Origin of the sequence: Gordonia aurantiaca (assembly GCF_039939235.1) — a bacterium.
In the GTDB taxonomy this organism is placed as follows: Bacteria; Actinomycetota; Actinomycetes; order Mycobacteriales; family Mycobacteriaceae; genus Gordonia.
On record NZ_JBDUUF010000002.1, the window covers coordinates 230687 to 345316 of the forward strand.

At 68.7% G+C, this 114630-nt stretch carries 102 protein-coding genes, 3 tRNA genes, 1 other RNA gene and 1 riboswitch (1 of these 107 running past the window's edge); of the genes, 61 read left to right on the forward strand and 45 right to left on the reverse strand.

The window, feature by feature from the left end:
- The 11 genes from ABFT43_RS06055 to ABFT43_RS06105 all read left to right on the forward strand — a co-directional run.
- Positions 1–408 carry the 3' portion of a 16S rRNA (uracil(1498)-N(3))-methyltransferase gene (locus ABFT43_RS06055; protein WP_347959474.1) on the forward strand. The gene continues 342 nt to the left of window position 1, outside the view, so the window shows 408 of its 750 coding nt (coding positions 343–750); its start codon lies beyond the left edge, outside the window; it ends in the stop codon at positions 406–408.
- A complete protein-coding gene (locus ABFT43_RS06060) occupies positions 405–1190 on the forward strand; it encodes an alpha/beta hydrolase family protein (protein WP_347959475.1) in 786 nt (261 codons plus the stop codon). Before ABFT43_RS06055 ends, ABFT43_RS06060 begins: the two co-directional genes overlap by 4 nt.
- Positions 1191–1496: 306 nt before the next feature.
- The gene (locus ABFT43_RS06065; protein WP_347959476.1) at positions 1497–2573 is read left to right on the forward strand and encodes a PhoH family protein; all 1077 of its coding nucleotides are present in this window, start codon (positions 1497–1499) and stop codon (positions 2571–2573) included.
- Entirely contained in the window at positions 2570–3163 is a 594-nt protein-coding gene (gene ybeY / locus ABFT43_RS06070; RefSeq protein ID WP_347959477.1) for an rRNA maturation RNase YbeY, read from the forward strand. Before ABFT43_RS06065 ends, ybeY begins: the two co-directional genes overlap by 4 nt.
- Positions 3164–3166: 3 nt before the next feature.
- On the forward strand, positions 3167–4723 hold the full coding sequence (locus ABFT43_RS06075; protein ID WP_347959478.1) for a hemolysin family protein: 1557 nt from the start codon (positions 3167–3169) through the stop codon (positions 4721–4723).
- The gene (locus ABFT43_RS06080) at positions 4720–5064 is read left to right on the forward strand and encodes a cytidine deaminase (RefSeq protein ID WP_347959479.1); all 345 of its coding nucleotides are present in this window, start codon (positions 4720–4722) and stop codon (positions 5062–5064) included. The genes ABFT43_RS06075 and ABFT43_RS06080 overlap by 4 nt, the downstream gene beginning before the upstream one ends.
- The gene (gene era / locus ABFT43_RS06085; RefSeq protein WP_347959480.1) at positions 5057–5968 is read left to right on the forward strand and encodes a GTPase Era; all 912 of its coding nucleotides are present in this window, start codon (positions 5057–5059) and stop codon (positions 5966–5968) included. Before ABFT43_RS06080 ends, era begins: the two co-directional genes overlap by 8 nt.
- 59 nt (positions 5969–6027) lie before the next feature.
- Entirely contained in the window at positions 6028–7434 is a 1407-nt protein-coding gene (locus ABFT43_RS06090) for a YhgE/Pip domain-containing protein (RefSeq protein ID WP_347959481.1), read from the forward strand.
- Positions 7435–7549: 115 nt separating this feature from the next.
- On the forward strand, positions 7550–8362 hold the full coding sequence (gene recO, locus ABFT43_RS06095; RefSeq protein ID WP_347959482.1) for a DNA repair protein RecO: 813 nt from the start codon (positions 7550–7552) through the stop codon (positions 8360–8362).
- Positions 8343–9164: an isoprenyl transferase gene (locus ABFT43_RS06100; protein ID WP_347959483.1), complete on the forward strand. Its 822-nt coding sequence runs from the start codon at positions 8343–8345 to the stop codon at positions 9162–9164. The genes recO and ABFT43_RS06100 overlap by 20 nt, the downstream gene beginning before the upstream one ends.
- Positions 9161–9565: a hypothetical protein gene (locus ABFT43_RS06105; protein ID WP_347959484.1), complete on the forward strand. Its 405-nt coding sequence runs from the start codon at positions 9161–9163 to the stop codon at positions 9563–9565. Before ABFT43_RS06100 ends, ABFT43_RS06105 begins: the two co-directional genes overlap by 4 nt.
- Before the next feature lie 85 nt (positions 9566–9650).
- On the opposite strand, the gene ABFT43_RS06110 is transcribed toward ABFT43_RS06105, so the two are convergent.
- From ABFT43_RS06110 to ABFT43_RS06120, 3 genes are all read right to left on the reverse strand, one after another.
- Positions 9651–10082 (reverse strand): Fur family transcriptional regulator, encoded by a 432-nt coding sequence (locus ABFT43_RS06110; protein WP_347959485.1) that lies wholly within the window; start codon positions 10080–10082, stop codon positions 9651–9653.
- A complete protein-coding gene (locus tag ABFT43_RS06115; RefSeq protein WP_347959486.1) occupies positions 10079–10444 on the reverse strand; it encodes an ArsR/SmtB family transcription factor in 366 nt (121 codons plus the stop codon). The genes ABFT43_RS06110 and ABFT43_RS06115 overlap by 4 nt, the downstream gene beginning before the upstream one ends.
- 84 nt (positions 10445–10528) lie before the next feature.
- A complete protein-coding gene (locus ABFT43_RS06120) occupies positions 10529–12046 on the reverse strand; it encodes a M28 family peptidase (protein ID WP_347959487.1) in 1518 nt (505 codons plus the stop codon).
- A 221-nt stretch (positions 12047–12267) separates the two neighbouring features.
- Between ABFT43_RS06120 and ABFT43_RS06125 the strand changes: the two genes are divergently transcribed.
- The 5 genes from ABFT43_RS06125 (at position 12268) to ABFT43_RS06145 (ending at position 19059) form a co-directional block, all read left to right on the forward strand.
- On the forward strand, positions 12268–13653 hold the full coding sequence (locus ABFT43_RS06125; protein ID WP_347959488.1) for a glycine--tRNA ligase: 1386 nt from the start codon (positions 12268–12270) through the stop codon (positions 13651–13653).
- 134 nt (positions 13654–13787) lie between these two features.
- The gene (locus tag ABFT43_RS06130; protein WP_347959489.1) at positions 13788–14264 is read left to right on the forward strand and encodes a cold-shock protein; all 477 of its coding nucleotides are present in this window, start codon (positions 13788–13790) and stop codon (positions 14262–14264) included.
- Positions 14265–14304: 40 nt separating this feature from the next.
- The gene (locus tag ABFT43_RS06135; RefSeq protein WP_347959746.1) at positions 14305–15570 is read left to right on the forward strand and encodes a deoxyguanosinetriphosphate triphosphohydrolase; all 1266 of its coding nucleotides are present in this window, start codon (positions 14305–14307) and stop codon (positions 15568–15570) included.
- Between the two features lie 157 nt (positions 15571–15727).
- Positions 15728–17650, forward strand: coding sequence for a DNA primase (dnaG, locus tag ABFT43_RS06140; protein WP_347959490.1), 1923 nt, complete (start codon positions 15728–15730; stop codon positions 17648–17650).
- Positions 17651–18255: 605 nt separating this feature from the next.
- A complete protein-coding gene (locus ABFT43_RS06145; protein ID WP_347959491.1) occupies positions 18256–19059 on the forward strand; it encodes an alpha/beta fold hydrolase in 804 nt (267 codons plus the stop codon).
- A gap of 133 nt (positions 19060–19192) precedes the next feature.
- Here the strand turns inward: ABFT43_RS06145 and ABFT43_RS06150 are convergent.
- Positions 19193–19266 (reverse strand) — tRNA-Ile (locus ABFT43_RS06150).
- 167 nt (positions 19267–19433) lie between these two features.
- Here ABFT43_RS06150 and ABFT43_RS06155 point away from each other — a divergent pair.
- The 5 genes from ABFT43_RS06155 (at position 19434) to ABFT43_RS06175 (ending at position 24330) form a co-directional block, all read left to right on the forward strand.
- On the forward strand, positions 19434–20123 hold the full coding sequence (locus tag ABFT43_RS06155; protein WP_347959492.1) for a GntR family transcriptional regulator: 690 nt from the start codon (positions 19434–19436) through the stop codon (positions 20121–20123).
- Positions 20124–20214: 91 nt separating this feature from the next.
- Positions 20215–21636: an allophanate hydrolase gene (locus ABFT43_RS06160; protein ID WP_347959493.1), complete on the forward strand. Its 1422-nt coding sequence runs from the start codon at positions 20215–20217 to the stop codon at positions 21634–21636.
- A gap of 60 nt (positions 21637–21696) precedes the next feature.
- Positions 21697–22395, forward strand: a complete 699-nt coding sequence (locus ABFT43_RS06165) for a cysteine hydrolase family protein (protein ID WP_347959494.1) — start codon at positions 21697–21699, stop codon at positions 22393–22395.
- Between the two features lie 72 nt (positions 22396–22467).
- Positions 22468–24066: a SulP family inorganic anion transporter gene (locus ABFT43_RS06170; protein WP_347959495.1), complete on the forward strand. Its 1599-nt coding sequence runs from the start codon at positions 22468–22470 to the stop codon at positions 24064–24066.
- A 191-nt stretch (positions 24067–24257) separates the two neighbouring features.
- Positions 24258–24330 (forward strand) — tRNA-Asn (locus ABFT43_RS06175).
- A gap of 909 nt (positions 24331–25239) precedes the next feature.
- Here the strand turns inward: ABFT43_RS06175 and ABFT43_RS06180 are convergent.
- Positions 25240–25632: a winged helix-turn-helix transcriptional regulator gene (locus ABFT43_RS06180; RefSeq protein WP_347959496.1), complete on the reverse strand. Its 393-nt coding sequence runs from the start codon at positions 25630–25632 to the stop codon at positions 25240–25242.
- A 113-nt stretch (positions 25633–25745) separates the two neighbouring features.
- Between ABFT43_RS06180 and ABFT43_RS06185 the strand changes: the two genes are divergently transcribed.
- The 5 genes from ABFT43_RS06185 (at position 25746) to ABFT43_RS06205 (ending at position 29578) form a co-directional block, all read left to right on the forward strand.
- Positions 25746–26606 carry an SDR family oxidoreductase gene (locus ABFT43_RS06185; protein ID WP_347959497.1) on the forward strand — a complete coding sequence of 287 codons (861 nt, stop codon included), beginning with the start codon at positions 25746–25748 and terminating at the stop codon, positions 26604–26606.
- Positions 26607–26696: 90 nt separating this feature from the next.
- Positions 26697–27344, forward strand: a complete 648-nt coding sequence (locus ABFT43_RS06190) for a dihydrofolate reductase family protein (protein ID WP_347959498.1) — start codon at positions 26697–26699, stop codon at positions 27342–27344.
- A 65-nt stretch (positions 27345–27409) separates the two neighbouring features.
- Positions 27410–28162, forward strand: a complete 753-nt coding sequence (locus tag ABFT43_RS06195; RefSeq protein ID WP_347959499.1) for an isocitrate lyase/PEP mutase family protein — start codon at positions 27410–27412, stop codon at positions 28160–28162.
- Positions 28163–28226: 64 nt separating this feature from the next.
- Complete coding sequence (locus ABFT43_RS06200) at positions 28227–28652, forward strand: pyridoxamine 5'-phosphate oxidase family protein (protein WP_347959500.1); 426 nt, start codon at positions 28227–28229, stop codon at positions 28650–28652.
- A 59-nt stretch (positions 28653–28711) separates the two neighbouring features.
- Positions 28712–29578 carry a hypothetical protein gene (locus tag ABFT43_RS06205; protein ID WP_347959501.1) on the forward strand — a complete coding sequence of 289 codons (867 nt, stop codon included), beginning with the start codon at positions 28712–28714 and terminating at the stop codon, positions 29576–29578.
- Between the two features lie 87 nt (positions 29579–29665).
- Here the strand turns inward: ABFT43_RS06205 and ABFT43_RS06210 are convergent, their stop codons facing one another.
- Positions 29666–30877, reverse strand: a complete 1212-nt coding sequence (locus tag ABFT43_RS06210; protein ID WP_347959502.1) for a TetR/AcrR family transcriptional regulator — start codon at positions 30875–30877, stop codon at positions 29666–29668.
- A gap of 198 nt (positions 30878–31075) precedes the next feature.
- Here ABFT43_RS06210 and ABFT43_RS06215 point away from each other — a divergent pair, with 198 nt between their 5' ends.
- From ABFT43_RS06215 to ABFT43_RS06240, 6 genes are all read left to right on the forward strand, one after another.
- Positions 31076–31882 carry an enoyl-CoA hydratase-related protein gene (locus ABFT43_RS06215; RefSeq protein WP_347959503.1) on the forward strand — a complete coding sequence of 269 codons (807 nt, stop codon included), beginning with the start codon at positions 31076–31078 and terminating at the stop codon, positions 31880–31882.
- A gap of 109 nt (positions 31883–31991) precedes the next feature.
- Positions 31992–33596, forward strand: a complete 1605-nt coding sequence (fadD5, locus tag ABFT43_RS06220; protein WP_347959504.1) for a fatty-acid--CoA ligase FadD5 — start codon at positions 31992–31994, stop codon at positions 33594–33596.
- A 228-nt stretch (positions 33597–33824) separates the two neighbouring features.
- A complete protein-coding gene (locus ABFT43_RS06225) occupies positions 33825–34955 on the forward strand; it encodes an NDMA-dependent alcohol dehydrogenase (RefSeq protein ID WP_347959505.1) in 1131 nt (376 codons plus the stop codon).
- 51 nt (positions 34956–35006) lie between these two features.
- Positions 35007–35825, forward strand: a complete 819-nt coding sequence (locus ABFT43_RS06230) for a serine hydrolase domain-containing protein (RefSeq protein WP_347959506.1) — start codon at positions 35007–35009, stop codon at positions 35823–35825.
- Between the two features lie 127 nt (positions 35826–35952).
- Positions 35953–36471: a DUF3145 domain-containing protein gene (locus tag ABFT43_RS06235; protein WP_347959747.1), complete on the forward strand. Its 519-nt coding sequence runs from the start codon at positions 35953–35955 to the stop codon at positions 36469–36471.
- A 183-nt stretch (positions 36472–36654) separates the two neighbouring features.
- Positions 36655–37038 (forward strand): hypothetical protein, encoded by a 384-nt coding sequence (locus ABFT43_RS06240; protein WP_347959507.1) that lies wholly within the window; start codon positions 36655–36657, stop codon positions 37036–37038.
- Positions 37039–37132: 94 nt separating this feature from the next.
- Here ABFT43_RS06240 and ABFT43_RS06245 read toward each other — a convergent pair whose 3' ends face one another.
- The 6 genes from ABFT43_RS06245 to aceE form a co-directional block, all read right to left on the reverse strand.
- Positions 37133–38584 carry an acyl-CoA carboxylase subunit beta gene (locus ABFT43_RS06245; RefSeq protein ID WP_347959508.1) on the reverse strand — a complete coding sequence of 484 codons (1452 nt, stop codon included), beginning with the start codon at positions 38582–38584 and terminating at the stop codon, positions 37133–37135.
- 72 nt (positions 38585–38656) lie between these two features.
- Positions 38657–39925: a KasA/KasB family beta-ketoacyl-ACP synthase gene (locus ABFT43_RS06250; protein ID WP_347959509.1), complete on the reverse strand. Its 1269-nt coding sequence runs from the start codon at positions 39923–39925 to the stop codon at positions 38657–38659.
- Positions 39925–40227: a meromycolate extension acyl carrier protein AcpM gene (gene acpM / locus ABFT43_RS06255; protein WP_006902387.1), complete on the reverse strand. Its 303-nt coding sequence runs from the start codon at positions 40225–40227 to the stop codon at positions 39925–39927. The genes ABFT43_RS06250 and acpM overlap by 1 nt, the downstream gene beginning before the upstream one ends.
- Before the next feature lie 130 nt (positions 40228–40357).
- Positions 40358–41269, reverse strand: a complete 912-nt coding sequence (locus ABFT43_RS06260) for an ACP S-malonyltransferase (protein ID WP_347959510.1) — start codon at positions 41267–41269, stop codon at positions 40358–40360.
- A 195-nt stretch (positions 41270–41464) separates the two neighbouring features.
- A complete protein-coding gene (locus ABFT43_RS06265; RefSeq protein ID WP_347959511.1) occupies positions 41465–42739 on the reverse strand; it encodes a PucR family transcriptional regulator in 1275 nt (424 codons plus the stop codon).
- Positions 42740–42781: 42 nt separating this feature from the next.
- Positions 42782–45667 carry a pyruvate dehydrogenase (acetyl-transferring), homodimeric type gene (aceE, locus tag ABFT43_RS06270; protein WP_457590112.1) on the reverse strand — a complete coding sequence of 962 codons (2886 nt, stop codon included), beginning with the start codon at positions 45665–45667 and terminating at the stop codon, positions 42782–42784.
- Between the two features lie 154 nt (positions 45668–45821).
- Between aceE and ABFT43_RS06275 the strand changes: the two genes are divergently transcribed.
- The 3 genes from ABFT43_RS06275 (at position 45822) to ABFT43_RS06285 (ending at position 47561) form a co-directional block, all read left to right on the forward strand.
- Complete coding sequence (locus ABFT43_RS06275) at positions 45822–46472, forward strand: hypothetical protein (RefSeq protein ID WP_347959513.1); 651 nt, start codon at positions 45822–45824, stop codon at positions 46470–46472.
- Positions 46473–46653: 181 nt separating this feature from the next.
- Positions 46654–47082, forward strand: a complete 429-nt coding sequence (locus tag ABFT43_RS06280) for a DUF3052 domain-containing protein (RefSeq protein ID WP_347959514.1) — start codon at positions 46654–46656, stop codon at positions 47080–47082.
- Positions 47079–47561 carry a peroxiredoxin gene (locus ABFT43_RS06285; protein ID WP_347959515.1) on the forward strand — a complete coding sequence of 161 codons (483 nt, stop codon included), beginning with the start codon at positions 47079–47081 and terminating at the stop codon, positions 47559–47561. Before ABFT43_RS06280 ends, ABFT43_RS06285 begins: the two co-directional genes overlap by 4 nt.
- Before the next feature lie 111 nt (positions 47562–47672).
- Here the strand turns inward: ABFT43_RS06285 and ABFT43_RS06290 are convergent.
- The 5 genes from ABFT43_RS06290 to ABFT43_RS06310 all read right to left on the reverse strand — a co-directional run bounded on the left by ABFT43_RS06290 (position 47673) and on the right by ABFT43_RS06310 (position 52464).
- A tRNA-Val gene (locus ABFT43_RS06290) sits at positions 47673–47747 on the reverse strand.
- Positions 47748–47946: 199 nt separating this feature from the next.
- Positions 47947–48654 (reverse strand): CPBP family intramembrane glutamic endopeptidase, encoded by a 708-nt coding sequence (locus tag ABFT43_RS06295; RefSeq protein WP_347959516.1) that lies wholly within the window; start codon positions 48652–48654, stop codon positions 47947–47949.
- Between the two features lie 65 nt (positions 48655–48719).
- A complete protein-coding gene (locus ABFT43_RS06300; RefSeq protein ID WP_347959517.1) occupies positions 48720–49796 on the reverse strand; it encodes an NAD(P)H-binding protein in 1077 nt (358 codons plus the stop codon).
- A gap of 54 nt (positions 49797–49850) precedes the next feature.
- Positions 49851–50834, reverse strand: a complete 984-nt coding sequence (locus tag ABFT43_RS06305; protein ID WP_347959518.1) for a helix-turn-helix transcriptional regulator — start codon at positions 50832–50834, stop codon at positions 49851–49853.
- Positions 50835–50877: 43 nt separating this feature from the next.
- Positions 50878–52464: a serine/threonine-protein kinase gene (locus ABFT43_RS06310; protein ID WP_347959519.1), complete on the reverse strand. Its 1587-nt coding sequence runs from the start codon at positions 52462–52464 to the stop codon at positions 50878–50880.
- Between the two features lie 226 nt (positions 52465–52690).
- Between ABFT43_RS06310 and ABFT43_RS06315 the strand changes: the two genes are divergently transcribed.
- A complete protein-coding gene (locus ABFT43_RS06315; protein WP_347959520.1) occupies positions 52691–53515 on the forward strand; it encodes a maleylpyruvate isomerase family mycothiol-dependent enzyme in 825 nt (274 codons plus the stop codon).
- A 10-nt stretch (positions 53516–53525) separates the two neighbouring features.
- Here the strand turns inward: ABFT43_RS06315 and ABFT43_RS06320 are convergent, their stop codons facing one another.
- Positions 53526–55733, reverse strand: coding sequence for a protein kinase domain-containing protein (locus ABFT43_RS06320; protein WP_347959521.1), 2208 nt, complete (start codon positions 55731–55733; stop codon positions 53526–53528).
- Between the two features lie 211 nt (positions 55734–55944).
- Positions 55945–56769, reverse strand: coding sequence for a spermidine synthase (locus ABFT43_RS06325; RefSeq protein ID WP_347959522.1), 825 nt, complete (start codon positions 56767–56769; stop codon positions 55945–55947).
- A gap of 116 nt (positions 56770–56885) precedes the next feature.
- On the opposite strand from ABFT43_RS06325, the gene ABFT43_RS06330 reads away from it, so the two are divergent.
- Positions 56886–57830 carry a cobalamin biosynthesis protein gene (locus ABFT43_RS06330; RefSeq protein WP_347959748.1) on the forward strand — a complete coding sequence of 315 codons (945 nt, stop codon included), beginning with the start codon at positions 56886–56888 and terminating at the stop codon, positions 57828–57830.
- Here ABFT43_RS06330 and ABFT43_RS06335 read toward each other — a convergent pair.
- Positions 57808–58800 (reverse strand): SURF1 family cytochrome oxidase biogenesis protein, encoded by a 993-nt coding sequence (locus tag ABFT43_RS06335; RefSeq protein WP_347959523.1) that lies wholly within the window; start codon positions 58798–58800, stop codon positions 57808–57810. The two genes, ABFT43_RS06330 and ABFT43_RS06335, sit on opposite strands and share 23 nt — an antisense overlap.
- A gap of 37 nt (positions 58801–58837) precedes the next feature.
- Between ABFT43_RS06335 and ABFT43_RS06340 the strand changes: the two genes are divergently transcribed.
- Positions 58838–59842, forward strand: a complete 1005-nt coding sequence (locus ABFT43_RS06340; RefSeq protein ID WP_347959524.1) for a zinc-binding metallopeptidase family protein — start codon at positions 58838–58840, stop codon at positions 59840–59842.
- Positions 59843–59871: 29 nt separating this feature from the next.
- Here the strand turns inward: ABFT43_RS06340 and ABFT43_RS06345 are convergent, their stop codons facing one another.
- On the reverse strand, positions 59872–60351 hold the full coding sequence (locus ABFT43_RS06345) for a low molecular weight protein-tyrosine-phosphatase (RefSeq protein ID WP_347959525.1): 480 nt from the start codon (positions 60349–60351) through the stop codon (positions 59872–59874).
- A gap of 55 nt (positions 60352–60406) precedes the next feature.
- Entirely contained in the window at positions 60407–61093 is a 687-nt protein-coding gene (locus ABFT43_RS06350) for an HAD hydrolase-like protein (RefSeq protein ID WP_347959526.1), read from the reverse strand.
- 30 nt (positions 61094–61123) lie between these two features.
- Between ABFT43_RS06350 and cobC the strand changes: the two genes are divergently transcribed.
- From cobC to ABFT43_RS06380, 6 genes are all read left to right on the forward strand, one after another.
- Positions 61124–62221 carry an Rv2231c family pyridoxal phosphate-dependent protein CobC gene (gene cobC / locus ABFT43_RS06355; protein ID WP_347959527.1) on the forward strand — a complete coding sequence of 366 codons (1098 nt, stop codon included), beginning with the start codon at positions 61124–61126 and terminating at the stop codon, positions 62219–62221.
- Positions 62205–63338: a Nif3-like dinuclear metal center hexameric protein gene (locus tag ABFT43_RS06360; RefSeq protein ID WP_347959528.1), complete on the forward strand. Its 1134-nt coding sequence runs from the start codon at positions 62205–62207 to the stop codon at positions 63336–63338. The genes cobC and ABFT43_RS06360 overlap by 17 nt, the downstream gene beginning before the upstream one ends.
- 94 nt (positions 63339–63432) lie before the next feature.
- Positions 63433–64170: a zinc ribbon domain-containing protein gene (locus ABFT43_RS06365; protein ID WP_347959529.1), complete on the forward strand. Its 738-nt coding sequence runs from the start codon at positions 63433–63435 to the stop codon at positions 64168–64170.
- 3 nt (positions 64171–64173) lie between these two features.
- On the forward strand, positions 64174–64875 hold the full coding sequence (locus ABFT43_RS06370) for a histidine phosphatase family protein (protein ID WP_347959530.1): 702 nt from the start codon (positions 64174–64176) through the stop codon (positions 64873–64875).
- A gap of 47 nt (positions 64876–64922) precedes the next feature.
- An RNA gene (gene rnpB, locus ABFT43_RS06375) (RNase P RNA component class A) lies at positions 64923–65340 on the forward strand.
- Between the two features lie 64 nt (positions 65341–65404).
- Complete coding sequence (locus tag ABFT43_RS06380; RefSeq protein ID WP_347959531.1) at positions 65405–66823, forward strand: RNB domain-containing ribonuclease; 1419 nt, start codon at positions 65405–65407, stop codon at positions 66821–66823.
- Positions 66824–67037: 214 nt separating this feature from the next.
- Here ABFT43_RS06380 and ABFT43_RS06385 read toward each other — a convergent pair whose 3' ends face one another.
- The 3 genes from ABFT43_RS06385 to panB all read right to left on the reverse strand — a co-directional run bounded on the left by ABFT43_RS06385 (position 67038) and on the right by panB (position 70534).
- On the reverse strand, positions 67038–68531 hold the full coding sequence (locus ABFT43_RS06385) for a CYTH and CHAD domain-containing protein (protein ID WP_347959532.1): 1494 nt from the start codon (positions 68529–68531) through the stop codon (positions 67038–67040).
- A 103-nt stretch (positions 68532–68634) separates the two neighbouring features.
- A complete protein-coding gene (pip, locus tag ABFT43_RS06390; RefSeq protein ID WP_347959533.1) occupies positions 68635–69603 on the reverse strand; it encodes a prolyl aminopeptidase in 969 nt (322 codons plus the stop codon).
- A gap of 76 nt (positions 69604–69679) precedes the next feature.
- Positions 69680–70534 carry a 3-methyl-2-oxobutanoate hydroxymethyltransferase gene (gene panB, locus ABFT43_RS06395; RefSeq protein WP_347959534.1) on the reverse strand — a complete coding sequence of 285 codons (855 nt, stop codon included), beginning with the start codon at positions 70532–70534 and terminating at the stop codon, positions 69680–69682.
- 313 nt (positions 70535–70847) lie between these two features.
- On the opposite strand from panB, the gene glnA (ABFT43_RS06400) reads away from it, so the two are divergent.
- From glnA (ABFT43_RS06400) to ABFT43_RS06415, 4 genes are all read left to right on the forward strand, one after another.
- The gene (gene glnA, locus ABFT43_RS06400; RefSeq protein WP_347959535.1) at positions 70848–72188 is read left to right on the forward strand and encodes a type I glutamate--ammonia ligase; all 1341 of its coding nucleotides are present in this window, start codon (positions 70848–70850) and stop codon (positions 72186–72188) included.
- A 69-nt stretch (positions 72189–72257) separates the two neighbouring features.
- A complete protein-coding gene (locus tag ABFT43_RS06405; RefSeq protein WP_347959536.1) occupies positions 72258–75269 on the forward strand; it encodes a bifunctional [glutamine synthetase] adenylyltransferase/[glutamine synthetase]-adenylyl-L-tyrosine phosphorylase in 3012 nt (1003 codons plus the stop codon).
- Positions 75270–75330: 61 nt separating this feature from the next.
- Positions 75331–76281 (forward strand): endonuclease/exonuclease/phosphatase family protein, encoded by a 951-nt coding sequence (locus ABFT43_RS06410; RefSeq protein ID WP_347959537.1) that lies wholly within the window; start codon positions 75331–75333, stop codon positions 76279–76281.
- The gene (locus ABFT43_RS06415; RefSeq protein WP_347959538.1) at positions 76278–76901 is read left to right on the forward strand and encodes a biliverdin-producing heme oxygenase; all 624 of its coding nucleotides are present in this window, start codon (positions 76278–76280) and stop codon (positions 76899–76901) included. Before ABFT43_RS06410 ends, ABFT43_RS06415 begins: the two co-directional genes overlap by 4 nt.
- Before the next feature lie 82 nt (positions 76902–76983).
- Here ABFT43_RS06415 and ABFT43_RS06420 read toward each other — a convergent pair whose 3' ends face one another.
- Positions 76984–77169, reverse strand: a complete 186-nt coding sequence (locus ABFT43_RS06420; RefSeq protein WP_347959539.1) for a hypothetical protein — start codon at positions 77167–77169, stop codon at positions 76984–76986.
- Positions 77170–77249: 80 nt separating this feature from the next.
- Positions 77250–78002 (reverse strand): TetR/AcrR family transcriptional regulator, encoded by a 753-nt coding sequence (locus tag ABFT43_RS06425; protein ID WP_347959540.1) that lies wholly within the window; start codon positions 78000–78002, stop codon positions 77250–77252.
- Between the two features lie 97 nt (positions 78003–78099).
- Here ABFT43_RS06425 and ABFT43_RS06430 point away from each other — a divergent pair, with 97 nt between their 5' ends.
- Positions 78100–79668 (forward strand): MFS transporter, encoded by a 1569-nt coding sequence (locus ABFT43_RS06430; RefSeq protein WP_347959541.1) that lies wholly within the window; start codon positions 78100–78102, stop codon positions 79666–79668.
- On the opposite strand, the gene glnA (ABFT43_RS06435) is transcribed toward ABFT43_RS06430, so the two are convergent.
- Positions 79656–81089 (reverse strand): type I glutamate--ammonia ligase, encoded by a 1434-nt coding sequence (gene glnA, locus ABFT43_RS06435; protein WP_347959542.1) that lies wholly within the window; start codon positions 81087–81089, stop codon positions 79656–79658. The genes ABFT43_RS06430 and glnA (ABFT43_RS06435) overlap by 13 nt on opposite strands.
- Before the next feature lie 327 nt (positions 81090–81416).
- Between glnA (ABFT43_RS06435) and ABFT43_RS06440 the strand changes: the two genes are divergently transcribed.
- Complete coding sequence (locus ABFT43_RS06440; protein ID WP_347959543.1) at positions 81417–81926, forward strand: RDD family protein; 510 nt, start codon at positions 81417–81419, stop codon at positions 81924–81926.
- Between the two features lie 118 nt (positions 81927–82044).
- Complete coding sequence (locus tag ABFT43_RS06445; protein ID WP_347959544.1) at positions 82045–83451, forward strand: hypothetical protein; 1407 nt, start codon at positions 82045–82047, stop codon at positions 83449–83451.
- A 108-nt stretch (positions 83452–83559) separates the two neighbouring features.
- Here the strand turns inward: ABFT43_RS06445 and ABFT43_RS06450 are convergent, their stop codons facing one another.
- From ABFT43_RS06450 to ABFT43_RS06475, 6 genes are all read right to left on the reverse strand, one after another.
- Positions 83560–84303, reverse strand: coding sequence for a DUF4191 domain-containing protein (locus ABFT43_RS06450; RefSeq protein WP_347959545.1), 744 nt, complete (start codon positions 84301–84303; stop codon positions 83560–83562).
- Positions 84304–84369: 66 nt separating this feature from the next.
- Positions 84370–85476, reverse strand: a complete 1107-nt coding sequence (gene lipA, locus ABFT43_RS06455) for a lipoyl synthase (RefSeq protein ID WP_347959546.1) — start codon at positions 85474–85476, stop codon at positions 84370–84372.
- On the reverse strand, positions 85473–86204 hold the full coding sequence (gene lipB / locus ABFT43_RS06460; RefSeq protein WP_347959547.1) for a lipoyl(octanoyl) transferase LipB: 732 nt from the start codon (positions 86202–86204) through the stop codon (positions 85473–85475). The genes lipA and lipB overlap by 4 nt, the downstream gene beginning before the upstream one ends.
- Complete coding sequence (locus ABFT43_RS06465; RefSeq protein WP_347959548.1) at positions 86201–87091, reverse strand: TIGR01777 family oxidoreductase; 891 nt, start codon at positions 87089–87091, stop codon at positions 86201–86203. Before ABFT43_RS06465 ends, lipB begins: the two co-directional genes overlap by 4 nt.
- 34 nt (positions 87092–87125) lie before the next feature.
- Entirely contained in the window at positions 87126–88883 is a 1758-nt protein-coding gene (gene sucB / locus ABFT43_RS06470) for a 2-oxoglutarate dehydrogenase, E2 component, dihydrolipoamide succinyltransferase (protein ID WP_347959549.1), read from the reverse strand.
- A 269-nt stretch (positions 88884–89152) separates the two neighbouring features.
- Positions 89153–90706 carry a leucyl aminopeptidase gene (locus ABFT43_RS06475; RefSeq protein ID WP_347959550.1) on the reverse strand — a complete coding sequence of 518 codons (1554 nt, stop codon included), beginning with the start codon at positions 90704–90706 and terminating at the stop codon, positions 89153–89155.
- Positions 90707–90794: 88 nt separating this feature from the next.
- Between ABFT43_RS06475 and gcvT the strand changes: the two genes are divergently transcribed.
- On the forward strand, positions 90795–91898 hold the full coding sequence (gene gcvT / locus ABFT43_RS06480; RefSeq protein WP_347959551.1) for a glycine cleavage system aminomethyltransferase GcvT: 1104 nt from the start codon (positions 90795–90797) through the stop codon (positions 91896–91898).
- An 87-nt stretch (positions 91899–91985) separates the two neighbouring features.
- On the forward strand, positions 91986–93092 hold the full coding sequence (locus ABFT43_RS06485) for a branched-chain amino acid aminotransferase (protein WP_347959552.1): 1107 nt from the start codon (positions 91986–91988) through the stop codon (positions 93090–93092).
- Positions 93093–93209: 117 nt separating this feature from the next.
- Here the strand turns inward: ABFT43_RS06485 and ABFT43_RS06490 are convergent, their stop codons facing one another.
- From ABFT43_RS06490 to ABFT43_RS06500, 3 genes are read right to left on the reverse strand one after another with little or no spacing between them, the layout of a single operon-like run.
- Positions 93210–93998: an adenosylcobinamide-GDP ribazoletransferase gene (locus ABFT43_RS06490; RefSeq protein ID WP_347959553.1), complete on the reverse strand. Its 789-nt coding sequence runs from the start codon at positions 93996–93998 to the stop codon at positions 93210–93212.
- 19 nt (positions 93999–94017) lie between these two features.
- Positions 94018–95919, reverse strand: a complete 1902-nt coding sequence (cobT, locus tag ABFT43_RS06495; protein WP_347959554.1) for a nicotinate-nucleotide--dimethylbenzimidazole phosphoribosyltransferase — start codon at positions 95917–95919, stop codon at positions 94018–94020.
- A gap of 3 nt (positions 95920–95922) precedes the next feature.
- Positions 95923–96618 (reverse strand): DUF3043 domain-containing protein, encoded by a 696-nt coding sequence (locus ABFT43_RS06500; protein ID WP_347959555.1) that lies wholly within the window; start codon positions 96616–96618, stop codon positions 95923–95925.
- A 192-nt stretch (positions 96619–96810) separates the two neighbouring features.
- Between ABFT43_RS06500 and ABFT43_RS06505 the strand changes: the two genes are divergently transcribed.
- The 4 genes from ABFT43_RS06505 to ABFT43_RS06520 all read left to right on the forward strand — a co-directional run bounded on the left by ABFT43_RS06505 (position 96811) and on the right by ABFT43_RS06520 (position 99992).
- Positions 96811–97881: a glycerate kinase family protein gene (locus tag ABFT43_RS06505; protein WP_347959556.1), complete on the forward strand. Its 1071-nt coding sequence runs from the start codon at positions 96811–96813 to the stop codon at positions 97879–97881.
- A 195-nt stretch (positions 97882–98076) separates the two neighbouring features.
- On the forward strand, positions 98077–98430 hold the full coding sequence (locus tag ABFT43_RS06510) for a HesB/IscA family protein (RefSeq protein WP_006900666.1): 354 nt from the start codon (positions 98077–98079) through the stop codon (positions 98428–98430).
- 141 nt (positions 98431–98571) lie between these two features.
- Positions 98572–99543, forward strand: coding sequence for a carbohydrate kinase family protein (locus tag ABFT43_RS06515; RefSeq protein WP_347959557.1), 972 nt, complete (start codon positions 98572–98574; stop codon positions 99541–99543).
- 57 nt (positions 99544–99600) lie between these two features.
- Positions 99601–99667: riboswitch (guanidine-III (ykkC-III) riboswitch) on the forward strand.
- Between the two features lie 10 nt (positions 99668–99677).
- Entirely contained in the window at positions 99678–99992 is a 315-nt protein-coding gene (locus tag ABFT43_RS06520) for a DMT family transporter (RefSeq protein WP_347959558.1), read from the forward strand.
- Between the two features lie 74 nt (positions 99993–100066).
- Here ABFT43_RS06520 and asnB read toward each other — a convergent pair whose 3' ends face one another.
- A complete protein-coding gene (asnB, locus tag ABFT43_RS06525) occupies positions 100067–101992 on the reverse strand; it encodes an asparagine synthase (glutamine-hydrolyzing) (RefSeq protein WP_347959559.1) in 1926 nt (641 codons plus the stop codon).
- Between the two features lie 340 nt (positions 101993–102332).
- Between asnB and ctaC the strand changes: the two genes are divergently transcribed.
- Positions 102333–103424, forward strand: a complete 1092-nt coding sequence (ctaC, locus tag ABFT43_RS06530; protein WP_347959560.1) for an aa3-type cytochrome oxidase subunit II — start codon at positions 102333–102335, stop codon at positions 103422–103424.
- A gap of 2 nt (positions 103425–103426) precedes the next feature.
- Positions 103427–103843: a cytochrome c oxidase subunit 4 gene (locus ABFT43_RS06535; RefSeq protein ID WP_347959561.1), complete on the forward strand. Its 417-nt coding sequence runs from the start codon at positions 103427–103429 to the stop codon at positions 103841–103843.
- 254 nt (positions 103844–104097) lie between these two features.
- Here ABFT43_RS06535 and ABFT43_RS06540 read toward each other — a convergent pair whose 3' ends face one another.
- The 5 genes from ABFT43_RS06540 to ctaE all read right to left on the reverse strand — a co-directional run bounded on the left by ABFT43_RS06540 (position 104098) and on the right by ctaE (position 110159).
- The gene (locus ABFT43_RS06540; protein ID WP_457590104.1) at positions 104098–105600 is read right to left on the reverse strand and encodes a diacylglycerol kinase family protein; all 1503 of its coding nucleotides are present in this window, start codon (positions 105598–105600) and stop codon (positions 104098–104100) included.
- Positions 105601–105806: 206 nt separating this feature from the next.
- Positions 105807–107426, reverse strand: a complete 1620-nt coding sequence (qcrB, locus tag ABFT43_RS06545) for a cytochrome bc1 complex cytochrome b subunit (protein ID WP_347959562.1) — start codon at positions 107424–107426, stop codon at positions 105807–105809.
- A complete protein-coding gene (gene qcrA, locus ABFT43_RS06550; RefSeq protein ID WP_347959563.1) occupies positions 107423–108580 on the reverse strand; it encodes a cytochrome bc1 complex Rieske iron-sulfur subunit in 1158 nt (385 codons plus the stop codon). The genes qcrB and qcrA overlap by 4 nt, the downstream gene beginning before the upstream one ends.
- Entirely contained in the window at positions 108577–109428 is an 852-nt protein-coding gene (gene qcrC / locus ABFT43_RS06555; RefSeq protein ID WP_347959564.1) for a cytochrome bc1 complex diheme cytochrome c subunit, read from the reverse strand. The genes qcrA and qcrC overlap by 4 nt, the downstream gene beginning before the upstream one ends.
- A 119-nt stretch (positions 109429–109547) precedes the next feature.
- Positions 109548–110159 (reverse strand): aa3-type cytochrome oxidase subunit III, encoded by a 612-nt coding sequence (gene ctaE, locus ABFT43_RS06560; protein ID WP_347959565.1) that lies wholly within the window; start codon positions 110157–110159, stop codon positions 109548–109550.
- Positions 110160–110316: 157 nt separating this feature from the next.
- On the opposite strand from ctaE, the gene ABFT43_RS06565 reads away from it, so the two are divergent.
- Positions 110317–110802 (forward strand): hypothetical protein, encoded by a 486-nt coding sequence (locus tag ABFT43_RS06565; RefSeq protein WP_347959566.1) that lies wholly within the window; start codon positions 110317–110319, stop codon positions 110800–110802.
- 22 nt (positions 110803–110824) lie between these two features.
- Complete coding sequence (trpD, locus tag ABFT43_RS06570) at positions 110825–111901, forward strand: anthranilate phosphoribosyltransferase (RefSeq protein WP_347959567.1); 1077 nt, start codon at positions 110825–110827, stop codon at positions 111899–111901.
- Positions 111902–111987: 86 nt separating this feature from the next.
- Here the strand turns inward: trpD and ABFT43_RS06575 are convergent, their stop codons facing one another.
- Both ABFT43_RS06575 and ABFT43_RS06580 read right to left on the reverse strand, forming a co-directional pair.
- Complete coding sequence (locus ABFT43_RS06575; protein ID WP_347959568.1) at positions 111988–112266, reverse strand: Lrp/AsnC family transcriptional regulator; 279 nt, start codon at positions 112264–112266, stop codon at positions 111988–111990.
- Positions 112263–114173: a DEDD exonuclease domain-containing protein gene (locus ABFT43_RS06580; protein ID WP_457590105.1), complete on the reverse strand. Its 1911-nt coding sequence runs from the start codon at positions 114171–114173 to the stop codon at positions 112263–112265. The genes ABFT43_RS06575 and ABFT43_RS06580 overlap by 4 nt, the downstream gene beginning before the upstream one ends.
- Positions 114174–114630 lie beyond the last annotated feature (457 nt).

Sequence of the window (114630 nt, forward strand, 5' to 3'; positions counted from 1 at the left end):
TGCGTCGCGCGGTGGACGGGCAAGGCGGACAAGGGCGTCGCGAAGTGGCGGGCCGCGGCGTCGGCCGCCGCCAAGCAGAGCCGCCGCCCGTGGATTCCCGAGGTGACCGATCTCGCGACGACGACCGACGTCCGGGCACGCTGCGCCGATGTGGTCGCCGCGGGCGGTGTGGTGGCCGTGCTCCACGAGGAGGCGGCCCGGCCGATCGCCGAACTGCCGCTGGCCGACGCGAGGGAGATCGTGCTGATCATCGGTCCCGAGGGCGGGCTCGACGACTCGGAGATCGCCGACCTGACCGCCCTCGGCGCGCACTCGGTGGTGCTCGGCCCCGAGGTGTTGCGCACGGCGGCGGCCGCGGCCGTGGCGCTCGGCGCGATCGGCGTGCTCACCGACCGGTGGTCCCGATGACCCGTAGATGCCCGGTGCGGCGGGTCAAGATCGAGTACGGTGACGCGCCCTCGCAATTCGGCCATCTGTACTACCCGCGGGAGGGCTTCGACCCGGAACGTGCGCGCGTCGTCGTCCTGATCCACGGTGGTTCGTGGTCGGTGGAGTACTCCTCGACGATCCAGACCGCCGTCGCGCGGGAGATGGCCGGCCGCGGCGCGGTGGTGTGGAACGTCGAGTACCGGCGCGTCGGCGAGCCCGGTGGTGGCTGGCCCGAGACCGGGCGTGATGTCCTCGACGCGATCCGTGCACTCGACGGGCCGGTCCGCGACGCGCTCGCCGAACACGGCATCGATCCCGCGACGGTCGACTTCTCGACGGTCGGGGTCGTCGGTCACTCGGCGGGTGGGCACCTCGCGGTGTGGGCGGCGGGGCGGCTCGGCGCGCGGACCGAGACCGCGCGGATCACCACCGTGGTCGCCGAGGCCGCGGTGCTCGACACGGTCTCGGCCGCGGACAAGCAATCCCTGCGAGATCTCATGGGCCGTCCGTACAGCGAGGCGCCGCGCCGCTACCGGGAGGCCTCGCCGATGCTGGCGCCTGTCTTCGACGCCCACGTCGTCGCGATCCACGGCGACGCCGACGACCTGGTCCCGCTGGAGTCGAGCCGTCGCTACGTGGAGGACGCGGTCGCCCGCGGCCAGTCGGCCGAACTGATCGTCGTACCGGGGGAGGGCCACGAGGCATTCGTGGACCCGCGCAGCGCGTGTGCGCGGCAGACGGTGCGGGTTCTGGGGATCTGATCTCCGGAAACCTCTGCTCGACTGCCTCGGCATCGATGCGTTCCACCCGGAGTATCGCGCCGAACTCGGAGACGGTCGGGCGGCAACCCGGCTCGCCCGGCTCGGCGGTCGGCTGTGGTGTCCGGCCGTGCTCGGCGCGATATCCGGCCCGGCGACTCGGTGAGGAACCGAGGCAGTGGCGGCGACCTTCGAAATATTGCCTGCTGATGCCGTGTTGCATAGCGATACACTGACCACAGGGTGTGTCGGCTCGTGATGTGACGGCGCAACCTGCCGATACTGCCGACACCAGGAGTGATTTCATACGTGAGTGACGCCAACCCCGATCCGAGCGGGCAATCCAGCCGTACGCAGCCGCGCCGGTCTGGGGTCACATCCACCATCGAAGTCTCTCCGGGAGTGGTGTTCGGACTCCTCGGTGCCAGTGACATCAACCTGCGAACCCTCGAGCAACTGTTGCCCGCCGACATCCATGTCCGCGGTAATCAGGTGACGCTGACCGGCGAACCCGCCGACGTCGCGGCCTCCGAGCGGGTCGTCGCCGAGCTCACCGATCTCGTCGGACGCGGCACCCCGCTGACCCCGGACCTCGTCCGGCACAGCGTGTCGATGCTCTCCGACGGCGGCAACGAGTCCCCGGCCGAGGTGCTGTCGCTGGACATCCTGTCGCGGCGCGGCAAGACCATCCGGCCCAAGACGCTCAACCAGAAGCACTACGTCGACGCCATCGACAACCACACGATCGTGTTCGGGCTCGGTCCGGCGGGCACCGGCAAGACCTACCTCGCGATGGCGAAGGCCGTGCAGGCCCTGCAGGCCAAGTCGGTCACCCGCATCATCCTCACGCGTCCCGCGGTCGAGGCCGGTGAGCGGCTGGGCTTCCTGCCGGGCACCCTGAACGAGAAGATCGACCCCTACCTGCGTCCGCTGTACGACGCGCTGCACGACATGATGGACCCCGAGGCGATACCGAAGCTGATGGCCGCGGGCGTCATCGAGGTGGCGCCGCTGGCCTACATGCGCGGTCGCACCCTGAACGACGCCTTCATCATCCTCGACGAGGCGCAGAACACGACGGGCGAGCAGATGAAGATGTTTCTGACGCGCCTGGGATTCGGGTCGAAGGTCGTGGTGACCGGCGACGTGACCCAGGTCGACCTTCCCGGCGGGGCCAAGAGCGGCCTCATGTCGGCGACGGCGATCCTCGAGGGGATCGATGACATCCACTTCGCGCGGCTGACCAGCCAGGACGTCGTACGGCACCGTCTGGTCGCCGACATCGTCGACGCCTACGGTCGCGCGGAGGAGTCCGAGCGCAACGGTGCGGGCATCGGCGCCAACCGTGCGGCGCGTCGTGCCGCGGCCCATGGACGTCGCTCATGAGCATCGAACTGGCAAACGAGTCGGGCGTCGAGGTCCCCGCCGAACTGATCATCGACGCCGCGCGCTTCGCGATCACGGCGATGGACGTCAATCCCGCGGCGCTGCTGTCGGTCCTGTGCGTCGACGAGGACACCATGGCCGACCTGCACGTGCAGTGGATGGACCTGCCGGGTCCGACCGACGTCATGAGCTTCCCGATGGACGAACTGGTCCCGGGCGGGCGGCCCGACGCCCCCGAACCCGGACCGGCCATCCTCGGCGACATCGTGCTGTGCCCGGAATTCGCGCGCAAGCAGGCACGTGAGGCCAAACGGTCCTTCGAACACGAACTCGCCATGCTCACCATTCATGGTGTGCTGCATCTCCTCGGCTACGACCATGCGGAGCCGGAGGAGGAGCGCGAGATGTTCGGCCTGCAGAACGAGATCCTCGACGCGTTCTACGCCGACCGGCACCGTCGGGCGCAGGAGCAGCGTCTGGCCGACCGGGATTCGCGGTTGCTGTCCAACATCGGCTTCACCGGGACCGAGAGCGGTACCGGCGACACGGGGACGGCCCCGGGATTCTCCGGACGGTCCGAGGAGGACTGACCTGTGTCCTCCGACCACTGGTTCCTCGTGGCGGCAGTCGTCCTGATCATCCTGGGCGGGTTCTTCGCCGCGGTCGACACCGCGGTGTCCACCGTGTCCATCGCCCGCGTCGACGACATGGTCCGCGAGGGGCGCGGCGGTGCGCGCCGGCTGGCGATCATCCTCGACGCCCGCGCCACCTACATCGGTCTCGCCGTCCTGTTGCGGGTGATGTGCGAGTCGGCGGCGGCGGCGCTCATCGCGCTCGCGGTCACCAGCTGGATCGGCATCGGTTGGGGGCTCGTCGTCGCCATCGCCGCCATGACCGTCATCTCGTATGTGGCGATGGGCGTCGGACCCCGCACCCTGGGCCGCCAGCACGCCTACACGATCGCGCTGTCCACGTCGTATCTGCTGTCGGCGCTGGGTGTCCTGCTCAAGCCGTTGACGCGGTTGCTCATCCTGATCGGCAATGCGCTGACCCCCGGCAAGGGCTACCGCAACGGTCCGTTCGCGACGGAGATCGAGCTGCGCGAGGTGGTCGACCTGGCCGAGGCGAGCGGCGTCGTGGCCGCCGACGAACGTCGCATGATCCACTCAGTGTTCGATCTCGGCGACACCAGCGCCCGTGAGGTGATGGTGCCGAGGCCGGAGATGGTGTGGATCGAGGCGGACAAGACGGTCCTGCAGGCCACCAATCTCGCGATGCGGTCGGGACATTCGCGCATCCCGGTGATCGGGGAGAACACCGACGACGTCCTCGGTGTCGTGTACCTCAAGGACATGGTCGTGCGGACCATCGCCCAGCGTGTCGACCCCGCGACCCTGCGCGTCTCCGAGGTGATGCGCGAGGCGCAGTTCATCCCGGACTCCAAGCCGCTCGACAAGGTCCTCGCCGACATGCAGCGCACCCGCAATCACATGGCGCTGCTGGTCGACGAGTACGGCGGCATCGCGGGCCTGGTCACCATCGAGGACGTCCTCGAGGAGATCGTCGGCGAGATCACCGACGAATACGACACCGACGAACTCGCGCCCATCGAGGACCTCGGCGACGGCTCGTACCGGGTCTCGGCGCGGCTCCCCGTCGAGGATCTCGGCGAGCTGTTCGACATCGAGATCGAGGAGGAGGAGGTCGAGACCGTCGGCGGGCTCGTCGGCCTCGAGCTCGGACGCGTCCCGCTCCCCGGGGCGAGGGTCGAGTCCCACGGGCTGCAGCTCGTCGCCGAGGGCGGGCCGAACCGGCAGGGGCGCCAGCGCATCATCACCGTCCTGGTGTCGCGCCTGGAGAACGAGGACGACGACGCCGACGAGCACTCGGACAGGGACCGGGACCACAGGGACCGGGACCGCCGTGACCGCAAGGACCGCGGCCACAAGGACTCCCATGGCTCCGATCGCCACAGGGAGTCCGATCGCCACAAGGACTCCGGCGACCGTAGGCCCGGCCGTGCCAACGGTGACGACCTGCACCCCGAGCCCGACCACCCCGAGCCCGACCACCCCGAACCCGGAGACACCGGCCGAGACACCCCGGACCGCAACGGCTCCGGGCAACCGACAGCAAGGATGAACCAGTGACCGAGACCCTCGCCGACGAGGACCAGAAACTCGTGGTGCTCGCGCGCGGCGCCCTGGCACGCGCCGAGGCCCGTTCCGGCGCCGCGGTGCGCGACGGCGACGGCCGCACCTACGCGGGCGCCGAGGTCCGCGCCAAGACCCTCACGCTGACCGGACTGCAGGTCGCGGTGGCATCCGCGATCTCCAGCGGTGCAACGTCATTCGAGGCCGCGGTGCTGGTCAACGGCGACTCCGACGATCCCGGGCTGGCCACCCTGCACGAGTTCAGCCCCGAGGCGTACGTCGTCATCACCGACGCCGCGGGCCGCCCGCAGCAGCGACTCGGCGGTGACGATGCCTGAGTTCCGTTCCGGCTTCGTCTGTTTCGTCGGCCGACCCAACACCGGGAAGTCGACGCTGACCAACGCGCTCGTCGGCGAGAAGATCGCGATCACGTCGAACCGGCCACAGACCACCCGCCACACCATCCGCGGCATCGTCAACCGGCCCGACGCCCAGCTCATCCTCGTCGACACCCCCGGCCTGCACCGGCCGCGCACCCTGCTCGGCCAGCGGCTCAACGACCTGGTGCGCGACACGTATTCCGAGGTCGACGTGATCGGCGTGTGCATCCCCGCCGACGAGGCGATCGGTCCCGGTGACCGGTGGATCATCACGCAGGTGCGCGAGATGGCGCCCCGCACCAAGCTTCTCGGCATCGTCACCAAGATCGACCGTGTCTCACCCGAGCAGGTCGCAGCGCAGCTGCTCGCGCTGTCGGAGCTGCTTCCGGAGGACGCCGAACTCGTTCCCGTGTCGGCGAAGTCGGGCAAGCAGCTCGACGTCCTCACCGACGTGCTCGTGAGCATGATGGAGGAGGGGCCGGCGTTCTATCCCGACGGCGAACTCACCGACGAACCCGAGCAGGTGCTCATGGCGGAATTCATCCGCGAGGCCGCGCTCGAGGGCGTACGTGACGAACTTCCCCATTCCCTCGCGGTTGTGATCGAGGAGGTCATCGAACGCGAGGATCGACGCCCTGACCAGCCACCCATGGTCGACGTCCACGCCGTGCTCTACGTCGAACGCGACAGCCAGAAGGGCATCATCATCGGTCGCAAGGGCGCCCGGCTCAAGGAAGTCGGTACAGTTGCCCGCGCACAGATCGAGCGGCTGCTGGGCACCAAGGTGTACCTGGACCTGCACGTGAAGGTCGCCAAGGACTGGCAACGCGACCCCAAGCAGCTGCGCCGACTGGGCTTCTAGCCGAATGATCGCCCGTGTCCGTCGACGTCGACGGACACTGCCTGCGGGGAGGTAGGTCGATGGGAACGCACGAGTCGCACGAGGAGTCCGACACCGGGCGGGGAGCCCACGAGGCCCCCGAACCCGACGAACCGACCGGGCGGACCATCGCCGAGGTGCTCGGCTCGCCCCGGTTCTGGCTGGCCCCGCTCGTCCTCGTCGCGGTGCTGTTCTCCCTCATGGCCGCGCTCTACATGTCCGCGGTCGTCGACCCGCAGAAGCACCTGCACGACTTCCCGATCGCGCTGGTGAACGAGGACGCCGGCGGTGAGGTCTCCGGCGCCGACGGCGAGGCCACCCGGCAGAACATCGGTGACCGGATCGCCGCGGGGATCGCCGAGACCGCCACCGCCAACGGGTTCGACGTGCGTCGCACCGACCGGTCGACCGCGTTCGGCGAACTCAACAGCGGCAAGGTCTACGGTGTCGTCGTCATCGGCCAGAACTTCACCAATCGGGTTGCTGCACTGGGGCGTTCGACGGCCTTGACGTATGCGCCGGCCCGGCCGGAGATCGACGTCTACATCAACCGCGGATCGGGCGCCTTCGCGTCGTCGATCACCACGACCTTCGCCGAACAGATGTCGGAGCGGGTCAACGCACAGGTCGGCGAGCAGTTGACCGCCGAGGTGCGAGACCAACTGGAGATGAACGACATCACCTTCACCGGCGCCGCGAAACTCGCGGTCGGCAGCCCGGTCGACGTGTCGGTGTCGGAGCCCACCCCACTGCCGCGGGGCGCGGGCAACGGGCTCTCGGCCTTCTACCTCACGCTGTTGCTGGTGCTGGCCGGCTTCACCGGTGCGATGATGGTCAGCATCGTCGTCGATGGCATGCTCGGTCAGACCCCCATCGAGTACGGCCCCTTCTACCAGTTGCGGGAACGACTCCCGATCAGCCGCTGGGCGACGCTGGCCGCGAAGTGGGTCATCATGCTGCTCGTCGCGGTCGTGCTGTCGACCGTGTTCGTCGGTGTGGGTGCGCTGGTCGGGACCTCGCTGCCGAACGCCTTCGTGCTGTGGCTGATCTCCATTCTCGGCATCTTCGCGGTCGGGGTGAGCGCCAGCGCGATGATGGCGGTCTTCGGCAACGCGGGCCTGCTGTTCAACCTGATCTTCTTCGTCGTGTTCGGCCTGCCGTCGTCGGGCGGCACACTGCCGCTGGAGGCCAGCCCGCGGTTCTTCGAATGGGTCGCGGCCGTCGAGCCGATGCACGTCATCTACCTGGGTGTGCGATCGGTGCTGTACTTCGACGCCGACATGTCGGCGGGGCTGGCCCGTTCGGTGATCCAGTGCTTCGTCGGCCTGCTGCTCGGGGCGTTGCTGGGTGCGCTCGGCACCAAGTTCTACGACCGCAAGGGCTGGCACCGCTACCCGGGTGGCATGACGCTCCCGCCGAAGCTGGACAAGATCGTCAACGCCGGATGAGCTCCGCCCACCACCGGTCGTCGGGCCGCCCCGGGGCCGGCGGAGTGGTGTGTCGACAAGAGCCCGGCCGGTGTCCCTGCCCATTCCTGTCACCCCGCAGTGGGACAATCGTCGGGTGAGGTTCTACCGGGACGAGGCAGTCGTGCTCCGCCAGCACAAGCTGGGCGAGGCAGACCGCATCATCACCCTGCTGACCGCCGAGCACGGGCTCGTGCGGGCGGTCGCCAAGGGGGTGCGCCGCACCCGGTCGAAGTTCGGTGCGCGGCTGGAACCGTTCGCGCACGTCGACGTGCATCTGTATCCGGGACGCAGTCTCGACGTCATCACCCAGGTCCACAGCCTGCACGCGTTCGCCGACGCGATCGTCGCCGACTACGGCCGCTACACGACGGCGTGCGCGGTCCTCGAGACCGCCGAGCGGCTCGCCGGCGAGGAACGCGCGCCCGGCCGGCAACTGCACCGGCTGACGGTCGGGGCGCTCGAGGCGCTCGCCGAGGACCGTCGTCCCCGGGAACTGATCCTGGACGCATATCTGCTGCGCGCGATGTACAGCGCGGGCTGGATGCCGGCGCTGGAGGAGTGCGCGCGATGCGCCACGCCGGGTCCGCACCGGGCGTTCCACGTCGCGGCCGGCGGTGCGGTGTGCCTGCACTGTCGCCCGCCGGGCTCGGCCACTCCGTCGCCAGGTGTGCTCGACCTGATGGACGCGCTCTTCCGCGGTCAGTGGGAGCACGTCGAGGCGTCCACGTCCTCGCTGCGCAGGCAGGCCAGCGGCCTCATCGCCGCGCACCTGCAGTGGCATCTCGAACGTCAGCTGCGAACCCTGCCGCTCATCGAACGCACCGCGCCTCATAGGCTGGTGGAAACGGGTGTCGAAGCAGGCGTGGAAGCCGTGAGGAGTGTCGACGATGGCGTTGCGGCCGGGTAGTTCCTCCAAGGGGCGCAAGCCGACGAGCACACGCACCGAGGTCCGCCCACCGGATCCGCACCCGAGCGGTGCGCGTCCGCCCGCCATCCCGCCGGAGTTCGTGCCCAAGCACGTCGCCCTGGTCATGGATGGCAACGGCCGCTGGGCGACTGAGCGGGGACTGCCCCGGACCGAGGGGCACAAGCGCGGCGAGGCCGTCCTGATGGACACCGTCTGCGGCTGCATCGAACTCGGCATCGGCTGGTTGTCGGCGTACGCGTTCTCCACCGAGAACTGGTCGCGCAGCCCCGAAGAGGTGCGTTTCCTGATGGGCTTCAATCGGGACGTCATCCGGCGCCGCCGCGACGAGATGCACGAGATGGGTGTCCGCGTGCGGTGGGCGGGTCGTCGTCCGCGCCTGTGGCGCAGTGTGATCAAGGAACTCGAGATCGCCGAGGAGATGACCAAGGACAACACCGTGATGACGCTGACGATGTGCGTCAACTACGGTGGCCGCGCCGAGATCGCCGACGCCGCACGCGAGATCGCGCGTCGTGCCGCCCGCGGCGAGATCGATCCGGAACGGATCACCGAGTCGAGCTTCGCCCGCTACCTCGACGAGCCGGACATGCCCGACGTCGACCTGTTCCTGCGTCCGTCGGGTGAACAGCGGTTGTCGAACTTCCTGCTGTGGCAGTCGGCCTACGCCGAGATGATCTACCAGGAGAAGTTGTTCCCCGACTTCGATCGTCGCGACCTGTGGGACGCCTGCCTCGAATACGCCAAGCGGGACCGGCGTTTCGGTGGGGTGAAACCGTCGTGACGGAAGCCTCCGCGCTGCTCGAGCGCGCCGCAGAGGTCGTCGCCGAACTCGGACCGGTCGAACGCCCCGACGCGGAATCCGTTGTGGTGCAGGTGGGTCCGACGCGAGCGTCGATCCGCGTGCTCACCCTCGCCGACGGTCTCGACGTCCTGGCGATCACCCAGATGGTCGCGATGGACCTGCCGAACACCCCCGATCTGCGTGACGATGTCGAGGCGTTCGGAGCGCAGATGAGCTTCGGCAGCCTGCGCCGCTCCGATCCCGCGGGCGTCACCACGGATGTGTTGCAGTACTACACCTTTCCCGCGGGACAACTCGAGGACCTGCCGTTGCTGATGGTCCTGCACATCGTGCTGGCATCGGGTGTCGACGCCGCGGAGCGGTTGACGGGGAAGAAGTAGGCCGCTGTTGTCGCCGGGTCGTGCCGGATCACGTCGCATCTGCACACGGCGGCCGGGGCGAAGCGCAACCGGATTCGTGCCGGACTCAGTTGGACCGTGACCCGGTGCACTTCCCGCACCGGCCGAACACCTCGACGGTGTGGTTGATGTCGGTGAAGCCGTGCTCGGCGGCGATGGACGCTGCCCACTTCTCCACCGGGTCGGCCTGGACCTCGACGGTCGTGCCGCACTCGCGGCACACCAGGTGGTGGTGATGGACCGACGAGCAGTGGCGGTAGCGCATCTCGCCCGAACCGTCCCACAGCACGTCGATCTGCCCGGCCTGGCTCAGCGCCTGGAGATTGCGGTAGACGGTGGTCAGGCCGATGGATTCGCCGCGCGCCTTGAGGATCTCGTGGAGCTCCTGGGCCGAGCAGAAGTCGTCGGTGCCGGCCAGGGCGTCGGCGATGGCCGCCCGCTGGCGGGTGGAGCGGATGCCGGTGACCGGCTGGGGCCCCGATGCCTGGACGCGGGTCATTCGGTCACCGCCTCGGCGGCGTGCTCGTCAGAGGCCTCATCGGACCGGTCGTGGGCCGCCTCGTTCGCGTGGACCAGCGCGTCGACGACGATGTGCGCGACGTGGTCGTCGAGGAGTTCGTAGGTGATCTCGCGGCCGTTGCGGTGGCCGCGCACGACGCCTGCGTCCTTGAGGACCCGCAGGTGCTGGCTGACCAGCGGCTGGCTCAGGCCGAGGTGGCCGACGAGCTCGTGCACGCACTGCACGCGTTCGCGCAGCGACAGCACGATGGCGACCCGGGTGGGCGAGGCGAGCGCACGCAGCAGGTCGGCGGCTCGTTCGCGCGCGGCGAGATCGGAGCCCTCGAACGGCTGTGTCGACATGTCACTCCTCCCGAAACGGGTCACGCGGTTGTGCTGACGACATTCTAACGGAAATGGTTTTCAATCTCCGGAGTCGAAGGTCTTTCACTCCGAACGGTAGCCCTCGGCCCGTTCGCGTGCGCCCACGGCGGGAACACCGTCGGGCCCGGTGGTCGACAGGGCGTAGGTCGCCACGGCGTAGGCGACGGCGGAGGAGTGGACGGCCAACAGGTCCGCGTTGACGTTGTCGATGGTGTCCCGCCTGCTGTGGTAGTTCGGGTCGAAGGGCTTGCCGGCCTCGCCGCTCCACATGCGCGCCTGTTCGGCAGTTTTCTCGTGCTCGGCGCCGGCGAGGACCCCGCCGGACGGGATGCCGACGGCGATGAACGGGCCGTAGTCGGACCGGCCGTCGAAATCGGTTTGGCCCACCGGGATCTTGCGTTCGTCGAAGTACCTGGTGAAGACGCGCTCGATGCCCTCCGAACCGGCCGGTCCGGCACCGGCGCCGTCGCGCGCGGAGTCGTCCCCGTCATAGGTGAAGTACCCGCCGTTGGGGGAGCCGAGCATGTCGAAATTCAGGTACAGCGCGATGGCACGTCGCTGCGCCTCGTCGAGGCCGCGCACATACTCCGTAGACCCGAGGAGTCCGTCCTCCTCGCCGCCCCAGAACGCGAACCGCACCCGGTGCGGAACCGGTGGCGATGCGCCGAGCCGAAGCGCCGTCTCGAGGACGGCGGCCGTGCCGGTGGCGTTGTCGTTGATGCCCGGGCCCGCGGCGACGCTGTCGAGATGGGCACCGGCCATCACCACGTCGTCGGGAGAACCGGTGCGTGTCTCGGCGATCACGTTGCGGGTGGTGATCGGGACGGTTTTCGCGTCCACCTCCAGCCGCAGGTCCCGGGCGGATCGCACCCGGTCGGCGTCCTCGCGTGCCACGGCGAGCACGGGGATGCCCGGCACGTCCTCGGGGTCGAGGGTCAGTCCGAACGGTGGCCCGTCCTCGTTGTTCACGATGACGACGCCGACCGCGCCCGCCGACTGCGCGTTGCGCGCCTTGTCGGCGAAGGTGCATTCGCCGCGGGTGATCATCGCGAGGTTTCCACGTACGCCGGCGGGGAAGTCGGTGGGAGCGCAGCCCAGCGCCCGGACGGACACGGGCCTGGCCGTGACCGGCCCACGCGTCCCGACCGAGTACTCGACCACGTGGCCCTTCACGTCGTGACCGTCGGCGGCGAACCGCACCTTGTCGAGGTCGTAGCGCGTGTACGAGAACTCGGGCGTCGACACCTCGAAGCCCGCCTCGCGGAGTTGTCCGGCGACGAGATCGACCGACGCGTCGTGTCCGGCGGTGCCCGTGGCGCGGTTGCCGCCGTGGTCGTCGGCGATCTGCTGGAACGAGCGCAGGTGCCCCATCATGCGGTCGACGGTCACCGCGTCGGCGAGTCCGTCCGGGGTGACCTCGGAGACCGGCGGAAGCGACGGCGGAGCGGCGATCGGCGCCGACGACGATCGCGTCGGGGAGTCGGGCTCAACGGTCGCGCACCCCGCGACCAGCGCCGTCGCCAGCACCGCGACAGCCGGCAGTCGCAGCGTCGACCGGCATCGGGGTGGCCGCAAGGTCATCGGTGGCACTCGAGGGGTCACCCTGCCACTGTGACAGCTCGGTCCGGCACGGTGCCGCACGCGTCCCGATCGCCCCTGGTGAGGGCACTGGTTTAGGGGAACCCTCACCCCGCTCGGTAGTCTGTAAGGGTTGCCGTGCGCGCGCCTGACCCTCACCGGTCGCCCCACGCATGAGCAGGACACAGAAGCCGTACACCTCAACCCGTGGAGAGCAGTTAACCGTGGCCGCCCAGTCCAAAGTGGAATCCGTCGTCAACCTCGCCAAGCGCCGGGGTCTGGTCTACCAGTGCGGTGAGATCTACGGCGGCACCAAGTCGGCCTGGGACTACGGCCCCCTCGGCGTCGAGATCAAGGAGAACATCAAGCGGCAGTGGTGGCGCTCCATGGTCACCAGCCGTGAGGACGTCGTCGGCCTCGACTCGTCGGTGATCCTGCCCCGTCAGGTCTGGGAGGCGTCGGGCCACGTCGAGGTGTTCAGCGATCCGCTCGTCGAGTCGCTCTACACCCACAAGCGCTACCGCGCCGACCACCTGATCGAGGCGTACGAGGCCAAGCACGGCCACCCGCCGGCCAACGGCCTCGCCGACATCAACGACCCAGAGACCGGCCAGCCCGGCAAGTGGACCGAGCCGAAGCCGTTCAGCGGCCTGATGAAGACCTTCCTCGGTCCCGTCGACGACGAAGAGGGTCTGCACTACCTGCGTCCGGAGACCGCGCAGGGCATCTTCGTGAACTTCAAGAACGTCATGACCACCGCGCGGAAGAAGCCGCCGTTCGGCATCGCCCAGATCGGCAAGAGCTTCCGCAACGAGATCACGCCGGGCAACTTCATCTTCCGAACCCGCGAGTTCGAGCAGATGGAGATGGAGTACTTCGTCAAGCCGGGCGAGGACGAAGAGTGGCACCAGTACTGGATCGACCAGCGTTTCAACTGGTACGTCGACCTCGGCATCGACCCGGAGAACCTGCGTCTGTACGAGCACCCCAAGGAGAAGCTGTCCCACTACTCCAAGCGGACCGTCGACGTCGAGTACAAGTTCGGCTTCGTCGGCAACCCGTGGGGCGAGCTCGAGGGTGTCGCCAACCGCACCGACTTCGACCTGTCGACGCACAGCAAGCACTCGGGCGAGGACCTGTCGTACTTCGACCAGGCGACCGGTGAGCGCTACACCCCGTACGTCATCGAGCCCGCGGCCGGCCTGACCCGCTCGCTGATGGCGTTCCTGTGCGACGCCTACACCGAGGAGGAGGTCCCGAACGCGAAGGGCGGCACCGACACCCGCACCGTGCTGCGTCTCGACCGCCGCCTCGCGCCGATCAAGGTCGCGGTGCTGCCGTTGTCGCGTAACGAGAAGCTGTCGCCGAAGGCGCGCGATCTCGCGGCCGAGCTGCGCAAGCACTGGAATGTCGAGTTCGACGACGCGCAGGGCATCGGCAAGCGCTACCGCCGCCAGGACGAGGTCGGCACGCCGTTCTGCGTCACCGTCGACTTCGACACCCTCGACGACCAGGCCGTGACCGTGCGCGAACGCGACACCATGAGCCAGGAGCGTGTCGCTCTCGACAAGGTCGCGGAGTACCTCGGCGGCAAGCTGATCGGCGCCTGACGCCCGTCGCGACCTGGACGAGCGACCAGCCGCGATTCTCCCTACCCGGGGTCGTCTGTCACAATTGGGGACGAGTTGTCGCGTCGACAGGGCACGGGGTCCGTTCCGAGCGCGACGAGAGAGTGAGTGGAGTCGTGGCTGTCAGCGGGAAGGTCGTCCATTACGACCCGAATCGAGGATTCGGATTCCTCGCGCCCGAAGAGGGCGGCGCCGATGTGTTCCTGCACATCAACGACATCGACATCGACGAGGACTCGCTGAAGCCCGGTGCCAAGGTGTCCTTCGACATCGAGGAGACCGACCGCGGCTCCAAGGCGATCAACGTCGAGGTGACCGAGGAGGCACCCGCCGACGAATCGTCGGGTCGCGGTTTCCGTCGCGATGATCACCGTCGCGATGATCACCGTCGCGACGATCACCAGGGTCGCGGGCACCGTCACGAGGATCGTGGCGGCCGCCGCTCGCGCGGTTCGCTCGACGCCGGCGCATTCACCGAGGAGCTCACCGAACTGCTCCTCGACGCCGACGACGACCTGACCGCCCGTCAGATCGTGGCGATCCGTCAGCGCATCACCGATTTCGCCATCGGCCGGGGCTGGGTGCTTGACTGACGCCCGACCCACCGCGGGCGCCGGACACGTGCTTCCGCCCATGGCCGCCTACGGTGACGAGGCCGTCGAGCGTTTCGTCCCCGAGGGCGCCAAGGTCGCCAGCCTGCCCGGAACCCGGACGGATCATCGCAGTGACTTCGCGCGCGACCGTGCTCGCGTGCTGCACAGCGCTGCGCTGCGGCGTCTCGCCGACAAGACCCAGGTCGTCGGACCCCGCGAGGGTGACACCCCGCGTACCCGCCTGACCCACTCGCTGGAGGTCGGGCAGATCGGCCGCGGCATCGCCATCGGCCTCGGCGCCGAACCCGACCTCGTCGAGCTCGCGGGTCTCGCGCACGACATCGGGCATCCGCCGTACGGGCACAACGGGGAACGCGCCCTCGACGAGGTCGCCGCCGACTGCGGCGGATTCGAGGGCAACGCGCAGAACCTGCGCATCCTCACCCGTCTCGAACCCAAACTGCTCGACGCCGACGGCCGCAGCGCCGGACTCAACCTGACACGCGCCTCGCTCGACGCCACGCTGAAGTACCCGTGGACCCGGCGGAAGCCGGGCGGGAAGTTCGGGGCGTACGAAGACGACGCCGCGATGCTCGCGTGGATTCGCAAGGACGCCCCCGAGACCCGACGCTGCGTCGAGGCACAGATCATGGACTGGTCCGACGACGTCGCCTACTCGGTGCACGACCTCGAGGACGGCGTGATCGGCGGTCGCATCGACCTGCGCAGCCTCGGCGACCCCCAGGACCAGCGGGCCCTCGCCGAGATCGGCGTCAAGGAGTTCCCCGGCCTCGATCCCGAGGCCCTCGTCGACGCCGCGCAGCGGCTGCACCGGATGGACATCGTGCGAGCGGTCGGCGTCTTCGACGGCACGCTCGACTCCTACGTCGCCCTCAAACGGCTCACCAGCGAGCTGATCGGCCGTTTCGCGTCGGCCGCGATCACCGGCACCCGCGAGGTGGTGGGGAACCGTCCGGTGTCGCGCTACGACGCCGACCTCGAGGTGCCGCCGCTCATCGCCGCCGAGGTGTCGATGCTGAAAACCCTTGCGCTGCGGTTCATCTTCTCCAACGAACGGCACAAGGCGACCCAGCAGCGGCAGCGGGAACGTATCCACCGCGTCGCCAACTGGCTCGTCGAGGCGGCGCCCGGCGGGCTGGACCCGATCTTCGTGCCGTGGTGGAAAGAAGCCGCGGACGACGCCGCACGCATGCGGGTCATCGTCGATCAGATCGCATCGATGACCGAGGGACGCCTGGAACGCACCGACAAGCAGAACTCGGGAGCGCAGGCGCATCTGGGCTGATTCCGGGGACGGGCTGTGACGGAAATCCGCCCCTGGATACCGCCCTCGGCTGCGGAGCCGGTCGCACTGCGCGATCCGCGTGACGCTCGAGGGTCGATTTCAGGGGTGGTTCCCGTCCGGGCAGGGTGCGCTTCGGGGAGGTCACTACACTGGACGCGTGGCAGGACGAATTCCCGATCGTGACATCACGGCGATCCGTGAGCAGACGAGGATCGAGGACATCGTCGGCGAATACGTCGCCCTGCGCCGCGCCGGCGCCGACAGCCTGAAGGGCCTCTGCCCGTTCCACGACGAGAAGACCCCCTCGTTCCACGTCCGCCCCAACCACGGGCACTTCCACTGCTTCGGCTGCGGTGAGGGTGGTGACGTCTACAGCTTCCTGCAGAAGCAGGAACACATCAGCTTCGTCGAGGCCGTCGAGCAGCTCGCCGACCGCATCGGCTACCGGATCGACTACGAGGGCGGCGGCACCGCGATCAAACGCGACCGCGGCACCCGCGCCCGTCTCGTCGCAGCCAACGCCGCGGCGGCGAAGTTCTACCAGGCGCAGCTGCAGACCCCGGAGGCCAAGGCTGCGCGGGATTATCTGGCGGAACGGGATTTCGACGCCGCGGCCGCCGCGATGTTCGGGTGCGGCTACGCCCCCGACGGCTGGGACACCATGACCAAGACGCTGCTCGCGCAGGGCTTCGAGTTCAGCGAACTCGAGGCGGCCGGACTGTCGAAGCAGGGGCGCAAGGGTCCGATCGACCGCTTCCATCGCCGGCTGCTGTGGCCGATCCGGAACCTCGGCGGCGACATCATCGGTTTCGGCGCGCGCAAGCTCTACGACGACGACAACCTCGGCAAGTACATGAACACGCCGGAGACCATGCTGTACAAGAAGTCTCAGGTGCTGTTCGGCCTGGACCACGCCAAGAGGTCCATCGCCAAGGGGCATCAGGTGGTGGTGGTCGAGGGCTACACCGACGTCATGGCCATGCACCTGGCCGGGGTCACCACCGCCGTCGCGTCCTGCGGCACCGCCTTCGGCGAGGAACACCTCGCGCTCATCCGGCGGTTGATGATGGACGACTCCTATTTCCGCGGCGAGGTCATCTACACCTTCGACGGCGATGACGCCGGAAAGGCCGCGGCGCTCAAGGCATTCGAGGGCGAACAGGCGATCTCCGGGCAGACCTTCGTGGCGATCGCGCCGGACGGGATGGACCCGTGCGAACTTCGGCAGGCCAGGGGAGACGCGGCGGTCCGTGATCTCATCGCCCGCCGCGTGCCGATGTTCGAGTTCGCGATCAAGGCATTGCTGGCCGAGCACGATCTCGACACGGCCGAGGGGCGTGTGCACGCGCTGCGCGACACCGTGCCGGTGGTGGCGCGGATCAAGGACGTCGCGTTGCGCGACGAGTACGCCCGTCAGCTCGCCGGCTGGGTGGGCTGGGAAGAGGTCGGGCAGGTTCTCTCGCGGGTGCGCGAAGAGGGCGCCAAGATCCGAAAGGCTCAGGGTGCCAATGACGCAGTCCGCGTTCGGGGAGGTCGCAACGGGCGTACCCGTCCGGAGGCGGAAGCGGCTCCGAACTCGGCACGACCCAATCCGAATGACCCGCGCCTGTGGCCGCAGCGTGAAGCGCTCAAGGCCGCGCTCCAGTACCCCGCGATCGCCGGCACCGTGTTCGACTCGCTGCCCGTCGAGTGCTTCACCGAGCCGGCGTATGCGATTGTGCGACAAGCGATGACGTCGGTCGGCGGGACGTCGTCGGGCCTGTCCGGCGCCGCGTGGGTCGACGCGGTGCGCAACGCCGTCGACGATCCGGTCATCGACCCGCTGGTCACCGAACTAGCGGTCGAGGTCATGCCCGTCGAGGAGGAGAACATCCCTCGCTACATCACCAGCGTCCTCGCACGGTTGCAGGAGGTATGGGTCGGCGAGCAGATCGCAGACATCAAGTCGCGGTTGCGCCGGATGTCGCCGAGCGACGATCCGGACGGCTACAACGCGGTCTTCGGCGACCTGGTCGCACTGGAGGCCTATCGCCGGAGCCTGTTGGAGCAGGCGCTGGATCCGTCCGCGGGCGTCGGCTGAGCCGCGCTCGCGCCGCGGTGGAATAGGTCAGTCGTCGAGCGATTCGACCTCTTCGAGGAGGGCGGCCACCTCGACGCGGGTGAGCCCGCACCGTTCGGCGAGGGTACGTACCGACTTCGAATCGAGCGCTAGCCTATGTCGTTGACGCTGGTTGACTTCGATGAAGGCGCGAATGATGCGGTCGACGGTCTCGCGCTGTCTCTGGGTGAGGATGTGTGAACCGTCCGGTGGGTTGTAGGCGTCCAGCCCCGACCCCCATTGTTGAGCCTTCGGAGCGATGGGCCGCCATGCGGGTTCTCGAATCCGACGCTCACGAGTGCGGAATGCCAGTGCTCTGGGAGGGCATCGCTTTTTTCGACACGCCGACAATGGTTTCCGGGCGATCTGTCTATTTGCAGATCTCCTGATCCGTTGGATTGGAATTCTGCGCAACCCGTATCCGACGCCTGCAGAATTCATCGGATACAAGGCGAGATGAAAAGTGAAGATGCTGTCGATGGTGAATCGAATGGTTGGAGTTTTGGGATCGAAGGTGCCGTACCCGATTGGAATGCCGACTGCGTAGCATGGGGAGGTCAGTTGCCCCGACCCGATGAGGAGAGCCGATGAACACGGTGTCGGTCGGCGACATACTGGTCGCCTACACGGAGAGCGGACTCGCAGAATCGGATTTCCCGCCGGTCGTCTTCGTGCACGGGCTGGGGGAGGACAAGCGCAGCTGGGCCGGCACCCAGGCCGACCTCGCCGAGATGCACACCTATGCCTACGATCTGCGCGGTCACGGGTCGTCGACGCTGGGGAAGGCCGACGGCACGGTCGAGCAGCTCGGTCTCGATCTCATCGGATTCCTGGAGGAGGTGTCCGGCCCGGCGATCGTGGTCGGGTTCTCGGCAGGCGGCACGATCGTGCTCTGGGCCGCCGCCGAGCGTCCGGACCTGGTGACCCGCGCCGTCGTGATGGGCACGTCGTCGGTGGTGGGACGTTCGGCCGCCGAGTTCTACCTGGCCCGCGCCGCCCAGGCCGCGAACACCGCGTCCCACGAGTTCCACGCGGCGATGCGAGAGGACACGGTCGCCGGCCTCGTCACGGCCACGAACCGCATCGAGGAGCTGACCAGCTCGCGGTTGGAGGCCGTCGGCGACGGCGCCGGATACACCAACGTCGCGCGTGCGATGGCGACGCTCCGCGAACACCCCCTGACCCCGCGACTGGCCGAGATCACCCAGCATGTCGATGTGATCGCCGCGGAGCAGGATGCGCTGTGCCCGGAGAAGGCGGCGCGGATGATCGTCGACGGGCTCTCCGATGTCACCTACCGCACGATTCCCGACGCCGGGCATCTGATGAACGTCGACAACCCGGCGGCGGTGACGGCGGCGCTGCGGGCAGCCATCCTCGGGCACGAGTGACCGTCTCCGCCCCGCTGGGCGGAGTGGCGATTCGGGGAGCCGCGGAGTGCGAGTCCTCGGCTTTCGGCGGCACCCCCGGCAGGTGTGGGGGACCTTCGGAATGCCGAAACGCGTTGAGGCCCTTCAGCTTCGGTGGGGAGTGCGGGGCTCGAACCCGCGACCTACGGATTATGAGTCCGCGGCTCTAACCGACTGAGCTAACTCCCCGTGACGGGCGTGTGCACCCGCGGGAGGGAGATTACCGCAACCCGACATCGCCGCTGTACACCGCCACTCGTGGTCCCCGTCGCGTGTGGCGGAGCGAGAAACCGTCGACAGTCGACGACTACACTGGCCGCACAATCGCCACACGAGTGACTAGGAGTTGACAGCGGATGACGGTCGGGGAGCCCAGCGGTTCCGGCGCGCTGCCGGAGAGCCTGGTGGATGTCGCCGGTCGTCGGATTCGCGACGCCATCCTCAGTGGCGCCCTCGAGCCCGGGCAGAAGATCGTCGAGGAGACGCTGTGCGCCGACCTCGGTATCAGCCGGGCGCCCGTCCGTGAGGCGCTGCGCCTCCTTGCGCAGCAGGGCCTCGTCGAACACCAGCCCCGTCGTGGGGTCCGCGTGGCCGAGTGGTCACCCCGGGACATCCTGCAGCTCTTCGAACTCCGGCAGGTCCTCGAGCGGTACGCCATCGAGTCCGCGCTACCGCTGACCGATCCCGAGACCCAGCTGGCACCGGTGCGGGCGGCGATCGAGGCGATGCGCCGCGCCGAGGACGATCTCGCCCGCGACGACGCGCACCGGGCGTTCCACGCGGCCGTCGTCGGGTTGGCCGGCAACCGTCAACTCGATCTCACGCTGCAGCCGATCCTGCTGAAGCTCCAGCTCCCGATGGCGGTGAACCTGCGAACCGAGGCGGCACTGCGCCAAGGGCCTGAGGGCGGTGTGGACCGGCATCAGGCCATCCTCGACGCCCTCGAGCGCAACGACGCGGAGGCGGTGATCTCCGCTCTGCACGACCACGGGCATCTGCACTATCTGAACCTCGTGTCGGCGAATGCCGCCGATCACGCCCACTGATCGGGTCCGACCCGCCCCGTTTGTGGGGCAGATAACACGATCGACACACAGTCGTTCCCCGCATGCCATTATTCTGTCGACAATCGACGATATGACTTCATCGAGTGGTCCCACCACCGGGCCGACCGTTGCCGAGATCCTCGACTCCCACCTGCACGGGAGCGGCTCGCCGACACGGACCGCGCGCATGGTCCTGGACGCGATCGATGCACGCGGGGACGACGGTACGTGGCTGTCCGTCGTACCGCGCGAGGAACTCCTCGCCGCCGCGGCCGCACTTGAGGCCCGACCCGATGCACGCGACCTCCCGCTCTACGGGGTGACTTTCGGGGTGAAGGACTCGATCGACGTCGCAGGCGTTCCGACCACCCTGTCGTGCCCGGCCTACGCCTACCTCGCCGAGACCACCGCGCCGGCGGTCCGGCGCCTCATCGACGCCGGGGCGCTGTACGTCGGCAAGACGAACCTCGATCAGTTCGCCACCGGGCTCAACGGCACGCGCACGCCGTACACGATGCCGCGCGGCGTCTACGGAAACGGCATGATCTCCGGCGGATCGAGTTCGGGGTCGGCGCTGGCGGTCGCGCACGGCGACGTTCCGTTCACCGTCGCCACCGACACCGCCGGATCGGGCCGGGTTCCCGCCGCGCTCAACGGCATCATCGGATACAAGCCGTCCCGCGGCCTGATCAGCACGGTCGGGTTGGTGCCGGCGTGCAAGTCGCTCGACTGTCTCACCGCGATGACATCGACGATCGCCGACATGGACCTCGTCATGGGCATCTTGCAGGCCCGGGACGACGCCGACCCGTGGGCGCGGGACCCGGGCCCACGATTCGACGGCTCGACGATCAGGATCGGGTTGCCGCCCGTCGAGCACCTGGAGTTCTTCGGCGACGAAGCGATGGAGGACGTCCACCTCGCGTTCCGGAATAGGTTGGCGCACCTGTCGATTCCGGGTGGTACCTCGATCGTCGAGGTCTCGCTCGAACCGTTCCTCGCGGCCGGTGAGCTGCTGTACTCCGGTCCATGGGTGGCCGAGCGGCTGGTCGTGTTCGGGGACTTCCTCGCCGAGCAGCCCGACGAGATCCACCCCGTGGTGCGCGAGATCCTCGAGAGCGGGCGGAAATACAGCGCCGTCGACGCTTTTGCTGCGCTGCAGCGGTTGCAGGAGTTGCGCGCCGAGGTCGCACGCGTGTGGCAGGGGATCGACGTCCTGGTGGTGCCCACCATCGGGCGGACCTTCACCGTAGACGAGGTGCTCGCCGATCCCATCGGCGCCAACACCGTCCTCGGCCACTACACGCATTTCGGAAATCTGCTCGACCTCAACGGGATCGCGGTGCCGCAGGGCGTCACCTCCGACGGACGTCCGCACAGCGCGATGCTCCTGGGCGCCGCGCTCACCGACGACACCGTGCTCCAACTGGCGGCCGCGTTGCTCGACGAACCGCGCGACCGGGCGTCGTCGGACGTCATGGCAGACAGGGCGGCATCCGTCCCGTCGTCGTAGCGCTCGTCTTGACGCCGGCCACCGCCGTCCACCCCGATCCCGACCCGGAAGGTTCCACCCATGTCCGAGACCGTGACACTCGACGCTCTGCCCGGCCCGATCGAACTCGACCTCGACCGGACCGCGTTGCTCATCATCGACATGCAACGAGATTTCTTGCTGCCGGGCGGATTCGGTGAATCACTCGGCAACGACGTCGCACAGTTGCAGGAGGTCGTCGAACCGCTAGGCGTCCTGCTCGACGCGGCGCGTGCGGCGGGGTTGCTCGTCGTCCACACCAGGGAGGGGCATCTGCCGGATCTCTCGGATTGTCCACCGGCCAAGCTCGATCGCGGCGCACCGTCGAAGCGGATCGGCGACCCGGGCGCGTTCGGACGCATCCTGATCCGCGGCGAGTACGGCCACGACATCATCGACGAGCTCGCGCCGGCCGACGGCGAGGTCGTGATCGACAAGCCCGGCAAGGGTGCCTTCTACGCCACCGAGCTGTCGAAGGTGCTGGCCGACAACGAGATCACCCAACTGTTGGTCACTGGTGTGACCACGGAGGTGTGCGTGCACACCACCACCCGCGAGGCAAACGACCGCGGTTTCGAATGCGTCGTCGTATCCGACTGCGTCGGTTCGTATTTCCCGGAGTTCCAGCGTGTCGGCCTGGAGATGATCGCCGCACAGGGCGGGATCTTCGGGTGGACCGCCCCCGGTTCGGCGATCATCCCGCTGCTCGCCGAGCGGGCGAACAAGAGATCCGTCGCCTGACCAACGTAATCCACACCCAGCGCGAGACAGCGGCGTCTCGTTCCCCGATCCATCCAGCATCCGGAGGACACTGTGAGCGCCACAACCGATTCCGCGCCGATCACCGAACCGCCCGCTCCGACGCCGTCGCCCAAGGTGCCGTGGTGGACACGAGGAGACACCAACGCCTCCTTCGGGCTCGGCTTCAACATACTCGTCAACGTTCTGACGTTGACCGGCCTGATGATCGGCGTCGTCGGGCTCTCCGCCGACAACGTCCTGGGAACCGTGTTGCCCGCGCTGGGCGTCGCGCTGATCCTGGGCAATCTGTACTACACGTTCCTGGCCCGGCGCCTCGCCGCTCGGGAAGGTCGCGTCGACGTGACGGCGCTGCCGTACGGGCCGAGCGTCCCGCACATGTTCATCGTCGTGTTCGTCGTCATGCTGCCGGTGTACCTGAACACCAAGAACCCGATCGAGGCCTGGCAGGCCGGCCTGGCATGGGCGTTCATGATCGGTGTGATCGTGATGATCGGCGCGTTCGTCGGGCCGTATGTGCGCAAGCTGACACCGCGTGCGGCGATGCTCGGCACCCTGGCGGGCATCTCGATCACGTTCATCTCCATGCGGCCGGCAGGCCAGATCTGGGAGGCGGCGTGGATCGGTCTGCCGGTGCTGGCGATCATCCTCATCGGCTTCTTCACCGACGTGAAGCTGCCCGGCAACATCCCGGTCGGGCTCGCAGCGTTGCTCGTCGGCACCGCGATCGGCTGGGCCGGCGGCTTCATGGACGGCCCGGCGGTGGGTGCGGCGATCGAGGACATCGCGGTCGGCATCCCCGACCAGCGATTCGATCTGTTGTGGAATGGACTCGGGGACCTCGCGCCATTGCTCGGCACCGCTATCCCACTGGGTGTCTACAACTTCACCGAGGCGATGAGCAACGTCGAGAGCGCCGCGGCCGCCGGCGACAACTACAACCTGCGCAGCGTCCTGCTCGCCGACGGTGCGGGCGCGTGTATCGGTTCGGCGTTCGGCTCGCCGTTCCCACCCGCGGTCTACATCGGCCACCCGGGGTGGAAGGATGCGGGTGGCCGGGCCGGTTATTCACTGGCCAGCGGCGTCGCGATCGGTCTGCTGTGTTTCCTCGGTCTGTTCGGTGTTCTCAACGCGGTGCTCCCGGTGCCGGCGATCGTGCCGATCCTGCTGTTCATCGGCCTGCTGATCGGCGCGCAGGCCTTCCAGGCGACGCCGCGCCTGCACGCGGTGGCGGTGGTTGCGGCGCTGCTGCCCAACCTGGCTGAGTGGGGCAGAGGTCTCATCGACAACGCACTCGCGGCGGCGGGCACGACGGCCGACGAGGTCGGCATGGAAGCCCTGAACGGCGCCGGGGTGATCTACGAGGGTCTCAAGACCCTCGGCGAGGGCGCCGTGCTGGTCGGCCTGCTGCTCGGCACCATCGTCACTTTCATCCTGGAAAAGAAGTTCCACTTCGCCGCCATCGCCGGCGCGGTGGGTGCGGTGCTGGCGTTCATCGGCCTGATCCACGCCCCCGAGGTGTCGTGGGCGGCGGCACCCGAGGTCGCGCTGGGTTATCTGCTCTTCGGCGTCGTGTGTTTCCTCTACTGGTTCCTGCCCGGGGCCAAGGACCCCGTCGAGGTCGACGAGTCGGACGTGGTCGGCGGTCACTGACCGGCCGCTGAGGGCCTGATCACAGATGGGGCGGTTTGGTCCGGAGAGCGGATCAAACCGCCCCGTCTGTGCAGGGCCTTGCCGGAATGTTCGCTGCCTGACCAGCCGTTTTGTTGTCCGGCGTCGGCATGCGCTAAAGTCTGTCCTCGGTTCGAGTGAAGCGCTCCGGCGCCTCGCGAGAGCCCGAGCAATCCCCCATAGCTCAATTGGCAGAGCATTCGACTGTTAATCGAACGGTTACTGGTTCGAGTCCAGTTGGGGGAGCAGGTAAACCGCCCGGTAACGGGCGGTTTTCTGCTTTCTGGGGCACGGCACGTGCGAGATGCGTGCCGGATCCATCTACCGGGTGACGAAACTGCCCGGTCGGTGCGGGAACATCTTCCGAGGCCTCGGAAACACCGGAGGCGATTCCGATGCACCGTCCCCCCGGGTTTCATCTGTCATTGCGACAAACCTCGCCACCCTGGCGCTCTACCTCGTGCCCCTGCCGGCCCTCGCGATCGCTGTCGAGTTCGGCCGGTGCGTCGCATGAGCACCAAGCCCGCCGACGAGCGCGAACACCTCGTCGCCGTGCTCGCCACCGATGCCCAGGACCCCGCCGTCGGCGGCCTGGACGCAATCGCCGACCACCTAGAGTCCGTAGACGTCGGTCCGACCTCGCCCGCGATGACGATCCGCCCACCCTCACGGCGCTACGTGCCGCCCACGACCGCCGCGTCGTGTTCGCTGCAACGGACCTCATCGACGAGGTGCAGACCAGCGAGGACCAGAACCTCCACTCGGTCATGCGCCGGAAGCTCACTGACATCCAGCGATACTCGGCGAACGCGAGTCCCACTCAACCTGCGAGTCAGACGTGCGAGAACACGCGCGGCGAAATCTCGCAGTACATACCTCTTGCCGGCGTCCAGGAGCACTGCTCGGGCATGGGCCCTGGTCGACGGCACCACCCATACGCCAACGTGCCTTGGGCCGATGCGGTGTGGGCGCACCAAGCGGGACGGCGCCACGGTGCGACTCGACCCCGCCGTCGCTTGCTTGTCGGACGCGTTGCTGTCGGTGTCGCGAGGCATACGTGAACCACAACCCGCCGCCCAGTGCCGTTGGCCTTGCGTGGGTTGGGTGGCATGTCGCGGGGGCGTGAACCGGCGGCGCGGGTGGTCTGCGGTCGGATCAGGTCCGTTCCCCATGCCGTGCGTCGTACTCCGCCTGGGCTTCGCGCACGGTGGGCATGTTGTCCTGCACGAGATCGATGAGCCCCTGCAACCGGTCGGCGACCTGCCGGCCGAGCGGGGTGAGGTGGTACTCGACCTTCGGCGGGATCACCTCGTGGACGGTACGCACGAGCATGCCGTCGCGCTCGAGGTTCTGCAGGGTCTGCGACAGCATCCGTTCGCTCACGCCGTCGACCCGGCGCCGTAGCTCACCGAACCGATAGTTGCTCTCGCCCAACGCGATCAGGACCAGACTGCCCCAGCGTCCGGTGACGTTCTGGAGCGTCGCCCGGGAGGAGCAGTCGCGGGCGAAGACATTCGCTTCGAGGGACTGGTCACTGCTGTCGGGCATTCCTCAAGGCTAGCGAAGGTCACAGAACTTCGCTAACCGCATGTATTGCACTTACGAAAAGTAAGTGCATACTGTTGGGGAAGTCGCAGAGGTGCTCGAGAACGGAGAAGAACATGACGATTGCGGTGACGGGTGCGACGGGACAGCTCGGCGGACTGGTGATCGGGGAACTGCTCGAACGGCGTGTCGCGCCCGGTGGCATCGTCGCCGTCGTTCGTGACGAGGTGAAGGCGGCCGACCTCGCGGCCAAGGGCGTGCAGGTTCGGGTCGCCACGTACGAGGACCCGGAGGCCCTGCGCGCGGCGCTCGCCGGCGTAGACAAGCTGCTGCTCATCTCCGGCTCTGAGGTCGGACGACGAGTTCCGCAACACACCAACGTGATCGAGGCGGCCGAGGCCGACGGCGTGAAGCTCATCGCCTACACCAGCCTGCTCAAGGCCGACACGAGCGGACTCGGGCTGGCGCCCGAACATCTCGCCACCGAGCAGCGCCTGTCATCGTCGCCGATCCCGGCGGTGTTCCTGCGGAACGGCTGGTACTGGGAGAACTACGTGCAGGCGATCGTCCAGGCCGCGCAGACCGGCATGCTGCTCGGTGCGGCGGGCGAGGGCAAGGTCGCCGGTGCGGCCCGCGCCGACTACGCCGCCGCTGCCGCTGCGGTTCTCATCTCCGACGAGGACCAGGGTGGCAGGATCTACGAACTCGGCGGCGACGAGCGGCTCACCTATGCCGATCTCGCGAGGATCATCGGCGAGGTCGCCGGCAAGACCGTCGAATACAAGAACCTGCCCGAGGCCGAGTACGCCAAGGTGCTCGCCGACAACGGTGTCCCCGAGCAGTTCGCGGCGGTACTCGCCGGGTCCGACGCCGGCATCGCCCGAGGTGAGCTCGACACCGAGTCGGGCGACCTGAAGAAGCTGATCGGCCGGTCTTCGACCCCGGTCGTGGAGATCGTGAAGGCCGCACTCGCCTGAACGACCCTGTGCCCGACGTCGCGCCGATGAGTTTCGCCGCGACGTCGGGTCCGTCTGTGGTGAAGAATCTGACCATCAGGACGGAGAACCATGTCGCAGCTACTCAGGGTGCAGAACTTCGGGGTCTCGCAAGACGGGATCGGCGCCGGTGTGAATCAGACCTTCGAGCGGCCGTTCGGCGACATCGTCGAGCCGTGGGAGCTGATGTCCTGGGCCGGCGCGACCGCCGGCTGGCCCAACCGCACCGAACCCGGCGGCACCCGCGGGCTCGACGACTACTTCACCCGCGACTTCTCCCACAACATCGGCGCGGAGATCATGGGCCGCAACAAATTCGGATATCAGCGCGGCCCCTGGGCCGACGACGAGTGGAAGGGGTGGTGGGGTGACGAACCGCCGTTTCACACACCCGTCTTCGTGCTCACCCATCACGTCCGGCCGTCCTTCTCGCTGGGCGACACCACCTTCCACTTCATCGACGCCACGCCCGCGGAGGCCGCCGAGCAGGCGAAGGCCGCCGCCGGCGGCAGGGACGTCCGGATCGGTGGGGGAGTGACCACGGTGCGGGAGTTCCTCGACGCCGATCTCATCGACACCCTCCACATCGCCGTCGCACCGGTGACGTACGGCGCCGGACTCAGGCTGTGGGAATCGCCGGACGAGCTGAACGATCGTTTCGAACACGAGGTCGTGCCCAGTCCGAGCGGCGTGACCCACCACCTGTACTGGCGGAAGTAGTTCGGGCCGGCCCTTTTTCACCAACGCCCGGAAAGCGGGCGTCGTGCGGGGTAGTTGTAGGGGGCATGACCGAACTCGCCGCCCAGGCCAGCGCCCTGCTCGAACTCCACAAGCCCGGCGACCCGGTGATCCTGCCGACGGTGTGGGACGCGTGGTCGGCGAACCTGGCGGTCGCCGCCGGCTTCGCCGCACTCACCGTCGGCAGCCATCCGGTGTCGGACTCGATAGGCAAACCCGACAACGAGGGCATGACCTTCGCCGAACTCACCACCCGGGTCGCACAGATCACCGCAGCCGTCGACGTACCGGTCTCGGTCGACATCGAGTCCGGCTACGGCGAGGACCCCGAGCGACTCATCGAGGGGCTGCTCGACGTAGGGGCCGTCGGGCTCAACATCGAGGACACCGTCCACCGCGAGGGCGGGCGGTTGCGGGAACCGCAGGAGCACGCCGACCTCGTCGCCGCTCTCCGTGCCGCCTCGGATGCGACGGGCGTCCACGTCGTCGTCAACGCGCGCACCGACGTCCTCCTCCGGCAGGACGGCGACGAGTCCGACCGCATCGACCGCGCCATCGTCCGGCTGAAGCTGTGCGCGGAGGCCGGGGCCGACGTCCTCTATCCCGTCGGACTGCACGACGACGCGACCCAGAAGCATCTCGCCGAGGGACTGCCGTTGCCGATCAACGCGGTGGCGCACCCGACCCGGCACGACAAGGCGTCGCTCGCCGCGTGCGGCGTCGCCCGGGTCAGTTTCGGGCCGTTCTGGCAGGCCGTGCTCGCCGAGCGTGCGACCGAGGTGCTCGAACCCTGGAAGTAGGGCCTGCGACCCCGGTCTCCGGAAATCGACCGGAGTTGTCGGCGCCCGGGTCTACCGTCGGACCATGGCACTCACCAAGAGCGAACGAGAAGCGTTTCTGGCCGAACCGCACGTCGCGGCGCTGTCCGTGGAGGCCGAACCCGGGCGTGCGCCGCTCACCGTCCCGATCTGGTACCACTACCTGCCCGGCGAACGTCCCTGGGTGTTGACCGGTACCGGGTCGCGCAAGCTCGACCTGATCCGGGCGGCGGGCCGGTTCACCCTGATGGTCGACACGGTGACCCCGAAGATCGTCTACGTGTCGGTGTCGGGCGACGCCGTCGACATGATCGCCGGAACGCGAGAAGACCTGCGCGTGATGGCATCTCGGTACCTGCCGGCACCGGCCGTCGAACCGTACCTGGAGATGGCCGAACGAGAGCACGGCCCGCAGACCAAGGTCTATCTCGATCCCAAGCAGTGGCTCTCGCTGGACCTCGGCAGTATCTGAGCGAGCCCCGGCCATGACGGGGGCCACAGCGGCGTGGGAGACATCGCTACATTGAACGCATGTCGAAGTCCCGTTCCACCTCCGACGCTGTTCCGGTGACGCCCGACGTCGAGGACGACGTGACCCCGCTCGAGCGGGACGAGTTCCTGCAGGCCAACCGCGCCGCGCGGGAGAAGTTGCGGGCCGAGGCGGAGGCCAAGGCCGCCAAGTCCAAGACCACCAAGTCCCAGGCCTCCAACCCCGAGACCGCCAAGTCCGAGGCCGGGGAATCCGAGGCCGGGGAATCCGAGGCCGGGGACTGCGAGGCCGGAGACGGCGTCGCGGGCGACTCCGCGCCAGACGACCGCACCCCGCGCAAGCTCGACCAGGGCGACGTCATTCGCGACCGCGCCTCCCGATGGACCGGGTGGGCCGAGACGCTCGGCGGCAAGACCTGGGCGGTGATCGCCTTGGTGGCCGCCGCGGTGGTCCTCGCCGCGTCGACCGCGGTCCTGGCCGTCGCCTACGTCGACGCCGATCGCCGCGCCGACACCGCGGTGACCTTCGTCGACAGCGAGATCCTCGACACCGCACGCAAGTACGCCGCCGAGCTGTCCACCTACGACTCGGCCGACTACTCCGACCTCGACCGTCGAATCCGGGAGATCTCGACGCCCGAGTTCACCAAGACCTACATCGAGGCGTCGCAGGACGCCCGACGCGGATCGTCGGAGGCGAAGGCGGTGTCGACGGCGAAGGCCGAGAACGCCGGGCTGACGTCGATCGACGGAGACCAGGCCGTCGTGCTGGTCACCCTCGACCAGACGCTGCGCTCGCCCGACACCGCGCAGCAGTTCCCGGACGGGGTGCCGTATCAGACGCGCGTCAAGGTCACCCTCGTCGAGCAGGACGGGCGCTGGCTGCTGGGGGACTTCGAGATCGTCTGAGGCGCATAGGAATCGCGGGTTGACATGCAGGTTCGCAGGTTCCTTCCATCCAGCGCCTCTGGACTCAACCCGCGACTTTGCGGGGGTTCAGGTGCTGGGGCCCAGGAGGATTCGGGCCGACAGGGCCTCGATGCGGCTTGGCGTCGGTTGCGGCTTCAACCGGGACAGGTCGGTCACCACATTCAGCGCCGCGTGGACCAGGAACCTCGCATGGGTGATCGACAGGTCCTCGCGCTCCCGGCCGACCCAGGTCGCCCACTCCTCGACGGTGATCCGCTGCTGATTGCGCAACTCCGCGCGTGCCTCCGGCGTCGCATGCCCGATCTCGGTCTCGTAAACGCTGATCAATTCCGTTGAGCTGCAGGTCAGCTGCACGTACCGGTGAATCATCTCGACCAGGGCCTCGTGCGGCGTCGTCGACGAGCCGAGCGCCTCGGAGATGGCCGTCGTGACGCGGTCCGTCGCCCGCCAGAACGCCGCCTCGAGAATTGCCACCTTGCTCGGGAAGTGCCGGTAGACCCCCGACGGTGGGAGGTTGGCGGCGTGGGCGATGTCGTCGATGGTGACGTCGCGAAATCCCCTGGCGGCGAACAGGTTCACCGCCTCGGTCAGGATGACCTCGCGTCTTGCCGCGGGGACCAGACCATGCCCTGTGTGCGTCGCCGGCGCGACGGGATCGGGCAGGTCGACGTGGAGCAGTCCCATCGCGGCATCGGGGATTATCGTCGTGACCTCGCGCGCCGGGAGCGAGGCGCGATGGGTGGTCGGGCTGGCCGCGACACTCGTCATCGCCGCGACGATCAGGTTCGCGTCCATCTCGCCGAGTCCGGGACGCAGGCGTCGTGCGGCGGCCCGTACGCGGCGGTGCTGGTGGACGACCACATCCCGGACGATCGCCCGGTCCGCGGGTTCCAGGTAGCGTGCCTCCCAGCGGTACAGCCCGCCCTTGCGTCGGTTCTCGAACGACGCCACGGTGATCGCCTCGAGCAGCGCCCGCAGTTCCCCGTCGCCGCCCTCGGGGACCGCGTCCAGGGCCGCCCGCAGCGAGGCGGCGAGAACCGCGGTCGTCTCGGCGAACAGCGCGTACTTGTTCGGGAAATGGCGGTACAGCGCGGGGGCCGAGATACCGACCGCGTCGGCGATGTCCTCCAGGCGCACGGCGTGATAGCCGGCGTCGCTGAACGCCTTGGCCGCCGCGTCGACGACGAGTCGTCGACGGTCGGCCGGTCGTCGGCGTCGAGGGGTGGCCGGCGCCGGATCCGACGTCAAATTCTGTGACGTCCCGGGGCGTGCGGTCATGGCGCCCCAGCGTAGACGGATACGACGTTCACGAGGCCCTTTTCGATGTCGACCGAGGAAACTGCAGGAAAAGTCGATGCACGGCGAGCATAAGTTAACGAAGATTCTCGTGATCTACGTCGCACTGTGGTAGTAATCTAGTCGCTGGCACAGAAACGGCAAGTTGTGTCAAAGGGCATATCTCGAGTGGGGAGAGCAGTGAGCAGCGAGATCAGCCAGGGGGCAATCCGGACCTCGGTCGACGACCGCGGGGTTGCGCGGCTGACCATTTCCCGGCCGGAGAAGATGAACGCCCTGGACACCGAGGCCAACCTCGGCATCAAGGCCGCGATGGAGGAGTGGGGCAACCGCGACGACGTCCGGGTGATCGTCATCGACGGCAAGGGCGGCAGCTTCAGCGCCGGGGCCGACGTGGTGTCGATCAACCGTCAGGCCGGCGCCAATGGCGCATCGGGGCTCGACCCCACCCAGGCGCGCGGGATCATCTCTGCCGGTTCGGAACTCGCACGCGCCGTCCGCTCGGTGCCGGTGCCGGTCGTCGCCTCGGTCGACGGTCCGGCCGCGGGTATCGGCGCCTCGCTCGCGCTCGCGTCGGACCTGATCTACGCCACCAGGCGCTCCTACTTCCTGCTGGCCTTCATCAACATCGGACTCATGCCCGACGGTGGTGCGTCGATGCTCTTCGCCTCCGCGGTGGGCCGCGTCCGCGCCAATGAGCTCGCCCTGCTCGGCGAGAAGCTCCACGCCCCGGACGCGCTGGCGGCGGGCCTGATCAACGGTGTCTACGACGACCGGGCCGCGCTCGACGAGGCCGTCGACAAGGTCGCCGCGAAGCTCGCCGGCAAGAGCCGCTCGGCGCTTCGCCTGACGAAGTCGGCCCTCGACGCGCACACCATGGCCGGCTTCGACGCCGCAATCGAGCGCGAACTCGACGGACAGACCGAGCTGTTGCAGTCGCCGGAGTTCCTGGCGGCCATCGCCGCCTTCGCCGGCGCGAAGAAGTGATCGCTCGGCACAACACCCCGGCTACCGACGACGCGAAGCCGAGAGAGCCATCCCCGCAGGCGTTTTCGACATCCTGTGTGCCAGGACAGACAACAAGGAGACCGATCGTATGACCACGACCGTCGACACCACCACCGATCTCACGACCGAGCCGTTGCGTTCGCGCCGCAACCACTGGAACAACCAGATCAAGCGTCACGCCTTCATGAATCCCGACGGCCCGGCCCTGAAGTTCATGGGCAAGGTGACCACCTGGAAGGAGCTCGACGAGCGCATTCGCGGCTTCGCGGCCGCGCTCAGCCGTCGCGGGGTCAAGTTCGGCGACCGCGTCCTGGTGGTCCTGCTCAACCGCAACGAGTACGTCGAGGCGGTCCTGGGTGCCAACCTGATCGGCGCGATCGCGGTGCCGGTGAACTTCCGCATGAGTCCGGCCGAGGTCGCGTACCTCGTGCAGGACTCCGGCGCCAAGGTCGTCGTCACCGAGACGATGCTGGCGCCGCTGGTCGACGCCGTCGCCGCGCAGACCGGCGCACTCGAACACATCATCGTCATCGGCGAGTCGCAGAACGAGAACCATCTCGCCTATGAGGACCTGGTCGCCGAGGACTCCTCGGACCTGCCCGAGGTCGACGTCCCCGAGGACACCGTCGCGCTGATCATGTACACCTCGGGTACCACCGGAAAGCCCAAGGGCGCCATGCTCACCCACACCAACATGCAGGCGCAGGCGGTCACCTGTTTCTACGTTCTGCAGTCCCGTCCCGACGACATCACCTCGTTCGTGGCGCCGCTGTTCCACATCGCGGGCTTCGGCGCACTGGCGCCGATGTTCTACATGGGTGCGCTCTCGGTGATCCATCCGCTCGGCGCCTTCGACCCCGACGCCCTGCTCGACTCCCTCGAGGAGGAGGGCACCACCTCGATCTTCCTGGTGCCCGCGCAGTGGCAGGCCGTCTGCGCCGCGCAGAAGGCGCGTCCGCGTGACCTGAAGCTGCGCGTGATCAGCTGGGGTGCCGCCCCCGCGTCCGACACCGTGCTGAAGGCGATGAACGAGGCGTTCCCGGATGCGCTGAACGTCGCCGTGTTCGGCCAGACCGAGATGTCGCCGATCACCTGCTCCCTCGACGGCAAGGACGCGCTGCGCAAGCTCGGGTCCATCGGCAAGGTGGTCCCGGCCGTCACCGCCCGCATCGTCGATCCCGCGGGCAACGACGTGCAGCCGGGCGAGGTCGGCGAGATCGTCTACCGCGGTCCGACCATGATGAAGGGCTACTGGCAGAACCCGCAGGGCACCGCCGACGCATTCGCCGGCGGCTGGTTTCACTCCGGCGACCTGGTCCGCCAGGACGAGGAGGGCTTCCTGTACGTCGTCGACCGCGCGAAGGACATGATCATCTCCGGCGGCGAGAACATCTACTGCGCCGAGGTCGAGAACGTCCTGTTCGGTCACGAGAAGATCGCCGAGGCCGCGATCATCGGTCGCGCGCACGAGAAATGGGGTGAGGTTCCGGTGGCGGTCGTCGTACTGGCCCCGGGCGTCGAGGATCTCACCCTCGAAGAGCTCGAGCCGTACCTCAACGAGAACCTCGCCCGCTACAAGCATCCGAAGGATCTCGTCATCGTCGACGAGTTGCCGCGCAACGCCGGCGGCAAGGTCGTCAAGCCGACGCTGCGTGCCCAGTTCGGTAGCAAGGACGCCGGCCTGGCCAACTGATCAGGTTCTCTCACACGGGCTTCGGCCCGCGCCACCGGGTGCACCCACCGGCCTGGGCGCGCGATCGTGCGTGCCCGGGCCGGTGTGCGTCCGGGGCCGGGACCGTGTTGGAACACAGGACTAGAACACGTTTCAATTTTGTGATTGAGTGACTACAGTCACAGGCGACGCGACGTCGCGGTGAAGACTCCCGGAACGCGAAGTTCCCGGGTCGAACGGAGGAGACCAGTGAAGACAAAGGGCGCGCTGCTGCGCGAGAACAACAAGCCGTGGGCCATCGAGGAGATCGAGATCGGCGACCCGAAGGCGCATGAGGTCAAGATCCGGATGGAAGCCGCCGGCATGTGCCACTCCGATCACCACCTGGTGACCGGTGGCATCCCGATGGCCGGATTCCCGATCCTCGGCGGGCACGAGGGTGCCGGTGTCATCGAGCAGGTCGGTGAGGGTGTCACCGATTTCGAGGTCGGCGACCATGTCGTGCTGTCGTTCATCCCCTCCTGTGGCAAGTGCCCGTCATGTAAGTCGGGCCTGGCCAACCTGTGCGACTTCGGCGCCATGCTCCTGCAGGGCGAGGCCGTGTCGGACAACACCTTCCGCATCCACACCGCTGCCGGTGAGAACGTCTACCCGATGACCCTGCTCGGCACCTTCGCGCCGTACATGGTCGTCCACGAGGCATCGGTCGTGAAGATCGACAAGGACATCCCGTTCGAGGTCGCCGCACTGTGTGGCTGTGGCATCCCCACCGGCTACGGCTCGTCGGTCCGCAGCGGCAACGTCCGCCCGGGCGAGGATGTCGCCATCGTCGGTGTCGGCGGTGTGGGCACCGCGGCGCTGCAGGGCGCGGTGATCTCGGGCGCCCGCAACGTCTTCGCCATCGACCCGGTGCCGTGGAAGCGCGAGCAGGCGCTGAAGTTCGGCGCCACCGCGGCCTTCGCCTCGGTGGAGGAGGCGGCCATGAAGATCGCCGAGGTCACCTACGGCCACATGTGCCACAAGGTGATCGTCACCGTCGGTGAGGTGCACGGCAAGGACGTCGACACCTGGATGGGCATCACCGCCAAGGCCGGTACCTGCGTGCTCACCGGAATGGGCAACATGCTCGATTCGGAGGTGACCCTCAACCTGGCGATGCTGACGCTGCTGCAGAAGAACCTGCAGGGCTCCATCTTCGGTGGTGCCAACCCCAAGCTCGACATCCCGCTGCTGCTGTCGATGTACCGGGCGGGCAAGCTGAACATCGAGGACATGATCACCCGTCAGTACCGCCTCGAGCAGATCAACGAGGGCTACCAGGACATGCTGGACGGCCGCAACATCCGCGGCGTCATCCGCTACACCGAAGAGGACTGGTGATCTGAGCCGGCCATCGGGCGGGCACGCGCCCCGCGGGTAACGTGATCCGATGTGTCGGTCCTTGAATCTCTGACGGAATGGCCCGTCGACCACGTGTCGGCGGCGATCATCACCCGCGACGGGGTCGCCGAGGAATTCGGCGACCCCGTTCGCGTCTACGAGCTCGCGTCGGTCACGAAACTCCTCGTCGCAGAAGCGGTCCTGGTCGCGGTCGAGGAGGGCGCGATCGAACTCGACGACGCGGCGGGACCCCCCGGCGCCACCGTCAGGCATCTGCTCGCGCATGCCTCCGGACTCGCATTCGACAAGCGTGAGGTCGAGGCCGGGGTCGGGGAGAAGCGCATCTACTCCAGCGCGGGCTTCGAGGTTCTCGCCGAGTCCGTCGAGCAGGCGACGGGGATCGCGTTTCCCGACTACCTCGCGGACGCCGTCTGCGAACCGCTCGGCATGCCGTCGACGGTGCTGTGGGGGCCGGCCGGTCATGGCGCGCGTTCCAGCGTCGCCGACCTCACGCGTTTCGCGTCGGAACTGTTGTCCCCGCGGTTGCTTGCGCCGGAGACCCTCGCCGAGGCCACCACGGTGCAGTTCCCGGGCCTCGAGGGGTTCGTTCCGGGGTACGGCAAACACCGGCCGAACGACTGGGGTCTCGGCTTCGAGATCCGCTCGCACAAGTCGCCGCACTGGACCGGCGCGTCGAACTCACCGCGGACCTTCGGACACTTCGGCCAGGCGGGCACGTTCCTGTGGGTGGACCCGGTGCTCGACGCCGCGTGCGTCGTGCTGACCGACAAGTCCTTCGGCCCATGGGCCAAGCCTCTCTGGAGCGAGTTCAACGATCGCGTCGTCAGTGAACTTTCGTCACAAAAGTGAACCTGTCTCGCACAAGAAACTGGCGCAACACGTGCCACATGGGGCACAATTGATCCCACGAGTGTGATATCCGCTGTCGCGAGGTGTGTTGGGGAAGACGTTCCTCGTCGACAACGGAGGTGAAGAGGTGCGCAATCTGAACCAGTTTGCGGACATGACAACGGGAGTGGTGTACATCCACTCGGCGCCGGTGGCGCTGTGCCCGCATGTGGAGTGGGCCCTGTCGTCGACCCTGAATGCGCGCGCGAACCTGAAATGGTCGGCACAGGAGGCCGAGCCGGGTATGCAGCGTGCGACTGTCGACTGGGCGGGGCCGGTCGGTACCGCTGCGCGCCTGGTGACCGCTCTGCGTGAGTGGTCGGCCCTGCGGTTCGAGGTGACGGAGAACCCCAGCGAAGGCGTCGACGGGGAGCGCTACAGCTACGTGCCCGGTCTCGGGCTCTGGCGCGGATCGACCAGCGCCAACGGTGACGTCATCATCACCGAGAACCAGCTGCGCGCGATGATCGAGGCCCAGCCCGACAGTGCGGGTCTGGCAAGCGAACTCGAAGCGGCCCTGGGTACCGCCTGGGACGAGGCGCTCGAGCCCTACCGCATGGGCGGCGCCGGCGCCGAGGTGACCTGGCTGCAGCAGCGGGTCGGCTGAGGCCTCTTCCAGGCGCCCTCACGATACGAACCGGCGACGGGCCGGGTCCGCCCATGGACCTGGCCCGTCGCCGGTCCTGTTTCCCGCACGCGTGCACAGTTGTGACTGTCCTCACCTAGCGGTATCGAGAAATGCGACTTTTCTATGTTGAACCGGCAGTCAACTCTGATCGGGGGGATCAACATGAAAGCACGTGTGATGGCGTCGTTGGCCGCGGCTGCGGCGGCGACCGGACTGGTGTTCGCCGGAACCGCCGACGCCTCGGCCGCGGAGGTGGTGCGCGTCTCCGACGAGGTGTTCGTCGGGTTCACGCCGGCCGAGACCAAGCAGATCGCCGCGAACGGGGTGGCGTCGATCTTCGATGCGCCGCAGGTGATCCCGTTCTACTACGTCGAGCCCGACGAGGGGTCGCGGTTCGCGACGTTCTACGTTCCCGGTCGCGGATACATCGTGAAGACGACTGCGCAGAAGATGGTCAACGAGGCGGCAGCGCACCCGAACGGCCGCGTCTGGGTCTCGTGCTCGCAGTCGTCGAAGCGTCCGCTGACGTTGTGGACCCAGTTCTGAAGCGACGGGTCTGATCCGTCGGCCCCGAGGCCGTGAACGACGCACGCCACCGGTGAGAACCGGTGGCGTGCTTGAGAATTCAGACGTCAGACCGTCACAGCGGGATGTTCTTGTGGCGGCCGCGCCGAGCGGGTGCCGCGGCGAGCGCCTCGGCGATGATGCTACGGGTGCGCGCGGGGTCGATGACCTCGTCGACGACGCCGATCGACTGGGCGCGGCCCACGCCGCCGGCGATGGCCTCGTGCTCGGCGGCGAGCCGCTCGTGCAGGGCCTCGCGCTCGCCCTCGGGGGCCGCGGCGAGTGCCTTCTTGTGCAGGATGCCCACCGCGGCCTTGGCGCCCATGACGGCGACCTCGGACCCGGGCCACGCGAAGACCGCGGTGGCGCCGAGTGCGCGGGAGTTCATCGCGATGTAGGCGCCGCCGTAGATCTTGCGGGTCACGAGGGTCACGCGGGGGACCGAGCACTCGGCGAACGCGTGCAGGAGCTTGGCGCCGCGTCGCACGACGCCGTTCCATTCCTGGGCGACGCCGGGCAGGTAGCCGGGGACGTCGGTGATGACGATCAGCGGGATGCCGAAGGCGTCACAGAGCCGCACGAAGCGGGAGGCCTTCTCGGCGCTCTCGGAGTTGAGGCAGCCGCCCATGCGCAGCGGGTTGTTGGCGATCACGCCGACGCTGCGACCGGACAGACGGCCGAACCCGATCACGATGTTCGGCGCCCATTTCTTCTGCAGCTCTTCGAAACTCGAGATCTCGGTCTCGCCGTCGGCGGCGAGGGCGGTGTCGAGGAGACCCTTGACGATGGGGTGGACGTCGTAGGCGCGTCGCGGGGACTCGGGGAGCAGCGCCTTGAGGTCGGTGTCACCGGCCGCGGCGAGCTCGCGGTTGAAGTGCCCCTGCTGGGTGAACGTCGACACGAGTCGACGTGCGCGCCAGTAGGCGTCGGCCTCGGAGTCGGCGACGATGTGGCAGACGCCGGACTTCTTGCCGTGGGTGGCGGGGCCACCGAGCGACTCCATGTCGACGTCCTCGCCGGTCACGCTGCGGACCACGTCCGGACCGGTCACGAAGACGCGGCCTTCCGGCGCCATGATGACGACGTCGGTGAGGGCGGGGCCGTAGGCGGCGCCGCCGGCCGCGAAGCCGACGACCACGGAGATCTGCGGGACGTACCCCGAGGCCCGGACCATCGCCTCGAAGACCTGGCCCACGGCGTGCAACGCCTCGACACCCTCGGCGAGACGGGCGCCGCCCGAATGCCAGATGCCCACCACCGGCGCCTGCTCGGAGATGGCGGTGTCGATGGCGTTGACGATGTGTGCACACCCGACCACACCCATGGCACCGCCCATCACGGTGCCATCGGTGCAGTACGAGACCGTCCGCACTCCGTTGACCAGGCCGACGGCGGCCTGGACGCCGGACTTGTCGCGCGGATGCAGCAACGACATGGTGCCTTCGTCGAAGAAGTTCGTCAGCCGCAACAGCGGGTCGCGGGGATCGACGGCTTCGTCACGATCGGCGATGGGTGCCAATATCGTCATTCACGGTCTCCTGGAGATGTCGGGGCGTGCGTCGACCCGGTCGCGGGCGAGAGCAGTGGCGGTTGCCGGTTCTCAGTAGCGACCGAAGGCGAGCGCCACGTTGTGCCCACCGAAGCCGAACGAGTTGTTGATCGCGTAGTCGATCTGGCCGTAGCGGGGCTCACCGTGGACGACGTCGATGTCGCACTCCGGATCCTGGTTCTCCAGGTTCAGGGTGGGCGGGATGACGCCTTCCTCGACGCTCTTGACCGTGAGGACCGACTCGAGCGCACCCACCGCACCGATCGAGTGTCCGAGTGCGGACTTCGGCGCGTACACCGCGGCATGCTGGCCGATGGCGGCGACGATGCCGGCCGCCTCCGCCGTGTCGCCGATCGGGGTCGACGTCGCATGCGCGTTGATGTGGGTGATGTCCGACTTCTGCAGACCGGCGGTCTGGAGCGCACGGGTCATGGCACGGGCGTTGCCCTGGCCAATCGGGTCCGGCGCAACCAGGTGGAAACCGTCGGAGGTGATGCCGGCGCCCAGCAGACGTGCGTGGATGTGCGCACCGCGTGCCCGGGCATGCTCCTCGCGTTCGAGGATCATCATGGCCGAGCCCTCGCCGAAGACGAAGCCGTCGCGGTCCTTGTCGAACGGGCGCGAGGCGGCCTTCGGGTCGTCGTTGCGGGTGCTCATCGCGCGCATCATCGAGAACGCGGCGATCGGCACGGCGTCGATGTGGCCCTCGACGCCACCGGTGACGACCATGTCGGCGTCACCCATGACGATGTGGCGCCACGCGTGTGCGATCGCCTCGGCGCCCGACGAGCAGGCCGAGACCGGTGTGATGACGCCGGCGCGAGCACCGACGTTGAGGCCGACGACGGCGGCAGGTCCGTTGGGCATGGCCATCGAGACCGCGAGCGGAGACACCTTTCGGTAGTTCCCGGTGGTCTCCATGGCCTGGACGGCGTCGACCATCGCGTCGGCGCCACCCTGCCCGGTGCCGATGACCACGGCCAGACGGTCCGGATCGACCTCCGGTTCGCCGGCCTGGGCCCAGAGACGCTTGCTCATGACGTGAGCGATGCGCTCGACGTAGGCCATACGGCGTGCCTCGACTCGACTGACCTCTGTGGCCGGGTCCTGGAGCAGACGACCGCCGATGCGCACCGGCAGGTTGTACTTCGTGATGAAGTCGTCGGTCAGCTCGCGGATGCCCGACTCACCCGCAAGCAGGTTCTTCCACGTCGAGTCGAGATCCTCGCCGAGCGAGGTGGTCGCCACCATCGAGGTGACGACCACGCTCGGGAAGTTCCCACCCAGCGTCGAGTAATCGCGGAGGGAGGGGGAGCTCATCAGTTCTGGTCTGCCTCGACCTGGGCCTTGATGGCAGCAGCAGCTTCGGGGTTCTCGGCCTCGAGCTTCTGGATGTACGCAACGGCGTCACCGACGGTGCGCAGGCCGGCCAGATCCTCGTCCGGGATCTTCACGCCGTACTTGTCCTCGGTCTGGACGGCGATCTCGACCATCGACAGCGAGTCGATGTCCAGGTCGTCGACGAACGACTTCTCGAGGGTCACCTCGGACGGCTCGATGCCGGTGACTTCCTCGATGATCTCGGCGATGCCGGCAATGAGTTGTTCCTGGGTGGCAGCCACTGTGTGGTTCCCTTTCCTGTTTTCGAATGATGAAAATTCCGGAGCGGCGGATCCGAGGGGCCCGCGCGCTTGGACACACCGGCGTCTGACGACGCCGACATTCCGGGGGTCGCGGACCTATCCGCGACCGCTATCCAAGTCCGTTGATCTTCTCGATGTCGCCGGGCTCCTTGAGGGCCAGCGACGGGGTGCCCTTGAGCTCGCGCTTGGCGATTCCGACGAGGGTGCCCGCCGGGGGCAGCTCCACCACGGCGGTGGTGCCGTGCTCGCGCTGATACGCCGAGCAGAGATCCCAGCGGACCGGCTTGGTCACCTGGCCCACCAGTTTTGTCAGTGCATCGGCGCCGTTCGTTACAGGCCGTCCGTCGGAGTTCGACAGCAGCGTGCGGTCGGGGTCCGACGGGGTGATCTTCGCGGCGGCCGCGGCGACCGCGTCCTGGGCCGGGGCCATGTAGTGCGTGTGGAACGCGCCGGCGACCGCGAGCTTGCGGATGCGGGCCTTCTCCGGCGGGTTCGCGATGAGCTCGTCGATCTTGTCGACGGCGCCGGCCGCGACGATCTGGCCGAACGCGTTGCGATTGGCCGGGACGAGCTCGAGCTCCTCCAGACGCGCGAGCACGGCGGCCTCGTCGCCGCCGAGGACGGCGGCCATCGTGGTGGGCTCGAGCGCGCAGGCCTTCGCCATCTCCGCGCCGCGGATGGCGGCGAGGGTGACGGCCTCGTCGGCGGAGATCACGCCGGTGATGGCCGCGGCGGCGAGCTCGCCGACGGAGTGGCCGGCGACGACGGCGTCCGCGGGCAGGTCACCGTTGCGCTTGCGGAGCTCGTCGAAGGCGAGGAGCGCGGCCACGACGACCAGCGGCTGGGTCACCGCGGTATCGGTGATCTCCTCCGCGGTGGCGGTGGTGCCCAGGCGCTCCAGGTCCAGTTGCGTGAGCTTGGACCACGTCGCGATCTGGTCGCGCGCGCCGGGCAGATCGAGCCACGGCACGAGCATTCCGGGTGTCTGGGATCCCTGTCCGGGAGCAAGCAACGAAAGCACGTGACCAGAGAACACCGTTTGGGCCGCCCGTGTGGGTGTAGAGAAGCATGAACCTTCAGAGACCCTTTTGTAGGGTTCCCACAAAAATGATCGAACTGGCACCCGCTTCGTAATCGGCCCGAGATTCGTTACAGAATCGTGTTCTCAGCGTCCCTATCAGGGAAAACATAGAATCGGACATGTTACGCATGTGACTCATGTGGCAGAAGACTGCGTTTTGTGTCGTAAGTGTGTCAGACGACCAACAGTCGTCGCGATTCGTAGTACGTATGCGTCGCGCGGGTTGGTTGGATCACGTCCTGTGATTTCTGCAATTTTCTTCAGTCGGTACCGGACGGTATTTGGATGTATGTACAGAACCCGCGCGCAGGACTCGACCGAGCCCCCGGAGTCCAGATACGCCTCGAGGGTCGTGGTGAGCGAGGAGCCGCCCTCGGACAACGGGACGACGAGTGATTCGACGAGCGCGGTCATCGCCGACTCGTCTCCGTTGAGTGCCCGTTCCGGCAACAGTTCGAGGCTGTGCACCGGACGCGGGGCACTCGGCCAGCCCGCCACCGCCTCGATGGCGGCCATCGCCTCGGCCGCGCTCGTGTGCGCACTCCCGAGATTGGGCATCGTGGGTCCGATGACGACCGGGCCGTCGGCGAAGTGCTCCAGGAGTGCGGAGATGAAGGTCTCGTTGGGTTTGATGGGGCCGCTGACGATCGCCACCAGCAGCGACCCCTGCACCACCGACAGGGCGGAGCGGTCGTACTGACGGGCGGTGTTGTGGATGGCCAGCGGCACCGAGACGTTCTGCTCGGGCGGTGGGGTGCCGACGAAGACGGTGGCCGGCGCGTCGGAATCCCAGTTCAGGGCTGCGGCCCGGGACAGCAGCTGCGGTCCGGTGTCACCGCGGACCACCGCGTCGACGACGAGCGCCTCGAGACGGGAGTCCCAGGCGCCGCGTGACTCCGCGGCCGAGGCGTAGATGGCGGCCGCGGCGAAACCGATCTCACGGCCGTAGCGCAGGACCGCCTCGGTCAGGGCCCGGAGCTGCTCGTCGTTGCGGGCCAGCAGCGGCAGCCACTTCTCGAAGAACTCCATCGCCACGCGGACCATCTCGACGGTCTGCAGCAGCGAGATCCGGCGGGCCAGGTCCTGGGGGACCACCTGGAACGCCTGAACGGTGAACTTGACGTTGCCCTCGGGGTCCTGGATCCATTCGACGAAGTTGACCACCGCGGTCTGGACCACCAGCTGCACGCTGGCGCGCTGGGCGGCGTCGAGGTCGCCGAAGTAGGGCAGTTGTTCCTGCATCGAGTGGACGGCCTCGGTGGCGAGGCGTCCGCTGTACTGCTTGACGCGCCGCAGCAGGGTGTCGGGCAGCGCGTCGTGCACGGTGGCGGGGGCCGGGACATGGGCACCCCGCTCACCGAACACGTCAGCCGGTGGTGTGGTGGGCTGATTCACGCGCGCGTCGGACACGACCTCAATCTAGACCCGCCGTGCCCGACGCGGTGTGAACGATCAGGCCACGCCGGGATCGCTGGTCTGCTCCGGCGCCGCCGCGACATCGTCGATCCGGTACTTCTTGGCCGCCTGATCGGCCACCGACAGGTCGATGTGACCGTCACGGGCCAGCGTGAGCAGCACCGCGACGACGATCGACTCGGCGTCGACGTTGAAGAACCGGCGCGCCGCCGGGCGGGTGTCGGAGAAGCCGAACCCGTCGGTGCCCAGGGTCAGGTATGTGCCCGGCAGGTACGCCCGGATCTGCTCCTGGACTCCGCGCATGTAGTCGCTGACGCCGACGAACGGGCCGGCGGTGTCGGCGACCAGCTCGGTGAGGTACGGCTGCTCTGCCGCGCCGCCCGGGTTGAGCACCTGTTCGCGGTCGATGCGGATGCCGTCGCGGGCCAGCTCGCTCCACGAGGTGATCGAGTAGACGTTCGCGCCGACGTTCCACTCCTCGGCGAGGATCTCCTGCGCGCGCAGGGCGTCGGGCATGGTGACACCCGAGACCAGGATGTTGGCCGGGTACTGCTTGCCCTCCGGGGCCTTCTTGTACAGGTAACCGCCCTTGGTGATGCCCTTCGGGTCGAGCCCCTCCGGCATCGGCGGCTGGTGGTACGGCTCGTTGTAGACGGTGATGTAATAGAAGATGTCCTCGGGGTTCTCCCCGTACATCCGCCGCAGACCGTCGTCGACGATATACCCGAGTTCGTAGGCGAACGCCGGGTCGTAGGCGACGACCGCCGGGTTGGTCGCCGCGAGCAACGGCGAGTGGCCGTCGGCGTGCTGCAGACCCTCACCGGTCAGCGTGGTGCGTCCGGCCGTCGCGCCGATGACGAAGCCGCGGGCCATCTGATCGGCCGCCGCCCAGAAACTGTCGCCGGTGCGCTGGAAGCCGAACATCGAATAGAAGATGTACAGCGGGATCATCGGCTCGTCGTGCGTCGCGTACGACGTGCCGACCGCGGCGAAGCTCGCCGCCGATCCCGCCTCGTTGATGCCCTCGTGCAGGATCTGGCCGTCGACGGCCTCCTTGTAGGCGAGCATCAGGTCGGCGTCGACCGATGTGTACAGCTGGCCGTTGCGGTTGTAGATCTTCAGCGTCGGGAACCACGAGTCCATGCCGAAGGTGCGGGCCTCGTCCGGGATGATCGGCACGATCCGCTTGCCGATCTCCTTGTCGCGCAACAGGTCCTTGAAGATGCGGACCAGTGCCATGGTGGTCGCGACCTGCTGCTTGCCAGACCCCTTCGAGGTGGTCTTCAACGCCGACGAGGTGTCCGGCTTGAGGACCTTGCTGGTCGAGGTGCGCCGGCTCGGCAGGAAACCACCGAGGGTCTTTCGGCGGTCGAGCATGTACTCGATCTCCGGGGCGTCCATGCCGGGGTGGTAGTACGGCGGCAGGTACGGGTCCTTCTCGAGCTCGGCGTCGGAGATCGGGATGCGGGTGCTGTCGCGGAAGGCCTTGAGGTCCTCGAGCGTCAGCTTCTTCATCTGGTGGGTGGCGTTGCGACCCTCGAAGTGCTTGCCGAGGGTGTAGCCCTTGATCGTGTGCGCCAGGATGACCGTCGGCTGGCCCTTGTGGGCCATCGCCGCGGCGTAGGCGGCGTAGATCTTGCGGTAGTCGTGGCCACCGCGTTTGAGGTTCCAGATCTCCGCGTCGGACAGGTTCTTGACGAGTTCCTTGGTGCGCGGGTCACGGTTGAAGAAGTGCTCGCGGACGAAGGCGCCGTCATTGGCCTTGTAGGTCTGGAAGTCGCCGTCGGGCGTGGTGTTCATCAGGTTCACCAGTGCGCCGTCGCGGTCGGCGTGGAACAGTGCGTCCCACTCGCGGCCCCAGATCACCTTGATGACGTTCCAGCCGGCGCCGCGGAAGAACGACTCCAGCTCCTGGATGATCTTGCCGTTGCCGCGCACCGGGCCGTCGAGGCGCTGCAGGTTGCAGTTGACGACGAAGGTGAGGTTGTCGAGACCCTCCGCCGCGGCGAAGCTCGCGAACGCGCGCGACTCCGGCTCGTCCATCTCGCCGTCGCCGAGGAACGCCCAGACGTGCTGGTCGGAGGTGTCCTTGATGCCGCGGTCGTGCAGGTAGTGATTGAACCGGGCCTGGTAGATCGCGTTCATGGGCCCGAGACCCATGGACACGGTCGGGAATTCCCAGAACTCCGGCATCAGCCGCGGATGCGGGTACGACGGCAGGCCGCCGCCCAGGCCGGCGTGGCTGCGTTCCTGGCGGAAGCCGTCGAGGCGGGCCTCGTCGATGCGGCCCTCCAGGAAGGCGCGGGCGTAGATGCCGGGGGAGGCGTGGCCCTGGATGAAGATCTGGTCGCCGCCGCCGGAGTGGTTCTTGCCGCGGAAGAAGTGGTTGAAGCCCACCTCGTAGAGCGACGCCGACGAGGCGTACGTCGAGATGTGGCCGCCCACACCGACTCCCGGCCGTTGGGCGCGGTGCACCATGATCGCGGCGTTCCAGCGGATCATCTGGCGGAAGCGCCGCTCGACCTCCTCGTCACCGGGGAACCACGGTTCGGCCTCGGTGGGGATGGTGTTGACGTAGTCGGTGGACGTGAGTGCGGGGATCGAGACGCGCTTCTCCGCGGCGCGCTCGAGCATCCGCAGCAACAGATAGCGGGCGCGGCCGGGGCCGGCGTTCTCGATCAGGGCATCGAACGAATCCAGCCACTCGGTGGTCTCTTCGGGGTCGATGTCCGGTAGGTACGACGCGACCCCCTCGCGGATGACGCGGACACGCTGTCCACTCGACGCGGCGCGGGGGAACGGGTCTGCGGAGCCGGCGTGTTCGCTGGGAATGGTGTCCTGCGGCGCGCGGTCCAGTTGGTCGGTCACGGTTATGCCTACTCCCTCTGACAGGCCGGATTCGGGGTGGTGATCCGGCTGCATGGTGTATGACACCGCAACCCCTTTGCCGTGCGGTGTCACCCCTCATCGTGCCCCATGTGAGTTCTGTTGGCACCGGGTGGATCTCTGTAGGCTGTCCCGATCGCAATGCCTGTTGTAGCGTCCATCCGGGGCTACTCACGAGTAGGGGGAGATCATGCTGGGCACAGGGGAGGCCATGCCCGGCCGCAGGGGACTTCGGGGGGTCCGCACGTTCACGACGATCGGCATCACATTCGGGGGGATGATGCTGTCGGCGTGCACGTCCACGGTCGAGGGAACGGGGTCGGCGGCGCCGGGGGAGGTCGCCGCGTATCGGTCGGAGTTGTCGGTGTCGGCGGCCGAGCGGATTCGCGCCGAGGGCGTCGAACTCTGCCGCGAGGCGATGTCGTCGATGGTCGTGATGGTGCGCGGCTACAACGCCTTCATCGCCAGGCTCAACACCACCCACTCCTATCCGGCGGTGGGGGACCTCGACGACAAGGCGCGCGCCGGCCTGATCGCGGGCGCCGATCGGATCCGGCCCAGGCTCACCGAGACCGCGCCGGCCGAGGTGGTCACGCCCGCCCGCACGTTCCTGGAGACGACGGCCCGGCTGGAGAACGCGATCCGACGACAACTGCGCGTCGAACTCAATCCGGTGGCCGGACAGTGGACGCGCGACAAGCAGAAGCTGCTGGAGGTGTGCGCCGCGTACACGCCGTTGCCGGCGGCGTCGTCGGCGACACCGCGGTCGGAGGCGTCGCGGTCGGAGGCGTCGTCGAGTCCGGCGCCGAGCAGTACAGCACCGACGAGTCCGGGTCGATGACGTTCCGTGGTCATGACCGTCCGGGAGAAACGCCCGAAAACCCCGACGTGGGTCGGCTTGCAATGTGAGGCTTTAGGCTGTTCCCTATGCTGACAGGCGAGTTGGCGTACGGAGACTCTCGCAGCCACGTACGAACCGGCGACGAACGCAACGTCCCATCACCCTCAGGAGGTCACGCGCGGTGGTAGCCGCCACAGACGGTACCGGCAACAATGCCCAGAAGCTGGGCTTGAAAGCCGGCTTGGTCGTGCAGGAACTCGGCTGGGATGAGGACACCGACGACGATCTCCGGGCTGACATCGAGGACCTGATCGACGGCGAGATGCTCGACGAGGACGCCGACGACGTCGTCGACGTGGTCATCCTCTGGTGGCGCGACGGCGACGGGGACCTCGTCGACGCGCTGATGGACGCCATCGGGCCGCTCGCCGAGGACGGCTACATCTGGGTGTTCTCGCCGAAGACCGGTCGCCCCGGATATGTCGATCCCAGTGAGATCGCGGAGGCCGCGCCGACCGCGGGCCTGACCCAGACGTCGGCGATCAGCCTCGGGGACTGGTCGGCCGCGCGGCTCGTCCAGCCGAAGGCGCGCGCGGGCAAGAAAGCATGAGCGAAGCCTTCCCCACCGGACCGCTGAAGGTCGGTGACCGGGCTCCCGACTTCGAGTTGCGGGATCAGAACAACCAGTTGGTCTCCCTGTCGTCGCTGCGGGCAGATCGCAACGTGCTCGTCGTGTTCTTCCCGCTCGCCTTCACCGGCACCTGCCAGGGCGAGCTCGGGTACATCCGCGACCAGCAGCCGCAGTTCTTCAACGACGACGTCACCACCGTGACCGTCTCCGTCGGCCCGTCGCCCACGCACAAGGTGTGGGCGTCGGCGCAGGGCTTCCTGTTCCCGCTGCTGTCGGACTTCTGGCCGCACGGCGAGGTCGCCAAGGCCTACGGCGTGTTCAACGAGGAGCGCGGCTACGCCAACCGCGGCACGTTCCTGGTGAACCGCGACGGCGTCATCGTCTTCGCGGACATGGTCGGGCCGGGTGAGATGCGCGACAGCTCCGTCTGGGACAAGGCGCTGGCCGCGATCGGCTGAGGTCGTCGCGGGTTCATGGCCGAGAGTTGCGCCGGGCGCGGTGTGAGGCCATGTCCCGGGCCCGTGATGATCACGAGCCCGGGCGCGCCGCAAACGAGCTTCTGCTGATGTTGGTGCGCGCAAAGGGATTCGAACCCCTGACCGCTGGTGTGTAAGACCAGAGCTCTACCGCTGAGCTATACGCGCCCGGAGCGTCGGTGGTGACACTCGCGTCAACGAATGTAGCGGCTGGACGACGATCGCCCAAAACGGCTCCCCTCACCGGGTCCTTTGGCGGGCTCCGGGTCGGTCCGGGTGCAGGTGTGTGCCCGGTGCGAGCCCGACGCTCACCGTGACAGACAGGGGCAGTTCGGTCCGCGTGGCGGCGCGAAACGCCCCGGCTCCCTTACCCGAAGATCGGCGGCAGCGCGAGCACCATGATGGCGCCCCAGATGACGTGGGTGATCGCAGGAGCCAGGACGCCGGCGGTGCTGCGGCGCAGGATCGCGCAGACCGTGCCCAGGATCGCCCCGGCGAAGCCCAGCATCACGTTGCCGCTGGCCATGGTGACCAGCACGTAGATCACCGTCGAGATCAGCACCGGGTTGTGCGGGCGGGCGGCGGAGTAGACCGAGCCGCGGAAGAACAGCTCCTCGGCCAGTCCGTTGACCAGGGTGATCGCGGTGACGACGGCCAGGCTGCCGTAGTCGGCGAAGGCGAGCACCTGGTTCGCGAGGTCGCTGACCGCGGGGATGAGGCGGGCGACCAGCGCGCCGACGACGAACGCACCCCCCACGGCGAGGCCGGTCACCACACCGAGGCCGACCGCGCCGAGCCGGTCCGGCGGTCTCGAGGCGACCGGGCTGTAGGACCCCAGCCGTAGCGGCCCCGATACGAGGGCTCCGACGGTCCACACGACGGCCATCCCGATGGTCAGCGGGTAGAAGGCCGTGTCGCCGGGTTCCACCCGGAGCGAGACGGCCAGCATCACCGCGCCGAGGATCAGGAACAGGCCGACGATCCAGCGGCGTCGGACGAAATGCGTGCCCGGATCGGGGTCCCGATCCGCGGCGATCGAGTTGTAGAGGTCGCGCGCCAGTGTCGTCACCAGCACTGATCACCACCTTGGTCGGGTCGCCGTTGGGGCGAGCGGTCGAGGCGTACGGGTCGTACGAACGGTCACGTACGGCTGGGCAGGAGCGTTCCGGCGATCCTCGCCGACACCCGCAGGGTGCCACCGATCGTGCCGCCGATGGCGCGTTTGGCCCGCAGCAGGTCGCCGCCGGCCCAGGCGGGGTCGGTGTCGGCGAGGTGGTGCAGGTCGTCGAGTTCGCACACCGGACGCGGATGCGGGGAGCGCACCGATGCCCGAACAGCGTCGCGCATCGGTGTCAGACCGCCCTCGGGCGGTGGGACGAGATCGCGAATCCTGTGCTCGGAGGCCGTCATCGGATGGTTCAGCGACGTCACCAGCTCCTCGGTGAGCGACGACGGAACCGGGACGAACCGGCCGCCGAGCCGACCCGCGAGACGGGTGCTGACCCCGAAGACGGGCAGGCGCAGACGCGGGAACCGGACTGCGGAGATGTACTCGTGGAGGATCGAGATGTAGCGGGCGTGGTCGGGGCCGGCGATGTCGTAGTCGCCCGGCGGCAACGACGGCTCGCAAGCCGCGACCAGGTAGTGGATGGCGTCCCGGATCGAGATCGGGTCCATCTCGTTGGTGATCCACCCCGGCTCCGGGATGACCGGCAGGCGGTCGGCCATGTAGCGGATGATCTCGAACGACGTCGACCCCGCCCCGATGATCACCGCCGCTCGCAACCACACCAGTTCCGGACCGTTCTCGACGGTCAGGCCCTCGGCGACGTCGGCGCGGCTCTGCAGATGCGACGACAGCTTGTCCTCGGCGGGAACGAACCCGCCGAGGTAGACGATGCGGCCGACACCGGCGTCCCGGGCGGACTCGGCGACGTTGCGCGCGGCGTCGCGGTCGGCGTTGGCGAAGTCGACCTGGCCGATGCCGTGGACCAGATAGTAGATCGCGTCGAGCGGTCCGGCCGCGGTGATCGCGCGCTTCACCGACGACGCGTCGTCGGCATCCATCGCCACCTTCGTGACCTTCGACGACCAGCTGAACCGGTCGAGCTTTGCCGTGTCACGGGACGTCACCACGACGTCGTGGCCCTTCTTCAGGAGTGCGCACACCAGTCGGGACCCGACGTATCCGGTCGCCCCCGTGATCAACAGCCTCATGACCCCGACGGTAGAGAAGAATCGGCGACCGGGGCGCAGGCGCAGGTCAGCGCGCTAGGGCCGGGCGTCGATGGCGCGCCGGTAGCGCCGCGCGACCTCATCGTGGTACTCCGCGACCGCGGCGAGTTCGGCGCGGAGTTCGTCGGGTTCGATGACGGTGAAGTCGGCCCCGAAGGCGTACATCCAGCGGGCGATCGAGGTCAGCGAGGTGCTGTAGACGGTCACCTCGCAGGAGTCCTCGTCGCCGGATTCGAGGGTGCCCCAGGACTCGTGGATCATCGGCGCGATCTCCTCGAGCGGGGCGTGGATGCGGACCCGCGCGGTGGCCTGATGTTGCACCGCGCCCAGGCCGCGTTTGACGAACGCCGCCGCGCCGCCGTCGGGGAGATCGCGCGGTGTGAATCGGGGACCGGTCGGTGTCCTGGGTTCCATGCGGTCGACCCGGAAGGACCGCCAGTCGTCGCGGGCGATGTCGAAACCGACCAGATACCAGCGGTTTCCGTTGCGCACGAGGCGGTACGGCTCGACCTCGCGCCGGCTCTCCTCGCCGTCGTTGCGGCGGTAGTCGAAACGCAGGCGTTCGCGTCGATGACATGCGGTGGCGATGTCGGTGAGTCTGTCCGCGGGCACCGCGGTGGTCGGCGCCTCCCGCGGGATCGCCTCGATGCGCAGCGCGTCGAGGCGGTGTCGCAGCCTCGACGGCATGACCTGACGCAGCTTGGCGAGCGCGCCTGCGGAGGCCTCGGCCATGTCGGCGACCGCGCCCGTCGTCACCGCGTCCAGGCCCAGGGCGACGGCGAGCACCTCCTGGTCGTCGAGCAGCAGCGGCGGCATCTCCGCGCCGGCGCCGAGCCGATAACCGCCGCGCACACCGACATTCGCCTCGACCGGGTAACCGAGTTCACGGAGCTTGTCGACGTCGCGCCGCACCGTGCGGGTGGTGATGTCGAGCCGGTCGGCGAGCTCCCTGCCCGACCACTCCCGCCGCTGCTGCAGCAGTGACAGCAACGCGAGCAGCCGGGCCGAGGTTTCCAGCATGGCACCATCCTGCCTCAGGACGCGGACAGGTTTTGTCCTTGTTTCAGCAGGTGATGTACATGGACGGGTCCGATGTGGTGTCGAGCCATTTGCCGTAGGCGTCGCCACCGATCTGGTTGCGCAGCGTGCAGATGTCACCGAGGGTCGGCCCGGCGACGAAGTACACCGCGTAGATGGGATTCCCCTCATCGCTTCGTTGCCTCAACGAGGGGCAGGACTGGTCGGTCCGCAGATAGTTGGAACCCGGGAACCGATCGAGGTACGCCTGTACCTCGGAAGCGTAGGAACCGGGCGAGGTCGCGTTGCCCACGACGACGATCCCCGTGCCGTCGCATGCCGGACGGGACATCGGGACGGACACACCGAGGTCACCGGGTCCGCTGCCGACGGACGGCGCTGCCTGCGTCGTGGTCGGTGGCGGGGTCACCCGGTTCTCCGGGGGCGATGGCTGCGTGGTGGCCTGCACCGGCGGCACCGGGGTCGGCGTGGTCGCGTTCCGGGCGGTTGTGAGCGTGGAAGTGTCACTCACGGCTGCGGTGGATTCGTCGGAGCGTCCGGACAGGACCGCCCAGCCGACGATCCCGGCGCAGATGAGCAAGACGACGACGGTGGCGAGCACGATCGGCAGCACCGGCGATCGACGCTGTGGGGCAGTGGGCCGTGGCCACGCGACGGCGACCATCGTCGGGTCCCATCGGGGTCCGGTCGGGGTCGTGCCGGGACCGGTGACCGCAGTCGGCGCGGCCGGGATCGTATCCGGCGGCGGGACGACGGTCGGCCCTTCGGCGGGAACGACCATCGGCGGTCCGGGAAAGGGGTCGGCCCTGAGGGCCGCCTCGGCATCGGCGACGAGCGTCCGGGCCGATGTCGGTCGCTGTGCCGGGTCCTTGGCCATCCCGCGGGCGATGACGTCGTCCACGGCGGTGCCCAGCCGGGGAGGCGGGAGGGTCAGGTGCGCGGCGATGAGGCGTTCGATGGTGGTCGCCGAGCCGAAGGGATGTGTGCCGGCGAGACATTCGAAGAGCACGCAGGTGAGGGCGTAGATGTCGGCGGGTGCCCCGATCGCCCCGTCGCCGAACCGTTCTGGCGCCATGTACCCGAATGATCCGATAGCGGTGCCGGTGCTGGTGAAGCGCGTGTCCGTGTCTGCCTGTGCGAGGCCGAAATCGACCAGGTATGCGAAGTCGCGGTCGTCGACGAGGATGTTGTCGGGCTTCACGTCTCGGTGATAGAGCCCACCGCGGTGTGCGGCGTCGAGGGCATCGGCGATCTGTCCGACGATCGTGAGCGCCCGCTCGGCCGGTAGCGGTCCGGTCTCGGCCAGGAGGGCGCGCAGATCACGTCCCTCGACGAGGCGCATGTCGATGAAGAGCCGGCCGTCGATCTCGCCCCAGTCGTGGATCGGGATCACGTGCGGGTCGTTGAGCTGTGCGGCGACCCGCGACTCGCGAAGGAACCGGTCGCGGGCGGCCGGATTGTCGGCGATCGCCGGACTGAGGAGCTTGAGCGCGACGACTCGTCCCTTGGTGGTGTCGGTGGCGCGGTAGACCTCGCCCATACCGCCGCGTCCGATGAGCTCTTCGATCTGATAGTGGCCGAGCCGCCGACCGGTGAGATCCGAAGCAGTCACGAGCCAACCCTAGAGGTCCATCACGGGGACCGGGATCGTTCGGAAGCATTTCGACGTCGGTCATGCGGACCAATCGTGTCCGGTGTCCCGGCCCGTGCGTCGGCGGCGTAGGCGTGGCGCGCGCATGGGCCGCCGCCGGTGTTGCTCCTCGGCGTGATGCTTCACCCCGCTAAGGTTGTGCCCGAGTTCACATCAGGGTGAACGCCGATCCACGAGGAGCACGCCCATGCCGACCACGATCCTGCCCAAGGAAGACCTCACCGATGCCCTCATCGCCCAGTGGGCGACGATCGCCGAGGTCGCGGCGGGTCTGAGCGACGAGCAGTGGTCGGCGCCGTCGGTGCTGCCGGGATGGACCAACGCCGACATCGTCGCGCACATCATCGGCACCGAGTCGATGCTCGCCGGTCGCGACGTGGAGGCGTCGCCGACGATCAGCGCACTCGACCACGTGCGTAACCCGATCGGCGAGCTGAACGAGAAGTGGGTCGATCACTTCCGTCCCAAGTCGAAGACCGAGGTGCTCGCGGCTCTCGACGAGATCGTCGGGGCGCGCACCGCGGCGTTGAAGGCGATGTCGCAGGACGAGTTCGAGGCGGACTCGATCACCCCGGCCGGCCCCGACACCTACGGGCGGTTCATGCGCATCCGCGTCTTCGACTGCTGGGTGCATGAGATCGACCTGCGCGACGGCACCGACGGGTCGTCGCCGACCGATCCCGTCCCGACGGCGTGGGCGCTCGACGAGATCACCGCATCGCTGCCGTTCGTCGTCGGCAAGCGCGCCGACGCACCCAAGGGCAGCAAGGTCGTCTTCGACATCACCGGGCTGTCGCCGCGCGTCGTGCGGATCGCGGTCGCCGACCGTGCCGGGGTTGTGGAGGGGTTCGACGGCGGTGACGAGGCCGCGGACGTTCGGCTGCGGATCGATGCGGTGAACCTCGCGCGCTGCGCCGGTGGTCGTCGCGACGCCGACCCGGCGGCCGTCCGGGTCGAAGGGGATTCCGCTCTCGCGCAGGCGATCCTGACGCGGATGAACTACGTGATCTAGTGGAGCGGGGTCACCGGACGACCTTCGCCTTCTGGATCAGCAGGTTCTGCTTCGGCGGGCCCGACTTGGCGCCGGGCTCGAACGGGGTGAACCCGTTGGCGATTATCCTGTCCAGCACCGCCAGACCCGCGGCGTCCATGGTGCCGACGATCGAGAAGCTCAGCGGCAGGACGGTGGGCTGGGCGAGCATGAAGAACGTCGTCGAGCCGGTCGCGCCGCTGTCGGCGGGTAGGTCGAGGATCGCCACGGTGCCGCGCGGATAGGTGACGGTGCGCACGCCGTTCTCGGTGCCGACCGACGGCAGGTTCGTGGGCAGTTCGTCCGGGCTGGTCCAACCGGGATTGGTGCCGTCCCGGCCGGCGATCGCCCCGCAGATCAGGAACTTGTCCGACGCCCGGTGGCACTTGCTGCCGTCGTAGAAACCGGACTCGATCAGTTCCACCATCGCGCCGACGTTGCACGGCGCATCGGCCCGGTCGAGCGTCATGCTGAGCGTGCCCTGCGCAGCGATCGGGATCTCGACGCCCACCGTGCCCTCGTCCGGCTGGGTCGACGGCGGGGGCGGCACCTCGACGCCGCCGACCGCGGACCGGCTCCGATAGTCGCACGACACCGTGCCGGGAGGCATCGGGGCCGGCGACGCGTTCGGGTCCGGCGGGGGACCGTCATCGGAACCGGACAGGACGACCACGATTCCGGTGACCACCAGCGCGATCACGACCACCCCGGCCAGGACGGCGAGCGCGATGTTGCGGCCGGTGTTCGACCTCGTCGGAGGCGTCGGGACGGCGCCCCATCCGTTGGGACCCGAGAACGACTGGCGACCGGACACCGCCTCTGGTCCCGAAAACCGCTGGGGCCCCGAATGCGACTGTGATCCCGAATATGACTGTGGTCCCGAATATGATTGCGGTCCCGAATATGGCTGCGGTCCTGAATATGACTGCGGTCCTGAATATGGCTGCGGTCCTGAATATGACTGTGGCCCAGACGAATACTGCGGCGGTCCCGAATGTGACCGTGGCCCGGAGGAATAATTCTGCGATAACGAAGACGGCTGCGGTCCCGAAGAGGCATCTGGCCCGGAATACGACTGCGGTCCGGACGAGTACCCCGGCCCCGACGCCTGTTGTGCCCGGCCCTGTTGTCCCGAACCCTGTTGTCCCGAACCCTGCGGCCCGGAAACCTGGTGCGGTCCGGCATGTCCCCGGGGATCGGACGGCGACCCGGCGAGGCCCGGTGTCGCGCCGCGCGCCACGGTCGGATCGGAGGTCGATGGTCCGTACGCCGGCCCGCCCTGCGGTGGCGTCGCCGGACGGGCGGGCGGGGGAGTCGCCGACGGTTGCGGCAGTGGCTGCTGCGGCACCACCGTCGGCGGTTCCGTCGGCGCGGGCGCGACCAGGGTGGCACCGGCCGCCAGCGCGTCCTTCGCCGCGCGGATGAACTCGCGTGCCGACGGATAGCGTTGTGCCGGGTCCTTGGCGAGCGCCCGCGCGAACACCGGGTCGAGCGGCCCACCGGTCTGTGGAGGCGGCTGGGTGATGTGGGCGGTCATCAGGCCCTGGTCGGTCTTCGCCGGGAACGGAGTCTGTCCGTGGATGCACTCGAACAGCACGCAGGCCAGTGCGTAATCGTCCGATGACGGGCCGGCCGGCTGGTCACCGAACCGCTCCGGCGCCATGTAGGCGAGGGTGCCGAGCGCGGTCCCGACCTGCGTCAGCTGACTGTCGCCGGTGCCCTGCGCGATCCCGAAGTCGACGAGATAGGCGAAGTCGTCGGCGTCGACGAGGATGTTGTCGGGCTTGACGTCACGGTGCACCAGACCGTCGCGATGCGCGGCGTCGAGGGCCGCCGCGACCTGCCCGAGGATGTCGATCGAACGCTCCGGCGGCAGCGGTCCGGACTCGAGGACCTTGCGCAGGTCCCGACCGTCGACGAGGCGCATGTCGATGAACAGGACGCCGTCCTTCTCGCCCCAGTCGTGGATCGGGATGACGTGCGGATCGGACAGTTTCGCCGCGGTCTTCGACTCCCGTTCGAACCGCTCGCGGAAGTCCTTGTCGTGCACCAGGTGCGGCGGGAGCAGCTTCAACGCGACGCGCCGTTCCCGGACCGTGTCGAAGGCCTCGTAGACCTCGCCCATGCCGCCACGACCCAACAACCTGTCGATGCGGTACGGGCCCAGGGTGGTGCCCGCCCTCGACATCGGATCGCTCACGTGGTCCTCGTTCCCTGACAGCGGCCGTCTGCGCAGCCCCCCGGCGGCGGTGGGTCAACCCTAACGAGTGGGTCGCTCGTTCGTGCATCGAGTACTACGTGGCCCCGCCGGGAGCAGCCGCGCTGCTGCTCCCTCCGACGCGGCCCGTCGCGTTCACCTCGCCGACTCGACGAGCGACCGCACGGTCCGGACGCCGGAGTGTCCGCGTTGTCTACCTGCCCGATGCGACGTCGGCGTCGGTGAGTTCCGGCCCGCGCGCGAACTCCCTCGCCTCGGCCCCGGCGAGCACCTGCGCGGGCAGCGGATCGCTGAGCAGCGTCCGGACCAGGGTCGACGACGGGTCGAGCGGGCCGTCGCTGCCGACGATGACGATGTTGCCGGTGCGCCGGCCCTTGAACATCGCGGCGTCGGCGATGAGCATCAGGTTCTCGAAGGCCGACGCGACGGTCGCCGCCTCCGCGCGGGCCCCGGCGAGGTCGCGGCTGTCGCCGCAGTTGGCCAGGTAGAGGCCACCCGGGACGAGCACGTCCTTCACCGCCGACGTGAATTCGCGGGTCGTCAGGTGTGCGGGCGTGCGGTCGCCGGCGAAGGCGTCGCGCACGATCACCTCGCGGGTGCCCGGCTGCAGTGACGTCACCACCTCCCGTGCGTCGCCCACCCGGATGCGCAGCTTCGGCGCGCGGGGCAGCTCGAACCACTCGCGCACGAGCCGGGCCAGTTCGGCGTCGATCTCCACCGCGACCTGACGGGCGTCGGGGTAGGAGTGATCGATGTAGCGGGCGAGCGCGCACGCGGCGCCGCCGAGGTGCAGCACGCGCAACCGGTCGGAGGGCTGGTGCCGCTCGGCGATGACGGCCGCCATCTGCCGCAGGTACTCGAAATCGAGGACCGTCGGGTCGTCGGGATCGATGTGCGAGCTGTGCGCGCCGTTGACGGTCAGCAGCCAGCCGCCGGCGAAAGGGTCGCGCGCGAGCTCGGCGACGCCGGTGTCGATGTCGTACCGTCCCGGCGACGGTTCCGCGGAAGACCTGGCCACGGACGTCAAGTGTGGCACGGCCGAGATCGGGCCCGGCGTGCGGTCGCTACCATCGCGCGGTGCCCCGAGTCAGGAGTCCCCGAGACAGGAGTCGACGCGGCCGTGCCCTGCGCGCCCTGTCCACCGCGGTCGGCCTCGCCGCCGGATACCTGCTCGACGAGCGGTTCGGCGACCCGCGGCGCGGACATCCGGTGGCGGGCTTCGGGCGGTTCACCAGCCTGTTGGAGAAGCGGATGTACCGCGACTCCAGGGACGCCGGTGCGAAGCTCGTCGCCGTCGCGGCCGGATCCGTCGTGCTCGGTTCGGCCGCGCTGACGCCGCAGGGCGCACTCGGGCGGACCGCGGCCACCGCCGCAGCCACCTGGGTGGCCCTCGGCGGCACATCGCTCTGCCGGGTCGGTGACCAGGTCGCCGACGCGCTCGATGCCGGCGACGTCGACGCCGCACGCGGCCTGATCCCGAGTCTCTGCGGACGCGATCCGAACTCGCTCGACGAGGCGGGCATCGCCCGCGCCGCCCTGGAGTCGATCGCCGAGAACACCTCCGACGCAACGATCGGCCCGCTGTTCTGGGGTGCGGTCGCCGGCGTCCCGGGCGTTCTCGGTTACCGCGCCATCAACACACTCGACGCCATGATCGGCTACCGCAACGAGCGGTACCACGACTTCGGATGGGCGGCGGCCCGTCTCGACGACATCGTCAACCACCTGCCGGCCCGGCTCGGGGGAGCGGTCGTCGTCGCGGTTTCCGGCGCGCCGCGACGGACGTTCACCACGTGGCGCCGAGATGCGTCAGCCCACCCGAGCCCGAACGCGGGCGTCGTCGAGGCGTCGTTCGCCGGTGCGCTGGGCGTGCAACTGGGTGGGCGCACGGTGTACCCGCACGGCGTCGAGATGCGTCCGGTGCTAGGGCGGGGACCGGCTCCGTCGCCGGCCGATCTGCGTGCGGCGGTGGAGCTGTCGCGCCGGGTGCAGCGTGCGACCCTCGCCGTGTGCGTCGTGGGAAGCCTGTTGCGCCCCGTCGGCCGACGCAGCCCACTCAGCCGCCGTAGCGGCGGCTGAGCTTCTCGCTCGCCGTCTCCTCGACGGCCGGGCCCTGCCCGATGTTCCCGACGTGGTGCGTCTCGGTGGTGCCGGCCGCCGCGCGCAGTTCCTCGCGCATGCGGCGCTTGCGCTCGGCGCGTGACTCGTGGGCGGGCGGTGCAGGGGCGGCTGCGGCGGCGACCTTCTCGCCGGCCGTCGATGTCGCAGCCTGCGACTCGGCGCCGCCGGTCGCGTCGGCCTGCTGCGCCGCCGCCGCACGTCGCCGCGACTTGATCTCGGCCCACAGGAAGTACCCGACGCCCAGCGGCGCCATGATCCCGAACGCGAGCCACTGCAGGCCGTAGGACAGGTACGGGCCGCTGTCGAGGTGGGGCAGTGGGATCTCGCCGAGTGCGCCCGGCTGGCCCTTCGACAGCTGTAGGTAGAAGTCGTCCAAGGTGGTCCCGGTCGCCCCCGACACGAGGCCGGGGCTGATCGACGGGACCGTCAGTCGCCCGTTCTCCTCGCCGACGCCGCGATCGGTGCTGACGCCCTCCGCGGCACGGATGCGGCCCGCGATCGTCTGCTCACCGGCCGGCGGCGCCGGAACGTCGGGCACCGCGCCCTCGGTGGGACGCACGAAGCCCCGGTTGACCAGGATCACGCGGTCCGAACCGCTCACCGCGAACGGGGTCAGCACCTCGATGGCGGGGCGTTCGTTGATGTTCCGCAGCCGAACCAGCGCCTGCCGGTCCTCGAGGTAGCGTCCACTGACCGAGACCTCACGCCACTCGGTGGACGGATCGAAGGCCGACGACGGGGCGACCTCGTCGATCGGCGCGGTCTCCAGCGAGGTCGCCGTGCGGATCAGGTCGTTGCGGCGCTCGGTGTCGGAGTTCTTGCCGAGCTGCCACGGAGCCAGGAGTGTGAAACAGGCCACTGCGAACGCCACGACCACGATTCCCAGGGCTATCCACCCGGGTCGGAGGATTGTTCGCAGTACGTGCACAAAGCCCAGGTTACCGAGCGCGGGTACCGTGGCTGAAATGCGAGACTTCGTCTGCTTGAACTGCGGCCAGCGCCTCTCCTTCGAGAACAGCCTGTGCCTGAACTGCCAGAGCCCGCTCGGATTCTGGCTGGAGTCCCGCTCCATCCACGTCCTCGATGACCAGGGGCGCACCGAGGTCGACGGCGTGCTGCTCGAGCGGTGCGCGAACAACAAGGTCGCCCAGTGCAACTGGCTGGTGAAGTGGACCGGCCACGCCGAGCTGTGCCAGTCGTGCCGCCTGACCCGGACGCGTCCCGGCGACGACGACGCCGACGCGATAGTCGCGTTCGGTCAGGCCGAGACCGCCAAGCGCCGCCTCGTCCTGGAACTCGACGAGCTCCGGCTGCCCATCGAGAGCCGGGACGACAATCCGGAGACCGGACTCGCGTTCGATCTCCTGTCGAGTGCGCAGCAGAACGTCATCACCGGGCACGCCAACGGCGTCATCACCCTCGACCTCGCCGAGGGCGACGACGTCCACCGCGAACAGATGCGCGTCGAACTCGCCGAGCCGTATCGCACGGTCCTCGGCCACTTCCGCCACGAGATCGGCCACTACTACCAGCTCGTCCTCATCACCGACGAGCACCGGCCCGGGTTCGAGGAACACTTCGGCAACCCCGACGACGACTACCAGGAAGCGCTCGACCGCCACTACAAGGAGGGCGCGCCCGAGGGCTGGCAGCAGACCCACGTGTCGTCGTACGCGACGATGCACCCGGCCGAGGACTTCGCCGAGACCTTCGCGCACTACCTCCACATCCGCGACACCCTCGACACCGCAGCGGCTTTCGCGATGGCGCCGTCGGGCACGACGTACGACAGCGTGCCGCCGGGCGATGTCGGCTTCGACCGCATCATCAACGAATGGCTGCCCCTGACCTGGGCACTCAACCAGATCAACCGGTCGATGGGTCACCCGGATCTCTATCCGTTCGTGTTGCCGCAGCCGGTGCTCGACAAGATCCGCTTCGTGCACAACCTGGTCGCGCCCATCGACTGACGGACCGGCTGACCGGCGGTCTCCGGCGCTCAGTCGACGCCGAGCTGTTGCCGAACCCAGTCGAGCAGGCCGGGGACCGCGCTCTCGATCTGTTCGCGGGTCGCGACGAAGTCCTCGGTCCCGCCGTAGTACGGGTCGTGGAGATCGAGATCGTCCTCGGGGGCGTCCGGGTCGAACGACCGCAGCAGCCGCGTGCGGTCGCCGAGACGCTTGCGCTCGAGTTCACGCACATGCCCGGAATCCATCGCGACGAACAGATGCGCGTCGAAGTGCTCGGGTCCGAGCAGCGCCGCCACGTGCGCGTCGGAGTAGCCGTTCGCCACGAGTTCGGTGCGGGCTCGGTTGTCGGCCGGTTCCCCGACGTGGAAAGCGGTCACACCACAACTGGTGACGCGCACCTTGCCGCCGAGCCCGGCGTCGTCGAGCGCCGCCCGGAAGATGTTCTGCGCCATCGGTGACCGGCAGATGTTGCCGGTGCACACGAAACAGACGTGTAGTTCCTCAGCCACTGGTCCTCAGCTACCTCAGCTCTGTGCGCCGATGTTGCCGTGGCCCGGTCGCGCCTCACACGCCCAGTACGTCACGCAACTCGGCTGTCGACGACACCGCCCAGGCGGCGTCGCGTTCCTCCCCGTGCAGAGCGTAGCCCCATCGGACGAGGATCGCCGAGATGCCGAAGGCCGCCGCCCCGTGCACGTCGTGGCTCCGGTCGCCGATCATGACCACCGGGGCGGTGACGTGACCGGTGCCGGGATCGACCGGAATGCCCAATTCGGAGACGGCGTGCGCGATCACATCGGACTTGTGCCTACGGGTGCCGTCGTCGCTGGCGCCGGCGATGAACTCGAAGTGGTCGGCGAGTTCGAAATGCTCGAGGATGCGCTGTGCGGTGGTCTGGTTCTTCGACGTCGCGACCGCCATGGTGCGGCCCGCGGCCGACAGGTCCGCGAGGACCGAGTCCATGCCGTCGAAGACCGAGTTCTCCAGCCAGCCGATCTCGGTGTAACGCTCGCGGTAGGCGCGCATCGCCTCGTCGGCGACGGCGGGCTCGAGGCCCAGGCCGTTGAGCGTGTCGATCATCGGGGGACCGGCGATGCCCGCGACGACCTCCGGGTCGGGTTCGGGCGCACCGACCGCGGCGAGGGCGTGCCGGAAGCTGTTGGCGATACCGGCGAAGCTGTCGGTGATGGTGCCGTCGAGGTCGAGGAGCAGAACGGTGTCCGGATGGCGGGGATCTGGCGGCGTCAACACGCGTCCATGGTGCACGTAAGGTCGATGGTCATGACAGTTGGGTGTGACGCGGAACCCACCTTCGGCGGCTTCGACCTGGCGGATCCGGACCGGCACGGCGACCAGGACGTGGTGCCCGGGCTCGTCGACTTCGCGGTGAACGTCCGCGGCACCCCGCCGGACTTCGTGCTCGACGCGGTGCGCGCGGGCCTGGAGGACCTGTCCCGCTATCCGTCGTCCGCCGACGAACGGCGCGCCGTCGACGCGATCTGCGCGACCCACGGGCGCTCGCCCCAGGAGGTGCTGCTGCTGTCCGGGGCGGCCGACGGCTTCGAGATGCTGCCCCGTCTCGGGGTGCGCCACGCTGCGCTCATCCAGCCGTCGTTCACCGAACCGGAGATCGCGCTGCGCGCGTCGGGCGTGCCGATCACCCAGGTGACGCTGTCGGAGCCGTGGACCCTCGGCGATGGTCTGGTCCCGGAGGACGCGGACCTCGTGCTCCTGGGCAACCCAACCAACCCGACGTCGGTGCTGCACCCTCGGGAGGCGATCGAGGCCCTACGACGGCCCGGCCGGATCATCGTCGTCGACGAGGCGTTCGCGGATCTGACCCTCGGTGCCGACGGCGACCTCGAACCGCAGTCGCTGGCGTCGAGCGACTGGCCCGACCTCGTCGTGATACGAAGCGTGACAAAGACGTTCGGTCTCGCCGGGTTGCGGGCGGGGTATCTGCTCGGTGCGCCCGACGTGCTGGCCCGGTTGTCCGCGGGACGTCGTCCGTGGGCGTTGTCGACGCCGGCGCTGGCCGCACTCACCGCGTGCCTGTCCGAGCAGGGACACGCGTACTGCGCGCAGCAGGCGCGACGGGTCGCGGCGGAGCGGGCGTCGATGCTCGACGACCTCGCACGGATCGGGCTCCGGGTGCCCGCCACGCCCGCGGCGCCGTTCGTGCTCGTCGAGGTGTCGCAGGCGACCGAGGTCAAGCGACGCCTCGTCGACCGCGGGTTCGCGGTGCGCAGTTGCGCGAACTTCGTGGGACTCGGCGACGGTCACCTACGGTTGGCCGTGCGCGCCGCGGAACGGGTGCGCGCGTTGACGACAGCGATGCAGCAGGTACGAGAGGAGATGGGAAATGGGTCCCACACCTGAGGGTGTCACCGTCGGCGATGTGGTCGGCGCCGTCGAACGTGCGTATCCGCCGGCGCTCGCCGAGTCCTGGGACGCGGTCGGACTCGTCTGCGGCGACCGGTCCGAGCCGGTGCGCCGGGTGCTCGCCTGCGTGGATGTGACCGACGCCGTCGTGGACGCGGCGGTCGCCGACCGGGCGGACCTGATCGTCGCCCACCATCCGCTCCTCATGCGCGGTGTCACCTCGGTGGCCGCCGACACCGCGAAGGGGCGCATCGTGCACCGGCTGATCCGCAACAGGATCGCGTTGCTGTCGGCGCACACCAACGCCGACAGCGCCCGGCCCGGGGTGTCCGACGCGCTCGCGGACCTGCTCGGCGTCGTCGACACCGCGCCCATCGAACCGAAAGCCGTTGCGCCGATCGACAAGTGGGTCGTGATGGTGCCGGAGGGCAATGTCGAGCAGGTGAGCGAGGCGATGTTCGCCGCCGGCGCCGGCGAGATCGGGGACTACCGCGACTGCATGTGGTCGGTCGTCGGCACCGGCCAGTTCGAGCCGCAGGAGAACGCGTCCCCGGCGATCGGCGACATCGGGATGCGCACCCACGTCGACGAGGCGCGCATCGAGATGGTCGCCGACCGGTCGCTGCGCGGGAAGGTGCTGCTCGCGCTCCGCGACGCCCATCCGTACGAGGAGCCGGCGTTCGACGTCTTCGAACTCGCCGACCTCGACAGCGACGTCGGGCTGGGACGGGTCGGCACCCTCGCCGAGCCGATGACGCTGCGCGACTTGACCGCGAAGGCCGCGAAGGTGCTGCGGACCCCGTGGGGGGTGCGGGCCGCGGGCGACCCCGACGCGGTGGTCAACACGGTCGCCGTGTGCGGCGGCGCCGGCGACTCGCTGCTCGGCCGGGTGCGTGGGCTCGGCGTCGACGTCTACGTGACCGGGGACCTGCGTCACCATCCCGTCGACGAGAATCTGCGGGTCGGCGGGCCGGCCCTCGTCGACGCCGGTCACTGGGCCACGGAGTTCCCGTGGTGCGCGCAGGTCGCGACCCTGCTCGGCGAGCAGCTCGGTCTGGCCGTGACGGTGTTCGACACGCCTACCGATCCGTTCGTGATCCACAGCTTCGGGTGACGCAGAAAACAGCCAGCGAAGACAACAAACCCGGTCGCCGGGACGCGGTGAGCACCCGCGTACGGTTAGGGGACTTCAGAGACAGGAGGCCGCAATGAAAGTCGACGCCGGTGTGCAGCGACTGCTGCTCGATCTCGCGGACTCCGATGCCGAGATCAACCGACTCGAGCATCGCCGCAAGAACCTTCCCGAGGACGCCGAGATCGCCGAGATCGACAAGGCGATCGATGCCGCCCGCGATGACCTCGTGCGCGCGGAGATCTCCGCGGAGGATCTCGGGCGCGAGTACCGCCGCATCGAGTCCGAGATCAAGGGCATGACCGATCGCGAGGCCAAGGACTCCAAGCTCCTGGCCTCCGGCGGACTCGCCCCCAAGGCGCTCACCGAACTGCAGCACGAACTTAACAGCCTCGGTCGCCGCAAGGCCGTCCTCGAGGACGAGATGCTGACACTGATGGAGCAGCAGGAGGCCGTGGAGGCCGAACGCAACCGCGCGTCGGCGACCATCGCGCATCTCGAGGAGAAGCTGGCCGCGACGCGCGAGAGCCGGACGAAGAGCCTCGCGACCATCGACGAGGACCTCGCGCACGTCCGCGAACGCCGTGCGGGCCTCGCCGCCGAGATCGACGCCGACCTGCTGGCGATCTACGAGAAGCAGCGCGCCAACGGTCACATCGGCGCCGGCCTGCTGCGTGCCCGTCGATGCGGTGCCTGCCGCATGGAACTCGACCGCGGCACCATCGCCAAGATCAGCGCCGCACTGTCCGACGAGGTCGTCCGCTGCGAGGAGTGCGGCGCGATCCTCGTGCGCACGGCCGAATCCGGGATCTGAGCAGTGAGCGCCGAGACCGCCGACACCGCCGACACCGCTCCCGACGCCGCCACCCCGAGCAAGAAGGCGCCGTCCTGGCAGGGCCAGCGCAGCGCGCCGACCCGGTTCATCCTGCTCCGCCACGGCCAGACCGCGCTGTCGGTGGAGCGGCGCTACTCCGGGCGCGGCAACCCGGAGCTGACCGAGGAGGGGCTGCGTCAGGCCCGGGCCGCGGCGCAGCGCGTCGCTCGTGAGGACGGCATCTCCGCGATCGTCACGTCGCCGCTGAGCCGTGCCCGGGCGACCGCAGAGGAGGTCGCCGCGCTGACCGGCGTCGACGTCGTCGAACATCCTGGGCTGATCGAGAACGACTTCGGCGAGTGGGAGGGCCTCACCTTCACCGAGGCCGCCCAGAGACATCCGGAGATCCATCGCAGGTGGCTGTCGGACGTCACCGTCCCGGCGCCGGGCGGGGAGAGCTTCGCCCAGGTCGCCGAGCGGGTCGCCGAGACGAAAGCCGATCTGCTGCAACGCTACCCGGGACAGACGATCGTGCTCGTCTCGCACGTGACGCCGATCAAGTTGATGCTGCGCGAGGCACTGGGGGTGGGGCCGGAACTGCTGTTCCGTCTCCATCTCGACCTGGCGTCGGTGTCGATCGCCGAGTTCTTCCCCGACGGCGGGTCGGTCGTGAAGCTCGTCAACGACGCGCAGCACTGGCGCTGAGACCGCTCACGTACCGGTTCCCGGCTGCCGTATCCTGGGAGCGCGAACGAGTCGGCCGGGCGGCCGCGGTGGGCGGAACGGGCGGAAGGCCGTCACGCCGCCCATCGAGGAAAGTCCGGACTCCACAGAGCAGGGTGGTTGCTAACGGCAACCCGGGGTGACCCGCGGGACAGTGCCACAGAGAACAGACCGCCGGCCGCGAGGCCGGTAAGGGTGAAACGGTGCGGTAAGAGCGCACCAGCGGCGTGGGTGACCGCGTCGGCTAGGTAAACCCCACCCGGAGCAAGGCCGAAGCACGCACCGCTCGCGGTGCGTGTGCGCGGGCGTCACGAGGGCTGCTCGCCCCAGTCCGCGGGTGGGCCGCTCGAGGTACCCGGTGACGGTGTGCCCAGATGGATGGTCGCCGCCCGCGATGACCGAGAGGTCGCGCGGGTACAGGATCCGGCTTACGTGTCGGCTCGTTCGCCTCGGGTCCCCGGTCGTCCGCGGTTGCGGGGCCCGGGCGCGCACGCGCGCTAGGGTCGGACTCGTGGCCCGTATTCTCCTCGCACCCGACATCGACTTCGCCGGTATCCGCGATCAGCTCGGGGTCGACGAGGAGTACGGCGCCGATGCCCTGGACGAGGCGCGCACGGCCGTCGACCGGTTCGTCGACGCCCGCGAGGATCACACCGGCATCCCGTTCGTCACCATCGACCCGCCGACGTCGCGCGATCTCGACCAGGCGGTGCACATCGCGCGCGACGGCGACGGTTTCGTCGTCGACTACGCCATCGCCGACGTCGCGGCCCTCGTCATTCCCGAGGGCGCGCTCGACCAGGAGAGCCGGCGCCGCGGGTCGACAGTCTATTTCCCGGACGGTTCGGTGCCGTTGCACCCGCGGGAACTGTCGGAGGACGTGGGTTCGCTGCTGCCCGAGGAGATCCGGCCCTGCGTGCTGTGGACGATCCGGGTGGCCGGCGACGGCTCGGTGACCGACGTGCAGGTGCGGCGGTCGCGCATCCGGTCGGTGGCGCGCTTCGACTACGCCGGGGTGAGCGCCGACGCCGCGGCGGGTCGCCTACATCCGTCGATCGAGGCACTGCCCGCATTCGGGGACCTTCGCCGGCAGGTGGCTCTCGACCGGGGCGCCGTCGAACTCGACCTGCCCGACCAGCAGGTGTCACGCACCGACAGCGGTTGGCGGCTCGACCTCGAACCGCACACCCCCGCCGACATGTGGAACTCCCAGTTGTCGCTGCTGACCGGCATCTGCGCGGGCACCATCATGGCCGAGGCCGGCATCGGGCTGCTCCGGACGTTGCCACCTGCCGACCCCGAACGCGTCGAGGAACTGCGCGCCGCCGCGGATGCGCTGGGCGTCCACTGGCCCGACGGGGTGTCCGTCGGCCGGTTCCTGGCGGGGTTGCCCAACGACCAGGCGAGCACCCTCGCCCTGCAGTCCACCGCGAGCGGCCTGATGCGCGGCGCCAATTATCTGGTGCTCGACGGCACCGACGAGGCGCGCGCCATCCCGCACGACAAGAAGCAACACGCCGCGATCGCCGGTCTCTACGCGCACGTGACCGCGCCGCTGCGCCGGCTCGGGGACCGGTTCGCCACCGAGGTGTGCCTGGCCGTCACGTCGGGTCAGGAGGTCCCGGAGTGGGTGCGGCGCGCACTCCCGACGCTGCCGAAGATCCTGCGGTCGGCGGATTCGTTGAGCGCCACCGCCGAACGCGCCAGCATCGACCTCGCCGAAGCCGTCATCCTCGGCGACCGGGTCGGGGAGCGCTTCGACGCCGTCGTCATGTCCGCCGCCACCGAACGCAAACCGGCGCAGATCTTCATCGCCGACCCGCCGGTCGTCGCGGGGTGCGACGGCGACCTGAAGGCGGGGGACTGCCTACAGGTGGAGTTGGCGACCGCCGACGAGGTCACGCGGACGATCGGTTTCCGCCCGGTGTAGCCGAGACGCTCGCTGCATGAGGATTGACGGCGACGAGCGGTTGGCGATTCTCGCACTTGCGCAGCGCGATTCCCGCGGGCATGTCCACCTCGCGCGGGACCGCTTCCATCCCGCGGGCGCTGATCGTCGAGCGCGAAGGAAACACCACCGCGCCGAACGCTCATTGTCGGCTCTCCATCTCAGGCGGCGCGTGGTAGGTGGTCGCCGACCGGTGTCAGAGCCTCTTCGCAGCCTTTCGGTACTCCGCGACCGCCCGCTGTGCGTCCGCCTCCAGTCGTGCGTCCAGACGCCCGACGATGAACATGTCCTCGGCCCTGAGCTCGCCTGCGACGACGATGGCCCGCAGATGCTCGCGGTTGATGCGGATGTCGTTGAAATCGCCGAGCGCCGATTGGATGCGCTTGGCGATCTCACCGATCTCGCGGTGGCGCTTCCTGTTCAGCGGTTCGGCCGCGTCGATGCCGTAGCGCAGGCGCTTCGCACGCTTGCGGATCGTGTGCAGCTGCTCGGCCCACTCCCGCGAGCCCTCCGGGAGTGTGGCGAGCTTCTCCTGGGCCTTCTGGATGTGCTTGCGGCTCTTGGTGATCGCCCTGTCGACCACGACGGTCGCGGGAAGGTCGGCATCGGGGCCGGGAGGAGGGGAGGCGATGAGACCGTCGATGGCGTCGAGCAGGTCGAAGTAGCGCTTGGACGCCATGGCCGTGTGCGCCCGGCGAATGGCACGGTCGTGCGTCCGGATCTCTTCGCCGGCCAGCGCGGCACGCAGCTGTGGTGACGGGTTCTCGCCGGCGAGAAGTTGTTTGTCGAGCTCGAGCTGCACCTCGGAATCCCGTGCCTCGCCGAGGATTCTGGCCAGCAGCTTCAGCTCGCCGCTGACATGCGCGGTCCGCTCGGCGTCGAGCACGGTGGGGAACCCGGAGAGCACCGAGCGCAGCCGCCGGCACGCCACCCGCATCTGGTGGACGGCGTCCTCGGCGTCCTCGCGCACCAGCGGGTCGTAGGCGATCAGGCTGTTGCGGTGCAGGGCGATGTCGGTGACGACGAGTTCGAGTGCGGTGGGGCGCTTGGACAATCGCGGCCCGTGCACCGTCGGTGTCGAACCGATCGCGCGCGCCAGTTTCGAGACGCTCGACGCCGGACGCGCGCCCGCCGCGCGCAACGCCTTCTCGGCGGCCTTGAGCAGCTTGGCATCTCCGCCGGAGAGCAGTTCGAACTCCCACTCTGCCCACTGCTGCGAATGACCGCCCGGCAGCAGCGACTGCGCGGTGACGAGATCCTCGGCGAGTTCGGCGAGCGGCTCCTCGTCGACGCCCAGCAGACGGGTCACCGTCCGCGTCGTCGAGATCACCGCGACCGGTTGCAGATCGCGGCAGCGCGTCAGCGCGAGCACCGGGATGCGCAGGGCGTCGGGCACGTCGCCGTCGGCGGGCGCCTCGTCGAAACCCACCCGCAGTTCACGGCGCGCTCCGGGAATGTCGGTGGGGCGCTTGAGATGCCAGCCCTCGTCGCCGCCACCGGTCCGGCGGCGCATGGTGATCCGGTTGCCGGCGAGGTCGAGGTTCTCGGTGTCGAAGTACGTCGCGTCGAGCGAGAACGTCTGTGGCTCGGTCGCCGACACGACACCGGGGAGCGCACGCAGGTCGGGGGCCACGTGACCGGGATCCACATCGAACTTGAGTTCCACCTCGACCTGCTCGGATGCGGCCACTGAGTCCTCCTGACAACGACGTTGCTGCAGCTCCGTCGAGTCTAGTGACGAACCCGCCCGTGCCCGCTGATTCGCGTGACGCGATCGATCCCCCCCCGGGCGCCTACAGATCCGCGAACCGGTCGGTCGCCTCGATGAGGTGATGACGGATGCCGGGTTCGAACGACGCGTGTCCGGCGTCGTCGACGATGTGCAGGTCGGCCGAGGGCCAGGCCCGATGCAGGTCCCACGCGCTGCGCATCGGGCACACCACGTCGTAGCGGCCCTGCACGATGACGCCGGGGATGTGTGCGATCCGGTCGATGTCGCGTAGCAGCTGCCCGTCGTCGAGGAAACCGTGGTTGACGAAGTAGTGGTTCTCGATGGTCGCGAAGGCGAGGTCGAAGCGGGCGGCCTCGTCCGGGTCCGCCGACGACGATTCCTCGGGGCGGGGGAGCAGGTAGCTGGTCGCCTGCTCCCAGCCGGTCCACGCCCGGGCCGCGGCACGTGCCACGGTCTGGTCGTCGGAGTTCAGCAGCCGGTGGTAGGCGGCGACGAGATCGCCGTCGCGTTCGGCGGCCGGGATCGGTGCGAGATACGACTCCCACACGTCCGGGAAGATGTGCGACGCGCCGCCGTTGTAATACCAGTCGATCTCGTTGCGGCGCAGCAGGAAGATGCCGCGCAGCACCAGTTCGGTGACGCGCTCGGGATGGGTTTGCGCATACGCCAGCCCGAGCGTGGAACCCCACGACCCGCCGAACACCTGCCAGCGGTCGATGCCGAGGTGGGTGCGGAGCAGCTCCATGTCGGCGATGAGGTGCTGCGTCGTGTTGACCGAGAGGTCGGCGCCGTCGGCGATGTGCGGGCGCGACCTTCCGCAGCCGCGCTGGTCGAACAGCACGATGCGGTACTTCGCCGGATCGAAGAAGCGCCGCTGGGCACCCGACGTGCCGCCGCCCGGTCCGCCGTGCACGAAGACCACCGGCCTGCCGTCGGGATTTCCGGAGGTCTCCCAATAAACCTGCTGGCCGTCACCGACGTCGAGGTGGCCGGACTCGTAGGGCTCGATCTCCGGGTAGAAGTCACGCATGGGTCGAGCCTAGGCGCCGCCGGGATTCCGTAGAAGTCAAGGGGCTATGGCGTCCACGACTTCTACGGATCGCCGGTCAGTAGCTGTGCTCGGGGCCCGGGAACACGCCGCGGCGCACCTCGTCGGCGTACTGCTCGGCGGCCGAACGCAATTCGCCGCCCACGTCGGCGAAGCGCTTGACGAACTTCGCGGTCTTGCCGTGGGTGAAACCCGCCATGTCCTGCCAGACGAGCACCTGCGCGTCGGTCTCGTTGCCCGCGCCGATACCGACGGTGGGGATGGTGAGCTTGCGGGTGATCTGGCCGGCCAGTTCGGCCGGGACCATCTCCATGACCACGCTGAAGGCACCGGCCTCCTGCACGGCGATGGCGTCGGCGATGAGCTGATCGGCGCCATCACCGCGGCCCTGCACGCGGAACCCGCCGAGACCGTTGACGCTCTGCGGGGTGAAGCCGATGTGCGCCATCACCGGGATGCCGGCGGCGGACAGTGCCGCGATCTGCGGGGCGACACGCTCGCCGCCCTCGAGTTTCACAGCGTGGGCGCCGGTCTTCTTGAAGATCTTCACCGCGCTCTCGAGCGCGTGCTGCGGGCCCGCCTCGTAGCTGCCGAACGGCATGTCGGCGACGACGAGGGCGTTCGGGGCGCCGCGCACGACCGCACGGATGAGCGGGATCATCTCCTCGACCGTCACCGGGATGGTGGTGTCGTAACCGAGGACGACGTTGGCGGCGGAGTCGCCGACGAGCAGCACCGGGATGCCGGCCTCGTCGAAGATCCGGGCGGTGGAGTAGTCGTAGGCGGTGAGCATCGACCACTTCTCGCCGTCGGCCTTCATCTGGGCCAGATGGTGGACGCGGGTCTTGCGACGCTTCGGCGCTTCGGAGTGAGTCGTGGTGGCGGTTGCGCCATAGACCGAGTTCTCGGACATCGTTGTCTCTTTTCTGCCTCGAGTCCCGCCGTGCGGGTACCCGGGTTGAACATGGACAAGCGCCATTGTGTCACCGGCGGTTTTGCCTGTAACCGGGCGAGGGTTATGCAATTGATCACACCTGCCTCGACACACGGAGGGCCCGATGTGCAAGTGTGTTCGCGGTCTCACGGCATCGTCGCTGTTCGCAGGCTTCTCAGACTGGCAAAATCGGGTCTCAGAGTGTGGGACGGACCCGGTAAAGCCGCAGCCCACGGGTTTGGACTTGCGCGTGTAACACGGATTTAACAGCCGACTTCTAATGTCGGCGACCATGGATCGCCAAAAGGAATTCGTGCTGCGGACCCTCGAAGAGCGCGACATCCGTTTCGTCCGGCTGTGGTTCACCGACGTCCTCGGCTACTTGAAGTCCGTGGCGATCGCCCCGGCGGAGCTCGAAGGTGCCTTCACCGAGGGCATCGGCTTCGACGGTTCGTCGATCGAGGGATTCTCCCGTGTGTCGGAGGCGGACACCGTCGCCAAGCCGGATCCCTCGACCTTCCAGATCCTGCCGTGGACCACCTCGGCGGGGCGCCACCACTCCGCGCGCATGTTCTGCGACATCGCGATGCCCGACGGCACCCCCAGCTGGGCAGACTCCCGGCACGTGCTGCGTCGTCAGCTGAACAAGGCCGCCGACCTCGGTTTCAGCTGCTACGTGCACCCCGAGATCGAGTTCTTCCTCCTCAAGGACGCCCCGCTCGACGGTTCGGTGCCGACCCCCGCGGACACCGGCGGATACTTCGACCAGGCGGTCCACGACGCCGCGCCGAACTTCCGGCGCCACGCCATCGAGGCGCTCGAGTCGATGGGCATCTCCGTCGAGTTCTCGCACCACGAGGGCGCGCCGGGTCAGCAGGAGATCGACCTCCGCTACGCCGACGCGCTGTCGATGGCCGACAACGTGATGACCTTCCGCTACCTCATCAAGGAGGTGGCGATCAACGAGGGCGTGTGGGCCACGTTCATGCCCAAGCCCTTCACCGACCACCCGGGCTCGGCGATGCACACGCACATGAGCCTGTTCGAGGGCGACATCAACGCCTTCCACAATCCCGATGACCCGATGCAGCTGTCGGCGACCGGCAAGAAGTTCATCGCCGGCATCCTGCACCATGCGTCGGAGATCAGCGCGGTCACCAACCAGTGGGTGAACAGCTACAAGCGCCTCGTCCACGGCGGGGAGGCCCCGACGGCCGCGACGTGGGGCCGCGCCAACCGCTCGGCGCTGGTCCGGCTGCCGCTGTACACGCCGAACAAGGCGTCCTCGCGCCGGATCGAGGTGCGCAGCCCCGATTCGGCGTGCAACCCGTACCTGACCTTCGCCGTGCTGCTGGCCGCGGGCCTCAAGGGCATCCAGAACGACTACGAGCTGCCCGACGAGGCGGAGGACGACGTCTGGGCACTCACCCCGGCCGAACGCCGGGCGATGGGCTACCAGGAGCTACCCGGTAGCCTCGCCGACGCGCTGACGGTGATGGAGAACTCGGAGCTCGTCGCCGAGGCCCTCGGCGAGCACGTCTTCGACTACTTCCTCCGCAACAAGTGGACCGAGTGGACGAACTACCGCAGCCAGGTCACCCCGTACGAGCTGCAGAACTACCTGCCGCTCTAGGGCGAGCCGTGCCTGCCGCAACGGGGACCGCGGTGTCGGTCCCGTTGTGCAGTCGCTATTTTTGAGGCTGTGACAACTCGATCGGGACGCAGCGCGATCCCCAGCGCAGGCCGACTGGGACTGCTCGACAAGGGCGCGCCGCAGAATCTCGCCGACCTCGGCTGGAACACCCCCGAATCCGTCGACGTCCTGTGGGCGCTGTCCCGCGCCCCGGACGCCGATCTGGCCCTGCGCACGCTCGTCCGCCTGCGTGGCGCGGTGGGTGACGAGTGGGCCGAGATCGACTCCGAGCTGCGCTCGAACCGTCCGTTCCGCGGGCGTCTCTTCGGTCTCATCGGCTCGTCGGACGCGCTTGCCGACCACCTCGTGGCCGAGCCCACGGGCTGGCGTCTGCTGCTGCGCGACTCGCTGCCCGATCGCGCCGAGGTCGATCGCCTGATGCTGGAGTCGGTCGGCGCCGTGCCCGAGCCGGGTGAGGTGGAGAAGGGCAACCGGGTCTACCGGGCCGCGTTCTCCGGGCCCAAGGCCGTGGTCGCGATGCGCCTGGCGTACCGAAACCTGATCATGCAGCTCGCCGCGCACGACGTCGCGTCGACGGTCGAGGACGAACCGGTGCTGTACCTGCCCGAGGTCGGCGGCTACCTGGCCGACCTCGCCGACGCCGCCCTCACCGCGGCGCTCGCGGTCGCCAACCGCGAGGTGTGCGGCGACGACCCGATCCCGGTGCGACTGGCGGTCATCGCGATGGGCAAATGCGGTGCGCGCGAGCTGAACTACGTCAGCGACGTCGACGTCATCTTCGTCAGCGACCCCGCCGACGGTGTCGCTGCCCGGATCGCCGGCGAGCTGATGCGGGTCGGATCGCTCGCCTTCTTCGAGGTCGACGCCGCGCTGCGCCCCGAGGGCAAGTCCGGCGCGCTCACGCGGACACTGGAATCGCATGTCGCCTACTACGAGCGGTGGGCCAAGACCTGGGAGTTCCAGGCCCTGCTGAAGGCACGCGCGATGACCGGCGACATGGAGCTCGCCCACAAGTACATCGACGCGGTCAAGCCGATGGTGTGGCGGGCCGCCGAGCGCCCCGACTTCGTGCCCGAGGTACAGAAGATGCGTCGGCGCGTCGAATCGCTGGTGCCCGAAGGGGAGCGGGAACGCAACCTGAAACTGGGTGCCGGCAGTTTGCGCGACGTCGAGTTCGCGGTCCAGCTGTTGCAGATGGTGCACGGCCGCGTCGACGAGAGCCTGCGCGTGATGGCCACCGTCGACGCGCTGGCGGCGCTCACCGCGGGCGGCTATGTCGGCCGCGACGACGGTGCGAATCTCAGTGCGTCGTACCAGTTCCTGCGTCTGCTCGAACACCGCCTGCAGATGCAGAAGATGAAGCGCACGCATCTGCTGCCGCCGCTCGACGACACCGAGGCGCTGCGCTGGCTCGCCCGTGCCGCGCACATCCGGCGCGAGGGGGAACTCGATGCGACCGGCGTGCTGCGCGAGCAGATCAAGCACAACACCCTGCGCGTCCGCCGCCTGCATCAGAAGCTCTTCTACCGTCCGCTGCTCGAGGCGGTCACCCGTTTCAAGGCCGACGAGCTGACGCTGAGCGACGAGTCGGCCGAAAGGCGTTTGGCGGCACTCGGTTACGCGATGCCCGACCGCGCCCTCAGTCACATCCGCGCGCTGTCCAACGCGCCCGGCCGCCGCGGCCAGATCCAGCTGCTCATCCTGCCGCAGCTCCTCGAACACATCGGTGACACACCGGATCCCGACGCCGGCCTGCTCAACTACCGGCGACTCTGTGAGGCCCTCGAGGACAAGGACTGGTTCCTGCGCCTGCTGCGCGACGACGGCGTGGTCGCCGAGCGGCTGATGAAGGTGCTCGGTACGAGCGAGTTCATCGCGAACATGCTGATGCGCTCGCCAGAGGTCATCCACCAGTACTCCGACGGTCCCGACGGGCCGAAGCTGTGCGAGATCCGGCCGGAGGACGTGGCAAAGGGTCTCATCGCGTCCACGGTGCGCCAAGAGGACATGAAACGCGCTGTCGCCGTGGCACGTTCGCATCGACGGGCGGAACTGGTGCGGATCGCGTCCGCCGATGTGCTCGGTCTCATGGATGTCCGTGAGGTCTGCAAGGCGCTGTCGAGCGTGTGGGCGGCGGTGCTCAATGCCGCGCTCACCGTCGCGATCAACATCTCCGAACGCGAACGCGGCAAGCCCGCCCCGGCCCGCATCGCCGTCATCGGCATGGGTCGTCTCGGTGGCGGCGAGCTCGGTTACGGCTCCGACGCCGATGTGCTGTTCGTCTGCCAGCCCCACCACGACGTCGAGGAGTCCGTGGCGGTCAAGTGGGCCCAGGGCATCGCCGAGACCGTCCGCAGCGCACTCGGAAGTCCCAGCGCCGACCCGCCGCTCGAGGTCGACACCGGTCTGCGGCCCGAGGGCCGGAACGGGCCGGTGGTGCGGACCCTCGCGTCGTACGCCGCCTACTACGCGCAGTGGGCGCAGCCCTGGGAGGTTCAGGCACTGCTGCGTGCCCATCAGGTGGCCGGCGACGAGGCGCTCGGCATCGACTTCCTGCACATGATCGACCACGTCCGCTACCCGGCCGGCGGTGTCAGCAACGAGGCGGTCAAGGAGATCCGGCGCATCAAGGCGCGCGTCGACGCGGAGCGGTTGCCGCGCGGCGCCGACCCGGCGACCCACACCAAGCTCGGCCGCGGCGGTCTCGCCGACATCGAGTGGACGGTGCAGTTGCTGCAGCTGCGCTATGCGCACCGTTACCAGAGCCTGCACAACACCTCCACGCTCGAGTCGCTCGACGCGATCGGTGCGGCGGAGCTGCTGAGCGAGAACGACGTCGCCCTGCTGAAGGATGCGTGGATCACCGTCACCAAGGCGCGCAACGCGCTGGTCCTGGTGCGCGGCAAGCCGGTCGACCAGTTGCCCGGCCCGGGCAAGTTGCTGCGTCAGGTCGCGTACGCCGCCGGGTGGCCGGAGGACCAGGCCACGGAGTTCCTGGAGCACTACCTCCGGGTGACGCGCCGGGCGAAGGCCGTGGTGCAGAAGGTCTTCGGGGCCTGAGCGGCGGCCGGAGGCGGGCTCGGCGTCGGTCGGGGCCGGGCGAAAACCGTTGGGGGGACGGATGAAGAGATTTCTGTGGGTGTCGACGTACATCGTCGGCCTGGCCATGACGGCCGGTGTGCTGCTGGCGGTGTGGCTGCACTTCTATCCGTCCCGCGGCAACGTGGCGTTGTACGTCACCAGCGGTGTGCAGTTCGCGCTGATCCCGGCGTTGCTCGCGATCGTGGTCTTCGCCGGTCTGAAGCGCTGGATCATGCTCGTCGTCGCGTGTGTGGCGGGTGCCGCGCTGGTGTACACACAGGTCCCGTTGCTGATCCCGGCCGACGCCCCGGAGGGGGAGCGGTTCCGGGTCGTGTCGTCGAATCTGCTCTTCGGTGGAGGCGACATCGGCACGCTGGAGAAGATCGTGGCCGACGCCGATGCCGATCTGGTGTCCCTGCAGGAGGTGACTCCGGAGGCGCTGCGACGGATCCGGGGCGGGACGATCCCGAAGCAGCTGCCGTACGAGTTCGCCGAACCGCAGGCCTTTGCCACCGGGTCCGCGCTGTTCAGCAGGAAGCCGCTGACCGACACCTCCGTGGTCCCCGACACCGCGCTGCGAAATCTGAAGGCGCGCACCGATCTTCCGGGTGCCCCGGGCACGCAGGTCTTCGCGATCCATCCCGCGGCGCCGCTGTGGAGCGACAAGGACCACTGGTTCCACGACATGGGGGTGCTCGCCGACGAGTTCGCGAACCTCCCGGCCGGCCGGGTGCTGGCGATCGGTGACTACAACTCGACGTGGAACCACGCGACCTACCGCAAGCTGTTGACCAACGGCCTCGTCGACGGGGCCGATCTGGCCGGGGCGGGGTATCTGCCCACGTACCCGACCGACAAGAAGATCGGGAACCGGCCCCTGGTCGCGATCGACCGGATCATCGTGCGCGGATTCGTGACCACCTCGATGGACACCCATCACCTACCCGGTTCCGATCACCGGGCGCTGGTGGTAACACTTGTTGCATCATGAGCATCTCCGATCGACTCCGTGAGGCCACCGCCGAGGCGCACCGGCGCGCCGAGCACGCGCCGTTCATCGACGACCTGATGTCCGGCCGACTCGACCGCGGCGAGTACGAGCGCCTCGCCGCCCAGCTGTACTTCGTGTACGAGGCCCTCGAAGAGGTCGGGGACGCGCTGGCCGACGATCCGATCGCCGGCGCGGTCTTCGACGACAGACTGCGCCGCCTGCCGCATCTCGGCGCCGACCTGGCGTCGTTCGGCATCGATCCGGCGACGGTGACCCCGCTGCCCGCGGTCGCACGGTATGTGGAGGCGATCAAGGCGACGCGGGACGACCCGGCACGCTACGTGGCCCACCACTACACGCGGTACCTGGGTGACCTCAGCGGTGGTCAGGTCGTCGCACACCGTATGCGGGAGCACTACGGGGTCGACGACTCGGGACTGTCGTTCTACCGCTTCACCGGGATCGACAAGCTCAAGCGCTACAAGGACGCCTACCGGGCGCGGCTCGACGCGCTCCCGCTCGACGACGCTGCGGTCGACCGGCTCGTCGACGAGGCGATCGAGGCGTTCGCGCACAATCAGGCGGTCTTCGGCGATCTCGACGGGGCTCGCGCGGCCTGAGCCGCGGGGTCCGGTCTTCCCGCTCTTCCCGGTATTCCCGGGTCGACCGGCGGTCCGCGGACTGCCGGCGGTGGAGTGACGGCTAGTTGACCTGGAGCTTGACGGTGCGGTCCAGGATGACCTCTTGGAGGTCATCGTGGCCCTTGACCAACTCGATGCGGAGGCGATTCCCGTCGAGCCGACTCGTGGTGCGAACCACGCGCGGTGTTCCCTCGAGGCTGATGCGATCGCCCGGGACAAGGTCTTCCACATACACGTCTCTGGTCATGCGCCCAAATTACGGGTGAATTGTGTGTACCGGCAGGGCAAGAAGTCCATTTTGTGGACTAGATCACACGACCTTTGTCTTCACATTTCGTCGATCAGTCGCTCGAGCCCGTCGAAGATGACACGAAGGCCGAAATCCAGTTCATCGCCGAAGAAGTCGTCATCGACCGAATCGGCCACCGACGGGTCGGTGAATGCCGCGAACAGATGCGGGTAACCGCCGCCGCTCGTGTATTCGGCGACCAATTCCTCATAGGTTGCGCCGGTGTCCCCGGAATCGGCCGTGCCGGGATTCCCGATCAGTCCCATCTGGCTCGACTGGCGTACATGGTGCCGGACGAATCCGTCGACGAGCAGGAGTGCGCTCAGCTTCTGCTGCTCGGTGAGGGGGGTTCCGTCGAAGCAGCCGACCCCCGCCTCGCTCCACGACAGGATGTTCGGGCCCACCGGAGGCCGGCGGAGCGGAATGGTGGCCAGCCAGGGGCGGTTCCGGGCGACCTGAGCGGCCCGGTGCGCCCACGAGGTCAGACGTTCGCGCCAGGTGCCGGTGAGGGTGGCGTCGAATCGGCCGAACCCCGTGTCGATCATGACCTCGATCAGCTCGTCCTTGGAGTCGACGTAGCGGTACAGCGACATGGTGGTGAGTCCGAGTCCGGTGGCGACCGCCTTCATCGACACCGCGTCGACGCCGTGGGTGTCGGCGATCTCGACGGCCTGGGCGCCGATGTCGCGGATGGTGAGCGTCGGGCGCGGCCCGCGACGCGGTGTCGGGTCCTCGCGGTCCCACAGAAGGTCGAGATAGCGGGGGCGTGAGCGCGGCGTCGCGTCGGACATGGGCTCATCGTACTTATTGCTTGTGTCATACACAGTTCGGATCTACTCTCTGTGTACCCAATAAACAGTCTATATCGCATACAGAAAGTGGGAGATCATGTCGCGTTCGCCGTGGGCCGGGCTGGTTGCGCTCTGCCTGCCGATGCTGATCGTCTCGATGGACGTCTCGGTCCTGTTCTTCGCGGTGCCCCACATCGCCGCCGACCTCGCGCCCACGCCGCAACAGCAGTTGTGGATCTTCGACGTCTACGGCTTCGTCCTGGCGGGCCTCCTGCTCACCATGGGGTCGGTTGCCGACCGCATCGGCCATCGGCGGCTGCTGGTGATCGGGGCGACCGGCTTCACTGTGGCGTCCCTCTGCGCGGCCTTCGCGTCGTCGGCGGAGATGCTGATCGGTGCGCGTGCGCTGCTGGCGGTGGCCGGTGCGACCCTCATGCCGTCGACGCTCGCGCTGATCCGATATCTCTTCGACGACCCGGCGCAGCGCGCCGCCGCGATCGCGACGTGGAACGCCGTGCTCGCCGGTGGGGTGGCGGTCGGCCCGGTGATCAGCGGCCTTCTGCTCGAGTATTTCTGGTGGGGATCGGTGTTTCTCGTCAATGTGCCGATCATGGTGGCGTTGCTCGTCGTCGCACCGCTGTTGCTGCCGGGCGGCACCGCGTCACCGTCGCGGCGCATCGACCTGCTGAGCGCGGTGCTCGCCCTGGTCGCGGTCCTGCCGGTGGTCGCTGCGGTGAAGAACCTCGCGGCCGACGGGTTCGAGGCCGGTCACCTGGGGTTGCTGGCGCTGGGTGTCGCGGGTGCGGTGGTGTTCGTCTGGCGGCAACTGCGTCTCGAGGAACCCATGGTCGACGTCGGGTTGCTCCGCGAGCTGCGGTTCGGCGGGTCGGTGTTGTTGAACCTCATCTGCCTGTTCGCGTTGCTGGGCAACTCGATCCTGATGACGCAGTATCTGCAGTCCGTGCTCGGGTTCTCGCCGCTGCGTGCGGCGCTGTGGAGCCTGTTGCCGTCGGTTGCGGTCGGCGCCACGGCACCTGCGGCCGCGGTCCTGGCGCAGCGCACGGGCCGGCTGCCGGTCATCGTCGGCGGGTTCGTGTGTGGCGCGGCAGGCTTCGTCGTCCTCGCGACGAGTACGGACGTCGACTCGGTCGGTGTGGTGCTCGTCGGGGCCGCGACGCTGGCCGGAGGGGTCGTCGCGACGACGTCCATGATCGCCGACTTCGTGGTCGGCATCGCCCCGCCCGAACGTGCCGGCGCCACATCGGGACTGCTGGAGACCTCGAGCGAATTCGGCGGTGCGCTCGGCATCGCCGTGCTGGGCAGCATCGTCAACGCGGTGTTCCGGTCGTCGTTCCCGACCGGTGTCGCCGAGGGTGAGGCCGCGCGCAGTCTGGGCGGTGCCGTGGCGGCCGCGGTGCAACTGCCCGCCGAGCGCGCGTCCGAGGTGCTCGACGCCGCGCGGCACGCCTTCGTCGACGGCCTCACCGTCGCGGCGTGGTCGGGTGCCGGAGTGCTGGCCCTCGCCGCCGGGCTGGCGGTCTGGATGTTGGGCGGGGGAGGAGAGGAGCAGGTGGACGGGGCGCAGATGCAGGACGCCCCGCCCGCGGGAACGCGGACGGGGCGCCATGACGACCTCTGGCTGTCGGAAACCGATCAGCAGTCGTAGTAGAGCGAGAACTCGTACGGGTGAGGACGGATCTGAACCGGCTCGATCTCGTTCTCGCGCTTGAGAGCGATCCAGGTCTCGATCAGGTCCTCGGTGAACACGCCACCGGCGGTGAGGTACTCGTGATCCTCCTCGAGGCGGTCGATGACCGCGGCCAGCGAGGTCGGGGCCTGCGGGATGCCCTTGGCCTCCTCCGGCGGGAGCTCGTAGAGGTCCTTGTCGACGGGCTCGTGCGGCTCGATCTTGTTCTTGATGCCGTCCAGGCCGGCCATCATCATGGCGGCGAAGGCCAGGTACGGGTTGCCGGAGCTGTCCGGGCAACGGAACTCGATGCGCTTGGCCTTCGGGTTGTTGCCGGTGATCGGGATGCGGACACAGGCCGAGCGGTTGCGCTGGCTGTAGACCAGGTTGATCGGGGCCTCGTAACCCGGGACCAGACGCTTGTAGGAGTTGATCGTCGGGTTGGTGAACGCCAGCAGCGACGGGGCGTGGTGCAGGATGCCGCCGATGTAGTAGCGCGCGGTGTCCGACAGGCCTGCGTAGCCGGCCTCGTCGTGGAACAGCGGCTTGCCGTCCTTCCACAGCGACTGGTGGCAGTGCATGCCCGAGCCGTTGTCACCGAACAGCGGCTTCGGCATGAAGGTCACCGACTTGCCGTTCTGCCACGCGGTGTTCTTGATGATGTACTTGAACAGCTGGACATCGTCGGCGGCGTGCAGCAGGGTGTTGAACTTGTAGTTGATCTCGGCCTGACCGGCGGTGCCGACCTCGTGGTGTCCACGCTCGAGCTCGAAGCCCGCCTGCTGCAGGTTGGTCGACATCTCGTCGCGCAGATCGACGTAGTGGTCGTACGGCGCGACCGGGAAGTAGCCACCCTTGGGACGGACCTTGTAGCCCAGGTTCGGGCTGCCGTCCGGATCGGTCGGCGAAGCGGTGTTCCACCAGCCCGACTCCGACTCGATCTCGTAGAAGGTGCCGTTCATCTCCGAGCCGAAGGAGACGGAGTCGAAGATGTAGAACTCGGCCTCGGCACCGAAGAAGCAGGTGTCGGCGATACCGGTCGAGGCCAGGTAGTCCTCGGCCTTGCGGGCGACGTTGCGCGGGTCGCGGCTGTAGGCCTCACGGGTGAACGGGTCGTGGACGAAGAAGCTGACGTTCATCGTCTTGGCCTTGCGGAACGGGTCGATCCGCGCGGTGGCCGGGTCGGGCAGCAGCATCATGTCCGACTCGTTGATGGACTGGAAGCCACGCACCGACGAACCGTCGAACGCGAGACCGTCCTCGAACACGCTCTCGTCGAAGGCCGAAGCCGGGATCGAGAAGTGCTGCATGACACCGGGCAGGTCGCAGAATCGGATGTCGACGTACTCGACACCTTCCTTCTTGATGCCCTCGAGTAGTTCTTCTTTACTGCTGTACACCGTGCGGTGACTCCTTCGTGATCGGGTGGTCAGTGCTTGCTGACGCGCCACACACATCCGCCGCCGACAGCAGCGGATCTCAGCGGCAACCGTATGGAGGTGAGGTTGCCCATGCGTCAAGTCCGTGTTTCCCCCGTGTTACACACCCGGTGTTCTTGGCGACACAAAGTCCGAACCGCGGAGAAGGTACTCGGCAGACCCCACCCTATCGGGGTCTGGAGGCGGGCGTGGGAGGACCGCCTGGGCTCCGCGACTACCATGGACCCAACGCAAGGGACGCGATCGCCGGGCACCAGTCGGCGCCGGGTCGCGAGAGGAGTCATCAGCATGGGACGAGTCACCGGTTCCTGGTTGTCGGGACCGCAGATCGGTCCCGGCGCCGGCGTCGAGAACGATTGGCGGGGCCAGGACCTGGGCCTGCCCGCGTCCGGTCCCGGATCGCTGGCCACCGGTTGGCAGCGTGTGGGGGGCCTGCTCGTCGACTGGCTGATCGCCGCCGGTCTGGCCCTCGTCTTCGTCGGAGGCGACCTCGAGTCCTCGAAGCTCGGCACCCTGCAGCTCGGGATCTGGCTGGTGGTCGGCATCTTCGCGGTGACGCTGTTCGGGTTCACCCCCGGCCAGTACGCGCTGGGGATGCGGGTCGCCCGCGTCGATTACGGGACCGATCGCAACCGGGCCGAGGCCGAGGGCGGGGAACCGCCTGCCGCGGTCGGCGTCGTGCGGGCGTTCTTCCGTCAGCTGCTGATGATCTTCCTGGTGCCCGCGCTCATCAACGACTACAACGGTCGCGCCCTGCACGACCGCGCGACCGGCACCGCGATCCTCCGCACCCGATAGATCCTCCGCACCCGATAACCCGCGCCCGGCGCGTCGGCCTGTGGATGCGCTCGCCCGGCGCGTCGGCCTGTGGATGCGCTGTGCAGGCCGGTGGTGTCCCCGTGTTCTCATTGCTGTCATGCGGGGGATCGTGGGGGCTGTGGTCGGTGTCGTCGTCGGCGTTCTGGTCGTGGTGGCCGCTGTCGTCGTCACGGTGACGGTCCCGCGGACGGCGGATGGTTCGCCCACCGCGGCACCGCCGACGGAGGCCTCCGAGGACCCCTATCCCGACATCGTGCCCCTGGCCACCACGCCGACGCCGCGCTGGTCGGTACCGATGTCCGACGTGGGCTTGCCGGAGGATCAGAGGAGCCTCGTGCGTCCCGATGTGCTGGCGGCGAACACGACGACGGTCATCGGCGGGACGGAGGGATACGACGCAGCCCTGATGGCCTTCGATCCCTTGACCGGTGAGCAGAAGTGGCCGAAGGTCTCCGACTTCCGCGCCGAGGCATGCGAGTTCAGCCGGGACGGACGGCTGGCGTGCGTCGGCCGCGGCGCCGACGAGGCCACGGCGGACGTCGCCTTCCTCGACGTCGCCTCCGGACAGGTCGTCGCGACCAAGCCGGTGCATCTGGGTGAACGGTCCACGGGCCCGCAGTTGCAGTCCGCGGGCGACGGATTCCTCGTCAGCACCAGATACTTCGTGGAGAAGGAGAACCGGTATGCGCTCAGCATGACCTGGTTGAGTTCGGACGGGTCCCGGAGCTGGGAGCAGAAGCCGCCACCGGGCTTCTACGAGCCCTCGCTTTCGGAGGCCGGGAACGTGGTCGCCATCAGCGACCGCTGGCGCGCGGTGCGGGTCTTCGCACTCGACACCGGAGAGCTGGTCTATGACTCCGTCGAAGACCAGAAGAACGCCGCACGAGAGGAACGGACCGCGTTCTTCGCGGTCGCGCCTGTCCGAACCGGTTTCGCGGTGAGTATCGGCGCAGGCACACCGCGGACGATGATCTACGACGGCAAGGGGGCCAGGCGCGGGGTCATCGAGGGGTTCGGACTCGCCTACTCGCCGCCGGGGTCAGAGGGCGACCTGATCCCCGTCGAGCGCGACGACGGCAGGGACAACACGACGATCGGGGTGGCGTCCACGGAGAACCTCGAGGTCATCGCCACGACGACGGCCGCCCACGGCCTCTCGCGGGTCAAGATCCTCCACGACCGGTTCCTCCTCGGGAACCGTCACGGCGAGGATGACTGGACGGTGCTCGACGTCCGGCACCCCGAGCAGGTCCGGGCCGTGGCCCCCGGGGACACCACACTGATGGCCTTCGACGGGACACGCGCCTTCTTCGCCGACAACTCGGGGTCACAGGGACGCGTGCCGTATGTGTTCGGCTGGGATCTCGCTACCGGCCGTCAGGTGTGGGAGATCGGCAAGAGGTACAGCGAGGCACACCGGGATCTACGGTTCGTCGGCCCGTACCTGTTCCGCATGCAATCCGGAGACCCCGACGAGGCGTCGATCACCCGACTCGGGGCCTGACGGCGTCGGCGCCTGGAGCGGTCGCACTCGAACCCCGGATGCGTGAAGCCACCACCTCTTCTGGACTGGCCGGCCGGGTGGTGGCTTCACGAAGAATGGCGGGACGTCTCAGCTGCGGCGACGCGCGGTGCGCTGCATGCTGCGCATCTTGGCGTTCGCGGGCAACGGACCCTTCGGCATGCCGGGGCCGGGAGCCTTGCTGCTCAGGGCGGCCAGCCGTCCCTCGAGGGTGTCCATGCGCTTGCGGTCGATGTTGTTCGGCAGCTTGTTGAGGTGGCGCTCCAGCTTCGAGAGCGGGACCTGGCCTTCCTCGTTGCCGACGACGACCTCGTAGATCGGGGTGTCGCCGACCACACGTGCGGCCTTCTTCTTCTCCTGCGCGAGAAGCTGCTTCACCCGGTTCGGATTGCCCTCGGCGACCAGGATCACACCCGGCTTGCCGATGACGCGGTGCACGGCGTCGAGGTGGGTGGTGCCCGCGACCGCCTGCTTGACCCGCCACTGGCCGCGCATGTTGCCCAGTGCCCAGCCGGCGGCGCCGGGCTGGCCCTCTGCCTTGGAGTAGACGTTCTTCTGCACGCGACGCCCGAAGATGATGAAAGCGCCGAGAGCGCCGAGCACCACCCCCAGGGGGATCAGCAGCCACGGCGAGCCGATCAGGAGTCCGAGCACGACGAAGACGGCCACCACCAGCACGAACACACCCGCCATGTAGGGGATGAGTCGCTTGTCTTCCTTGCGCTGCATCTGGAAGGCCTGCCACAACTGCTGGCGGCGTTCCTTGGATGCCGCCTTGCGGGCCTTCTTCTTCGCGGCCTTTTCTTCTTTGCTGACCGACTGCGCCTTTGCCATAGGGGCCAGTTTACGTCCGACGCCGGAACGTCCCGACGTCACGGTCGGCCGCCAGGTGCGAACGGCTCAGCGACCGAGACGTGCCATGAGGCTCGACGCCTCCTGCGCTGCCGATCCCTCCGATGCGAGATGCGCCAGGGCAGGGGAGATCTCGCGACCGTGGTGGGCCATCGCCTGCGCGTACAGGCGGCCGGCGCGGTACGACGAACGCACCAGCGGGCCGGCCATGACGCCGGCGAAACCGACCTCCTGGGCGAACTCGGAATGGTCGACGAACTCCTCCGGCTTCACCCAGCGCTCGACCGGATGGTGCCGCGGCGACGGACGCAGGTACTGGGTGATCGTCAGGATGTCGCAGCCCGCGTCGTGCAGGTCGACGATCGCCGACTGGACCTCTTCGGGGGTCTCGCCCATGCCGAGGATGAGGTTCGACTTGGTGACCAGCCCGAAGTCGCGGGCGGCGCGGATGACGTCGAGGGAGCGCTCGTAGCGGAACGCCGGGCGGATGCGCTTGAAGATGCGCGGCACGGTTTCCAGGTTGTGCGCGAGGACCTCGGGACGTGCCTCGAACACCTCGGCCAGCAGGTCGGGCTTGGCGTGGAAGTCCGGGATGAGATTCTCCACGCCGGTGCCCGGGTTCAGCTCGTGGATCGCGCGGACCGTCTCGGCGTACAGCCAGGCGCCCTCGTCGGGCAGGTCGTCGCGGGCCACGCCGGTGATCGTCGAGTAGCGCAGGCCCATGGCGCGGACGCTCTCGGCGACGCGGCGGGGCTCGTCACGGTCGAGTTCGGCGGGCTTGCCGGTGTCGATCTGGCAGAAGTCGCAGCGTCGGGTGCACTGCTCGCCGCCGATCAGGAAGGTCGCCTCGCGGTCTTCCCAGCACTCGTAGATGTTGGGGCAGCCGGCTTCCTCACACACGGTGTGCAGGCCCTCGCGCTTGACGAGGCCCTTGAGTTCGGTGAACTCGGGTCCCATCGTCGCGCGGGTCTTGATCCAGTTCGGCTTGCGCTCGATCGGGGTCTGCGCGTTGCGCACCTCGAGGCGCAGCAGTCTGCGGCCGTCGGGTGCGGTGGGAGCGGACTTGTTCTGCGATGCGGTGTTCGGTGCTGGGGCCGAGGCCGGGGGTGTGGCGTCGGTGGCACCGGGTCCGGGGGTGAGTGGGGACGCGGTCACCGGACCGATCCTACGCGCGTCGAAACGGCCTCTCCGGAGGGCGTGGTGACGGCCTCGCGCGGGGCGTCGAGCGCCTCGCGGACGGCTTCCTCGACCGGCTCGAGGAAGTCCGCGACCGACAGCGGCCGGCCGAGTTCGCGTGCCAGCGAGGTGACCCCGGCGTCGGCGATGCCACACGGCACGATCGCGTCGAAGGCCGACATGTCGGGGTCGATGTTGAGGGCGAAGCCGTGGAGGGCGACGCCGCGGGCGACACGGATGCCGATCTGGCCGAGCTTGCGTTCGCCCTTCCCGTCGCGGATCCAGACCCCGGAGCGTCCTTCGACGCGCCCGGTGGTCACGCCGGCCCCGGCGCAGACGCTGATCAGGGCCTCCTCGAGACGCCGCACGTATTCGACGACGTCGAGCGGTTCGGCGAGTTTCACGATCGGATAGCCGACGAGCTGGCCGGGACCGTGCCACGTGATGCGGCCACCTCGGTCGACGTCGATCACGGGCGCGCCGTTGGTCGGACGGTCGGAGTCCTCGGTGCGTTTGCCCGCGGTGTAGATCGAGGGATGTTCGAGCAGGAGCAGCAGGTCGTGGTCGAGGGTGCCGTCGGCACGCTCACCGGCGAGACGGTGCTGCAGGTCGTAGGTGTCGCGGTAGTCGACGGTCCCGAGGTGCCGGACCTCTACGGGAGCGGACTCGGCTCGTACTGAATCGGACCGGACGGGATGGGAGGTCATGATGCGGGTTTCGTCGCGTAGTCGAGTGCCCGACGGATGTCGGGGTGGGTGAAGGTGAATCCGTGATCGGTGAGCACACGGGGTTCAACGCGTTGGGAGAACAGAATCATTTCCTCGGCCATCTCACCGCCGAAGGTGCGCGCGAGGAACTCGGGCACGCGGAAGACGGCGGGCCGGCGCACGGCCTTGCCCAGCGCCGTGCAGAACTCACCGAAGGTGACCGCGCCGGGGGAGGCGAGGTTGACCGGACCCGAGATGTCGGAGTCGAGCAAGAACTCGATGGCCCGCACCTCGTCGATCAGGCTGATCCAGGAGAACCACTGTGCTCCACTGCCGATCGGCCCGCCGAGGCCGAGTCTGAACAGCGGTAGCAGCTTGGCGAGCATCCCGCCGGTGGCGCTGAGGACCGGTGCGGTCCGCAGCAGGACGACGCGGGCGTCGCCGGCGTTGGCGGTGGCGGCCTTCTCCCAGTCGACGACGAGTTCGGCGAGGAACCCCTCACCGGGCGGGTCTGTCTCGACCGCGGCCCGGTCGCCGGTGTCGCCGTAGAAGCCGGTGGCGCTGGCCGAGATGAAGATCGGGATGCGGTGATCCCGGACCGCCTCGGCGAGCACCTCGGTCGGGGTGATCCGCGAATCGCGCAGCTCCTGCTTGAACCGCCCGGTCCAGCGGCCGTTGCCTACGCCGACACCGCCGAGCGAGACGACCGCGTCGACACCGTCGAGGGTCGCGGGCGGCAACCCGATCGTCTCGGGGTCCCAGCTGAACTCGTCGTCGTCGAGGGCTTCGCGGCGGACCAGACGGATGACCGTGTGGCCCGCCGCGCGCAGCGAGTTGACCAGGGCGTTGCCGATCAGGCCCTGGGAGCCGGCAACGGCTATGCGCATGGCTTACCCCGAGTCTCTCGCCGTTCCTCGTGTCTTACAGACCCAGGTCCGCCGCGAACGAGGCCTCCTCCAGGCGCTTGCGCACGGTGGTCAGGAAGCGGCCCGCGTCGGCGCCGTCGATCAGGCGGTGATCGTAGGTCAGCGGCAGGTAGGCCATCGAACGGATCGCGATCGACTCGGATCCGTCCTCGTCGGTGACGACGACCGGGCGCTTGACGATCGCACCGGTGCCGAGCATGGCCGCCTGCGGCGGGACCAGGATCGGGGTGTCGAACAGCGCGCCGTTGCTGCCGATGTTGGTGATCGTGAAGGTGCCACCGGCCAACTCGTCCGGCTTGAGGCCGTTGCTGCGGGCGCGGTCGGCGATGTCGGCGATCGCGCGGGCCAGCCCGGCGACCGACAGGTCGTCGGCGTTGTGGATCACGGGCGACAGCAGGCCCTGCGGGGTGTCGACGGCGATGCCCAGGTGCACCTTCTCGTAGTAGGTGATCTCCTTGGCCTCTTCGTCGATCGAGGCGTTGATGTTCGGGTGGACCTTCAGCGCCTCGACGACCGCCTTCGCGATGAACGGGAGGAAGGTGAGGTTGACACCCTCGGCGGCCTTGAACTTGTCCTTGGCCGCCTTGCGCAGGCTCACGATCTTGGTCATGTCCACCTCGTGGACCTGCGTGAGCTGAGCGGACTGCTGCAGCGACTCGCGGGTCTTCTTGGCGGTGATGAGCCGGATGCGGTTCGCCTTCTGGGTGGTGCCCGGCAGGCCGGCGAGTTCCGGACGGATCTCCGGCGCCGATGCGGCCGGAGCGGAAGCCGCTGCGGCGGCGGGCTTCTCGGCCGGGGCGGCGGCCGCGTTCGCGGCCTCGGCGGCGGCGAGGACGTCCTGCTTGCGGATGCGTCCGCCGACACCGGTGCCCTTGATGGTGTTCAGGTCGATGTTGTTCTCGGCGGCCAGCTTGCGCACCAGCGGGGTGACGTACGGCGTCGACTCGATGGTCGGCGGGTTCTTCTCCGCGGCGGCCGGGGCGGGCTCGGGCTTCGGCTCCGGCTTGGGCTCGGGCTTCGGTTCCGGCTTGGGCTCGGGCTTCGGTTCCGGCTTGGGCTCGGGCTTCGGCTCTTCCTTCGCGGCGGGCTCCGGCTCCGGTTCGGGCTCCGGCTCGGACTCGGCGGCCGGGGCGGCCGACGCGTCACCGATCACGGCGAGCTTGCCGCCCACCTCGACGACGTCGTCCTCCTGGGCGAGGATCTCGAGCAGGGTACCGGCGACCGGCGACGGGATCTCGGTGTCGACCTTGTCGGTGGAGACCTCGAGGAGCGGCTCGTCGGCGGCGACGGTGTCACCGACCTGCTTGAGCCAGTTGGTCACGGTGCCCTCGGTGACCGACTCGCCGAGCTCCGGCATGAGCACCTCGGTGCCCTCGGCGGAACCCGAACCGGTCGCGGCGGCGGGCTTCTCGGCGGGAGCCTCTTCCTCGGTGGAGGGCTCGGCGGCGGCTTCTTCGGGCTCGGGCTCGGGGGCGGCCTCGGTGGGGGCATCGCCACCGGAGGACGCGGCCTCGTCGGCGTCGCCGATCAGAGCGAGCTCACCACCGACCTCGACGACGTCGTCCTCCTGCGCGATGATCTTCACCAGCACACCCGAGGTCGGGGCGGGGATCTCCGTGTCGACCTTGTCTGTCGACACCTCCAGCAAGGGCTCGTCGGCCTCGACGGTGTCGCCCTCCTCCTTCAGCCACCGGGTGACTGTCCCCTCGGTGACACTTTCACCAAGGGCGGGCATCTGGACGGAGAAGGCCATCGTTGTGAACTCCTGAACTCGACGTGGTGGTCTGTAGGTCTGCGGCCCGTCGGTGTGTGCGCCGGGGGCACGGGGGTGGGGAGCGGTCGGGGTACCGCCGAGATGAGTGACGGGTCAGCCACTCATCCCCGGGATCACCCTACCCGTAGGAGGCCCCGGCGACTCGCTTCGGCTCGTACTCGGGGGTAACGATTCTCGAAGCGAGGCGCCGGGGCGGATCGTTCGGCGCCGCCTGGGGTGATGCGGATCGAGCGGCGGCGGCCATGGTGTCAGCCGTTCGCCGCGATGTCCTCGAGCACGGCGGCGATGGTGCGGACGGGAACACCGGTGCCGCCCTTGGGGGTGTAACCCCACGGGCCGCCGGTGTTGAACGCCGGTCCGGCGATGTCGATGTGGGCCCACTGGACGCCGTCGGCCACGAACTCCTTGAGGAAGATGCCCGCGGCGAGCATGCCGCCCCAGCGGTGCGGCGTGACGTTCGCGAGATCGGCGACGCGCGACTTCAGGTCGGCGCGCAGCTCGGCGGGCAGCGGCATCGCCCAGGCGTTCTCGCCGACCTCGGCCGAGCGGGCGGCGACGCGGTCGCGGAACTCGTCGGTGCCCATGACGCCCGGCGTGCGGGTGCCCAGCGCCACCATCTGCGCGCCGGTCAGCGTCGCGGTGTCGATGAGGTAGTCCGGCTCGTCCTCGCAGGCGCGCACGATGGCATCGGCGAGGATCAGGCGGCCCTCGGCGTCGGTGTTGAGGACCTCCACGGTCTTGCCGCCGTACTGGGTGAGCACGTCACCCGGGCGCTGCGCGGTGCCCGACGGCATGTTCTCGGCCATCGGCACGGTCGCGGTGACCGAGACGTCGAGGTCGAGGCGCGCGGCCAGGATCGTCGCGGCGATGACCGCGGCGGCGCCGCCCATGTCGGAGGTCATCTGGTCCATGTTGGCGGCCGGCTTGATGGAGATGCCGCCGGTGTCGAAGGTGATGCCCTTGCCGACGAGCGCGACCTTCTTGGCCGACTTCTTCCCGGCGTGGGTGAGGCGCACCAGACGGGGCAGGCGCGAGGAGCCCTTGCCGACGCCGACGATGCCGCCGAATCCCTTGGCCTCGAGTTCCTTGTCGTCGAGGATCTCGACCGTGAGCCCGGCCTTCGACGCGAGGGCCCGGGCGCGGGCGGCGAACTCCTCCGGGTACAGGTGGCTCGGCGGCGTGTTCACGAAGTCGCGCGCGATGGCAACCGAGTCGGCGACGGCGACCGCGCGGTCGAGTTCGGCCTTCGCCTCCTTGGACTTGGATTCCACGATCAGCGTGAAGTGTTGCGGCGGAGTCTTCTTCGGCTTCGACGACGCGGAGCGGAACTCGTCGAAGCGGTAGGCGCCGAGGAAGAGGCCCTCGGCGGTCGCGGCCAGGTCGACCGACGACAGGGTGGTGGCGGCCGATCCGATGCCGTCGAGTTCGCGGGCCACGATGCCCGCGGCCTGGCGGACCTTGTCGGCGTCGTCGAGGTCGTCGGGCGAGCCGAGGCCGACGGCGACGATCACGTCCACCGGCAGCGACTCCGGCGCGGCGATCTTGGTGATCTCACCGTGGGATCCGCTCGCGCCCAGCGCGGTCACGGCCGCGGAGATCGCGGCGGCCTGCGCATCGTCGAGGAGGCCCTCGCCGATGGCCAGCGTCGGTTCTGCGGTGGTGTCGTCCTTCTTGCCGTTCGCCTCCTCGTCGTCCGGCGGCGAGATCAGGCCGATGACGAGGGCGGAGTCGTCCTTGGCGATCGAGGTGGACAGGTCGAATTCGGGGCCGCGTACGCGGTCGACGGCGTCGTTCTTGCTCACCCGGTCAACTCTGCCACAGCGTCCGGGGTGCCGACGGGGTCTGCGGGACATGGTTCGCCGGTGCGGGAGGCCCGTTAGCGTAGAGCCCATGAGTGAACTCCTCGCCGGACCGATCGCCGACCGTCACGCCGCACTCGGTGCGAGCTTCGCCGAATTCGGTGGATGGAACATGCCGGTGTCCTACGCGGGCACCGTGGCCGAGCACACCGCCGTCCGCGAGGCGGTCGGCATCTTCGACGTCAGCCACCTCGGCAAGGCGCTGGTGTCCGGACCGGGCGCGGCGGAGTTCGTGAACTCGACGCTCACCAACGACCTACGCAAGATCGCTCCCGGCAAGGCGCAGTACACCCTGTGCTGCAACGACAACGGCGGCGTCGTCGACGACCTCATCGCCTACCTGGTCAGCGAGGACGAGGTCTTTCTCGTGCCCAACGCCGCCAATACCGCGACCGTCGTCGAGAAGCTGAAAGCTGTTGCGCCCGAGACGGTCTCGGTGGTCAACCAGCACCGCGACCACGCCGTTTTCGCGGTTCAGGGGCCGAGGTCGCCGGAGCTGCTCGCCGGTCTCGGCCTCCCCTCCGACATCGAGTACATGGCCTTCGCCGACGCCGAGCTCGCCACCGCCGAGGGCGCCAAGCCGGTCCGGGTGTGCCGCACCGGCTACACCGGTGAGCGCGGCTACGAGATCCTCCCGCGCTGGGAGGACGCCGGCGCCGTGTTCGACGTGCTGTACGAGGCGGTCGTCGCGGCCGGTGGGCAGGCGGCCGGGCTCGGTGCCCGCGACACCCTGCGCACCGAGATGGGCTACGCGCTGCACGGTCACGAACTCGGCCCGGAGATCACCCCGGTGCAGGCACGCTCGAGCTGGGCGGTCGGCTGGGACAAGCCGGCGTTCTTCGGCCGCGACGCCCTGCTGGCGGAGAAGGGAGCGGGTCCGGCGCGTCGTCTCTACGGCCTCAGGGCCACCGGCCGGGGCGTGCCCCGCGCCGGTTGTGCGGTGCGGCTGGGCGACACCATCATCGGGGGGTGCACGTCGGGCACCTTCTCGCCGACGCTCAAGCAGGGCATCGCGCTCGCACTGCTCGACACCGCGTCGGGTGTGCGGAAGGGTGACGAGGTCGTGATCGACGTGCGCGGCCGCGATCTCCCGTGCGAGGTGGTCGTCCCGCCGTTCGTGCCCTCGCACGTGTGACGAATGTCCATGGGCTGTCTCACAACCGAGACGGCTTGCGGAGACGCACCCGTAAACCCGGTTGTGGTCAGCGGTACCATGGGCCCCATGACCTTGGAGTTCAAGCGTACCGAGCATCCCCATCCGGTGTCGGATAACCGTCGCGCGGAAATCCTTTCCGCGCCGGGTTTCGGCCGTCATTTCACCGACAACATGGTGATGATCGACTACGCCGCCGACAAGGGCTGGCACAACGCGCAGGTACGCCCCTACGGGCCGATCGCACTCGATCCGTCGGCGATGGTGCTCCACTACGGCCAGGAGATCTTCGAGGGTCTCAAGGCCTACCGTCAGCCCGACGGCTCGATCGCGGCGTTCCGTCCCGAGGCCAATGCCGAGCGCCTGCAGCGCAGCGCCGAGCGCCTCGCGATGCCCGCGCTGCCGACCGAGGACTTCATCGGATCGCTCAAGGCGCTGCTCGCGGCCGACCACGAGTGGGTGCCGCCGTCAGGTGGTGAGGAGTCGCTCTACCTCCGCCCGTTCATGTTCGCCTCGCAGGCGGGCCTCGGCGTCAACGCGCCGTCGTCGGAGTACATCTACTCGGTGATCGCCTCGCCGGCCGGTGCGTACTTCTCCGGCGGCATCAAGCCGGTCAGCGTCTGGCTGTGCACCGAGTACGTGCGCGCCGCTCCGGGCGGCACCGGCTTCGCCAAGTGCGGCGGCAACTACGCCGCCGCCTTCCTCGCGCAGCGCCAGGCAACCGAGCAGGGCTGCGACCAGGTGGTCTGGCTCGACGCCATTGAGCGCAGCTACATCGAGGAGATGGGTGGCATGAACCTGTTCTTCGTGTTCGGTTCCGGCGCAGACGCCCGCCTCGTGACCCCTGAGCTGTCGGGTTCGCTGCTTCCGGGCATCACCCGTGACTCACTGCTGACGCTGGCCACCGACGCGGGCTTCGCGGTCGAGGAGCGCAAGATCAGCACCGAGGAGCTGCGCAAGGGCGTCGCCTCCGGAGACATCACCGAGGTCTTCGCCTGCGGCACCGCCGCGGTGATCACCCCCGTCGGCCGCGTCAAGGGCGTCGGCGAGGACTACACGATCAACAACGGCGAGACCGGCGAGGTCACCCAGGCCCTGCGTGACACGCTCACCGGCATCCAGCGCGGTACCTTCGCCGACACCCACGGGTGGATGACGGAGTTGTACCGCCCGTAACAACGGAACAGACCCTCGGTTCTGGCGCCATGAATCCATGCGATCGTGGCGCCAGTACCATTTTGCCCTCCGGACCGGCGCGGCCGACCGCGGGAACGGGAGACGGCGAGCACGAGATCAGAGCAGCAGGCCCACCACGGCGATCGCGACGCAGAGTTCGACGGTCGCGCCCAGGACGTCGCCGGTGATGCCGCCCATCCGCCGGGCGCAGTGGCGGGTGAACTGCCAGGCGAAGGCGGCGACCACCGCCACCACGAGCCAGCCCCGGACGAGGGCTGCGACGTCGACCGCGTCGACGCCGGTGCCGTCGAGCCCCATGGGGACGACCGCGACCGCGCAGATCACCAGCCACACCGCGATCGAGACCCGTTGCGTGCCTGCGACGAGCGCGCCGAAACCATCGGGGTGGGCGGGTTTCAGGGCGGTGCGCGTTCCGATCACGGCGCCCACGCGGCCGAGTGCGATCGCGAAAGCGAGGTCGTACCAACGTGATCCGGCGGAGAGGCCGGCGAATCCGGTGGCCTGGACGCCGAGAGTGAGGACCAGCGTCGCGACGCCGAACGGCCCGACGGTGCCGCTGCGCATCACCTCCGCCACCCGCTCGGGCGGGCCGTAGCAGCCCAGGCCGTCGGCGGTGTCGGCGAGACCGTCGAGATGCATTCCACGGGTGAGCAGTGCACATGCCACGACGACGAGGACCCCGGTCAGTGCGACAGGCAGATCGGTGTGCCCGAGCCCGAGGGCGATCGCGGTGGCCGCGGCACCCAGGACGACGCCGACAGCCGGCAGGGCCGCCATCACCGCTCCGCCGAGCGTGCGATCCGGCGTCTCGTCCGAGCCCGATCCGACGGGCAGGACGGTCATCCAGCCCAGAGCCGTCCGGACGGCCTGCACCGGTGAGGTCATCGCCGAGCCGCCCAGCGCGTCACGGGTTCGGCGACGGGGCGTCGGCGGGGGAGTCGTCGCGACCGGCGACACCCGCCTCCTCGAAGGTGGCCATCGAGGTCAGGATGTCCACCGCGGACTGCACGATCGGCAGCGCGAGCACCGCCCCGCTGCCCTCGCCGAGGCGCATCGACATGTCGAGGACAGGGGTCAGATCGAGGTGGTCGAGCGCGATCTGGTGCGCGGGCTCGACCGACCGGTGGCCGGCGATCCACCAGCGCATCGCGCCCGGTGCCAGCTCGTTGGCGACCATCGCGGCTGCGGTGATGACCACGCCGTCGAGGATGACCGGGGTCCGCCGCACCGCGGCCTGCGCCAGGAAACCGGCGGTGGCGGTCAGGTCGGCGCCACCGACCGCCGCGAGCAGTGCCAGTGGGTCGTGGATGACCTTGCGAGCACGGCGCATGCCGTCGCGGATCGCGGCGGTCTTGCGCATCCAGCCGTGGTCGTCGACACCGGTGCCGCGCCCGACGATCTCGACCGGTTCGCGCCGGGTGAGCGCACCGACGAGGACGGTCGCCGGGGTGGTGTTGCCGATGCCCATCTCGCCTGCGATCAGCAGGTCGCTACCCGAGTCGACGAGGCGGTCGGCGATGGCGCGGCCGGCCGCCAGGGCGGCGCGTGCCTCGGCGAGCGTGATCGTGTCGGTGGTGCGCAGGTCCTCACCGGACCGCCGGACCTTGAACGCCGACAGATGAGGTGCGGTGTCGGCGTCGACCGACATGTCGACCACCGTCACCGACGCCCCGGCCCGGGCGGCGAGCACGTTGACCGCGGCGCCGCCGTTCTCGATGTTGGCGACCATCTGCGCGGTCACCTCGGGCGGGAACGCCGAGACCCCGCCGCGCGCGACGCCGTGGTCGCCGGCGAAGACCACGACGCTGGGCCTGGTGATCGGCGCGGGCGGGCACTGTCCCTGGCAGGCCGCGATCCACACCCCGATCTCCTCGAGACGTCCCAGGGACCCCGGCGGTTTGGTGAGGGAGTTCTGCCGCTCCCGTGCCGCGAACGCGACCGCCTCGTCGGGCGGGGTGACGGGCGGGAAGATCTCGGCGTCGGTCGGGTCGGGGAGTTCCGCGGGGTCCGGAGCGATCGGTGTCGCGGCGACGCGGGTCTTGCCGGAGGCGTCGATCGGTGGGGCGTCGATCGGTGGGGCGTCGATCGGTGGGGCGTCGGCCGCGGGGACAGAGGAGGCGGGGACAGAGGAGGCGGGAGCGGGGGAGACCGGTTCGGGGCCTGCGGTGGCCGCGTCCGCTGTGCTCTTCGACGCTGCGCTCTCCGACGCCGTGTTCGCTGCCGGGGCATTCGCTGCCGGGGTGCTCGCCGGTGCCGCGTCGAGGTCCCCGCGTGGCAGGTCGAGCACCCGACCGGCGACCACCAGCGAGACGCGGTCACAGACCTGCGCGATCGCGGTGTTCAGGGTGCCGAGCAGATCCTGGTAGAGCCGTCCGGCCGGGGTCGAGGGCACCAGGGACAGCCCCACCTCCGAGCTGATGAGCACGACGTCGGCGGTCATGCCGCGCAACGCCTCACAGAGGTCGGCGATGTCGGCGTCGAGGTTCACGTCGGCGTCCGCCTCCCACGCGTCGAGCGCGTCGAGGCGGGCGGTCAGCCAGCTGCCGAGATCGTCGACGATCACCGGGATGTCGGGAGCGGCACGTAGCTCGCCGGGGAGATCGGTGGTCTCGATGGTGGCGTACCGGTCGTCGCGCCGTGCCCGGTGCGCGGCGATCCGCGCCATCCACTCGGCGTCGGTCGACGTCAGGGAACCGGTTGCCAGGTAACGGATCTCGCGGTGCGCACGTAGCAGCGACTCGCCGTACGCCGACTTACCCGACCGCACACCGCCGAGAACGAGTGTGCGCGTTGCGCCTCCGGCCATGGATCAGACTTCGTCGCCGTGCGAGACCATCGGCTTGGGCGCACGCATCTTCCGCAGCTGCATCGCGCGGGTGAATGCGTACCAGCCGAGCTTGAACCCGCCGTCCGCGGTGTCCGGGAAGCGTTCGGCCACACGCCGGTTCACGAGGCGGCCGAGGATCACGCCGTCGATCGCCATCAGGACGACGAAGGCGAGCAGCAGCAGGTTGGTGATCGCCGCGAGCTGCGGCACCAGGAACATCAGCACGATCAGCACGATCGCGAACGGCATGAACAGCCCGGCGAAGTTGCGGCGGGCATCGACGATGTCGCGGGTGAAGCGGCGCACCGGTCCCTTGTCACGGGGCATCAGGTAGGCCTCGTCGCCCTCCATCATGCGTTCGCGCTGCTCGAGTCGCTTGGCGCGACGCTCGGCGGCGAGCGCCTTCTTCTCCTCCTTGGAGAGGGTCGACTTGAGCTCCTTGCGGCGGGCGCGGGCCTCGGCTCGGGTCATCGGAGGCGGCGCGACCGGACCGCGGCGGCGGTTCTCGGCCTCACGGCGCTTGGGCGTGGGCCGCCCCTTGCCCGGCGTGCGCTTGCTGCCCTTCGGCGCTGAGTTCTCCGACGTCGACGAATCGGTCGAATCGGTCTCGGCAAAGGTGGACACCGAGCTCTCGCCGGAATCCGCCGGCGACTCGTCCTTCTTCCATGGCAGCTTCACGACTACGAGCCTAGGGGATGCCGATCGCGGTCGAAACGCGTGGTCGTCGCTTTCCGGTGCACTATTCGCCGCGCCCGATCTCTCACCCTGCCGGGCGCACGCTCCACTCCTATACTTCGACGTCGAGACCGGGGTCGGTGGCGTCCGCGCACCCCGCCCCACCGAGTGCCCCGCAGGGGCGAGGAGGCCGGAGTGCACGTCCTGATCGGGCCGGATTCCTTCGGCGACACCCTGTCCGCGGTGGCCGCCGCACGCGCGATCGCCCGCGGCTGGGGGTCGGCGCGGCCGGATGACGTCCTCGTCGTCGCACCGCAGTCCGACGGTGGCCCCGGATTCGTCGACGTGCTCGCGTCGCGCTTCGGCACCGTCGCCGACGAAGACGTGCACGGCCCGCTCGGGGCCGGCGTCACCGCGCGCTGGTTGTTCGACGCCGGTTCGGCCACCGCCTACATCGAATGCGCGCAGGCCTGTGGGCTCCATCAGCTCGGCGGACGTCCGACGCCGCGCACCGCGGTCACCGCGACCACCCACGGGGTGGGCGAACTGGTGCAGGCCGCGCTGTCGGCCGGCGCCCGCCGGATCGTCGTCGGCCTCGGCGGCAGCGGTACCACCGACGGCGGCGCCGGGCTCGTCGACGCCCTGGGCGGTCCGCAGGCGGCCGCCGAGCGGCTCCGGGACATCGAGATCGTCGTCGCGTCGGACGTGGAGAACCCGCTGCTCGGGCCGCTGGGTGCCGCGACGGTGTTCGGGCCGCAGAAGGGCGCGGACCCGGAGACCGTCGAGCTGCTCGAGAAGCGGCTCGGCGAGTGGGCGCTCACCCTGAACACGATCGCCGGCCGGGACGTCACCGGCGAGGCCGGGGCGGGGGCGGCCGGTGGGCTCGGCGCCGCGCTCCTCGCGCTGGGCGGCACCCGGGTGTCCGGGGCGACGGTCGTCGCGCAGGCCACGGACCTCGAGGCCGACGTCGCGGCGTCGGACCTGGTCATCACCGGCGAGGGGCGCTTCGACTCGCAGACGCTGCGCGGAAAGGTCGTCGCGGCGCTGCGCCGGCTCGCGGGGACGGTCGGCGCACACGGGGCGGGCGCGAAGACGCTGGTGCTCGCCGGCCAGATCGCGCTGTCACCGGAGGAGATCGCCGCCGCCGGGATCTCCGGGGCCCATGCGATCGTCGACGTCGCGGGTTCGGTCGAGGTCGCCATGCGCGACGCGGAGAACCAGCTGGCGAAGCTCGCGGCGACCGTCGCGGCCGGCCGGGTGGCCTGAGCGGGCCGGGTCCGGCGCCCGAAGCCCTGCCAAAACGCAGGTCCGGATGGGCGGGAATACTGCGCCGAGGGGTACGGTTGTAGTCACGGGCACAACCGGTCGACCTCCCGGCGAACGGTGCGTGTTCCTCGTCCGGCCCACCGCCGGCACGGGGGACGAGCCCATCCCCGGGACCACACCACAACAGGAGCATCTATGACCGTGCAGAACGAAACGGGTACTGCCACCGGCGTCATCCTCACCGACGCGGCCGCGGCCAAGGCGAAGGCACTGCTCGATCAGGAGGGTCGCGACGACCTGGCACTGCGTATCGCCGTGCAGCCGGGTGGGTGCGCCGGCCTGCGTTACCAGCTGTTCTTCGACGACCGCACGCTCGACGGTGACCTCACCGCCGACTTCGGCGGCGTCACCCTGGCCGTCGACCGCATGAGCGCTCCGTACGTGCAGGGCGCGACGATCGACTTCGTCGACACCATCGAGAAGCAGGGTTTCACCATCGACAACCCGAACGCGACGGGTAGCTGCGCCTGCGGCGACTCGTTCAACTGAGTTACTCCCTCGCATGACGGCTCGCGCCGTCCGAACCCCACCGGCCGCATCCCGAATCGGGATGCGGCCGGTGTTCTGTGACCGGACAGTGGGTAGCGTGGACAGCTGTCCGTCCCACCTACTGAAGGGCTGAGAGCGCCAGTGGCAATCGTTGTATGCGGCTCCATCGCGACCGACCATCTGATGAAGTTCCCCGGGAAGTTCTCCGAACAGCTCCTCGGAGACCAGCTCGAACACATCTCGCTCAGCTTCCTGGTGGAGGACCTCGTCGTCCGCCGCGGTGGTGTCGGCGGCAACATCTGCTACGCGATGGGGCAGCTCGGCGGCAGCCCCGTGCTCGTCGGCGCGGTCGGTGCCGACTTCACCGAATACCGCCAGTGGCTGGAGTCCAACGGCGTCGACTGCCGCGGTCTCCACGTCTCCGCGACCCAACACACCGCCCGCTTCATGTGCACCACCGACGTGACGATGGCGCAGCTGGCGTCCTTCTACCCGGGCGCGATGAGCGAGAGCCGCGACATCCGTCTCGCCGATGTCATCGCCGAGACCGGTGCCCCCGACCTCGTGCTCATCGGCGCCGACGACCCGGACGCGATGCTCCGCCACACCGATGCCTGCCGCTCGGCCGGCATCCCGTTCGCCGCCGACCCGAGTCAGCAGCTCGCCCGCCTCGACGGCGAGCAGGCGCGGGCACTCATCGACGGTGCGACATACCTGTTCACAAACGAGTACGAGTGGGGTCTGCTGCGGCAGAAGACCGGACTGTCCGAGGCCCAGGTCGCCGAGATGGTCGGCACCCGCATCACGACCCTCGGCAAGGACGGCGTCGAGATCGTCGGGCGCGACGGCGACCGCATCCACGTCGGCGTGGTGCCGGAGAAGGAGAAGGTCGACCCGACCGGCGTCGGCGACGGCTTCCGCGCCGGTTTCCTGTCGGCGCTCACCAAGGGCCTGTCCTTCGAGCGCGCCGCCCAGGTCGGATCGATGGTCGCGGTGCTCGTGCTCGAGACCGTCTCCACGCAGGACTGGACCTGGGACCTCGACGACGCCCTGGCCCGCATCGAGGGCGCCTATGGCGCGGAGGCCGCCGCCGAGATCAAGGCCGCGCTGTAGAACGAGCCGGTGACAGGTCTGACATTGCCGCCGGACGCCCCACGTGACACGGTGAGGACAGAGTCCGGCACACGGACTCCCGGACGAGGGGTGCCGTACCCGGAGCGCGACAAGACGGCCCGTGGGAGTACGTCATGTCCTGGCTGATCCTCGTCGTCTCGGGTCTTCTGGAAGCAGTGTGGGCCACGGCCCTCGACCGCTCGGAAGGTCTCCACAAGCTCGGCCCGTCGGTGCTGTTCCTCGCCGCCCTGGCGGCCAGCATGGCAGGCCTCGCCTACGCCATGCGCGACCTGCCGGTCGGCACCGCCTACGCCGTCTGGGTGGGCATCGGCGCGACGGTGACCGTCGTCTACGCGATGATCACCGGGGACCAACCGGTGAGCGTGGTGAAGGTGTTGTGCCTGCTGATGATCGTCGGCGGTGTCGTCGGGCTGAAACTGTCGCACTGACAACCGAAGTCACGCACGCACACGAAGGGCGCCCCGGGGAGACCCGGGGCGCCTTTGCCGTATGTGTCCCGGCGCTACAGGCGCACCGGGTAGGTGTGATCGACGATCTCGGGAACAATCGAGCCCTCGACGAAGATGCCGTGCCACAGCATGAAGATCAGCACCGTCCACAGGCGACGGCTGTGGTCGACCTCACCCTCGCGGTGTTCCTCGAGCATCTTGACGACCGCGCCCTTGTCGAAGATGTGGTCGGTCTGGCTCTTGAGGATGACGCCGTGTGCCCAGTCGTACATCTCGGTGCCCGCCAGCCAGTGCCGGATCGGCACCGGGAAGCCGAGCTTCTTGCGGTGCAGCACGTGCGCCGGGACGATCTGCTCGAGTGCCTTGCGCAGGGCGTACTTGGTGGTGCCGTGCGCGATCTTCTCGTCGTGCGGTAGGCGTTCGGCGACCGCGAAGACCTCCGGGTCGAGGAACGGCACGCGCAGTTCGAGCGAGTTGGCCATGGTGATCTTGTCGGCCTTGACCAGGATGTCGCCACGCAGCCACGTGAACAGGTCGAGATGCTGCATGCGCGCGACCGGGTCCCAGCCCTCGCTCATCCGGTAGATCGGGGCGGTGACGTCGGTGTGGGTCCACTCCGGGCGGTAGTCGCGCAGCACGGCGCGCAACCGGGCGTCGTCGAAGCTGCGGGCGTTGCCGTAGTAGCGCTCCTCGAGGGTCAGCGAACCGCGGTGCAGCAGGCTCTTGCCGCGGGTTCCCTCCGGGATGCGCTCGGAGATCTTGCCGGCGGCGCGGCGCAGGGCGCGGGGGAGACGGTCGAACGCCGCGAGCGACAGCGGCTCCTTGTAGATGGTGTAACCGCCGAACAACTCGTCGGCGCCCTCGCCCGACAGCACCACCTTGACGTGCTTGCGGGCCTCGGCCGCCACGAAGTAGAGGGGCACCAGGGCGGGGTCGGCGACCGGGTCGTCGAGGTACCAGACGATTGCCGGGAGCGCCTCGATGAACTCCGACGGCGACACGACCTTCACGACGTGCCGCGCGCCGATCGCCTCGGCGGACTCGGCCGCGACGTCGATCTCCGAATAGCCCTCGCGCTCGAAGCCGGTGGTGAAGGTGATGAGATCGGGGTTGTGCCGGATGGCCAGGGCGGCGATCGCGGTCGAGTCGATGCCGCCCGAGAGGAACGAACCGACGGTCACGTCGGCCCGCATGTGCTTGGCGACCGAGTCGGCGAGCACGTCGGCGATCTCGTCGTAGCGCTTCTGCCGGCTCGCGTCGGTGAACGGCTTCACCCCGAACTGCGGGGTGAAGTAGCGGCGCACCGACAGCGGGCTGCCCGGAGTCGCGGTGGCGTGGCAGCCGGACTCGAGGCGGCGGATCGACGCGTGCACGGTCTCCGGCTCCGGCACGTACTGGAGCACCGTGTAGTGCTCGACGGCACGGGGGTCGAGCTCCTTGCCCAGCCCGACTCGCTCGATCAGCTCCAGGAGGCTCTTCTTCTCACTGCCGAAGATCAGGCCGCCCGGTCCGGTCGCGACGAACAACGGCTTGATGCCGAATGGGTCGCGCGCCAGGAACAGGGAACGGTTCTCGGTGTCCCAGATCGCGAACGCGAACATGCCGCGCAGGCGGCGCACCGCGTCGGGACCCCAGTGGTGGAATGCCGCGACGATCGCCTCGCCGTCGCCCTCGGTGCGGAACACGGCACCTTCGTCGCGGGCGAGCTCCTCGCGGATCTCCAGGTAGTTGTAGATCTCGCCGTTGAAGACCAGGGCGTAGCGCTCCGGGTTCTCCGGCGGGCCCCAGCGCAGCGGCTGGTGGGAGTGCTCGATGTCGATGATGGAGAGCCGGTTGAATCCGAAGACGATGTCCTCGTCGTGCCAGGTGCCCGGCTCGTCGGGGCCGCGGTGACGCATGCAGTGCGAGGCCACCGCCACCGCGTCGACGACCTCGGCGGCCGTCCGGTCGGATGTCAGAAGGCCGAGCAGACCACACACGTTGGCTTGTCCCCAATCTCGTCGTACTCAACAGAAGCGGTTCCCGGCGCGTCGCCGGGTCGCGTCCGAGTATGCCTGAGCGACCAGCATGATTCCGATCTGGTGTGCCGGGACGCGACGAGATCAAGACCCAATCACGAAAGCTTCTGCCGGTTGGTCTACGCTGCGTAGTACTAGGTGCAAGACTTGGTCGTAAGTGTGCGACCGGTACTTGCCCTGTGCAGGTCATGTGGCATGCACTCACCACGGCGCGAGGGCGTCGGTGAGCGAGCAGGAAGGCGTGAAATTGGCACACGGTGGACGGCCCCGAGCGCGGCGTGTCTCATCTGCGTCGCGGGCGATGAAGCGACTGGGAGTGGTCGCCGCTCTCGGACTCGGCGCTCTGCTGATGTCGGGATGCGACGCCAGTGAGGCGATGCGTTTCGGTTGGCCGGAGGGCGTCACGCCCCAGGGCAAGGAGATGGTCGACCTCTGGACCTGGTCGGTCATCGCCGCACTGTTGATGGGCATTCTGGTCTGGGCCCTGATCTTCTGGACCATCACTTTCCACCGGGCGAATGACGCCAAGAAGGGCGTGTTCCCGCGTCAGACCGCTTACAACGTCCCGTTGGAGCTCACCTACACGGCGATCCCGTTCGTCATCATCGCGGTGCTGTTCTACTTCACCGTGATCGTGCAGAACGACGTCGAGGCGAAGAACAACGACTCGAAGGTCGTCGTCGACGTCACCGCGTTCCAGTGGAACTGGAAGTTCGGCTACAACAAGGTCGTCTTCAGCGACGGATCGACCTATGACGGCTTCGAGGCCGCCGGCAACCCGTTCGAGCTGCAGAAGCAGCGCGACGGCGAGGTCGAGGCCGAGCCTGCGGTCGAGGGCGAGCACGGCGGCGAGCTGCCCGGTCCGGCCGGTGGTCGCGACGACGACATCCGCGATTACCTGAAGTTCGACAAGATCGAGACCGTCGGCAGCTCGACCGAGATCCCGGTCCTGGTCCTGCCGACCGGCAAGCGCATCGAGTTCAACCTGGCCTCGGGCGACGTCATCCACTCGTTCTGGGTTCCGGAGTTCCTCTACAAGCGCGACGTGCTGCCGTTCCCGAAGGAGAACGCGAGCGACCCGATCTTCCAGATCGGCTCGATCGACCGCACCGGCGCCTTCGTCGGTCGCTGCGCCGAGATGTGCGGCACCTACCACTCGATGATGAACTTCGAGGTCCGCGCGGTCTCGCCGGAGGACTTCGACGCCTACATCCGCTTCCGCCAGGCCAACCCGAAGGCCACCAACGCGGAGGCCCTGCAGGCCATCTGCCAGGTCCCGGATTCTGTCGTGACGGTTCCGTTCGACACCCGCCGCAAGAGCGACGGCTCGGTGACCGCCACCGGCAACCCGAATGACACGACCCTCCCGAACTGCACCAAGAAGGAGAGCTGACGATGAAGATCGAGGCACGCATCTTCGAGATGCTCACCGCCTTCTTCGCCCTGGCAGGTGTCGCGTACACCCTGTTCACGGTGTTCACCTCCAAGGGCATCGAGTGGGTCGGCGTCGTCGGCCTCTTCTTCGCGGCCGGCCTGACGCTCATCGCGGGCACGTTCTTCCGCTTCGTCTCTCGTCGCGTCGAGATCCGTCCCGAGGACTACGAGGACGCAGAGATCGAGGACGGCGCCGGTGAGCTGGGTTTCTTCAGCCCGCACTCCTGGTGGCCGATCCTGATCGCCATCGGCGCGTCGATCTTCGCGGTCGGCTTCGCCACCGGCAACTTCTGGCTCTCGATCTTCGCCGTGGGGGTCATCCTGGGCACCGCCGCCGGTCTGGTCTTCGAGTACCACGTCGGTCCCGAGAAGCACTGACACAAGAGAACTTCGACCACAGCGCCCCCGCCGATCCGGCGGGGGCGCTGTGGTTCTGCGGCTGGGTTGCGACGCTCGGAAACGATGTCGCATGCGCTCCGCGCCGAGATCGCGCGCGACCTCGATGTGATGCGGGACGGGGCGGGCGGGCTTCTCGACCCTCGGCGGATCGCCGAGCGGGATGCATTCGTCCGTCAGACGGCCTGCGCTCATCTCGACCAGAGGGGGGCGGAAGTGGCCGTGCGCCCACGGCGCTACACCGGCCGGTAGACCACCAGACGCCGGTAGTCGACGCGGAAGTGGGCCTCGCTCACCGTCTCGGACACCTCGCCGTCGTGGGACAGCGCGATGGGCCCCTCGAGGCTGCGGAAGGTGAACTCGGGGACCTGCATCTCGTGGTACAGCCTGGAGCGCTCGAGCCGCCCCGATACCAGGGAGGCGAGCAACCGGGCCGTTGCCCAACGCTTTCCGGTCTCGAGGAAGCGGACGTCGATGAGGCCGTCATCGAGACGGAGGCGCCGCGTGGGGACGAAGCCGGTGGGCTCGTAGACCGAGTTGCCGAGGAGGAACAGCGACACCTCTCGGACGCGGCCGTCGACCTCGATACGGACGGCCGGGTCCTTGCGCAGCACCCGCAACACCGCGATGGCGGTCGCGAGGGGACGACTGATCCGCCGGCGCAACCGTTCCCGGATCTGGACGAAGTGCGGGTAGGCGCCGATGCTCGCGGTGTTGAGGATCACACGGGAGTCGTTGAGCCACAGGACGTCCACGCGCGACGCCGAACCGGCGGTCAGGGCGGCGACCGTGTCGGCGACGGTGCCGCAGCCGATGTCGCGGGCGAAGTGGTTGAAGGTGCCCGCCGGGAACACGGCCAGGGGGATGCCCGTCGAGAGCGCCGCACCCGCCGCACATGACACCGTTCCGTCGCCGCCGGCGACACCGAGCACCTCGGCGCGCGACGCCGCGTCGGTGAACACCGTTGCGACATCGTCATCGTCGGACAGTTCGAGGATCTCCGCGGCGGGCAACGCCGCGCGGACCTCCTCCAACACACGACGTCCCTGACCATCCGCGGAGGCCGGATTGACCACGAGGACCAGACCCTTGCCATCCGGCCGTGCCCCCACGTCGACCGTCGACGGGTCCGCAAGCGACAGGGAGGGTCCGGTGATCGGCGGCACGATCCGCGCCCCCAGGGTGGCGATCGTGGCACCGATCCCGAAACCGGCCATCACGTCACCGGGATAGTGTGCGCCCGTTGCGACCCGGGACAGGCCCACCAGCCCAGCCAGCGCCGACAACAACAGTCCCGCAGGCGGATTCTCCACGGCGACGCCGACCGCGAAGGCCGCGGCACTCGCGGAGTGTCCGGACGGCAGCGAGTTCGACGTGGGCTGGCGGCGTCCGCGGCGGGGGAGGGGGATGAGGCCCGGCGAGGGTCGTGGACGACGCCGAATACGCTTGGCGCCCTGGTTGGTCACGAGGCTGGTCACCGCCAGCGAGGCGATGCCCCGGGCGGCGCCCCGCTGCAGGGACGGCCGGCCGGAGACGGCGAGGCCGGCCGCGATCGCCATCCAGAGCTTCGAATGATCGGCGGCCCGGGATAGTGCAGGCATCGTCGTGTCGAGCAGCGGGCTCGGCGATCTGGCGATGGTCTCGTAGATCTGTGCGTCGAGAGTGCCCAGGCCCCGGCTGATCTGAGAGATGCCACGGTTCGGGGACACTCCCGGCATCAGCTTCCGTAGACCGCGCATGTCGTCCACCGTGCCACAGAACCGGCGCCGGTGGTGCCTCGGTGGGGTAGGGGAGGGGGTCGACGGCAGTGTGTCCGGCGAGTCGATCGGCCCGCGGCACAGGGCCGGACAGGAAAAGAGGGCCGGACAGGAAAAGAGGGCCGGACAGAAAATGAGCGGGCCGCCGGCACCAATGGTGCGCGACGGCCCGCTCTGTGTGTCTCGCGTCAGTCGAGAGGGTTGCCACCCTTCGCCTGCAGCTCGCGGAGAGCCTTCCGCTCGGCCTCTTCGAGCTCGTGCTCGACCTCGACGTTGCGGATCTGCTCGTCCACCGGGTCGGCGACCAGGAGCGAACCCGTACCCGGAGCGCCTGCGGAGCCGAGCTTGTTCATGCGCTTCGGCAGAGCAGCACCCTCGTAGGGGAGCGGGATCGGGTGTCCGTGGTCGTCCACCGGGCCGAGCGGCTGGTGGACCTCGATGTAGGCACCCTGCGGCAGGCGCTTGATGATGCCGGTCTCGATGCCGTGGGCCAGGACCTCACGGTCGCTGCGCTGCAGCGAGATCGCCCAGCGGTACGCGATGAAGTAGACCAGCGGCGGCAGCACGACCAGGCCGATGCGTCCGATCCACGTGGTCGCGTTGAGCGAGATGTGGAACTTCAGCGCGATGATGTCGTTCATGCAGCACAGGGTCAGCAGGATGTAGAACGACAGGGCCATGGCGCCGATCGCGGTACGGACCGGGACGTCACGCGGACGCTGCAGCAGGTTGTGGTGGGCGTCGTCGCCGGTGAGCTTCTTCTCGATCCACGGGTAGGCGAACATCAGGACGAACATGATCGTCATGATCAGGATGACCCAGTTCGACATCGGGACCGTGTAGTTGCCCAGGTAGAGCTCCCACGCCGGGAACATTCGGATCAGGCCGTCCGTCCACATCATGTAGATGTCGGGCTGTGAACCCGCGGACACCTGTGCCGGGTTGTACGGGCCGATGTTCCAGACCGGGTTGATCTGGAAGATGCCGGCCATGATGGCGAGCACACCGGTGACGAACGCGAACATCGCGCCGCCCTTGGCCGCGAACACCGGCATGATTCGGACACCGACGACGTTCTTCTCGGTGCGGCCGGGGCCGGGGAACTGGGTGTGCTTCTGGTACCAGACCAGCGCCAGGTGGGCGCCGATCAGGGCCAGGATGATGCCCGGGAACAGCAGGATGTGCAGCACGTACAGGCGCGGGATGATGATGTCGCCGGGGAAGTCCCCGCCGAACAGCGCCCAGTGGATCCAGGTGCCCACGACCGGGATGCCGAGGACGATGCCGCTCATGGCCGCGCGGACGCCGGTACCCGACAGGAGGTCGTCGGGGAGCGAGTATCCGAAGAAGCCCTCGAACATCGCCAGGATCAGCAGCAGGCAGCCGATGATCCAGTTGGCCTCACGCGGACGACGGAACGCACCGGTGAAGAAGATGCGCGCCATGTGGATGATGATCGACGCCGCGAACAGCAGGGCCGCCCAGTGGTGGATCTGGCGGACGAACAGACCGCCGCGAACCTCGAAGGACAGGTCCAGCGTGGTCTCGTAGGCGCGCGTCATCATGACGCCGTTGAGCGGCTGGTAGGCACCGTCGTAGACCACGTGGGTCATCGACGGGTCGAAGAACAGGGTGAGGTAGACACCCGAGATCAGCAGGATGATGAAGCTGTAGAGCGCGACCTCACCGAGCATGAACGACCAGTGGGTGGGGAACACCTTGTTGATCTGGCGTCGCATGCCCGCGGCGAGGTGGTACCGCGAGTCAACTTCCTCGGCTTGTGCGCCGAGACGGTCGGCGATGGTCATGACTTACGCTCCCAGAATGCCGGTCCGACGGGCTCGATGAAGTCGCCTGCAGCAACGAGGTAGCCCTCGTTGTTCACCGTGATCGGCAGCTGGGCCAGCGCGCGCGCCGCGGGGCCGAAGATCGGCTTGCCGTACTCGATCGCGCTGAACTGCGACTGGTGGCAGGGACACAGGATGATGTTGGTCCGCTGTTCGTACAGCGAGGCCGGGCACCCGAGGTGGCTGCAGACCTTCGTGTAGGCGAAGTAGTCGCCGTAGTTGAAGCTCTCCTGGCCCTTGCGCTTGACGGCACGGGCCGCGTCCTCCGGGCGGAGGCGGATGAGCATGACGGGGTTGCGGACCTCGTGCAGGCTCTCCATCAGCTTGTGGCGGGAGTGCTCCGTCTCGCCGTAACCGTCCGAACGACGCCACGGGAAGACGGTCTCCATGCCGCCGGCGTCGAGATCCTCCGGGCGGACCAGGGCGACCTGGTACGGGTTGCCGGTGTCACGACGCAGGTAGATGGTCTCGTTCGGGTCCTCCGGCGAGTTGTAGATCGGGGACCAGCCCGAGTGCCACAGCGGCGCGTCGGCCCGCTTGGCCCACGGGTTCTTGATGAAGCCGCCGAGGAACGCGATCAGGCCGGTCAGCGCAAAGGCGCCGAGGCCGAATCCCGCGGTACCGAGGAGCATCTTGCGACGGCCCAGGGTGGAGGTGGTCCCCGTGTCCTGCAGCAGCGCCACGATGGTCTTCTTGTCGACCTCGGCCGAGCCGCCGTCGTGGCGGTCCTGCACCGAGATCTCCGCCGGGATCAGCTTCTTGGTGATCAGGATCAGCGCGATGCCGATGGCCAGCACCGAGAGACCGAAGGTCACACCCAGCAGGGGGGTGTTGACCGTGTACCACCAGTAGTCCGGGTCGTCCGGAAGTGCGAATACCCAGTGGTTGAAGAGGAAGATGCCGAGGCAGGCCAGCGCGGAGACGCCGGCGATCGTGAACCAGAACGCGATCTGGCGCTCGGCTCGCTTCTCTGCCCTCGTACCCGGGACGGGGTACCGCTCGGCCCGGTGAATGATCTCGACACCGTCGAGATTGGTACCGAGCTTGACGAGCTCATCGGTGCTCATCTGCTCCAGTTCGTCCCGCGACGGGACGTCCTTGTCACTGCCGCTCATGCTCGAGATCCAATCCACATGGCGCCTGCGACGATGGCGACGACGCCGACGAACCACATCACCATGCCCTCGCTGACGGGACCGAAGCCGCCGAGGCCGAGACCGCCGCTGGGCTTCGCCTCGGTCACGTACTTCACGTAGGCGATGATGTCCTTCTTCTCATCGGGGTTGAGCTGACGGTTCGAGAACTTCGGCATGTTCTGCGGACCGGTCAGCATCGCGGTGTAGATCTGCGCCTCGTCGACGCCGTCGAGCGGCGGGGCGAACTTGCCCGACGACAGGGCGCCGCCACGACCGGTGAAGTTGTGGCACGACGCGCAGTTGAGGCGGAACAGCTCGCTACCGCGGGCGATGCTGTCGCCGCGCAACGAACCCTGGGCGATGTCGCCGTTGGCCTCACGCGGGGCCTTGGGGCCGCCGCCTTCCGCCTGGATGTAGGCGCCGAGCTGGTCGATCTGCTCGGTGGTGAACTTGGCGGGCTTGCGCTGGGCCTGCGCCTCGCCGCGGGCTGCGGGCATGCGGCCGGTCGAGACCTGGAAGTACACGGCCGCGTCGCCGACACCGAGGAGGGACGGACCGCGGTCGGGCACACCCTGCAGGTTCGCGCCGTGGCAGGTGATGCACGAGGTCTCGTAGAGCTTGCGACCGTCTTGGATCATCGCGGCGTTGCTCTCGTCGGCCACCGCGACCTGCGGGTCGGGGGTCAGAACCGAGGCGAGCACACCGGCCATGACCAGACCGGCCAGGAGCACGATGGTGCCGCTTGCACGTCGACGGAGCTTGCGTCGGGCCTTGGCGCGGCGGGCGTCGGTGCCGCTATCCGACGATCGCGGTGGAGATGAACTCATCTGTGACTCTCTACTAAGCGGGACGGACTGATTCTTCTAGAGCGAGTTGCGCTGTGCGTTCGACAGGCGATTCGCGCTCTGCTGCGGGGCTGGCCGCGAAGTGCGCGGGCTCGCCGGCGTCATCGGATGAAGTAGATCGTGACGAACAGTCCGATCCAGACGATGTCGACGAAGTGCCAGTAGTAGGAGACAACGATTGCGGCGGTTGCCTGCGCCGGGGTGAACTTCGAGAGCTTGGTGCGGATGAGCAGGTACACGAAGGCGACGAGACCGCCGATGACGTGCAGGCCGTGGAAGCCGGTCGCCATGTAGAAGACGGAGCCGTACGCGCTCGAGCTGAGCGTCGTGCCCTCGTGGACCAGGTTGATGTACTCGTAGATCTGGCCACCCACGAAGAACGCGCCCATGATCAGGGTGATGATGTACCAGCGGCGGAGGCCGAAGACGTCACCCTTCTCGGCGGCGAACACGCCCATCTGGCACGTCACCGACGAGAGGATCAGCACCGTCGTCACCGGGATGGCGAGGGCCAGATTCAGATGGGTCGGCGGCATCGGCCAGCCGACGGCGGAGTTGGCCCGGGCGACGAAGTACATCGCGAAGAGGCCAGCGAAGAACATGAGCTCACTGGACAGCCACACGATCGTGCCGACGCTGACCATGTTCGGACGGTTCAGCGAGTGCACGCGCGAGGTGATTGCCGTTCCTGAGGTACCTACAGCGCTTGTCACAAGTGAAGTATGACGGTTCGTAGTAAGCGGCGGCCACCCGGGTCGGAAATTGGGGTCTTCTTTCTCTCTTGATGCAGGTCGCGGGCCCGGCGACGGCGTCCCGGCGTGTCCGGGTGCCCGGATCCGACACCGTCGACCCGATGTTTACGGTGGGCTCATGCCGCACACGGATTCCTCTGCCCCCCGCGATCTCAACGGGCGGCCGGTGCGACGGGGTCGCCTGGCGCGCCTGGTCTCCCGGTTCCGCGGCGGATCGGCGGCGGGACCCCTGGACCTGTCCGCGGAGGTGGTCGTCGTCGCCGGCTCCGACGACGACGCCATCGCCAGCTCGACGGCCCTCGAGGGTTCGGACTGGCGTGCGGAGGACGAGGTGATCCTGCGCCACGACCTGGAACTGCCGGTCGACAAGATCGACGCCGCGGTGCAGACGGCGGCGCTCGACGGGTACGAGCGGGTAGACGACGACCGGTGGGGGCCGCTTCCGACCGCCGCCGACCCGGGTCACGAGGTGTTGATCCTGGCGCGGGTGCAGATGCTCGACGCGCTGCATCTGTCGCAGGAACGTTCACGGATGGCGAGTCTCGGGTCGCGGCACGGCGGAATCGCACGCCGATGGGCCGTACTCCAGCGTCGGTCGCAGTGATCGGGCATTAGGCTCTGTGCGTGTGAACACCGCACAGCCCGCCTTCACCTGGCCGCAGATCCTCGGGAAGATCACCGACCGCATCGACCTCACCGCCGAAGAGGCCGGTTGGGCGATGAACGAGATCATGACCGACAGTGCGACCGGCGCCCAGATCGCCGCGTTCGGCGTCGGCGTGAAGATGAAGGGCGCCTCGTCCACCGAGCTCGTGGGTCTCGCGAAGGTGATGCTCGAGCACGCGACGCTCGTGGACGTCTCGCGCCCGGCCGTCGACGTGGTCGGCACCGGAGGCGACCGCTCCCACACGGTGAACATCTCGACCATGACCTCGATCGTCATCGCGGCCGCCGGGGTGGCGGTGGTCAAGCACGGCAACCGTGCCGCGTCGTCGAAGAGCGGGGGCGCCGACGTCCTCGAGGCGCTCGGCGTGGACATCACGCTGTCGGCCGAGGGGGTGGCGCGGTGCGTCGAGGAACTCGGCATCGGTTTCTGCTTCGCCCCGGTCTTCCACCCGGCGTTCCGGTTCACGGGCCCGCCGCGCAAGGAGATCGGCATCCCGACCGTGTTCAACGTGCTCGGCCCGCTGACCAATCCGGCCCGCCCGCGTGCCGGCCTGATCGGCTGCGCATTCTCCGATCTCGCGCCGGTGCTGGCCCAGGCCTTCGCCGACCGCGGCAATTCGGCGCTGATCGTCCGCGGTGACGACGGCCTCGACGAGCTGACCACCACCTCGACATCGACGGTGTGGCAGGTCGTCGGCGGCCAGGTCAACCAGCTCGCCGTCGACCCGGCCGATCTGGGCATCGAACGCGTCGAACTGTCCGCGCTACAGGGTGGCGACGCCGCCGCCAATGCTGTCATCGCCCGTGAATTGTTCTCCGGCACAACGGGTCCCGTGCGCGACGCGGTGCTGTTGAACTCGGCCGGGGCCATCGTCGCCTTCGAGCAGACCTCGCCCATGACCTCGGCGGAACTCGCCGACGCGCTGGGTGCCGCCAAGGATCGTGCCGCCGACGCGATCGACTCCGGCGCGGCCGCCGAACTGCTCGACCGGTGGGCGCTGCTGTCGACCCGGATCGCCGCGGAGTCGCGCGCCTAGGACCGCGCAGGAACCCCAACGGCGGAGGCCGGCACTCCCTCGGGGTGCCGGCCTCCGCCGTTGGGGGCGGAAAGTGTTCGGCGGAGTCAGTTCTCGCCGATGGAGAAGCCACCCTCGACGTCCGAGCTGGAGTAGCTGCGGAACGCGATGTGGGTCGCGCTCTTGCGCACGCCCGGCAGCCGGTTGATCTTGCCGGTCACGACCGAGGCGATCTCCTCGTGGTCGCGCACTCGGATCTTGGCGATGAGGTCGACGTCACCCGCGCACGAATACACCTCTGCGACGCCGTGGATGTCGGCGACGGCCTGCGCGGTCTCCGGGATCTGATGGATGTCGGCCTGGATGAGGACGATGGCAGTGATCATGGCGCAAGCCTAGTGGCCACCCGGCCCGTGATCGGCGATCGCGGCGCGTTCCGTGGCGCACGGATGACCGTGGAACGCGCCTCTCGGGCCGTCTGCGACCACGTCCGGCGTCGCTCGGCGCATCCGGCGGGGAGCGCGAGCGGATCGGTGGTCGCCACGATGCGGGCGCCCGGCTCGGTCATCCAACGGTAGATCAGCGCCACCTCCTCGGCGGGTGCGCCGCGCAGTGGTCCCGTACCGGGGATGACGGTCTCCGCCGACGCGACGAGGGCGTCGACGACGGGCATGGGGGAGACGCCGCGCCGCGCCCGGCCGGCGGCCGCGAGCCGCCCGTGCCGGACGACGGCGAACTGCCAGCCGTGCTCGCCGTCCGGGCGCGCGACGACGATCTCGGCGATCGCGCACAGCGCGGCGAGCCGCTGGCAACGCCCCAGCGTCTCGATCGTCAGCGCCAGCCGATCACGGTGGCGTGCGGCGGTCTCGAACATCTGCGCCTCGGCGAGATCCTCCAGCCGCTCGGTCAGCTGGTCGAGCAGGTCGTCGCCCTCCCCGCGCATCAGCCGGCGGGCCGCGGTGACCCGGGGCAGGTAGTCCGGCACGGTCTGCGGTCGCGGCGCGGCCGCGTGACATCCGCCCGGGCGTCGGACGCCGTCGTCGGTGGGACACCAGTGGTAACCGTTCGCCCCGAGGCGTCTGGTGCACGTGCGCAGTCCCGCCGCCGAGGAGATGACGTCGGCGACCGTGGCGGCGTCATTGCGGTTGCCCACCGGGCCGATCGACTCGTCGGTCGGGGTGCGGCTGACCTTCAGGCGCGGAAAGCGCTCCTCGGTGAGGGTGATCCACCATCCCTTGTGGGGCTGGGTCGAGCGCCGGTTGTAGGCCGGGGCGTGCGCGGCGAGGAGTCTCAGCTCCCGGACGGCCGCCTCGAGCGCGTGTGAGCACTCCACGACGTCCACGCGCTCGGCGAGCAGGACCATCTCGGTGATACGGCGTCGAGGGTCGCTGCCGTTGAAATACGAGAGGACGCGGCGACGCAGGTCCACTGCCGTGCCGACATAGAGGACCTCGTCCGACGGCCCTCGGAAGAGATAGACGCCGGGACGGGACGGCACATGGTCGGCGAGGTGGCGCTTGGCGCGTAGCCGGGGATCGGTCCGGGGGAGATACGACGTGAGGTCGCCGACCGTCGAGATGCCCTGATTGCCGACGCGCTCGAGGAGACGGTGGAAGACCTCGACGGTGGCGCGGGCGTCGTCGAGGGCCCGGTGGGTCGGTCGTACCGCCACGTCGAAGAGTTCGGCGAGATGCCCCAGCTTCACGGTCGGCGCCTCGTCGCGCGAGAGGATGCGCCGCGCCATCGTCACCGTGCACAGGCTGAGGCCGAACGGCCAGTCGAGGTGTAGCCGGATCGCGTTCTGACGCAGGAATCCCATGTCGAAGCGCGCGTTGTGGGCCACGAGTATCGCGCCGCGGGCGAATTCCAGGAAGGAGGGCAGCACCGACTCGATGCGCGGGGCGTCGGTGACCATGGCGGTGGTGATGCCGGTCAGGGTGACGATCTGCGGCGGGATCGGCCGACCGGGGTCGACCAGGGTCGCGAACTCGCCGATGACCTCGCCGCCGCGGATCTTGACCGCCCCGATCTCCGTGATGCGGTCGTTGACCGGGTCGGAGCCGGTGGTCTCGAGATCGACGACCACCAGGGTGGTGTCGAACAGGGCGCGGTCGCTGAACTCGTCCGCCGGGGCGTCGGTGCCGGCGCCGTCGGCCGCCTCGAGGTCGGCGAACGTGAGTTGCCCGAGCGTCTGTTCGGCGGCCCCGGTCCGAGCTGCCCCGGTCCGATCTGCTCCGGTCCGATGTGCTCCCGTGCGCGTCACGTGGCGAACACTAGTTCGACCCACCGACATCTCGGTCACCTGGGCTGCTGTGACTGGTGTGGCTCGTGATTCGAACGCCGTGCGAATTTCTTGTCGGTGGGCCGTCCTAATCTCCACGGCGAAGTGAGAAGTCGCCGCGACGAGGCGGCGAATGTCACCCGACGACCCGCCCGAGACGGGCCCGGATGGGCCCCGACGGCCAGATGAGATGGAGATCACACGATGCATGTCGACTGCGCCACCTGCCCGGCCCGTCCCATCGCCTGTGACGGATGCATGATGACGGTCCTCTTCGGTGCTCCGAACTGGGAAGACGCGCCTGTCCGAGGTGGAGCCCCGGTAACGGCAGTGGGGGGTGACGACGATGTCGAACTGGACCTCGCGATCGGTGTGTTCGAGTCTGCTGCGATGATCACACCCGAGGGTGCACGATCTGCAAGATCAGCGAAAGCTGCACGTCAGAAGCCTTTCCGAGTCATCTCGTCGG

Bases quoted from the DNA above. Each gene is read 5' to 3' on its own strand.
- qcrA (WP_347959563.1), bottom strand. From the start codon at position 108,580: ATGAGCGGCAGTGACAAGGACGTCCCGTCGCGGGACGAACTGGAGCAG.
- ABFT43_RS06275 (WP_347959513.1), top strand. From the start codon at position 45,822: ATGCTGGGCACAGGGGAGGCCATGCCCGGCCGCAGGGGACTTCGGGGG.
- cobT (WP_347959554.1), bottom strand. From the start codon at position 95,919: ATGGCCGGAGGCGCAACGCGCACACTCGTTCTCGGCGGTGTGCGGTCG.
- ABFT43_RS06160 (WP_347959493.1), top strand. From the start codon at position 20,215: ATGACTTCATCGAGTGGTCCCACCACCGGGCCGACCGTTGCCGAGATC.
- ABFT43_RS06510 (WP_006900666.1), top strand. From the start codon at position 98,077: ATGACCGTGCAGAACGAAACGGGTACTGCCACCGGCGTCATCCTCACC.
- ABFT43_RS06430 (WP_347959541.1), top strand. From the start codon at position 78,100: ATGTCGCGTTCGCCGTGGGCCGGGCTGGTTGCGCTCTGCCTGCCGATG.
- panB (WP_347959534.1), bottom strand. From the start codon at position 70,534: ATGTCCGAGAACTCGGTCTATGGCGCAACCGCCACCACGACTCACTCC.
- ABFT43_RS06535 (WP_347959561.1), top strand. From the start codon at position 103,427: ATGAAGATCGAGGCACGCATCTTCGAGATGCTCACCGCCTTCTTCGCC.
- ABFT43_RS06340 (WP_347959524.1), top strand. From the start codon at position 58,838: ATGCGAGACTTCGTCTGCTTGAACTGCGGCCAGCGCCTCTCCTTCGAG.
- ABFT43_RS06060 (WP_347959475.1), top strand. From the start codon at position 405: ATGACCCGTAGATGCCCGGTGCGGCGGGTCAAGATCGAGTACGGTGAC.
- ABFT43_RS06360 (WP_347959528.1), top strand. From the start codon at position 62,205: ATGGGTCCCACACCTGAGGGTGTCACCGTCGGCGATGTGGTCGGCGCC.
- gcvT (WP_347959551.1), top strand. From the start codon at position 90,795: ATGAGTGAACTCCTCGCCGGACCGATCGCCGACCGTCACGCCGCACTC.
- aceE (WP_457590112.1), bottom strand. From the start codon at position 45,667: ATGCAGCCGGATCACCACCCCGAATCCGGCCTGTCAGAGGGAGTAGGC.
- ABFT43_RS06190 (WP_347959498.1), top strand. From the start codon at position 26,697: ATGTCGCAGCTACTCAGGGTGCAGAACTTCGGGGTCTCGCAAGACGGG.
- ABFT43_RS06315 (WP_347959520.1), top strand. From the start codon at position 52,691: ATGCCGACCACGATCCTGCCCAAGGAAGACCTCACCGATGCCCTCATC.
- ABFT43_RS06465 (WP_347959548.1), bottom strand. From the start codon at position 87,091: ATGCGCATAGCCGTTGCCGGCTCCCAGGGCCTGATCGGCAACGCCCTG.
- ABFT43_RS06200 (WP_347959500.1), top strand. From the start codon at position 28,227: ATGGCACTCACCAAGAGCGAACGAGAAGCGTTTCTGGCCGAACCGCAC.
- ABFT43_RS06445 (WP_347959544.1), top strand. From the start codon at position 82,045: ATGCGGGGGATCGTGGGGGCTGTGGTCGGTGTCGTCGTCGGCGTTCTG.
- ABFT43_RS06165 (WP_347959494.1), top strand. From the start codon at position 21,697: ATGTCCGAGACCGTGACACTCGACGCTCTGCCCGGCCCGATCGAACTC.
- ABFT43_RS06415 (WP_347959538.1), top strand. From the start codon at position 76,278: ATGAGCATCTCCGATCGACTCCGTGAGGCCACCGCCGAGGCGCACCGG.
- ABFT43_RS06180 (WP_347959496.1), bottom strand. From the start codon at position 25,632: ATGCCCGACAGCAGTGACCAGTCCCTCGAAGCGAATGTCTTCGCCCGC.
- ABFT43_RS06185 (WP_347959497.1), top strand. From the start codon at position 25,746: ATGACGATTGCGGTGACGGGTGCGACGGGACAGCTCGGCGGACTGGTG.
- ABFT43_RS06090 (WP_347959481.1), top strand. From the start codon at position 6,028: ATGGGAACGCACGAGTCGCACGAGGAGTCCGACACCGGGCGGGGAGCC.
- ABFT43_RS06540 (WP_457590104.1), bottom strand. From the start codon at position 105,600: ATGCGCGGTCTACGGAAGCTGATGCCGGGAGTGTCCCCGAACCGTGGC.
- ABFT43_RS06305 (WP_347959518.1), bottom strand. From the start codon at position 50,834: ATGCTGGAAACCTCGGCCCGGCTGCTCGCGTTGCTGTCACTGCTGCAG.
- ABFT43_RS06100 (WP_347959483.1), top strand. From the start codon at position 8,343: ATGGCGTTGCGGCCGGGTAGTTCCTCCAAGGGGCGCAAGCCGACGAGC.
- ABFT43_RS06155 (WP_347959492.1), top strand. From the start codon at position 19,434: ATGACGGTCGGGGAGCCCAGCGGTTCCGGCGCGCTGCCGGAGAGCCTG.
- ctaC (WP_347959560.1), top strand. From the start codon at position 102,333: ATGAAGCGACTGGGAGTGGTCGCCGCTCTCGGACTCGGCGCTCTGCTG.
- ABFT43_RS06195 (WP_347959499.1), top strand. From the start codon at position 27,410: ATGACCGAACTCGCCGCCCAGGCCAGCGCCCTGCTCGAACTCCACAAG.
- era (WP_347959480.1), top strand. From the start codon at position 5,057: ATGCCTGAGTTCCGTTCCGGCTTCGTCTGTTTCGTCGGCCGACCCAAC.
- ABFT43_RS06450 (WP_347959545.1), bottom strand. From the start codon at position 84,303: ATGGCAAAGGCGCAGTCGGTCAGCAAAGAAGAAAAGGCCGCGAAGAAG.
- ABFT43_RS06245 (WP_347959508.1), bottom strand. From the start codon at position 38,584: ATGACGATATTGGCACCCATCGCCGATCGTGACGAAGCCGTCGATCCC.
- cobC (WP_347959527.1), top strand. From the start codon at position 61,124: ATGACAGTTGGGTGTGACGCGGAACCCACCTTCGGCGGCTTCGACCTG.
- lipB (WP_347959547.1), bottom strand. From the start codon at position 86,204: ATGACCTCCCATCCCGTCCGGTCCGATTCAGTACGAGCCGAGTCCGCT.
- ABFT43_RS06115 (WP_347959486.1), bottom strand. From the start codon at position 10,444: ATGTCGACACAGCCGTTCGAGGGCTCCGATCTCGCCGCGCGCGAACGA.
- qcrC (WP_347959564.1), bottom strand. From the start codon at position 109,428: ATGAGTTCATCTCCACCGCGATCGTCGGATAGCGGCACCGACGCCCGC.
- qcrB (WP_347959562.1), bottom strand. From the start codon at position 107,426: ATGACCATCGCCGACCGTCTCGGCGCACAAGCCGAGGAAGTTGACTCG.
- sucB (WP_347959549.1), bottom strand. From the start codon at position 88,883: ATGGCCTTCTCCGTCCAGATGCCCGCCCTTGGTGAAAGTGTCACCGAG.
- fadD5 (WP_347959504.1), top strand. From the start codon at position 31,992: ATGACCACGACCGTCGACACCACCACCGATCTCACGACCGAGCCGTTG.
- ABFT43_RS06110 (WP_347959485.1), bottom strand. From the start codon at position 10,082: ATGACCCGCGTCCAGGCATCGGGGCCCCAGCCGGTCACCGGCATCCGC.
- ABFT43_RS06120 (WP_347959487.1), bottom strand. From the start codon at position 12,046: ATGACCTTGCGGCCACCCCGATGCCGGTCGACGCTGCGACTGCCGGCT.
- ABFT43_RS06420 (WP_347959539.1), bottom strand. From the start codon at position 77,169: ATGACCAGAGACGTGTATGTGGAAGACCTTGTCCCGGGCGATCGCATC.
- ABFT43_RS06210 (WP_347959502.1), bottom strand. From the start codon at position 30,877: ATGACCGCACGCCCCGGGACGTCACAGAATTTGACGTCGGATCCGGCG.
- ABFT43_RS06580 (WP_457590105.1), bottom strand. From the start codon at position 114,173: ATGTCGGTGGGTCGAACTAGTGTTCGCCACGTGACGCGCACGGGAGCA.
- ABFT43_RS06490 (WP_347959553.1), bottom strand. From the start codon at position 93,998: ATGACCTCACCGGTGCAGGCCGTCCGGACGGCTCTGGGCTGGATGACC.
- pip (WP_347959533.1), bottom strand. From the start codon at position 69,603: ATGCGTGACTTCTACCCGGAGATCGAGCCCTACGAGTCCGGCCACCTC.
- ABFT43_RS06485 (WP_347959552.1), top strand. From the start codon at position 91,986: ATGACCTTGGAGTTCAAGCGTACCGAGCATCCCCATCCGGTGTCGGAT.
- ABFT43_RS06425 (WP_347959540.1), bottom strand. From the start codon at position 78,002: ATGTCCGACGCGACGCCGCGCTCACGCCCCCGCTATCTCGACCTTCTG.
- ABFT43_RS06145 (WP_347959491.1), top strand. From the start codon at position 18,256: ATGAACACGGTGTCGGTCGGCGACATACTGGTCGCCTACACGGAGAGC.
- ABFT43_RS06250 (WP_347959509.1), bottom strand. From the start codon at position 39,925: ATGAGCTCCCCCTCCCTCCGCGATTACTCGACGCTGGGTGGGAACTTC.
- ABFT43_RS06135 (WP_347959746.1), top strand. From the start codon at position 14,305: ATGGCCGCCTACGGTGACGAGGCCGTCGAGCGTTTCGTCCCCGAGGGC.
- glnA (WP_347959535.1), top strand. From the start codon at position 70,848: ATGGATCGCCAAAAGGAATTCGTGCTGCGGACCCTCGAAGAGCGCGAC.
- ABFT43_RS06440 (WP_347959543.1), top strand. From the start codon at position 81,417: ATGGGACGAGTCACCGGTTCCTGGTTGTCGGGACCGCAGATCGGTCCC.
- ABFT43_RS06365 (WP_347959529.1), top strand. From the start codon at position 63,433: ATGAAAGTCGACGCCGGTGTGCAGCGACTGCTGCTCGATCTCGCGGAC.
- ABFT43_RS06300 (WP_347959517.1), bottom strand. From the start codon at position 49,796: ATGAGGCTGTTGATCACGGGGGCGACCGGATACGTCGGGTCCCGACTG.
- ABFT43_RS06410 (WP_347959537.1), top strand. From the start codon at position 75,331: ATGAAGAGATTTCTGTGGGTGTCGACGTACATCGTCGGCCTGGCCATG.
- ABFT43_RS06520 (WP_347959558.1), top strand. From the start codon at position 99,678: ATGTCCTGGCTGATCCTCGTCGTCTCGGGTCTTCTGGAAGCAGTGTGG.
- ABFT43_RS06575 (WP_347959568.1), bottom strand. From the start codon at position 112,266: ATGATCACTGCCATCGTCCTCATCCAGGCCGACATCCATCAGATCCCG.
- ABFT43_RS06240 (WP_347959507.1), top strand. From the start codon at position 36,655: ATGAAAGCACGTGTGATGGCGTCGTTGGCCGCGGCTGCGGCGGCGACC.
- ABFT43_RS06285 (WP_347959515.1), top strand. From the start codon at position 47,079: ATGAGCGAAGCCTTCCCCACCGGACCGCTGAAGGTCGGTGACCGGGCT.
- ABFT43_RS06565 (WP_347959566.1), top strand. From the start codon at position 110,317: ATGCCGCACACGGATTCCTCTGCCCCCCGCGATCTCAACGGGCGGCCG.
- ybeY (WP_347959477.1), top strand. From the start codon at position 2,570: ATGAGCATCGAACTGGCAAACGAGTCGGGCGTCGAGGTCCCCGCCGAA.
- ABFT43_RS06205 (WP_347959501.1), top strand. From the start codon at position 28,712: ATGTCGAAGTCCCGTTCCACCTCCGACGCTGTTCCGGTGACGCCCGAC.